Raw genomic sequence first — 115343 nt, 5'->3', positions numbered from 1 at the left:
CCCCACTCGATTTCAAAGTCGGTGGTGATGTTTTCCTGGCCGTTGACCACGGTTGCACAGTCGGTCGACGTGCCACCCATGTCGAACACGACCAGGTTTTTGATCCCGGTGAGTTCAGCGACAGTACGGGTGGCGACTACGGCACCCGTTGGTCCGGACAACGCCATCTGTACGGGAGTAGCCGCTGCGCCCCAGATGCTGGATTCGCCGCCATTGGACTTGATGACGCCGACTTTATCGCCGATACCCAGATCATCGAGGCAAGTCTTTATACGTGCGAAGCTTTCCTGAACGATCGGCTTGAGAAAAGCATCAGCGATAGTCGTGGATGCGCGGTCGTATTCCTTCCACTTCGGAAGTACGTGAAACGAAGACGAAATAGGGATATCAGGCAGCTCTTCAGCCAGAATCTGCGCAATGCGGTCCTCATGCTTTGGATTGACGTATGAGAACAGGGTGCAGACGGCGATAGCTTCGATGGTGCCATCGTTGCGAATGGCCTGCGCGACCTTGCGCACCGAGAGCTCATCCAGAGGAAGTACTACCTCACCCAGGGCGCTGATACGTTCGGCAACTTCATAGCAATCGGCTCGACTAACGAATGCCTTGGTCTTGATCCAAGTGATGTCGTAGTGGCTGCGGCGGTCACCACGCTGGATAAACGGCACATCTTTAAAGCCGTTAGTGGTGACGTAGGCAACCTTCGCGCCTTTTCGCGTTAACAGTGCGTTCGTCGCAATCGTGGTGCCCAGACGAATCTTGTTAACGGTTGCCATCGACTCGATGTTGGATAGCCCTTCCAAAACACCATCGATAGGATTGGCTGGAGTCGTTAGATTTTTCCAGTTTTCAATCTTGCCAGTTGTGGCGTCGTATGACACGAAGTCGGTAAAAGTACCGCCAATGTCGACACCTACAATATTGTCCTCACGCATAAGGCGCTCCGCTTTATTATAAATCTAAAGTTTTTCGGGGGCAGTTCTTAAATACTTTTTATGCGGTGGTTACCGTGTGCATCGCGATGGACGCGAATAAATGAATTATCACGGTAAGTGCATTTCTCTTATTCTTTTTTTCTACATTCGTACCTCGCACAGCGGGTGCTTGTGCCCGCTTTCGGTCGGCTGTCCTTGCAGGAGAAGCATGATTCAATCTGTGGACTGAAGACTGTGGACAGTTTGCCCTTGAGGAAAATGGCTGTCAACCGGTTCTAGCCCTGTCATCGCAAGCGCCAGGAACAATGCGCAGTAACCCGTGCACTGGGGATCAACAACCAGTGCACTCGGCGCCAAGCCAGACACGGGTTCGAGCGCGTAATTTTGTGCCGTGGGTTAGACGTTCGTCCTGACCTCCACCTGATAACAACAAGATTTCTGGTGACCCATGAGCACAGTAGATCCGATCACCCTGGCCGTCGTGCGAGGCGCACTCGAAACCGCGCAGCGCGAAATGACCATCACCCTGGAGAAAACCGGTCGTTCGAGCGTTTTCAACCTGGCTCACGACTACTCCAATGCCCTCTTCGACCACCTTCCGGAAATGATCCTGCAAGGTCAGGACATCCCGATTCATCTCGGCTCGCTGATTCCGGCGATGAAATGCGTCGCCGGTTTCTTCGGCGATGACGTCCAGGAAGGCGATGTGATTTACCACAACGACCCCGCCTACATGGGCAGCCATATTCTCGACTGCTGCATGTACAAACCCGTGTTCTACAAAGGCGAGCTGGTGTTCTGGGCGGTATGCAAAGGCCACCTGACCGACATCGGCGGCCCGGTGCCCGCCGGCTACAACCCGGATGCCAGGGAAATCTACGCCGAGGGTTTGCGCATCCCGCCAGTGAAGCTCTGGTCACAAGGCAAGCGCCGTGAAGACGTGATCAACCTGCTGCTGACCAACATGCGCGCCCGCGCCTATCAGGAAGGCGATCTCAACGCCCAATACGGCGCGTGCAATGTCGGTGAACGGCACTTGCTCGAACTGCTCGATCGCTATGGCGTGGAACAGGTGCGCGCGTGCATCGCCGAATTGAAAGACATGGCCGACCGTCACATGCGTGCCTTGCTGCGCGACGTCCCGGATGGGTGCTACACGGGCACCGCAGTGCTTGAGGACTCGGGCCACGGGCTGGGCGAATTGTCGATCACGGCGCAGGTGGAAATCCGTGGCGACGAGGCTCACATCCTGATCCAGAGCCCACCGCAAGTTCCTTACTTCATCAACTCTTACGCCGGCAACTCGGTGTCCGGGGTCTACCTGGGGCTGATGATGTTTGCCCAGGTGCCGCCGCCGTACAACGAAGGCTTGTACCGCTGCGTATCCGTCGACCTCGGCCCACCGGGCACCTTGTGCAATGCGCAGGAACCCGCGCCGCACGTCAACAGCACCACCACACCGATGGAAACCCTGGCCGACGCGGTGCGTCAGGCACTGGAGCAAGCCGCGCCGGAACGCGTCACCGCCTCCTGGGGCCACGCCAGCGGAATCAACATTGCAGGCCATGATCCGCGCAATGGCAACGACGAGTACGTGACCATGGTCCTTGCCTCGATCATCTCCGGCGCCGGCGCCAACAAGGCCATGGACGGCTGGCCGGCATGCGGTCCGTTGTGTTGTTTCGGCGCACTGATGTCCGGCGATATCGAGTTGCTGGAGCACGCCTACCCCATCCTGATTCACCGCTACAGCCTGATGACCGATAGCGGCGGCGCGGGTGAGTTTCGTGGTGGTTCGGGGACCCGCATCGAGATCGAACCACTGAATCACCCGATGACCGTGGTCGGCTTCGGTGAGGGTCGGCAACTGCCGACATCGGGTGCCGCGGGTGCCACCAACATCATGCTCGAACCCAAGTTGGGCCGGTTGATTCACCGCAAGGTCGACGGCGAAGAACAGCAGTTTATCTACAACGCGCAACTCACTGCTCAGCCTGGCGAACGGGTGATCAACATCAACCCCGGGGGCGGTGGCTACGGTAATCCCCTGCGGCGTCCGATCGCCAGTGTATTGAACGACGTGCGTAACGGCCTGGTGTCCCGTGAAGGCGCGCGCCTGGAGTATGGCGTGGTGATCGAAAGCAATGGCCTGGTCGACGAAGCCGCGACCCACGCCTGCCGTGCCACCCATTAATCGAACCCGGCCCCTCTGAGCAATCTGGAAACCCTCATCATGACCAAACAACAATATCGTCTGGGCATCGACGCCGGCGGCACCTTCACCGATTTCATCCTGGCTGATCGCAGTGGCAACGTGCAGCTGTTCAAGGCACCGTCAACCCCCCAGGATGGCACCCTCGCCATCCGTAACGGCCTGGCCCAGATCGCCGACGCCATCGGTCGCACGCCCGCTGAAATCATTGGCGACTGCGACCTGTGCATCAACGGCACCACCGTGGCCCTCAACGCCCTGATTGAAAAAACCGGGGTGAAGGTGGGTCTGCTGTGTACCGACGGGCACGAAGACAGCCTGGAAATTCGCCTGGGACACAAGGAAGACGGACACCGCTACGATGCCAGTTATCCGCCGGCCTATATGTTAGTGCCGCGGCATCTGCGTCGGCCCATTCGCGGCCGGATCATCAGCGACGGCAGCGAATACGCTGCGCTCGATGAACAGGCGATTGTTCAAGCGATCGACTATTTTCGCGAGCAGGACGTCAAAGCCGTGGCCATTTCGTTCGTCTGGTCTGTGCGCAACCCGAGCCACGAACAACGCGCGGCCGAGATGGTGCGAGCAGCCTTGCCGGGCGTGTTCGTCTGCACCGGCAATGAAGTGTTCCCGCAAATCCGTGAATACACCCGCACGTCGACTACCGTGGTCAACGCCTACCTGAGCCCGGTCATGGGCCGCTACATCGAACGGATCGACGCCTTGTTCGAAGAGCTCGGCGCGCAGCAGCCGACTCGCTACTTCCAATCCAACGGTGGCCTGGCGCCCGGCATGGTGATGCGTGAACGTGCAGTCAACGCGATCAACTCGGGCCCGGCGTCCGCGCCGCAAGCCGGCTTATGCGTTGCACAGCCGTTCGGCATCGACAACGTGATCACCGTGGACATGGGCGGCACCTCGTTCGACATCACCTTGAGCAAGTCAGGGCGCACCAACTTCAGCAAGGACACTGATTTCCTGCGATACCGCATCGGTGTGCCGATGATTCAAGTGGAAACCCTGGGTGCCGGCGGCGGCTCGATTGCCTTTCTCGACGACTTCGGCATGCTCCAGGTCGGCCCGCGCAGTGCCGGTGCCAACCCTGGACCGGTGTGCTACGGCAAGGGTGGCACCGAGCCAACCGTCACCGACGCCAATCTGGTGCTCGGCTACCTGGCCGACGGCGCGCTGCTGGGCGGTAGCATCCGGCTCGATCGCAAGGCCGCGATCGAGGCCATCCAGCGCAAGATTGCCGAGCCTTTAGGCATCAGCGTTGAACGCGCGGCCATTGGCATCATCACCTTGGTGAACCTGAACATGGTCAGTGGCATTCGAAGGGTGTCGGTCGAGCGTGGTTACGATCCGCGGGACTTCGCCCTGATCGGCGCGGGCGGGGCTGCGGGCATGCATGTCATGCGTCTGGCCGAGGAGATCGGCAGCCGGGTGGTGCTCATCCCGAAAGTCGCTTCCGGACTGTGCGCGTATGGGCAGATTCTTTCAGACATCCGCTATGACCAGCTGACCACGCTTGCGATGCGCCTTGACGACGACCTGGTCAACTTGCCCCTGCTCAACCAGACCTTGCGTGACCTGCGCGAACGCGGCATGAACAATCTGCGCGACGATGGATTCGACGCCGGGGACAACGTTGAGTGCCTGTACAACCTGGAAATCCGCTACCTCGGCCAGATCCACGAATGCAGCGTTGAGTTGGCCTGCGATCAACTGGATCATGCCGGCCTGCTCACCCTGCGCGAGGCATTCCATACTCGCCACAAGGCCCTGTTTTCCTACAGCGAGCCTGAGAGTCCGGCAGAACTGGTGAACCTCGAGTGCTCCGTGATCGCACGCCTGCAACGCCCGCCCATGCCGGAACTGCCACCACCTGCCGAAGAGGTCACACCTGCCGCGAGCGGTTACCGGTCGATGCTGTTCAGCGCGCAATCGTCCTGGCAGGAAACGCCAGTGTACAACGGTGATCGGCTGCAATCCGGGCAAACGGTACACGGCCCTTGCGTGATCGAAGAGGCCACGACCAACATCGTCGTGCCACCTGGCTGGCTGGCAACGCTTGCCCCCTCGGCCACCTACCGACTGACACCTGGTGATTGACCGTCCGTAAGCATTGGCAAATGATGGCAACCCACGGTGCCGACGGATTGTTCCTCGGCACCGTCCTCAGAACAAAAATCATACGAGGGCAGCCATGGCGACCAAACTTTCCACCCGCTCCTGGTCCGACAGTCAACGCCAGCCACTGTGGGCGGACGCGATCGCCTGTGCTTATTTTCCACTTTCGCTGGAGTTCGCGCCCAACGCCACCTTCAGCGGCAGCCTGCAAATCTGGGAAACCGCCACTACCCCGCTGACGCTGTCACGCTTGCGCTCCAGTCAGCTTGGCTATTCGCGCAGCAAGGCCCAGGTCAGTGAAGATCACGACGCCTGCTACCTCGTCACCGTGCCGCGTCGCAGCGAAGTACATTTCGAGCAGGACGGCCGGGAACTGCATTGCCAGCCCGGAGGATTCATCTTCGAACGTGGCGATGCGCCCTACCGCTTCCACTATGCCAGCGACAACGATTTGTGGGTGTTCAAGCTCCCGGAGCGCGCGCTCCATGGCCAACTGCGCGGTGCCGAGCGCTACACACGCTTGTGCTTCGATGCCAAGCGCGCGCTCGGTCGGATCTTTGTCGACCAGTTGGCCATGTGCGCCGCTCGTTTCGATGAATGTAACGAGGCGGCCCGCCACATGCTGCTGGAGCAAGCGCTTTCAACGTTATTGATGGCGCTGCGCGATGATGAGCGGGTACTCAGCAGCGAAAGCTCCAACCTGACCGCCTTGCACTTGCAACGCATCGAGCAATACGTCGAAAGACATCTGGGCAATCCCGACCTGGCGCCGCCGATGATCGCCGACGCCTGCGGTCTGTCAGTGCGCTATCTGCACAAACTGTTCAACAGTACGCCCTACAGCGTCGGGGAATGGATTCGCCTGAGGCGTCTGGAGGCGGTCAATCGAGGCCTGCACGACCCCAACTGCCATCTGTCGATCGGCGAGTTGGCCATGCGCTGGGGCTTCAGTGATCAGGCTCAATTTACTCGAAGTTTCCGTCAACACTTCGGCTGCACCGCCAGAGAGGTGCGTACCGGCACGACTCGTTCACCGGGCGCGTCGCAGCTTTGTGTATGAGGCGGGGCTTTTCCTGCTCGACGGCAGCGCCGAAGATTCCATCGGCATAACGGTATCTGGCCCCCGCAGCCGCTATCGTTTCAAACAGCGCTTTACCAGGTGAATAACTCCATGCCGGACAGCAAAATGCCCGCCCCCGAATCCACCCTCCTCCAAAGCTGGCACCACAACGCCCGGCTCTGGATCGAAGCCGTCCGTACCGGCACCATCGAAAGCCGCCTGAAGGTCACCGACCAGGCCATTCTGTTGGCGGTGCTGGGTCGCCAGCCGGAGCGCGTGCTCGACCTGGGCTGCGGCGAGGGCTGGCTGTTGCGGACGCTGGCTGAACGAGGCATCACCGCAGTCGGTGTCGATGGCGATGCGACGCTGGTCGAGGCGGCGCGAGCGGCGGGCTCTTCGCCGGTGCACCTGGCGAGCTATGAAGCGTTGGCGGAGGGCAAAGCGGACATCGGCAGCGGCTACGACCTGATCTGCGCCAACTTCGCGCTGCTGCACCAGGACATCATCCCGCTGCTCGCCGCCATGGACGCCCTGCTCGCCCCTGGCGGCGCGCTGGTGATCCAGACGCTGCACCCATGGACCGCGGCGGCGGGCGACTATCAGGACGGTTGGCGGGAAGAAGCCTTTGCCGGGTTCGAGGGTCAGTGGCAACCCATGCCGTGGTACCTGCGCACCTTGTCCAGCTGGTTCAATGCGCTGGACATGGCCGGTTTTCGCCTGGTCGGCCTGCAAGAGCCACAGCACCCGCAAAGTCCGATGCCGCAGTCGTTGCTGTTGGTGGCCGAGCCACGGGAGTGAACGCTATCGATGGCTCTAGCAAAAGCGAGCAAAAAATCGATGCTGCAATGTCCGTAATGGATCGGTAGAACCACACCTGCGTGTGAACCATGGGGATTAAATGTCAAAATAGAGTGCTGAACATCACTTGCCAGGTGCAAGCCATCACGATCGAAAGAGTGGCACATGACTGAACCGAAACCATCTCGGGCCAGAAGGAAAATGTACCTTGCCTGGGCTTTACTGTTGGGCTTTGTAGCGGTGGTGTCCTACGCCCTCCTGAATGCTCCGGAGCATCCGAAGGAAATAGTCATGAAGCAGAACTTCATACCCGGGCAGTGGATTTACGTCGTTCAGAACCCCAGACACACCTCAGAACCCAAGACGCTGAACTTTTATGTCGATGATTACGATTCAAGTAACGAGGTGATGAAAGTACGCCTGGGCAAGAAGCGTCCGTTTCTGATTTCCGACACAGACTTGAAGGATGTTGTCATTCGCCGTATGGCCAACGGCTTGAAAGTGCAGATCAAAGGCGCGGTAGAGGCCTACCACAGTGACCTCTATCTGGCCGACGGCGATACTTACACGACTTTTCGGGTAAGCCTTGTACAGATCGAAACCCGAGCGCCCCTGCCCAGTGGGCGCTAAGGTTGTTATCCCCGTGTAGGAGCGAGCTTGCTCGCGATGGTCTGAAGGGCGGCGCGTATATTCAGAAAAAACGCGTTATCGTTAACGTCCATCGCGAGCAAGCTTGTTCCTACGACAGCCAGGACTCAACCGTGTCGGAACCGTATTTCGCTTTCCACTCTTTCAATATCTTGTGGTTGCCGCCCTTCGTTTCCACGACTTCGCCAGACTCCGGGTTTTTATAGATTTTCACCTGGCGAGGCTTGCGATTGCCTGTTTTAGGCTCGGCAGCGGGTGCACGGCGACCGGCGTTTGGATCAAGCAGATTGACGATGTCTTTCAAGCTGTAGCCATACTTGGCGAGCAGTGCGCGCAGCTTGGTTTCGAATTCGATTTCCTGCTTCAGGCCAGCGTCACCTTTCAAGGCTTCAAGCGCTTGAAGCTGCTCGGCAAGGTGTTTTTCAAGTTGGCGAAATTCTGCGAGTTTGGACATGGGAACTCTCTCCGTGACTGTTATCCTAACGTTACACTAAAAACGCCGACTTGCATGAAGTCAGCGTGTTTACTTTTACTCATCAAGTCGCATCCATTGCAGATTCGCACTTGAGTAGAGGTCTATCAATCGACAGTCTGCGATGCGAGAAGGTTCGTAAAATCGCCAATGGAACATTGCTTTGATGGGGCCGCGATTTGATTGGGCCGCGATTTCAGGTGCCCGCCGCCAAATCGGTTTGCGGAACGGAACCGGCAGGCACGGTGTCATTTGTATTAGACACGCTGGTGTCGTACATCCACTCGAGATAGAGAGGTCGTCATGAACAATATCATCTACATCGTTGGGGCCGTTGTGATCGTCCTGGTTATTCTGTCGTTTGTCGGTCTTGTATAGCCCGCCAGTCGAGACCTTTTTCCGGTGGCTGTAGCGGGTAGCGCTCGGGGGCGAGAACGCCTGCGCCAGCCATTTTCCAACTGATTCAACAACTTGTCTTAAAACTGAAACCTAACAGTCATATATTGCACTCATCCGCTTACATAACCTGGCTTCAGGCCTCCTTCACGGATGAACTGCCCTCATGCGTCGTGTTGTCTTCAATCAAAAAGGTGGTGTTGGAAAATCCAGCATCGCCTGCAATCTTGCCGCTGTGAGTGCAGCGCAAGGCTACCGGACACTGCTGGTTGATCTCGATCCCCAGGCGAATTCGACTCACTACCTCACAGGCCTGCTCAACGACGACATTCCCACGGGTATTGCCGACTTCTTCAGACAGACACTGTCGGGGGGCTTTGCCAACAAAAAATGTCGAGTAGCCATAACCGAGACGTCCTACAAGAACCTCCATCTGGTGACCGCCAGTCCGGATCTTGCAGATCTCCAGTCAAAACTTGAGCGCAAGTTCAAGATCAACAAGCTGCGTAGATTGCTGGTCGAGCTTTCCGAGGACTACGAGCGTATCTATATCGACACCCCGCCTTCGCTGAATTTTTTCACCTTCAGCGCCCTGGTCGCTGCCGATCGGTTGTTGATTCCCTATGATTGCGACAGCTTTTCCCGGCAGGCTGTGAACAGTGTCATCGCTCAAGTAGAAGAGCTGCGCATGGATCACAACGAATCGCTGCAAATAGAGGGGGTGGTGGTTAATCAGTTTGTCGCACACACCGGCCTGCACCAGACGCTTGTCAACGAAATGCTGGTAGAGGGTCTTCCCGTGCTACCGGTTTATTTGAGCAGCTCGGTTAAAATGCGCGAGTCCCACGAAGCATCTGTACCCCTTATCCATTTGGCACCGCGTCATAAACTCTCGATGGAATTCGTTGATTTGCTGGATGCACTGGAGCGAGCCGCTTAGTTGGTGATCGGTGGCGTTGTTGCCGCGAGCAAAAAATAACGGCGAGAGGTGAATTTTTGCCTATCTTCCAGTATCTGATCTTGAACAAGCCGTGCCATTAAAACGTGGCATCGGCCAAGGGAGGTCCGTCCAGCCTGCGCCGCACCGGGCTCAGCGGTTTGCGGCAAGACAGATCAGTGACAGAGTGGCTCGCATGAAATCGCCTGCGAAAGACGTCAAGCCGATCGGATTGCGCTCAGCACCTTCGCCATCGGGCTGATACCGTCCTATGCCACGATCGGCATCTGGGCGCCCATCCTCCTGCTGCTGGCCAAGATGGCTCAAGGGTTTTCGGTGGGCGGCGAATACACCGGCGCCTCGATCTTCGTCGCCGAATATGCCCCGGATCGCAAGCGCGGCATCCTCGGCAGCTGGCTGGACTTCGGCTCGATCGCCGGCTTCGTCTTCGGCGCGGGCGTGGTCGTGCTGATCAACAGCGGCAAGCTCGGCCTGAGCTTCTCCGGATTGCTGATGCTGGCGGTGCTGCTCAACTTCTTCATCGGCGTGATGGCGTCCACCCTGCCGGCGATGTTCCCCACCCACATCCGCTACAGCGCACTGGCCAGCGCCTTCAACATCTCGGTATTGATCGCGGGCCTGACGCCTACCATCGTCGCCTGGCTGGTGGAAAGCACCCACAACCTGTACATGCCGGCCTACTACCTGATGGTGATTGCGGTGGTGGGGCTGATTACCGGCGTGACGATGAAAGAAACGGCGAACAAACCCTTGCGTGGAGCAGCTCCGGCGGCTTCCGACATTGAGGAAGCGCACGAACTGCTGCAGGAACACCACGACAACATCGAACAGAAGATCGAGGACATCGACGCACAGATCGCCGAGCTGGAAGCTAAACGCGAGCATCTCGTGCAGCAGCATCCGCGAATCGAATAAGGTGGCGGCACGCGGACAACGAACCGGTCGTTGTCCGCGACTGACGCCTGGTTGAACACTCCTTGTAGAACACTGGATACACCGCAGGACTCAGTGCCCCAGTATTTTCGACAGAAACAGCTTTGCCCGCTCTGAAGACGTCCCGTTGAAGAACGCTTCAGAGGTTGTATCGTCAATGATCATCCCCTCCTCCATGAACACCACCCGGTCGGCCACACGTCGTGCAAAGCCCATTTCATGGGTGACCACCATCATCGTCATGCCGTCCCTGGCCAGCGCCACCATCACGTCCAGCACTTCGTTGATCATCTCCGGGTCCAGCGCCGAAGTGGGCTCGTCGAAGAGCATGATCACCGGATCCATCGACAGCGCCCGAGCGATGGCCACCCGCTGTTGCTGACCACCTGAGAGCTGTGCCGGATACTTGTCGGCATGGGCGCTGAGGCCGACTCGCTCGAGCAACGCCAGGCCTTTGGCAGTGGCGTCCTGTGCCGGACGATCGAGCACCTTGGTTTGTGGCAACGTCAGGTTCTCGATGATTGACATGTGGGGGAACAGCTCGAAATGCTGAAACACCATGCCCACTTGCTGGCGCAACCTTGGCAGGTCGGTTTTCGCACTGCCGATCGACTGCCCGTTCACCAGGATCTCGCCTTTCTGGAAAGACTCCAGGCCGTTGACCGTCTTGATCAATGTCGATTTGCCTGAACCCGACGGCCCGCACACCACGACAATTTCGCCTTTGCTGACGTGGGTCGAGCAGTCTTTGAGGACTTGCAGGTTGCCGTACCATTTGCTAACTCCGCGCATTCTGATGCAGGCAGACTGAACCTCGGCGGCAACAGGCGCGAACGATTGCACAGCGGCTATGGACTGACTCATTTGTCGTAATACCCCGCGCGGATAGAGGCGCCGATCAGATTGACAATCAAGCGGCCCGCAGTCACGCAGGTGAGGTTGCTTGCGTTGTCTTTGCCCGGTTGGATTTCGACGATATCCATGCCGACTACCCGGCCCTTTTTCACCAACCCGTGGATGAGCTTGCGTGCCTGCAAAAAGGTCACGCCACCGGGGGCCGGGCCATCTACCGCGGGCATGATGCTTGGATCCAGGCCGTCGGCATCAATGGTCAAGTAGTAGTTGCCACCATCGGGTATACGCGCAAGCACCGCGTCCATGCCGATATCATGCAATTCGTAGGCGCTGATCAGCTGCGCACCATACTCGCGCGCAACCTCGAGGTCTTCAGGGCGTGCGCTGCCCTGAGCGCGCAAGCCGATCTGGAAGATACGGCCGACATGGGCCATTTCGGAAGCACGACGGATCGGGCTGGACAACCCTTCCCGGACCCCGTTCACGTCGTCGCGCCAGTCAAGGTGCGCATCGATATGGATGATGGTGATCGGCTCCTCGAGGCTGTCGTAGGCGCGTAGAACCGGGGTGGTAATGCCGTGGTCACCGCCAAGAACAATGGGCAGCGCACCTGCTTTGAGAATCTGGCGCACGGCCTGCTCGGCGCGCACATAGTGCTCACCCGGGTTGGCGACGTCGGGCAACACGTCGCCGCAGTCGATGAAGCGGATGTCGCTACGCCCTTGCAGCAGCGGGCCATCGATATCGAAATCGTAATGCCGTGGATCACGCACCATGCGGTCGGTGAGTTGACGAATGGCCAGGGGCGCATTGGTCTGGTCATTGGTATAGGAACGTGGGCCGTAGGGCGCACCAAAAGGCATGCCAAGCACTGCAATATCCGCCTGTTGCAGATTTTCCAGGTCGGTCATCAGCTCCGAATAAAGCAGGGTCTGATGGGTGGTGCGTGGAGCGACGGTCAGGTTCTTCATAAAAACTCCTAGATGATGGGATTTTCTAGCGATGGCGCCACTGTCTTTCACGGGACTCCAGGGCCTGGCCAAGTGCATCGAGCACGATGCTCGACAGCCAATAGAGCAATGCGGCGGTGCCCAGCACTTCGAGGTAAGCGAAGGTGTCGGCGGTCATCAGGTTGCTCTGATAAGTCAGCTCGGGAAGACTGGTGACCGAGAAGATCGCGGTGTCCTTGAACATCATGATGATCAGGCTGGTCGTCGGCGGAATCAGGTAGCCGAAGCTCTGCGGCACCACCACGTAGCGCTGCACCTGCCAGACGGAAAACCCCAGTGACCGCGCGGCACGCGCCTGGCCGGCGGGCACGCTCTTCAAGGCGGCACGCAGGATTTCGCTGAAATACCCGGCGGTATAGAACGCAGTGGCGCCAATGGCGATCACAAAGGACGAGGCGTTCACGCCCAACTGCGGCAAGCCGAAAAACAGCAGGTACACCACGATCAGGAAGGGAACATTGCGCACAAGTTCGACGTAGCAACGGGCAATCAGCCGTGGCAACCAGTACTGCGCATCGGCCATGTAGGCGAACAGGGCACCGATCAACATACCCAGCGGAATACCGATGGCACTGACCGTCGCGGTAATTTTCAGCCCCTGCAGCAACGCGGGAGCTGCGTGACTGATCACTTCAATATCAATGGGCATTTGGCATCACCTTGGCAATGCGGCGCTCGATCGATCGCGAGATCGAGGATGCGCACAGCAGAATGGAGAAGTAGACGACGGCTGTTGCGCTGAACACTTGCAGAGGCAGGTCGCTTTGCAGCGTCGCGTTACGCGCCACGGTCGCGAGCTCGCTGACGGCAATCACCGACAACAGTGAAGAGGCTTTCAGCAGGACGGTGTACTCGTTGGTCAGCGGCGGAATCGACCGATTGAACATCTGCGGCAACAGTACGTAACGCCACTTTTGCCAAGCGCGCATGCCCAGCGCCTGGGCGGCTGCAACCTGTCCTCGAGGAACCGACGTCAAGGCGCCACGCAGGATTTCACTGATGTAGGCCGCCGTGTTCAACGACAGGGCCAGGATCCCCGCCTCCAACGGCGTCAGCGAAATACCCAGCAGGCCGGGCAACACGAAATACGCGATCAGCAACTGAATCAGCAGCGGCGTGCCACGGATGGCACTGACGTAGACCATCACCGCATAGCGGGCAATCGGCCCTGCCGCAACTCTCAGCAGCAGCAACAGCACACCCAACCCCAGCCCTATGAGAAACGCCAGGCTGCTGGCGAAAAACGTCGTCGCTGCGCCTTGCAACAGCCCATCGAAAAACGGTCCCAGGGCGGTGTGGGCATTCAACCAACTGGTCATCACCTGACCCTCCGCTCAAAGGGCCGCTTCAGGGAGATACCCTGAAGTCGGTAATGCCAGGGTTTCGCCGAACCATTTCTGCTGCAACTCGGCCAACTTGCCGCTGGCCCGCATCTCATCCAGCGTCTCGTTGATGAAGGTGCGAACTTCCGGATTCCTGGCATTGACCACCCAGGCCAACAGCTTGGAATCGCCTACCCCGCCCACCGTTTTGTAGATGTCCGGCTGCCGGCGCATTTGCACGGCCAACACGTTGCTGGGCAGAACACCTACGTCGATCGAGCCGTTGGCAATCGCCAGGCCGACATCGGGATAGCCCTGGAAGAGCTTGAGTTCCGCGTAGCCCTGCCCTTTGCTGGCTTTGAGATTTCTCTCGTATTCCTGCAGTGCATGTTGGGACGAAGACCCCATCTGGGTGCCGACGACTTTGCCGGCGGCATCCTCGACCTGGGTGATGGTGGTGTTGTCCGCCTTGACCACAAACAGCGAGCGGACAATGCCGATCGGCTGGCTGAAGGCGAACCGCTTGGCTCGCTCGGGCGTGATCCCGACGGAAGTCGCCACAAAGTCGAATTTGTTGCTCATCAACCCGGGCAGCAAACCGTTGAACGGCAAGTTCAACTGCTCCAGCTCAACCCCGAGTTTGGCGGCCATATGTTCCAGGATATCGTGGCCGTAGCCCACAACCTTCCCGCTTTCGACGAACTCATAAGGTTCGTACGCGGCTTCGGTGCCCACTGTCAGCTTGCCACGCTGCTTGATGTCGGCAAGCGTGCCGGCCTGGGCCAATGCGAAGCTGGAGGTACAGACCACCAGCGAGGCTAAGAACACGGCTTTGACGATACTTCGGCGACTGGGTCCAGTCATGATTGCGGTCCCCCCATTTCTTGGAGTGTTGTATTTGTGAAGGTTGCGGAGCCCAAATTAGCCAGTGCCAAAGCGTAAGTAAAATCACTTTATTGGAGATATGGTCTTGGAATCTGATACCTTTTGCCCATGAACCGATTCGACCTTACCGAGCGTGACTTGCGTTCCCTGCGCATCTTCTGTGCCGCCGCTGAAGCGGGCGGGTTTGCCGCGGCTGAGCGCCGGCTGAATATGACCAAGGCCTCGATCAGCAGGCATATCAAGGAGGTGGAGGAACGCCTGGGTGTGCGACTGTGCGAGCGCGGACCGGCAGGTTTCAAACTGAGTGCGGCCGGGAGGGTGGCGCTGGAGTTGACGACCAACGCGCTCAATTCCCTCGAACGGATCAAGCCTGAAATCGATGCGGTACGTGCGGTGATATCCGGCACCGTCTCGATTGGCACGGTCGAGCATATGCTCGCGGACCCGAATTGCCGTCTGGCCGAAGCGTTGAAAGAACTGCGACGAAGAGCCCCCAACGTCCAGGCCGAAGTGGCCGTGATGACCTTTGGCAATTTGAACCAGGCCTTGCGCGAGCGCCGGGTGCAGGTGGCCATTCGCGGGATGTACAAGAAAGAGCGCGCGTTTCACTACCAGAAGCTGTTCGTCGAAGACCATCGCGTCTATGTCGCCGCTCACGCGTCGGGCAAGGATCAGCGCCCGCCCCTGGTGTACCGGCCGCATCCCTTCGTCGAAGAAATGTTGGCTACCCAGGGTTTTGAACGCGGGCCCGAAGCCGCAGGATTGGAAGCGATCGCGATGCTCGTCGAGAGTGGCGGTTATGCCGGGCTACTGCCGGAGCATTATGTCGAACTCATCGCCCCGCGCTTCGACTTGCGAGCGTTACCCGACAGCCCCGTATTTCATAACACGATATGCGCGATAACCGAGGCCTCTCGCCCGCTGTCACGCAGCGCGGAGCTGTTTCTCGAGATCCTTGAAGAATTGCATGCAAGCGACTCATCCCTCTCGAATCGACACAGCGCCAGATAGCCAATGCAGGGTGCCGGCACCTGCCCCTACCTTTCGGTTATGCGCAGGCTCAACTAGGGTAATGACAAGAGCATCTGTCCAAACCGGGGACGCAGAGCATGTCCAGACTCCTGTTTCTAACGTTCGCCGGCCTGGTCCTGTGCAGCAGCCAGGCGCTGGCGGACACCCTGAAGATCAGCGTGATCGGCGCCGGTAACGTCGGCGGTACGCTGGGCACGTTATGGGTAAAGGCAGGGCACTCGGTGATGTTTTCGTCGCGTCACCCCGAAGAGCTGGCGGACCTGGTCAAGGCCGCCGGCCCCAACGCGCGTGCGGGCACGGTCAGCGACGCCGCGTCCTGGGGCGACGTGATCGTGCTGAGTGTTCCCTACGGCGCAATGCCGGCGCTGTCCAAACAACTGAAGGGCAGGCTGGAGGGCAAGGTGGTATTCAGCACCAGCAACCCGTTCAGCGGCCGTGACGGCGACATCGGGCGCCAGGCGCTGGAACAGGGCGTCGCCCTGGCGGACCAGCAGTACCTTCCCGGTGTGCACCTGGTACGGGCGTTCAACGCCATCGGCTATGCCTCAATGAAAAGCCAGTCCGGCAAAGGCAAGGCAATTGCAACTTTCGCCGACGACGCCCAGGCCCGCGACTTGGGCGCCCGACTGGTGCGCGACGCCGGATTCATCCCGGTCCTTCTACCGCTGGCGCGGGCCGATGAAGGATTGCCGGGCGGCCCGGCCAGCGGCGTGTTGAGCGAGGCCGAGCTCAAGCAGAAACTAGGCTTGTAGCTGCGTTCAGTGCACCCTTCGCGTAGCGGCCTGTGCGCCGGCGATGCGCCCCAGTACGGAACCTGATGTCAGCCCCGCCCCACCGGCGTACTTGACGTAGTAGAGGTTGCCCACCAACTCGCCCGCGGCGTACAGACCGTCAATCGGTTGATCCTCTTCGTCGAGCACCCGGGCCTGGCTGTCGACCTTCAGGCCACCGAACGTGAAGGTGATGCCGCACGTCACCGCGTAGGCCACGAAGGGCGGACGATCCAGGGGGTTGGCCCAGTTTGACTTGGGCAACTCCAGCCCTAGAGTCGAGCGTCCGTCGCGGATGGCGGGGTTGAATGGCACGTTTAGTTGCACGGCGCTGTTGTAGGCCTCGAGGGTGTGCAGCAGAGCGGAACCGTTGACCCCTTCCATCTGCTCCATCAACCCTTGCAGGGTCGCCGCCTGGATCCGCGTCACCTGGCGTCCCCGGTACTCATCGGGGAGCAAGTGATGGCTGTGCTGATCGAAGATCTGCCATGCGACACCCTCCGGTTGTGCCATGACTTTGGCGCCCATGCTGGAGTAGGTGTAGTTGCGAAAATCCTGGCCTTCATCGATAAAACGCTTGCCATCGGCATTGACCACTACGCCGAGATGGAAGTAGTTCTTTTGCTGGTTAAGCTGGTTCAGGTCGCCCATTTGCGGGGCGTTGACGTCATAAAACACCGCATGGCAACCGGACCAGTTGCCGTGCGCCACGGCGCCCACATCCAGGGCCATGCGGATGCCGTCGCCGGTGTTGTAGCGTGACCCGCGGACTTTGGCCAAGTCCCAGCCCGGTCCCAGGTATTGGGTGCGCCATTGCAGATTGGCATGGAAGCCACCCGTTGCGAGGACCAGCGCCCGAGCGGAAAACTGACGACCATCCGCACAGGACAGCTGCCACAAGCCGGCAGGATCACGCTGATGCGTTGGGTCCGACAGCCGTAGAAAACCTCCACGGCGTCTTTTTCCACTCGGCGAAACAAGGCATCGACCAACCCCAGGCCGCCACCGGAAACCTCGATGGTCAGGCCGCCCCAGAAGCGGAACTTGCCATCCACCTTGAAGGCCTGGCGACCGTAGATGGGCATGAAGCGCACGCCCTTGCCGGTCATCCACTGCAAGGTATCCAGGCTCTGCGACACGACCGTGTCCAACACGTGCGGGTCGGTGCGGTATTGGCTCATGGCCGCCAATTCACCGAAAAAATCGTCCTGGGTATAGGCGCCGAAATCGCTGCTTTCAACTTCACTCTCCAGCAGGTCCGGCATCAGGCTGCGCAAGTCCTCAACGCCCCGGTAAGCCACGCGAAAAGCGCCTCCGGTGTGCGCCGAGTTACCGCCGCGCTGCTCTTTCGGCGCGCGTTCAAGCAAGGCCACCCGCGCCCCTTGTTCGCGGGCGGAAAGGGCTGCGCAAAGCCCGGCATTGCCGCTGCCCAGCACGATGACGTCGTAAGGTTGCATACCCGCTCCTGATCTGTGGACTTCATTGTCCGATTATCAACAGGACCGCGCGGGGGACTTAGCCTGCGCGGTCGAATAGGCTTTTCAACTAATGCGCAAGGTGATGCGCTGGCTCGAGCTTGCGGGGTGCGGTCCAATTGATTGTAAAAGCACATCCGAACGCCGCCCGAGCCTTCGGCAGCGTCTACAGAGGGGGGATTGCGTTGGGTATGAGCAACATGCGATCTCCGGCGAACGCACCGACGTACACGTCGTGACCGACCTGCAAGGCCGTTGAGGCGCCATACAACGCCCCTTCTTGGGCGCGCATCAGTTCACGACTTGTGCCCTTGAGCGGATCGATCAATGCCACCACCGAGGGGCTGGGGCAGAATTCGTTGTGGCTGAGGAAACACCTGCGAAAGGTCTGTGCATCAGGCACGCCGGCCGTGAGCAGTTGCCCATCAGCCGTCCAGCTGAGGTTGTCCGGCAAGAAGTCGAGGGCGATCTTGCTGACGACTTTTTGTTGCTTGAAGTCGTACTGCCAGACGCCGCTGCCCGGCCATGCGGCGAACCAGACCGACTGACCGTCCTGGCTCACCTGAATGCCATTCGGTGCAGGGGCCTGGCTGTCGGGCAGACGCTGCAGTCCCGCGCTGGCGTGCCAGGCAAGCAAATGCCCGGTGGCGCGGCCATCGAGCAACTGCTCCAGGCGAGGATCGTCTTTCATTGCATCGAAGCTGAACATGGCCGTAACCACGAAGCCGCCGTCAGGCGTCGCGGCAACATCGTTGAGCATCGTGCCGTCCTGGCTTTCCACGCAACCACGCCAGATGGCCTTCCAGCTGTTGCCATCGCTGATCGGCTCAAAGAATTCCACAGCCTCTCGACCGTTGTGGTTGACCACCAACAACTGCGACTTACCATCGGCACGCTTGGATAGATGGATGCCATGGGCACCGATGGCGCCTTGCGGCTGCGCGCATGAAGGTTCGCCCCAACCCGGTGTCGCCTGCCGCTCGATGACCATATCGGTCACTTCGCGGGAGGCCAACGCCATGACTCGCAATCGGCTTTGATGGCTGGCGGCCAGTCCCGGCGTGGTGCTCAGGAACAGGAAACCGCCATCCGGCGAAAGCTCCAGATCCTCGGGGGGCGCCATGCCGCAGATCGGCGTGTAAGCGCTTTGCGCCACGCATGCCGGCACCTGTGGTTGAGCGGCAGAAACAGCGGTGCTGATAGCCAGCGCCAAGGCAGCGCTGGCCAAACGTAAATGGTTCATGATCCAACCCCGGTTTTATTGTAGTTATGCGTCCGTGTGCGGGGGCACAAGCCAGGCGCAAGCCCCTCGCGAGATGGCAACGAGAGGGATGCGCCGGGGCTTAGTGGCTCAGGAAGTCGATGACCAGGCGGTTGAACGCGTCCGCGTGTTCCCACTGAGCCCAGTGGCCACACTGGCTGAACACGTGCAAGCGCGAGTTCGGCAGGCCATTGAGCAGTTTCAGGCTCCAGTCGATCGGTACGAAACGGTCATCGCGGCCCCAGGTGATCAGGGTCGGATGCTTGATGTCCGGGAGGTTGGCAGAGAAATCGCCCATCTGGAATTTGCTCAGATCAACGCTCTTGATGAAGTTTTCCAAGTGCTGAGGGTTTGCCAGAATGCTCTTGTGACGCAGGCTGATCAGTTCTTCGGTCAGTGCGCTGGAGTCGTAGACAAACACATCCAGCATTTTCTTCAGGTTTTCCAGGGTCGGGTCACGGTACACGCCAAAGAGCAACTTGATGCCTTCCATCGGCAACGGCGTGAACAGGCTGGTACGCCCTACCCCACCTGAACCCATCAGGATCATTTTATCCAGGCGCTCCGGATAGGCCACGGCAAAGCCCAGGGCGCTGCCGCCACCCATCGAGTTCCCCACCAGGTGTGCCTTGTCGATGTCCAGTGCATCCATCAATGCCTTGATCGCTCGAGCGTTGATCACGAAACGCGGCTCGGCGGTAACCAGAGGGTCCGACTTGCCGAAGCCTGGGCAGTCCATGAGGATGACGCGGTAGCCGGCGTCGACGAAACTGTCGACGTTGCGGTGAAAGTTGGCCCAACCCGTTGCGCCTGCACCCGAGCCGTGGACCATGATCACCACCGGGCCTTCTCCGGCATCGTTGTAATGCATTTTCCACTCAGGGGTCTGCACGAATTTGCTGGTGTTTTCTTGGGTGAATCGACTCATGTGGATCAGTCCTTATTATGGTGGTGAAGCAGGAGCAAACAGCGCGTTGAAAACGCGTGTGTGAGAAAAAGAAAGCGTCAGGGTGATGCGCACCCTTCAGCCAGCCGCTGGCCGTAAACGTTAGCGGCGGCGGCTTCTTTATTGAGGAGAGCAATGACTGTGCCAGTCGTGGAAACGGGACTGCATGATCGAAAAAAATCCTTATTTAACAAAAAGTTATGCGTGATATTCGCACCATGAAAGAGGCTCGCTTCGGAGCTGATCGATCGTTTTTATTCAGAAGTTTTCAAAGATTCATGAAATTCGAGATGAAAAAGATGAAGACGTTGGATGCGTCACGTCGGGAAGGCAGCCAGGCGAAAAACCCTGTTGGAGCCGGCTTGCCGGCGAAGACGGCGGCACATTCAGTAGAGGTGCTAGCTGACAGACCGCTTTCGCCGGCAAGCCGGGCTCCTACAGGGGTTGCGGTGTTAGCGGTTTTTGAGCAGGTCCAGGGCGACGTCGACGATCATGTCTTCCTGGCCGCCGACCATGCGCCGTTTACCCAGTTCGACCAGGATGTCGAGGGTCTTCAGGCCGTATTTGGCCGCGGCGATTTCGGCGTGGCGCAGGAAGCTCGAGTAGACCCCGGCATAACCCAGGGCCAGGGTCTCGCGGTCGACCCGCACCGGCCGGTCCTGCAACGGACGGACGATGTCATCGGCCGCATCCATCAGCGTGTACAGGTCGGTGCCATGGTTCCAGCCAGGCGTTCGGCCGCAGCGATGAACACCTCCAGGGGCGCGTTACCGGCGCCGGCGCCCATGCCGGCGAGGCTGGCGTCGATGCGGTCGCAGCCTTCCTCGACCGCAGTAATCGAGTTCGCCACGCCCAGCGACAAGTTGTGGTGAGCGTGCATCCCGGTTTCGGTTTCCGGCTTGAGCACCGCCTTGAACGCACGGAATCGCTCGCGAATGTCCTGCATGTTCATCGCCCCGCCCGAGTCGGCCATGTACACGCAGGTGGCACCGTAGCTTTCCATCAGCTTGGCCTGCGCCGCCAACTGCTCGGCCGGGATCATGTGGCTCATCATCAGGAAACCGACGGTGTCCATGCCCAGTTTGCGGGCGTATTCGATGTGCTGTTTCGACACGTCCGCTTCGGTGCAGTGAGTGGCGATGCGCACCACCCGCGCCCCGGCGTTGTACGCGGCTTTCAGGTCATGCACCGTGCCGATGCCAGGCAACAGCAAGGTGGTGATCTTGGCGTGGCTGATCACATCGGCGGCCGCTTCGATCCACTCCAGATCGGTGTGCGCGGCGAAGCCATAGTTGAAGCTCGAGCCTTGCAGCCCGTCGCCATGAGCGACTTCGATCGAGTCGACCTTGGCCTTGTCCAGGGCGCGGGCGATGTCCTGCACGTTCTGCAGCGAATACTGGTGACGCACCGCGTGGCTGCCGTCACGCAGGGTCACGTCGGAGATGTAGAGTTTTTTGCCGGGATTGAAAGTCATGTCGGTCTCCTCAGGCGTTGAGCATCGACTGCGCCATGCGCTCGGCGGTGGCCAAGGCAGCGGAGGTCATGATGTCGAGATTGCCGGCGTAGGCTGGCAAGTAATGGGCGGCGCCTTCGACTTCGAGGAACACCGAAGTCTTGAGCCCGGAGAAGGTGCCGAGGCCGGGGATGTGCAGCGGCGCGTCTTCGGGGATCACGTCGAACTGCACTTTCTGCTTCAGGCGATAGCCCGGCACATAGGCCTGTACGGCGGCGGCCATCTCGACAATCGAGGCCTCGACCAGCGCCTGATCCGCCGCCTCGGACAGCACAAACACCGTGTCGCGCATCATCAACGGCGGCTCGGCCGGGTTCATCACGATGATCGCCTTGCCCTTGGCCGCGCCGCCGATCACTTCGATGGCCTTGGAAGTGGTTTCGGTGAACTCGTCGATGTTGGCACGGGTGCCGGGGCCGGCGGATTTGCTGGCGATCGAGGCGACGATTTCGGCGTAGTGCACCTTGGCCACCCGCGATACGGCCGCGACCATCGGAATGGTGGCCTGGCCGCCGCAGGTGACCATGTTGACGTTGAGCTGGGTCAGGTTCTGTTCCAGATTGACCACTGGCACGCAAGTAGGGGCCGATGGCTGCCGGGGTCAGGTCGATCAGGCGGATGCCAGGGTTTGATCGAGCGCAGGAACGCATCGTTCTTCACATGGGCACCGGCCGAGGTGGCATCGAACACGAAGTCGATGTCCTGGAACACGTCCATGCGAGTCAGGCCTTCGACGCCTTCGTGGGTCACCGCCACACCCAGGCGCGACGCGCGCGCCAGGCCGTCGGAGGCCGGGTCGATGCCGACCATCACCGCCATTTCCAGGTGCCTGGCATTGCGCAAAATCTTGATCATCAGGTCGGTGCCGATGTTGCCGGAACCGATGATGGCGACTTTCAATTTGTTGTTCATGATGTTGTGCAACCTCAGTCGAAACGCACCGAGCAAGTGCCGATACCGGCAATGCTCACTCGCAAATTATCCCCGGCGATCACGGGCACCATCGCCGACAGCGCACCGGACAGAATCACTTCACCGGCCTTGAGGCTCATCCCCAGTCGACCCAGGGTATTGGCCAGCCACGCCACGGCGTTGACGGGCGAGCCCATGGTCGCAGCCCCCGCACCGGTGCCGACGATCCGGCCGTTTTTCTCCAGCACCATGCCTGTGGTGTACAGATCCAGGTCCCGTGGGCTGACCAAGCGATCACTGAGCACGAATACGCCGCACGAAGCGTTGTCCGCCACCGTGTCCTGGATCTTGATTTTCCAGTCGCGGATGCGCGAATCAACGATCTCGAAACACGCCATCACCCCCTCCGTCGCCCGTAATACGTCGGCTGCGGTGATGCCAGGTCCTGACAGATCGTGCTTGAGGACGAAGGCGATTTCGCCCTCGGCCTTGGGTTGGATCAGCCCGGCCATGGCCACGCTGCCGCCCTGGTCGACGACCATGGCATCGGTCAACTGGCCGAAGTCCGGCTGACGCACGCCGAGCATGTCCATCACCGCCTGACTGGTGACGCCGATTTTTTTGCCGATGATCCGCTCACCGCCAGCCAGGCGGCGGCCGATCAGGTGCTGCTGGATCTGGTAGGCCTGCTCCATGGTCAAGCCGGGATGGCTGTCGGTCAGCGGCGCGATGGCCTGTGCTTCAACCAGTGCATTGAATAGCTTGTCGCCCAGCTGTTGGGTGTCGACGCTTGAATGGTTCACTCGATAACTCCTGTCCATTGATGAAAATCAGCGCTGCAGGTTGTCGGTAATGGCGTCGTAGCCCGCCGTCGCACAGTCGCAATCCTGCTCCTCACTGGCGCCGGACACGCCGATGGCGCCGACCAGGCGACCGCCCAGGTGCAGGGGCAATGCCCCGCCCATAGGCACCAGTCGAGGTCGCAGGATCAGACACTGGCGGACATGGTCGGGAGCGTCACGCAAGCGCTTGCCGACATCGGCGGTGGGCATGGCGAAGGACACGGCGGTCAACGCCTTGTCCTGGGCCAGGTCGATGGTATGCAGTGGCGCCCCGGCACTTCGACCGAAAGCCAGCAGGTGCCCGCCCCCGTCCAGTACCGCGACGCTGACCCGCCAACCGTGGTTGCAGGCATATTGCAGCGCCGTGTCCAGCGCCAACCGGGCCGTCGCCATGCTCAGCGGATCGCTCAACCGGGTGTCGGCCAATGGGATGCCCGAATTCATACAGAGATTTCCTTGAGTGAGGTGGCCGGCTGCGCAACAGGTGTTGCCGGACGCAGTAGAAAGCAGGCCAATGCAGGCACCAGGACCAGCGCCACCAGCATGTTGCAAAGGAACATGAAGGTGAGCAGCACGCCCATGTCGGCCTGGAACTTGATCGGGGAGAACACCCAGGTAACGACACCCAGGGACAGCGTCAGGCCGGTGAACACCACCACCCGACCGGTAAACATCAAGGCCTGCCGATAGGCCGTGGCCAGGCTCTCGCCACGGCGCAGCCAGAACAGCGTCACGCTGAGGATGTACAGCGCGTAGTCGACGCCGATGCCCACGCCCAGCGCCACCACCGGCAAGGTCGCCACTTTCAGGCCCATGTTCAGTTGCACCATCAATGCCTCGGCCACCAACGACGTGAGGATCAACGGCAGTACCGCGCACAAGACCGCACGCCACGAACGAAAGGCAATGAAGCACAGCAGCGACACCACCAGGTACACCCCCAGCAACATCCGCGTGTTGGCGCTTTTCACCACGATGTTGGTCGCGCTTTCAATCCCGGCGTTGCCGGCGGCCATCAGGAATGTGGCCTGTTCGTCGTTGTATTTTTCCGCGAAGGCAGCCGTGGTCCGGACCACCGACTCAAGGGTGTCGGCCTTGTGATCCTTGAGGTAGGCGTAGACCGACAGCAGGCTGCAGGTGCCGTTGAACAGTTCGCGGGGCGAGCGCATGGCCGCCGCGTTGATCATCGATTGGTTGGGCGGCAACTCGTCCCATTTGAAGTTGCCCTCGTTCATCCCGACGTTGATCTTGCGTGACAGCCCTGCGATGGACTTGGTGGTTTCCACGCCTGGCAATTCCCGCAGGCGCCACTCCAGTTCTTCGACCTTGCGCAAAATCGGGTAGTCGACGCAGTGTCCGGCCGGGGTCTCGACCATGATCACGAACACATCGCTGCTGGCCTGGTAATGCTCGATGATGAAGCGGTTATCCAGGTTGTAGCGCGAATCGGCGCGCAGCTCCGGCGCGCCCGGGTCGAGGTCACCGACCTTCAAGTCCTTGGCCATCCACAACGCGCCGAGACCGACCACCACTGCCACGCCAATCGCCAGGCGCGCCGCACGGCGACCGGTGAAGTGCTCGAACAGCCGCACCAGCAGCGGCAGCGATTGCCCTTCGAGCAGGGTTTCATGCTTGAGGCTACGGGCCGCCGCGCTCGGTGAAACACCGGTGAACGAGAGCATGATCGGCAACAAGGCCAGGTTGGTGAACACCAGGATGCCCACGCCCAGGCTGGCGATCAGTGCCAGTTCCTGGATGACCGGCACGTCGACGATCGTCAATACGGCAAAGCCCACGACGTCCGCCAGCAATGCGGTGATGCCCGCGGCAAACAAGCGGCGAAAGGTGTAGCGGGCAGCGATCAACCGGTGAGTGCCGCGCCCGACATCCTGCATGATGCCGTTCATTTTCTGCGCGCCGTGGCTCACGCCGATGGCATAGACCAGAAAGGGCACCAGGATCGAATAGGGGTTGAGTTCATAACCCAGCAGCGGCAACAGACCCAGCAACCAGATCACGCCAATCAAGGTGCAGCCCTGCACCACCAGCGTACTGCGCACGCAGCGGGTGAATTGGTAGAGGATCGCACTGGTGATCAACACCGCCACCGCAAAAAACCCCAACACCGCGTACAGGCCGTCGATCAGGTCGCCCATCACTTTGGCGAAACCGATGATGTGGATGTCGACGCCACGCTGCGAATACGTGCTGCGCAAGGTTTCCAGGCTGTCGGACAGTTGTTTGTAGTCCAGGGTCTGGCCGGTTTTAGGGTCGATTTCCAACAGCGGCAAATAAATGATGCTCGAGCGCAGATCACGCGCCACCAACTGACCTGTTTCTCCCGAACGCTCGACGTTGTCACGCAGGTTGTCCAGGCTTTTGGCGCCACCATCAAAGCCATCCGGGACCACCGGGCCGCCATCGAAGCCCTCTTCAGTCACACCCTGCCAGCGCGTCGCCGGGGTCCAGAGCGACCGCATGAAAGCGCGGTCGACTCCGTTGACCAGGTACAACTCGTCGTTGAGCTGACGCAGTGTTTCCATGTAAGTGGCGTTGAAAATATCGCCCTCTTCACGCATCGACACCGCGACCCTTATCGCGTTGCCCGCCCCCTTGAGGTCACGGGCATGCTCCAGGTAGTTGAGGGTGAAGGGATGATGGGCGGGAATGGTTTTCAGGTAGCTGGCATTGAGCCGTACCTGGCTGGCCGCCACAGCGAGCAGCACCGTGACGATCAGGCAGAAGCCGACCACCAGGAAGCGGTGATTGAACAACACGCGCTCCAGACGATTACCTGAATACTTATCGAAATCCGCCAGGGAGGCGATAGCGGTAAAGCCATCGGAATTGCTGATAGCCATCGTGAGTAACCTTCTATGCAGGCCGACTTAGCGCAACGCGCTCGGCGGGAAACGAGTGATGCCATGGGTGCCGACAGCCAGGCTGCCGCCATCGGGCAGCGCCAGCAGGGCGATCAATGGGAAGCGTTCTTCAGGCAATACCGCACGGAAGCTGCGACCGTCATCACGGCTGAGCCAGCCCTGCCCCGACTCATCCGCCAACAGCAGCGAGCCGTCGCGCAATTCGGTGGCTGCCGTCAGGCTCTTGCCCGATGCCAGGCTCACAGCCTGCCAACTGGCGCCCTGATCGACCGAGCGGACCACATGCCCGCGCAAACCCACGGCCAGCAGGCTGTTATTGCGCGTGGCCAACAGGCCAAAGAAGCTGCCCTCATAAGGGCTCGCAAAACGGGTGAACCCCTGCAAGTCATTGTTCACTCGCAGCAACGCGCCCTGCTCCCCGGCCACATACACCCGACCGCCCATGACCTGCACCGCGTTGAGGTGTCGTGAATCACTGCCATCGAGCAACGCCAGCGCCGGCTGCCAACGCTGTCCGGCGTTTTGCGTGCTGAACGCCAACCCGTAAGCGCCCAGGGCCAATACCCGTCCATCGCCCATGCACTGCACGGCCAAAAACGGCTTGTCAGCGCCTTCGGCCACCAGGCGGCGCGCCTCGTCGACCCGCTCAGGGTCCTGGCGCACCTGCAAAATCGACTGCGCGACTTGCACACCGTCCATTTGCCGAGTCCAGTGGGCGCCGCCATCGCGGGTGGCGAGAATGACCCCGCGATGACCAACGGCCCAACCATTGGCCGCATCGGCAAAGCACACACCGGTCAGGCTGACCGTGACCGGAACACTGGCTTGCTGCCAGTGCTGGCCCTGATCGTCAGAGTAAAGAATGGTGCGCGCATGCCGGCGACCAACCAGCCGCTCGCCCGCCATGGCGGCGGCATTGAATGCCAAACGGCTGGCCAGTGCCGAGATCCCGGCAGGTTGCTCCAGCGTATCGGCGACCTGTCTGGACGCGGCGCTGCTGCTGGAAACCGCGGCGATCAAGCTGAAGCCAAGCACGCAGGCCAACGCAAATCTGTTTTTATTCACCACATACCTCCGGTAAGACCGGCCAGCCCTTCCCGTGAGGAAGGGCTCGCCACGGGCATCAGCGTGCGCTCATCTTGGTCAGGGACTCAGGCGAGAAGAAGCTTTCACGTCGACGTTCGGTGATTGCGTATTGCTCGTTGCCCGCGTCGCCCATTGCACAGTTGTACATCCAGGCCTTGGTCCGGTGGTCATGGAAGAAGCCGGTGCAATAATTCACCGTGGCCGGGATATCCGGCGCTACGAAGGGTGTCGACAGCGACGTGCGCCACAGGGTGCCTTCGGCGTCCCAGCCATCGATCATCGCGTTCCCCCAGTTGTCTTCGTCGTAGTAATACGTGCGCTTGGGCACGGCATGACGCTTGCCCGCCTTGAGGGTGGCCTCGACTTCCCAGACCCGATGCAGCTCCCAGCGCATGTAGTCCGGGTTGACGTGACGCTGGCCCATGACTTTTTCATCGGCGTTGGCCAGCAATTGGTTGTTGTTGTACGGAATGATCATTTCTTTCTTGCCGATCAGCTTCCAGTCGAAGCGCTCCGGCGAACCGGTGCCACCGTAGTTTTCATCGACGAAATTGACGCCCGACGCCACGGAGTTGGGCGTGTCGAAGTTGATGCTCGGCGCACGACGCACCCGGCGCTGCCCCGACAGGTATTGCCACAAGGTGCGGCCCTGCACGTAATCCGTCACGTTATGCACCATCAGCGCTTCACCCGCCCGGAAGGCCGGCGCATACGTCAGCTGGATGGCCATCATGAAGTTCGGCCCGGCGGTCTCCACCGAACCGTCCTTGTAGTAGTAGGGATATTGCGCATTGTCCTCGGCGGCGGTGGCCAACACGCGTTGACCATCGGCGGTGGTGGTCCAGACCTTGTACTTGCCTTTGGTGGCATCGCCCCGCCATAGCAGCTGGTGGTTCCACTGCACTTCGATGCCGGATTTTGGCAGCGGGAATGGCACCCCTCCGTAAGCGCCCTTGACGATCAGGCCGTCACCTTCGAGCGAGGCGTGCGTGGCGTTTTTCAGGGTGTTGTCGTACACCCACTGCGGCGCCGATGCCGTGCGGCGTGTGGGGAATACGTCGATGCGGAACGTTTGCGGGTTGTCCTTGAACAGTTGGATCACGCCGGCGCTCAGTTTGTCCTGGTACTTGGCCAGGTTGGCGGCAGTGATGGTGTACAGCGGTTTGTCCTGGGCGAATGGGTCGTACGCCCGATGCCCCTGCTGATAACCCGCCGGCACCGTGGAATACCCCCCCGTCCAAGCCGGGATACTGCCGTCGGCATTGCCGGCACGCACGGCGCCCAAGGGTGTCAGCGTGGAGTTCAACGCCTGAGCGTCTGCCGCGCTGACCGCCCCGTAGGCGGACACCACGGACATGGACAAGGTGAAACAGGTCAACAGCTGAGTGATCTTATTGTTGTTCATGGCCATTACTCAGAATGTATGGGACACGCTGAAGGACAGGAAATCCCGGTCAGCATTGGTCTGTTTGAAGGTTTTGATCCCGCCGATATTGATGGGCGCCGAGGGGCCGTAATAGCCGGTGTAGGCCAGGGTGAAGGTGACCGATTTCAGATAGTCCGCCGTCAGACCGACGTTGTAGTCGCCGCCCTTGCTCTGGCTGAATCCACCCACCGCCGAAGAGCGGCCGTCGATGCCGTAGCTGAAACCCATCGGCACCGACAGGTCGACACCATCGATGACCTGGAAGTAGGTCGGAGAAAACGCCACCCGGATCGCGGTGGCATCACGGGTGCCGTTGGGGTCGAGGTTGTCCTGGTTCTTGTCGACGCTCAGCCGGCGGTTCCAGGCCAGCTCGCCCAGCAGGCTGGCGGTGTCCCAGAACATCCCGGTCGGCATGATGTAGATCATGTTGACCTGGGCATGCGCGGTACGGCCCACCGCATACAGCGGATTGCCGTCGTTGTCGCCGTTGCCCGCCAGGTCAGTCATGGTCAGGCTGACCAACGGTGCGTTGTCGCGTACCGAGGCTTCAAAACCGAAGTTGATGTCGCCAAAGCCACGGTTGGCACTGAAGCCGTAGGCACGGATGTCCTCGGGGAACACCAGCATGTATTCGCCGATCTGGTCCGCACGACTGCCCGCCCCCAGCCCGGGACGCAGCTGCGTCTGGAAATTCTTGTCGTGGTAGTTGATGGCGTACAGGCCGAAGTCGGTATCCAGTGCCTCGGAGCGGTAGCGCAGTTGCACGCCCCACTGACCACTGTCGCGCGCCTCGATGTCATCGCCACGATAGAACGAGGCCGCGGGCGCCCCGTTCGGCAAACGGCCCACGACGATCCGTTCACCGCCTTCGTCGAGCAGATCCGCCGGGCTGAAATAGCTGCCCGCCCCTGGAATACGCGTACGCTCCCACTCGAACTGGTAGTAGCCACCGACGGAAACGGTCGGTGTGATCTGCAGTTGCGTGGAGAACTGCTTGACCGGCAGGCCAAGCTCCTTGAACTGCGAGTTGGGTACGGTCAGCGCACGTACCGCATCGATCGGTTGCTGGCCGGCGGCAATACCGTTGCCGCCGTAGAACAGGCTTTCACCGTAGAGCAACGAGTGTTGGCCCAGCCGTGACACGCCCCACATTTCATCGCCCACATCGTAGTTGACGTAGACAAACGCATCGCGGAACTCCGCGTCCCGCCCGTGCAAGTCACGGGTGTCTTTAGTGAACCGGTCATAACGCACACTGTAGGCGTTGGCAGTACCGGGTGAGTCGTTATCGTTGCCCTTGTTGTACACATCGTCGTACCAGGCGGCGCCGCTGACCCGCGCGCCGACTTTCTGGTAGGAGATGTCAAATTCCGAGAACAGATCCAGGCGGTTGGAGATCATGCCCTTGTCGAAATTGCGATCGCCATCGTCCAGGTTCGAGTCCGCGACCAGCTTGTCGTGCTGGTCCTTGACCCGCCAGGCGTTGGAATACTTGACGTTGGTATCGAAGCGAACCTTCAGGTCGGAACTGCCGGTATCGAACTCCATCGCCTGCGCGCCGGACAACACTGAGCAGCCGAGTAAAGCCGCTGCCAGGCGGGTCAATCGTGGACGCTGGGCAGCCGAACGGACACAACCGGGTGCTCGGTTCTGATGTATAGACATTAAAAGACCTCTGCGACAGTAAGCCGATTTTTGTTTTTATGAGTGACCGCCGAGGAAGCGGTAGTCGGGTCTCGTCGGGAGGAATGCGTTCCTCCCGATCCAGCGATTCAGTCGTTGAGCGACACCGGCTCCAGGCCGAACATCATCGGTGGCAGTTGCTGCCCCAACAGATAGGCGCCAAGCATGCCCGCGGTGTCATCGGCATTCTGGGTAATGTGGTTGGACGCGGCGATGACATCGCGCAGGATGCGCTGCAGTGGATTGTTCAGGTAAATGCCACGGGCCGACGTGGCCTTGAACAGCAGCATCACCGCCTCTTCGCAGTCGCGACCGACTCGGGCGATGTCGAGCATGTAGTGCACGCGATCGAAGGCCGGTACCAGCTCGCGGCGCTCGACGTACTCACTGCTCTCGGCCAGCATTTGCAAGAGTCGCGCACGGGCCGAACGCACCCGGACCACCGCATTGCCCAACCGGTCCTTGACGTAAGGGCTCAGTGCCGCCCCTGCGCCGTCCGTGGTGTTGGTGCGCACGCTCATCTGCCGGATGTACTCATCGATCCCGCCCTGGGCCATCCCCACGATCAAGGCCGAAACGGCACCGAAGAAGATCTGGTTGAACGGGTACAGATAGTTCGCCGGGCGTTCGCTGTAGGTGTACTGGATCAGGCTGTGGGCACGGTGATACGGCACGAACGCATGCTTGATCACCAGGCTCTTGCTGCCGGTACCGGCCAGGCCGAAGGTGTGCCAATCGTCTTCAATGACCCATGCGGAGCTGGGCACCAGCATCGACATGCGATCGATCACCTGACCGCTGGCATCACGCCGCAGGCCGCCGAGAAACGCCCATTTGCCGTGATCGCAACCGCTGGAAGTTTTCCACGTGCCGCTGATGTTGAAGCCACCCTCGACCTCTTCGACCTTGCCGAATGGCGGGTAGGACGAGGCGGTGATCACGGCATTGTCCTCACCCCAGGCATCCAGGCATGCCTGCTCTGGCAACGAACCGTATTCCCACTGGTGGATACCCAGAATCATCATGTTCCAGGCGCTGCTGCAGCAGCCACGCCCCAACTCCATCAGGACTTTGTAGAACACCGCGGGCGCCATCTCCCAGCCGCCATATTCCTTGGGCTGGAGGATCTTGAAGAAACCGGCGTCGACGAACGCCTGTATGGTCTGGCTGGACACCATCCGGTTCTTTTCCACTGAGTCGGCTTTATCCATCAGCATCGGAAGCAAGCCACGGGCGCGTTCGAGCAATTGCGCTTCGGTTGGAATCGCCTGGGCATCCACAGTCTCGGTAGGCTTGACGAAATTGTTCATAGGTCTGTGATCTCTGGTTTATTGTTTTTGTCAGGTTGAAAGCCGTCAGGGCTTCACTTGAGCGCAGCGAACCTGCTGTTGAAATACACCAAGGCGCCGTCCTGCTCTTGCAGGCCGCGGACACCGACGACTTCGCCGATAAACATGTCGTGGGTGCTGGCCGGGATGACTTGCTCCAACCGGCATTCGAAACTCACCAGCGCGTCTTCGAGCAAAGGCACGCCAGTGACCCCCGACTCCCAGCAACCTTCTGCAAAGCGCTCCTCGCCGCTGACCCCTTCGACCATTCCGGCAAAGCGCTTGGCAATGAACTCCTGGTCATGGGCCAGCACATTGATGCTGAAAGCGCCGGCGCGCTGAATCACTTCATGCGCCCGAACATTACGGTTCACGCAGATCAGCAACCGCGGCGGGTCGGCGGTGATCGAACACACCGCCGTTGCCGTCAGCCCGGCTCTCTCGCTGTCACTGCCGCTGGCGATCACCACACAGGCGCCGGCCAGATGGCGCATGCCCTTACAGAAATCAGCGGTGGCCACCGTTGGCGGAATCACTGCTGGCGTACTACTTGATTGAATGGCGTTTAACATCTGGAAAACCTCACTGTGTCGCAGGCACGGGTAGCCCGCAGGCGTGATTGCTGCATGACCAGGCCGGCAGCCCGTCGTGGCTCAGAGAACGATGTTGCGTTTGTGACCCCAGTCGCTCATTTTGTTGAACGCCTTCACTTCCCAATGCCGGTCGTCAATGACCACCCCGCCCCAACCCATTTCGAAGTTGAACCCCGAAGGGGTCTGGGCATAGAAAGAAAAGGTCCTGTCGTTCGGGTGATGACCGAGTTCGAGAATGATCGGGATGCCCGCCTTGATGCAGCGGTCGTAGGCCAGGCCGACGTCGTCCATGTTCTGCACCTGGACCATGAAGTGGTTGAGCACCTTGGGGCTGGGCGCCTGCGCCGTGGCGATGGAATGATGACGACCCGTTGCGGTGTGGAAGAACGTGGCGTCCACCACGATGCCCGGTTGCACTTCCTCACGGATGTAATCGCTGACTCGCAGCTTCAACACATCCTTGTAGAAGCTCACGGTTTGCGGCCCGTTCTTGGCAAACGGCAGGAGGTGGCCGATGCCCAGATCGCCGGTGACAAAACTGCCCTTGAGCACTTTCGACCGAAACACGTCGTTCAGGCCGGCTTCGCTGTGGCCGAAGAAAAACTCGTGAGTGAAACCGTTCGGGTCCTGGACGCTGTACGCCTTTTCCACCCTGCGACGTTGCAACAACTCACGGGAAAGTACTTCGACCGCAACCTCTTTTTCCCGCAGCTCGCCGACATAACTTTCAAGCTCCTGCTCGCTGCGAAACTGCCAGCCGGCCACCAGGATGTCGTCGATCGGATTCTTTTCCAGGAAGAATCGCTGGGCGTATTCATCCATGCGCAAGGTCAACCCCTGCTCGTCGCGATGGGCCACCTGCATGCCGATGATGTCAGTGGCCAGCCACTGCCACTGATCAAGGTCGCTTACACCGAATCCTGCGTAGGCCAACGAGTGAATTTCTGCCACTTGCCTGCACCTCATCTTGTTTTTGTTGTTCTGCTCTTTCTGATGACGCTTTGAAGAACAGCTGTTGAAGGGACAAGAGCAAGCGCTGTGCCAGCATTGGAACGCCAGCAAAACTAAATAATTTTTCCTTATTAATCATTGCTTTATGAACAACAGGCAGCAGGTTTATGGCCACGATGCAGAGGTCGCTCGAGGGCAGGAAAATTTAAGAAAATTCGAAAACTGCGAATTTCATTCAAGGATTTTCGTGAACCCGAGGCTGGTGAAAAATTTTTTGGATTGCAGAGAATGGATAGCGCGTCCAAGACACGCTGTGCTTCAGTGCGTGCAGCATGTAGGAGCGAGGCTTGCCGGCGAAGGCGCCCGCTCAATCACCACCGAAAGGCGCTCATGACATTTCTGGCACGCGTCTGGCATTGGGTAGTGGCTTCTGCTATTGGCTATTTTGCTGTTTGCCTTCAACAAGTAATAAAAACATAGGCGCACTTGATGACTTCTTTCCCCATCGATGACGAAGCGCGTTCGCGGCAGTCGCGTAATCGCAACGGCATAAACATCATCACCGACCTGCGTTTCCCGGACATGCAGGACCTGGTCGACCGGCTGTATTTCAACCCCAAGGAGGGGCTGATCTGGCTGGGTGATAAACGCATGATGCTGATGCATGTAGAGGCGTTCGGCGCGTTGCGTCAGGAGCTGCTGGAAAGCAACGGCGTGGAGTTCACCCGAGGCCTGTTGACCCGCGTCGGCTACCTGACGGGCCAGCGTGATGCCGACCTGGCCATCCAGGCCCGCGGCACGGGTAATGAACTGGACATCGCGGCGGCCGGGGGGCAGTTGCACGCCTTGTCCGGCATCGTCGAAGTCGCACCGGTGTGCATCGAGTTCGATCACGCCAAGGGCTTCAAATACGGCGAGTTCACCTGGAAACGCTCGGTCGAAAGTGACGTCCATATCGCCGCCAACGGCGTCAGCACCGACCCTATCTGCTGGATGGAAGTGGGCTACAGCTCAGGGTTCATGAGCCGCCTGATGGGCCGTCGTCTGCTGGCCCGGGAAACCCAATGCCAGGGCTGCGGACATGATCTGTGCCGGGTGATCGTCAAGCCGGTCGAGGACTGGGACAACACCGAAGAGGACCTCAAATACTTCCAGCCACAGGTCACCGACCATCGCCGGACACAACCGGTCAAGCCGGTTACAAACACCCCCGTCAATACGGCGCCGTCGCCCTTCGGCCTGGTAGAGAGCCAACCCTCGGTGAGCGAATTCGGCCGCCCGGTGGGCAGTTCCGCCGCGTACCATATCGCCATGCATAAAATCCTGCGAGTGGCAGGCACCAATGCCACGGTCCTGCTGCTGGGCGAGAGCGGCGTCGGCAAAACCATGTTCGCCCACGAGTTGCATGGCAACAGCCTGCGGGCCAACACGCCTTTTGTGGAGATCAACTGTGCCGCCATCCCCGAGCAACTGATCGAGTCGGAACTGTTCGGCGTACAGCGCGGCGCCTATTCGGGCGCGACGGACCCACGGCCGGGGCGTTTTGAAATTGCCCATGGCGGCACGATTTTCCTCGACGAGGTGGCCACCTTGAGCATGACCGCCCAAGGCAAACTGCTGCGAGTGCTGCAAAGCGGTGACCTCGAACGATTGGGCAGCAATAAAACGATCAAGGTCGACGTGCGGGTCATCGCCGCCACCAACGAAGACCTCGCCAAGGCAGTCAAGGCCGGCCGGTTTCGCAGCGACCTGTTCTATCGCCTGAACGTGTTTCCGATCACCATCGCCCCCTTGCGCGAACGCAAGGACGACTTGCCCCTGTTGCTCGACACGGTGATGCGCAAATTGTGCGCCCTGCACGGCCGTCACTTGACCGGTGTGGCGCCCAGAGCCTTGCAAGTCATTCTGGACTACCACTGGCCGGGCAATATTCGCGAGTTCGAGAACGTCATCGAGCGGGCCATCATCCTCTCCGACGACGGTGACATGCTGGATATCCGTCATCTCTCGGGCCTCGATGCCTTGGGCGGGCAGCTCGAGCGCATCGGTACCGTCAGCTGGGACAGCGGCCCGGCCATCGGCATTCGCATGCCCCAGGTCGACGTTCCGAGCGTAGGCTTGGCGCAGCAGGACAATGCCAGCCATGACCAACTGCTCGCGGTCGCGCAACGCACGCTGCAACGGGGGCCGGTACGCCTGAGTCAGATCGAGGAGGTGTATATCGAAGTGGCCATGCAGCTCAGCGAAAATAACATTTCGCGCGCCGCCACCTTATTGGGGCTGAGCCGTGCGCAACTGGATTATCGACTGAAAAAAATGTCTTCGGACGAATCCGGCGCCCAGCGATAGTCGTAGAGACAACACCGGGCGATAGCGAACTTCAAGAGAGGGCCGGGATCGCCTTGGTGGCGGCTCCCGGTGAGCGTTGGCGATCAGTCGAAAGCGACGGCCGAGTCAATGCTGGTGCAAAAGCGCGCGATACTGGCCATCGAATTTTCATGCTCTTGCGCCGACGGCGATGCGCAACAGTCTTCCAGTACCCGCACATCGAAATCCCGATCGTGGGCATCTCGTACCGTGGCCTGGACCACCGCTTGAGTACTGACACCGCTGCAGTAGATGCGCTCGATGCCTTCGCGACGCAACAGCACTTCCAGGGAGGTGCCATAGAAAGGTGAAACCCGGTGCTTGACGATGTTCCACTCGTTCGCCAAGGGTGCCAGCTCATCATGCACCGCACCGCCCCAGGCGTCCTTTTTCAAAATGCCGTTTTTTGCGATGGCGCCGAACACCTGGGAGGCGGGATTGGCTTCGCGATGGTCGTCGGAAAACGCTACCCGCACAAACGCCACCGCAATGCCTTTGCCGCGCGCCTTGGCAATGGCCGCTGCCGTACGGGCGATCAATTCGCGGCTGCGTACCTGCTCGCCCAGCGGCCCCTTGCCACTGGCCCCGTCGGGGTGAACCAGGTCGTTTTGCATGTCCAGAACCAGATAAATACTTTTCATCATGCTTTTCCCTTGGTTGGAATCAGTCGCACCACAGTGCACCGTTGATATCGAGGATTTCCCCGCTGATAAATCCTGCCTTGTCCGACAGCATGAAGCTGACGGCCGACGCCACTTCTTCGGCTCGGCCCATGCGTCCCAACGGGATCAGCGCGCGCAGATTGTCCGGGAAGGACGTGGTCATTTCAGTGGCGATCGGGCCTGGCGCCACGGCGTTGACCCGAACCCCGGCGCTGGCCAATTCCTTGGCCAGGAACAGGGTCATGGTGTGCACCGCCGACTTGGACATGCCGTAAGCGACGCCACCGGCTCGTGTCTGTTCATTGGCATCCAGCCAAGGGCGGGCGTTGCCACCGTTCTTGCCGACCACTGAACCGATGTTGACGATGCTCCCCTGCTTGCGCTCGGCCATCAGTTGGCCGATCAGCTGACAAGGAATCAGCGTGCCCTGTACGTTGACCCGCATCACCCGTTCAAACTCCGAGACCTTGAGTTCCAACGCGCTACCCGTGGACAAGACTCCCGCGACATTGACCAACGCAGTGATGGGCCCCATGTCATCTTCGATCTGCTCGACCACATCGCGCACGGCGATGCGCGAAGCCACATCGCAGGAATAGAAACGCATGTTCGGGCCCAACACTCGCGGCTCGGCCAGGTCCAGCGCCGCGACCTGATAACCTTCACTGCTCAGCAGCTTGCACACTGCGCTGCCAATGGCACCGCCGGCACCGGTCACTACCGCGACGCTCATTGCGCACCCCGCTGCTGCATCGCGGCCTGGCCCGCCAGGCGGCCGAACACCAGGCCCTTGAGGACTGAAGTGCCGCCGGCGTAGTTGCCGAAATACAAGCCCACGGTTTCACCGGCGGCATAAAGGTTGCCAATCGGATGACCATCGGCGTTTATCACCTGCGCACGCTCATCCACCTTGAGGCCACCGAAGGTGAACACGTTGGCGGAAATGATCGGGTAGGCGAAAAACGGGCCGGCATCCAACGGCAGCGCCCAGTTGCTTTTAGGCGGTTGCAGGCCCTCGGTAGCCACGCCATCGAGCTGCAACGGCTTGTAGTCCCCGGGGACACAGGCGGCGTTATAGCGGCTCACTGTGTCTTGCAAGGTGCTTGGGCAAACACCCAGCTTCGCAGCCAGCCCGGCCAGGGTCGCCCCTTCGATCGCGGCCTGATCGGTGCGGATCGCCAGGCGGTAGTTGGGGACGTCCTTGACCTTCTGATCGAGAATGACCCAGGCAATGCCTTCATCCTGCTGGTAGATCTGCCGCGTCACCCGTTCGTACCAGGCGTCCACCGTACCCGGTGCTTCGTCAGTGAAGCGCAGCCCCTGTTTGTTGATCAAAATGCCATAGGGGAACACGAAAATGGACGGCTCGGAAATGCCCGAGCGCGGGTCCACGGGTTCGGCGTGATAGCTGCCGTAATCGCCACTGGCGGCGGCGCCGACGTCCAGCGCCATCTGGATGCCTTCACCCCGGTTGTAATAGGCGCCCTTGCACACCGGACGCAAATACACCGAACGCGGTCCCAGGTAGCGGCTGAGCATTTCCGTGTTGCCTTCAAAGCCACCGCTGGCCAACACCACGGCACCGCGAAAAACCAGATCGCCCTGCAGACGTGAAAGGGCCCGGATGCCGAGCACCTTCGCATAACCTTCGGTCAATAATTCGCGTCCGGAGGTTTCATAGAAAAACTCTGCGCCCAGGGCCTCGGCTTTGGCCGCCAGGGCTTCGACGATGGCCTCGCCACCGCCGACCGGCAGCAACCGTGGCTGGGTGCTGGTCAGGAATTGGGTCGGCAGGAAATCGAACTTCACGCCGTGGCGCTTCAGCCATTCAATGGTGCCCGGCACTTGTTCGGCAAAGGTGCCGATCACACTGGCGTCCACGGAGCCCAGCGCGCGGGTCTGTGCCGACCAGTCAGCGCGATCGGCGAGGGTTTCGGCGACAAAATCCGGGTCCTGGTAATAGCCGGAATGCTCGGCCAGGAACTGGTCGAAATCGTCGGTCACCTCCGTATGGCTCTTCATTCGCAGATAGGCCTCGGTGAAGCGGCTCTGCCCGCCCCGCTCTTCTCGACTGGCCCGTTCCAGCACGGCCACGCGCAGGCCGCGCTCGGCGCCTGCCACTGCCGCCGACAGACCGGCGACACCGCAGCCCACCACAATCAGATCGAAGTTTAATTCAGCCATGGGTAGTTCCTCTCTTGGTGGCTGGTACTATAGAAATCGCTGCCCCTGGGTTCGAGCCTGACGCGGCTAATGGGCTATTAGAAAAAGGTGAAAACCGATGGACAGACTCTGGGCAATGCAGGTGTTCGTGCGCGTGGTGGAATGCGGCAGTTTCAGCCGCGCCGCCGAGTCGCTGGACATCGCCAATGCCACCGTGACCTCCAGCGTGCGCAAGCTGGAGGACTACCTGGGGGTGACCTTGTTATCGCGCAACACCCGTTCGTTGCGCTTGACCGACGACGGCGAAGGTTATTTCCAGCAGTGCAACCAGGTGCTGCAGCTGGTCAGCGACATGGAAGCCCAGGTTCGTCAGAAGAAAGGTGAGATCAGCGGACAGTTATGCATCGAGTCGCCGGCGGCGTTCGCCCGTGCGTTGCTGTGCCCGGCGCTACCGGCCTTTACGGCGCAGCACCCCGGCTTGTCCGTGGCGTTGCGCCAGACCGACCATGCCGAAGACCTGATTGCCACGGGCACCGACGTAGCGATCCGCATCGACTCGGTCAATGACGCCGACCTGGTCGCCCGTCCGCTGTATCAAGCGCACTACGTGGCTTGCGCCGCACCCGGCTTGCTCAAACGGATCGGCACGCCCGAACAGCCGCAGGACCTGCAGCCCAAGCACTGCCTGGGGATTTTCGGCGCCGGTCGCTACACCGTATCGGACTGGACCTTTGCCTGCGAGGGCGAGCAACACCAACTGACGCCCCGTGGCGACCTGCACTTCAACAGCACCGACGCGCTGATCCAGGCCGCCTTGGCCGAGCAAGGCGTCATCTATGTGCTGGACGTGTTCGTCAACGGGCTGATCCGCCGCGGCGAACTGGTGGAATTGTTTCCCGACTGGAGCACCGGCAGCCGCAGCTTTTACACGGTGACACCCAAAGCGCGCTTCATTGCGCCACGCACCCGTGCGTTCATCGATTTCATCCTCGCCACCCTGGATGCACAGCGCCGTCCTGCTTCGGGCGCGAGCATCGCGGTACGGCAAGGACGCCGCGGGCTGGTTTAGCGACCCGGTAACGGCTGAAGAATGCCAGCCACTTGCGTGAACTGGCATGTGCCCGGGGCCCTATCGCAACTCGTCCAGTAACGCAGGCAGCAGCGTTTCCCAAGGGGCCACGATGCCCAGGCTGGCGACCTTGAAAATGTCCGCTTCGGGATCCTTGTTGATCGCCACGATACAGCTGTCCAGGCTGACCCCAGCCAGATGCTGCAGGGTGCCGGAGATACCTACCGCCAGGTAGACCTGCGGGCTGACGAACTTGCCTGATACGCCCACCTGACGCAGCACGGGCACCATGCCCGCATCCACCGCGGGCAGACTGCCGCCCAGTGTTCCGCCCAGGCTCAACGCCAGTTCCTCAAGCAACGCAAAGCCTTGTTCATTGACCCCTCTGCCACCGGACACCACCAGCTTGGCACCCTCCAGAGGCGGCAGGTGTTGGCCGCTGTCACGTTTCTCCAGGGTCAGCGCTCCGGGCAGGAGACCGTGCAGTTCGATGGTGAACACATCAGCGTCGGCTTGCGCATTCAACCGCGCACGACCTGCGCGCAAGCAGGCGAAGGCTGGCCCACGGGTGATCTCCAGGCAGAGGCGCATGCGTCCACCCCATGCCGCGCGTTCCGCCAGCAGCGTATCGCCGTCAAACCCCAGGGCCAGGCAGCGCCCCAACGCCTGGCCATCGAGACCATCGCCAGCAGCGCCGCCAACTCTTCGCCTTGGGGGCCGGGTGGCAGCAGCACCAACGGCACGTCGCCGCCCAACCGCGGAATCGCCCTCAGCGCTTCGCCGATCGCCGCGACCAGCACCTGGGGCTCGTCGCATTCACCTAACGCCGCCTGCACGCACTGATACACCTGTCGTGCCCCGGCCCGCATCGCGCACTCGGCATCCCGGGCACTGGGCTGGCTACTGATCAGCACCGCCGCGAAGCCCTCGGCGCCACTGACCTGTTGCGCTGCGCCCAGTGCCGCTTCCAGCGCCTGAGCGCCCCAGGTTTGGGGAATGACCGTCAGAACTCTGCTCATGGATTGACCCCTTGCTCTTTTAACCAGCTGGACAACGCTTTGGCCTGCTGGCCGACATCCCCGTCCAACAGCCGACACTGCCCCAGACGAGGGATCACCGGCGCGGCGTGTAGCCGTGACAGGGTCATCCCCGTACGTACCGGGGCCGACGCAGCGACATGGGCAAAGGTCATGCGCTTGGCCTGCATGACGTTTTTCATCAGGGGGTGGCGCAGCTTGTTGCGCCGATCATTGGTCACACTCGCCACCAAGGGCTGATCGACCCGCAGCCACTCTTCACAGGTGCCGCGCTCGCGCATCAGCCACAGTTGCTCGCCTTGCCATTGGCCGGACTGGGCCATGGCAAACTGCGGTCTGCCAATACTGCGGGCGAGCAATACCGCGATACTGCCTTCATCCAGATCACCCAGTTCACGCCCCACCAGCACCAGTTCGTGCCCGGCATAATCGCGCTCAATCAGCCCGGCCATCTGCGCGGCTGTCTGGCGGGCATCCCACAACTGGCAGGGTTGCAGCGCCAGGCATTGCAACGAATCGGGACGAAAAGCCGCGACACTGCGCAGCAGGTTTTCACTGTTGGCGCCGTCCAGCAACAACACATCGACCTGCGTCGTGGCGCACGCATCCCGCAGCTTCAGCGCGACTTCCAGCGCAGCCTCGTCGAACGGGCTGAGTACACGCCGGGGCGAGCCTTGCTCATCGATCGTCGCCTGGCTATTCAAACTGATGGGGTGCAACGGGAAGCGGATATCCGCGACGCCCGCCAACAGGACAAGAATCTTCATGGTCAACCCTCGCTCGCCGTGCCTGGCCGGGTGCCGGCCAGACGTCCGAACACGGCGGCCTTGCCCAGCGCCGACCCCGTCATGTAGGCGGCGCCGTGGAAGCCACCGATCATCTCTCCCGCCGCCAGCAACCCCTCGATGGGCTCGCCGAACACATCGAGTACGCGCAAGTCCGTGTCGACGATCACGCCGCAGTAGGTACCGAACACCGCTGCCGTCGACGGGTAGGCATAAAAAGGCGGGCGCTCGAGGGTGCGCAGTTGGCCGTGATGATGCACCAGATGCCGTCGGCCGAATTCCGGTGGCTGCCCCTGGCGAACGGCATCGTTGTACGCGGCCACTTCGGCCAGCAACACGTCTTCAGGGACTTCGATCAGGCGCGCCAACTGTTCCAGCGTCTGCGCCTCGATGAACAGCCCCTCCTCCAGGCGCCGGGTGAAGTCGAGGATGCGTACCTGGTTGTCGCCACTGTCCATGATGTCCTGGTCCAGGATCTGGTAACCCACCCCGAATGCCTGTTGCATCACCGCATCGCCGAGCAATTTGTAGGACTGCGATTCGTCGACAAATCGCCGACCGTCCTGGTTCACCGCAATGGCGCCTTTGTAAACGGCCAGGCAGGCGTGGTGGTTGTGCTCGTCCATCGGGTGTTTACCGAACGTGCCCTTGATGTAGGGCAGGTCACGCACATCCGCGCCCAAGGCCCAGGCCATGCGCAGGCCGTCGCCTTCATTGCCTTCGCCACCGATGAACACCGCATTGTCGTATTGCGGGACAAAGCGGTGAATCAACTCACGGTCCTGGACAAAGCCACCGCTGGCCAACAACACCGCGCTGCGGGCCATGATGTGCTGCGGCTCGCCGTTGCGCTCGATCGAGGCCCCCGTCACCCGCCCGCCCTCATTGCGCAACAAGCGCCGGGCGCGGCTGTGCAGCCAGACTTCGACCTTGCCCGTCGCGAGCGCGGCCAATTGCAGTTGACGCACCATGTCGGCCGGATCTACGTTGTGCACCCGGGGTACCGACTGCCCCGAGGCGGCCTCGATGACATCGGCAAACACCACCCCGTTGTCCTTGAGCCATTGATAGGTCTGCAGTTGGTGGTCGGTGTACAGCTTGACCAGGGACTCGTCGCATTCCCCCTTGCCCACATCGACCAGGTCATCGAACAGCCGCTGCGACGAGTCCTCAATCCCGTGGGAGCGCTGCAGATCGGTGCCGGCGAAGGCCAGGCAACCGCCGCTCATGGCCGACGAACCACCGGTTTGCGCGGTTTTTTCCAGCACGACCACCTGCAAGCCCGCCTGGGCTGCACTCAGGGCCGCGCAAAAACCCGCCAGCCCGCCACCGATGACCAGCAGGTCGCATTCGTAATGATTCATGGCTGTGCTCCTCCTTGCAGGAACGGGGTCAAGCCATAAAACTCGAACACCTCCCGCATCCGCTCAGGTGCCGGTTGAGCCGAGAAATAACCACGGTTGCAAGTGCTGGTGCCATTGGCGCGGCGCAAGTCCACCATGGCTTCCGCTTGCTTGACCCAGGCGCCGAGCGAATCGAGAACCGGCACACCGTCGACTTCGTTGACGCCATGGGTGGCGAGCAACACGTTAAGCGGAGCTTCCCCGGGAATGATCACCTCGGCACCTTGCGCAATCAGGCCGCGTGCAGCGCTGCGAAAGCGCTCGATCAGCGCAGTGGGGTCGGTGAAGGCTGCCAGGACGTCGGCAAACTGGAAGCCGACATGACGCACCCCGGTCAACCGCCCGGCAAGACCATGGCGCACGGCATTTTCAGTGATCTGCTCCGCCAGTTCGTTGATGAACACCAACACCCCGAAAGTGCGACCCAGCATGCACGCGGTGAGCATCGCGGATTCGCCATACCCCACCACCGGTATATCCAGCAGGCTGCGAGTTTCCTTGAGCGCCGGTTCCGGCAGCGTGCTGATGGCGTACGCATCAAAACCCTGGTGCTGGGCATTGATGCCCGCCGCCATGAATTGAATGCCATGCAAGTACTGCAGCGCCGAATACTTGATGTCATCGCCGGGATAGTGATTGCGGTAGGTGCCTGGGCGCATCCCGTGCAGGTGGATTTCCGTGCCCGGGCGGGCAACCTTGCGAAAATGCGCGCGCAGCGCTTCGTCGTAAGCCCCCAGGTCGCTTAGAACCGTGAAACTCTGATGCCAGATACGGATGCTCATCGGTGTCCTCATTCATGAGCCAGGCCCCGGGCACCCAACCTTGCGGTCGACTTGCCTGGCCACCCTGGCGAATAGTTGATGAGGAATTATTAGCGCAGCGTCCCAGGGCTGAGTAGGCGCTGGGGTTGAACGGGCCTTTCAAGAAAACCGCAAGATCGCCTTGGAAGGATTGAGGCGTAAACACTTGCGACGCTCGTGCCGAAACACGAGCGCTTATGCTGGCATCGGTCACCCGATCACGTTCGCATACACCGCCCTGTCGACATTCCCGCCGGACAGAATGACCCCCACCCGCCTTCCCGCCATGGCTTCACGCTCCTGAATGAGCGCCGCCAGGGCCGCCGCACCCGCCCCTTCCGCCAGGTTGTGGGTATCGGTGTAATACACGCGCATGGCCTCGGCAATCTCGTCCTCTGTGACGGATACGATCCGCGCCGCCGCCGCACCGTAGATGGCGAAGGCTTCAGGAATCGGCTTACGTACGGCGAGGCCGTCGGCAAAGGTAGTCGCCGTCGCGGTTTCGCAAATCTCTCCCGCCTCAAAAGAAAGTTTTGCCGCTGCCGCCTCGGTGGAAACCACGCCCACCACTTGGGTATCCAGGCCCAGCGCGTCGCGCACGGCGATCACCCCGCAAATCCCCGAGCCACAGCCGATCGGCACGTAGACGGTATGCAGGTCCGGCGCCGCCGTGAACAGCTCCAGCGCATACGTGGCCACGCCTTTGACCAATTCGGTGTGGAACGGCGGCACCAGGTAGAGGCCCTGCGCTTGCGCCAGGCGTGCGGCCTCTTCCCGGGCTTCATCGAAATCGCGACCCCACTCGACCACCTCGCCGCCGAAGCCGCGCATGGCATGGTTTTTTTCTAGCGAGTTGCCCTCCGGCACCACGATCAGCGCCCGCAAATCCAACGCCCGTGCCGCCAGCGCCAGGCTCTGGCCATGGTTGCCGCGGGTCGCGGTGACGATGCCCCTGGCGCTGGGGTGCGTGCGTTTGAGCCAGTGCATGAAGGTAATGCCGCCACGCACCTTGAAAGCCCCTGTGGGCGTATGGTTTTCATGCTTGACCCACACCGTGCACCCCAACCGTTCAGCCAGCAAAGGCCAAGGGTACTGGGCTGTAGCGGGCATGACCTGGTACACCTGGTGGGCGGCTTGTTCGATGTCGTCGCGAGTCAGTCTGTGCATGAGCACTCTCCCTGAGGTTTTGCCCAGTCTAGACGCGGTGCCCATACCCCGGCTTTCAGAAAACCGACCTGACTTTTGTGCCCCGTCCTGACTACTATGGTGCTCATGAACCCTCGAAACCGCCTGACGCCATCGCCCCTGACCGAACCGGTCCGCCGTGTCGAGGCCGGGCCCTGGACGATCGAATTGTTGCCCGGCTCCGCCTACGCTGCCCGATATGTCGCGACCCATGCGGCGATCGGCTTTGCCTTCGACAGCCAGCAAGGCCTGCACGCCATCGGCAGCGACCGAGTGCTGCCGTTCGTGGCCACACCGAATGGCCTGGCGTTTGTCCCTGCCGGGTGTGACGTGTTGTCCGAGTCCGCCGAAGGCGGTGAATACCTGCGGGTGGTGCGCGCTGACGGTATGGTGTTGAACGGGGAGCGGGCTTTCAACAATCGCATCGATCCGCAGGCCATCTGCCTTGCGCGGCAAATGCGCAACGCACTGTTGCACGCCTCGATGGATGACGATTGGGAAGCCTGGGCGCTCGCCTTGGCAGAACGGGCCATGGCGCAGCAAGCGTTGCCGGCGCCGCCCCAAGGCTCCATCACCGCCAGCCGCATGCGCCTGCTCGATGAATTCATTGACGCGGGGCTTGACGGTGCGCTGAGCGTGCAGGCAATGGCCGGACTGTTTGAATTGTCCGAAGGATTTTTCATGCGGGCCTTCAAGCACGCCACGGGCAAAAGCCCGCACAGTTACCTGATCGACCGCCGACTGGCCAAGGCCCGCGCCCGGCTGCGCGATTCGACAGCCAGCCTGTCCGGGATTGCCCTCACCTGCGGTTTCAACTCCCAGGCGCACATGGCGACAGCGTTCAAACAGCGGCTGGGTGTCAGCCCGGCGCAATTACGAAAGAAGTGACGATCACCAGTGGCGCATCCATTAAAACGGTCGCGCGTACGTACCGGGAACATCCTTGCAACGCTGTTGTTATTTCCAAATATTACAAAGCTAAATATTAATAAGTTCGTTAGGCTTATATACCGTCGCATGCACTATCAAGGGAAACTGTATGAGCTTCTTGAAACAGAATCCCAGACTTTCGATTGTTTTAGCTATTTTTTATTTCCTGGTAATGGTGCTGGTAGCCAGAGTGGCTTACCTTGCGGTGTTCTCCCATGATTTCTTAAACAGCGAAGGCCGTAAACGCTCGACCCGACTGCATGAAACAGTGCCCGTGCGCGGTATCATCTTCGATCGATTCAATGAACCCCTGGCGGTTTCCACGCCTGTCAGCACCTTGTGGGTAAACCCCAAACAGTTCACGCCGACTGAACAGCAGATCCTGTCATTGAGTGCGCTTCTTGATATGGACGCTTCGCGGATCAACGATCTGATGTTGAATACGCAGGGCAAGTCCTTCGCTTATTTAGCCCGCAGGGTGACGCCAGAGGTCGCAGGCAAGGTCGTAATGTTGTCTATCCACGGCCTGTATGAGCGCCAGGATTATAAGCGATTCTATCCGCAATCTTCGATGACCGCTCAGACGCTGGGCTTCACCAACCTCGACCAGAAAGGTATTGAAGGCCTCGAGTTAATGTACGACAGCCACCTCTCCGGAACGCCTGGGCTTGAAGAACTTACCTTGAACCTGCGTAAGCGGGTCACCCGCGAGATTCTTGTGCATAAGCCTGTCACTCCGGGCGATGATCTACACCTGACAATTGACTCCACCCTGCAATACTACGTTGAAAAAGCATTACGCAAGGCACTTGAAGATAATGCCGCCACGTCGGCGAGTGCCATTCTTGTAAACGCCAGGACAGGTGAGATACTGGCGTTGGCCACGGTACCTTCGTTTAATCCGAATGCGCGAAAAAGCTTTAACCCAAGTGCCATCCGCAATCGTATATTTACCGATGTGTATGAACCAGGTTCAGTGATCAAACCCTTCAGTATGGCGGCCGTTTTGACGGCAGGTGTCGTCGACAAGGATGCCGTTATTCAGATAGCGCCCGGTTTCATCAAGATCAATGGTTACACCATCCGCGATGTGGGACGGGATACTCAGTTGGATCTGGCGGGGATTATTCGTCGGTCTTCAAACGTCGGCATGAGCAAGATTGCTATACCGACCGGCGGCGAAGCGATATCGCGAATGTTGTCGGAGCTCGGATTCGGAAAAAACACCCCGGTGTTTTTTCCGGGAGAAAGCGTCGGCTCTGTTCCAACCAGGAGAGTCTGGTCGGATATTGCCACCGCGAGTCTTTCATACGGATACAGTCTGTCGGTCAATCTGGCTCAATTGGCTCAGGCCTATACGGTCTTTGCAAATGATGGCGACCTGGTTCCCTTGTCGATAATCAAAAACCAGATCCAGCCGCCGCGCAACGTCATGAGCCCGCAGGTGGCCAATAGTGTGCTGGACATGCTGGTACACGCCGTGGATGGGCCTGGTGCCGGCGGTAAACGCGCGGCCATTGAAGGTTATGTGATTGCGGGCAAAAGCGGGACCTCACGCAAGGCATCCAGTGGCGGTTATCAAAGCAATTCATACAGGGCCATGTTCGTCGGCATCGCACCGGCCAATGCCCCGGAGTTCGTCATGGCTGTGCTGGTGGACGAGCCCACCGCCAACGGTTATTTCGGCGGCGCCATTGCCGCACCGATCTTCAAGGAGGTACTCGAAGATGTCCTGCGCATCAGAAACGTGCCCAGTGGCCAAAGCCAGACGCTGCCGGCGGTGCAGGTTGAGTCGACATGAAAGCTGCCATGGCCCGCGATGAGGCCGGTACTGCCAACGCCAAATTCTGGAATCGCAGCAATCCGGTCAGCTGTAATCGAAAGTGAACAACACCAACCCCTCGACAGGTTCATAGAGCATGACGATGAGGTCTGCGCCTGCGGTTCGGTAATGCCAGCCAGGTACGCTTGCCACGTGGAAAAAACGGTTACCTGCCGGGCTCAAGGGATAGACGTTCGAGGTACCCCGGTCGGCGTCAAGTTCAACGATGTGCATGGGGAACTCGACCGCTTCCACCCAGTTCGCCACGCCGTCGACTTCACCGCCCAACTGCTTGACGAACTCCACGGGATGATTGGCATCCCAATCCAGGCGGGCCAGCGTCCCGCTGTTTTTGAACCCGTCAGCCGCAGCTGCGAAGGCGATATCCTGTTCGGTGTAATGTCGCTCCAGCTCAGCTCTGGCGCCCGGATGAGGGTCGGCCAGATCCGCGTTGCCTTCATGAAGAAAGAAGTATCGCGGGTCACCGCAAAGACGATAGCGCCCTTGTTCGACACTGAATCCGATCCAGTTCGTTTTCAACAGGTCGCCATGGTACCCATCCCACTCGGTCAACTCGCCTACGAAACCTTCATACGGTTCCAGCGGGCTGAGCATGTACAGCACGCCCGACCATTGCGGGTTCAAGGTGCTGATATCAATGCTGAACAATGGGTGCAGATGTTTGGCCAGCTCCATTTGATCAGCCACGAAAACTTCTTCGACGCTGGGGAACGGCACCATGCCTTGGGGGACTTTGGTGAAGTCCGGCGCGTGATCGCTCATTCGATTTATTCCTTTATCGATCTTGATAGTGGCGGCCAGAAGCGGACGTCCGTGACCTGTGTTTACAGGTCTACGACCTCATCAGAGGTCACGAGTTTGTCTCGGATCGAAAAAAGGGACGATTTATCTTCCTCTGGAAGATAAATCAGCCCCCCTTTTCCTCAACGGGCATGCCTCAGGCAAACAATTTCAGCGCTTCGTCATTCCACTCATGGCCATTCTCAGACCAGCCTTTACCCGCAGAAGGTGGGAATCCGGAACGGCAATAGCCTTGCTTGCCGGCAAAATCAAACACTGCGTAGGGATGATCGTTGATCAACAGTACAGCCTTGCCATGTCCATGGACCAGCCGATCTTCACCGTCGAGGATTTTTCCCGATCAGATATGTCGGCGACATTATAGATATGCAGCGCATCCTGGATCGGGTTGTCACTGTCCGAGGTATCCAGGGCATAGAAATAGCCAGTGTCTTCATCGTCCTCGAATACGACGACAAATGAACCTTCTTGCGCAGGCGCCTCTGCTACGGTGGCGCGACCTACGTTCAACTCATGCTCTGCTGCGATATAAATGGGCATGCGGGCGATCCTTTGCACGGTGATAGATGAAGGCATCGATGATGCCTAGCTCGGCGCCACGCTCGCAAGTGCTACGAAACTAGAGGGTCATGATTGGCCTTAGCAATGCTTGCCCTTCATACAATGTGGACAGATAACGTTCGCGTATTTGCTCGAGGGTCATTCGCGAGGCGTGGGTGGTGAGGGTCAAGGTCGCCTGCAACTGCCCTTCCCGATCCATCAACGGCACGCTCAGAACCCGCATCCCCACTTCATACTCCTGATCCACCAGGACATAGCCACGCTCGCTCGCCAAGGCGATCTCGGCGCGAATCTGCGCCTCATCGGTCACCGTGTAAGGGGTGATGGCCTGTGGTGGGTTGCGGCCGAAATAGGTGTCGAGCGCCGCCGCCGACAGGCTCGCCAGCCAAAGCCGGCCACTGCCCGTGCAATACATCGGCACCCGTGAGCCGGGGCGGATCGACATTGAGGTGATATGGCTGTAGCGGCTGCGCACGATATGCACGATGTCATCACCGTCGCGAACGCCCACCGACACGTGTTCCTGGGTGGTTCGCGCCACCTGTTCGACGATGGGCCGGAGCATGCGCGGCAACACCGCCGAATCGACATAGGCCTGGCCGATACGCAATGCCTTGGCGGTCAGCCAATAATAACGGCCATCTGTCTGCGCAAAGTCGTCATGCACCAGCGTCAGCAAGAAGCGCCGGGCGGCACTCTGGGTCATGTCGGCCAGTCGGGCAGCCTCAGGCACACTCAGGCGCGGATGCTCCTGGGAAAACAATTGCAACAGCGCCAGTCCCTTTTGCAGGCCGACGATCAAATCCCGTTGATGGATGGTGGGCTGCTTCATCGCTACGACTCTTATTCAAACCAATAATGCGATTATCGCACTGCTGATGCGATTATCAACGTAAACACCGCGCAGCTTGATTGTTCGCCTCCCTCCTCGCTTGCAGTATCGGCCCCACAACACAGCCAATAAGCGGGAACATCAAATGATTCAGGCTTCGACTGAACTGGTCGCCATCGTCGGCTCACCCGTTACACAGGTGAAATCGCCGGAAAACTTCAACCGCTGGTTCGCCGACCACCAGCAAAACGTTGCCATGCTGGCCATCGACCTTGCGCCGACCGCCCTGCAGAACTTCATTGAGACCTTGCGTGGCTGGCAAAACCTGCGCGGTTGTGTGGTCACCGTCCCCTACAAACAGCTACTGGCCGGCCGTCTGGACAGCGTCAGTGAGCGCTCGGCGGCGCTGGGCTCGGTCAACGTAATCCGGCGCGAGGCCGACGGCCGGCTGGTGGGCGATATCGTCGACGGCGAAGGTTTTCTCAGTGCTGCGCGCCAGCAGGGTTTCAATCCGCAAGACAAACAGGCGTTGGTGATCGGCACCGGCGGTGTCGGCAGTGCGATTGCTTATTCACTGTGTCAGGCCGGGATCAGTCATCTGGTCATCAGCGACTTGAGCGCGGAGCGCGTCGAGATGCTCGGCGAACTGTTGCGCGATGCTTTTCCCGAGATCGTGATCAGCGCCAACCCCGCCTCGCTCGAGCACTTCGATCTGGTGGTCAACGCCTCGCCGGTCGGCATGGGCGCCACCAGCAATGAAGGCCCGCTGCCGTTGCCGCAGGTTCTGATGCAAACCCTGCAAAAGTCGACGCTGGTTGCCGATGTCGGTGACTTCGCCCAGCCGTGACGCCGTTTCTCGCCTTCGCCCGACTGCGTGGTTGCCCGATCCAGACCGGTCCGGAAATGGCCCTGGCGCAACTGGGCAACCTCGGCCACTTCATGGGCGTAACACCGCTGCAGATCTGATCTGCGGCCGTGTCCTCGACAGGCGATAGACAATGAATATGACGACTACCCACCTCGCTGCCGGTGCCGACCTGGTCTACGACGTGATTGTCCTCGGCAGCGGTGCCGCCGGTTTCGCTGCGGCGGTGACCGCCAGTTGCCGAGGCCTCAAGGTCTTGCTGGTGGAAAAGACCGAAGCCTTCGGCGGCACCTCGGCGATCTCAGGTTCGCGGTCTGGCTGCACGACTCCGATCAGGCCCGGGCGGCCGGGCATCACCTGAGCGCCGAACAGATGCGCCGCTATCTCAAGGAAGTGATCGGCGCCGGCTACAACCCGGCGCTGATCGATTCCTTCATTGACAATGGCCGCGAAGCCTTGCGTTTTCTGGAGACCCACAGCGAGCTCAAATACAGCCTGCGGCCACTGTCGCCCGACTATTACCCGGACTTGCCCGGTGGCACGCAAACTGGTCGCGCCCTGGAAATCGACGAGTACGACGGGCGCAAGCTGGGTGAGCACTTCAAAGACCTGAAGCGGCCACCGGATGGCATGCTGCTGTTCGGCGGCATGATGGTCAATCGTGTCGACATCCAGCACTTCCTCAGCTTCAAGCGCTCGCCGCAATCGCTCTGGCACTGCTTGAAACTGATGGGCCGCTATGCCATCGATCTCCTCAACCATCCACGCGGCACGCGCCTGACCGTGGGCAATGCCTTGATCGCCCGGCTGGCAACCACCGCCTTCGCCAATGGCGTCGACTTGTGGCTTCAGGCGGCACCCGAAGCGTTGCTTGTCGAGCAGGGAACCGTAAAGGGTGTGCAGATCACCTGGAGCGGACAAACCCGCAAGGTATTTGCCAAGGGCGGCGTTGTATTGGCCATGGGAGGATTTGCGGCCGGGGCTCAAGCCGCTGAACAGCGGCCAGCGACGGACTCGGAACACTGGAGCATGTCACCACCCGCCAACGTGGGTGACGGACAACGACTGGCCGCTTCGGTCAACGCAGCCATTGGCGACAACCTTTCGGCGAATTTCTTCTGGGCGCCGGTCTCGGTGCTGCGCAAGGCCGACGGCAGCGTCGAGCGCTTTGCGCATCTGGTGACCGATCGGGCCAAACCCGGAGTGATCGCGGTCAACCGCGCCGGGCGACGTTTCGTCAATGAGTCGGACTCCTACCACTGCTTCGTCGAAAGCATGTTCGCCAACGGCGGCGCCAATGCGCCCTGCTGGCTGATCTGTGACAGCGAAGCCTTGAACCGATACGGCATGGGCCTGGCCCGTCCGCGACCGGTCGATAACAGCGCGTTGATCGACGCCGGTTATCTGCTGCGCGCAGACAGCCTCGCCGAACTGGCCCTCATCGCTGGCATCGACGCCACGGCTCTGGAGCAGACCCTGACGAAGTTCAACGCCGATGCAGCCCTTGGCGTCGACCGTCAGTTCGGTAAAGGCAGCAGCGCCTACAACCGCTACATGGGCGACCCGCATCACGGACCCAACCCGTGCCTGAAACCGCTGCACAAGACGCCGTTTTACGCCATTCGCCTGTTTACCGGTGACCTCGGCTCCGCCCGCGGACTGGTCACCAACAGCCAGGCCAACGTGCTCGACCGCAGCGGCGCACCGATCCCCGGCCTGTACGCCGCCGGCAACGAAATGAATTCGATCATGGACGGCACCTACCCCGGTCCCGGCATAACCCTCGGCCCCGGCATCACCTTCGGTTACCTCGCCGCCAGTGATATCGCAGCCCGTCTTGACCGCAGCACAACCCAAGAACCCCGCACTGGAGAACAGCATGTACTACGAACTGCGCACCTACACGATTAAACCGACCCGCCTTGGCGACTGGCTCGCCTTGTACAAAAACGCGGCACTGGCCGTGCAGCAGGAACACCTGGGCAACCTGGTCGGTTTCTTCACCACCGAAATCGGTGAGGTCAACCAGGTGGTGCACCTCTGGGCCTATACCAGCCTCGACGATCGCATGGTCCGTCGCAACGCCATGGCAGCCGATCCGCGCTGGCAGGACTTTGCCCGGCAGAACAAGGAGCTCGACGCCGTGGTGACTCTAGAGTCGCGCCTGCTGCGCCCGACCGATTTTTCACCGTTGAAGTAACCGTCGTCCCGTTGAGCCGCTTCCACGGGGGAGTGGCCAGCCCCGCCCCCCCGCCCCACTCGAAAAAAAAACAATAATGGAGGTCGCCATGAGCGTCTTGCCGTCGAATAACCTCGACGACCTTATCTGTGATGTCCTGGTCATCGGTTCCGGCGCCTCTGGCCTGGCGAGTGCCGTCACCTGCGCCGAGCTTGGCCTCGACGTCATCGTGGTGGAAAAAGAACCCGTGTTCGGCGGCACCAGCGCCTGGTCGGGCGGTTGGCTGTGGATCCCCCGCAACCCGTTGGCCGTCGCCGAAGGGATAGCTGATGAACTCGAACAGGCACGGACCTACCTGCGCAACGAATTGCAGACCGATGTGCTCGACCCACGCATGGAGATGTTCCTCGAACAAGGCCCGAAGATGGTCGAGTTCTTTCAGCACCATACCGAAGTCCAATTTTTCTCCGGCAGCAAGATGCCTGACTTCCATGCCAGCGAAGGCTTTGCCAGAGGCGGTCGCTCGGTCTGCGCCCAGCCGTACGATGGTCGGCGACTAGGTCCTTGGATCAAAAAGCTTCGGCGTCCGTTGGATATCATCAGCCTTGCCGGAATGGGCATTGCCGGTGGCGCCGATCTCAATCATTTTCTCAATGCCAGCCACTCTGCGGCATCCATGCTGTACGCCGGCAAACGCCTGTTGCGCCATGCTCGCGACCTGATGTGCCACGGCCGTAGCATGCACCTGGTGAACGGCAATGCATTGGTAGCCCGGTTGCTGAAAAGCGCGGTGGATCGCAAGGTCCGGCTGTTCACCGATACGCCGGTAAATGAGCTGCTGCATGAGGATCAGCGTGTGGTCGGCGCACGTATCGAGCGCACTGGACGCCTGTTCGACATCCGCGCACGACGTGGCGTGGTGATGGCCTGCGGCGGTTTCCCCCACGACCGGCAGCGTATTGCCCACCAGTTCGCCCATGCCCCTGATGGCACTGGACACTTGAGCGCTGCTCCCAAGGGCAATACCGGCGACGGTTTGCGACTGGGTGAAAGCGTCGGAGCTCGCGTTGCATCCGACTTGCCGCATGCCGCTGCGTGGGCACCTGTCTCTCGCGTGCCGCGGGAGGACGGTGGTTTCAGTGGCTTTCCACATTTGATGGAGCGGGCGAAACCGGGTTTTCTCGCGGTGCGTCAGGATGGCCGCCGCTTCGTCAACGAGGCCGACTCTTACCACGACTATATGTGCGCACTGTTCGAGGCCACCGGACCGGGAGAAACCCCGGTGTCCTGGTTGATCTGTGACCACCGCGCCCAGCGGCGCTATGGCCTGGGTTGGTCCAAACCATTTCCGTTCCCGACGGCGTCCTATGTTCGCAATGGCTATCTGTTCAAGGACGCGACCCTGGCCGGACTGGCACGCCAATGTGCGATTGATGCAAAGCAGCTGGAAGCCACGGTAAGCACCTTCAATCAGCACGCCGAGAAAGGCTGCGACCCGCTCTTCCGGCGCGGTGAGTCGTTGTACAACAAAGCTCAAGGGGAAGCCCTCCATGGTCCCAATCCGTCCCTCGGCAGCCTGCGCCAGGGACCGTTCTACGCAGTCAAGCTGGTTCCCGGCAGCCTCGGTACCTTCGCCGGGTTGAACACTGATGCCTGTGCTCGGGTACTGGACCAACATCAAACGCCAATTGCCGGGTTATTCGCCGTGGGCAATGACATGAACAGCATCATGAACGGTTACTACCCCAGCGGTGGCATCACCCTCGGGCCAGGCATGACGTTTGGTTACATTGCAGCAAGAACACTTGCCGACCTGACGGATAAAGAAGAAGGAGGCGCTTGCCCGCCCGAGTAACCTGTTGTGAACGCCGCCGCGACCGTCAGGCACCGCCTGGGCAGTGCCGACTACCGCCGATGACTCGGGGCCCTACTCGGTCACACCAACGATGTGCTCGGGTGCAGGCTCGGCATCGCTGATCGGTGCGTTGAGCAGCAGGTAGTACGCCAGGGCCGAACACAGCGCCACCACCGCGCTGATCATGAACGCGGTATTGAACGAACCCGAGTACTGGATGCTGAAGCCGGTGACGATCGGCGCGACGGAACCGGCGATGTAGCCGCCGAAGTTCTGGATCGAACCGAACGAGGCCACCCGGCGGCTGTCGACGATGGTGTTGACGATCATCCAGGCGGTGGCACTGGCCATGTTGATGCTGAACAGCGCCAGGCACAGCAGGATGATGCAACCGGTCAGGCCAGTGACGAACGACAGCGGCACGGTGAACAGCGCAGCCAGCACCAGGCCGGTGATCACGCCGAATTTGCGGCTGGCCAGGATGCTCATGCCACGGCGAACCAGCCTGTCGCAGAAGCGCCCGGCGACGATGGTGCCCACTGCGCCGAAGCCATAGGCCAGCGACACCAGCCACGCGGTCTTGTACAGGTTCATGCCATGCTCGCGCTCGAAATAACCGGGCAGCCAGGTCAGGTGCAGCCACAGCATGTAGATCACGCCCATGAAGCCCAGGACCGCGCCCCAGGTGCTGCGGTGCTTGAACAGGTCGAGCCAGCCGGCAAAGTAGGAAACCTTCGGTGCCTTGGGGTCGGCCGCTTGCACGTGGGGACTTTTCTCGGTCGGCAACGGTTTGCCTTCAGCCGCGAGCTCGGCCAGGTACTGCGCCTTGCTCTTGTAGAAGGCCAGCCAGCACACGGCCAGGACGATACCGATCGCGCCGGTGATGATGAACATCCCGCGCCAGCCGAAGTTGACCATGAACAGCGTCAGCAAGGGCGGCGCCAGGCATGGGCCCAGGCAGGTTGACGACCAGACGATCCCGGTCGGCGTGCCGCGCTCGTTGGCATCGAACCATTCGGACAGGGCCTTGGCCGCCGAAGGGAACATCGGCGCCTCGCCAATCCCCAGCACCACGCGCAGGCCCATGAAGCCGGCGAAGCTGTTGACCATGCCGAACGTCGACTGAGCCACCGACCAGACCAGCAATGAAGCGCCCAGGGCGATCTTGCTGCCCAGGCGGTCGATGATCATGCCCATCGGTAATTGCGCAAAGGCGTAGGCAATGGAGAAGGCCGACAACAGAATGCCCATCTGCGAAGGGCTGATCATCATGTCCTTCTGGATCGAGGTATTGGCGATCGACAGCGCACTGCGGTCCAGGTAGTTGACGATGCCGATCAACAACAGGAATACAACGGTGATGTTTTGATACTTCTTCAGTGGTTTCATCTGATGGCCTTTATTATTGTTATTGCAGCGGTTTCAATACCGGGCCGATCCATCATCCGGTGCCACATTCATCCTTGGGCTCTACAAAACTATCCGGGATGACCTGTAGGAGCTGGCTTGCCAGCGAAGGCGTCCGTCCAGGCGACAATAGTGTCAACTGACCCACCGCTTTCGCTGGCAAGCCAGCTCCTACAGTTGAATGGGGTGAGCCAGTGCCGGCTGCTGCAACTGCGCGGCGCACTGGTTGAGGTCATCGATCACCTTCTGCGACAGGCTCACGCCTTCGAGCAACGCTTGCTCGCGCAGCTTCAGGCCGGCCTGACCCGGCAAGCGCACCGGGCGCTCGGGGTCCACCGGACGGCTGGCCAGGATCAGCTTGCTCAGGAACGAACTTTCGTCGGTGAAGGCGTCCAGCCCGCCGAAGAAACGCGGGTCAATCACCACCGCCGTGGCCGAGGCGCCCCACTGGTCCGGCGTGTCCTTGCGCCCATGGCCGGCCAACCCCGAGGTCAGGGCCTCGACCAGAATCGCCAGGGCAAAGCCCTTGTGGCCGAAGGCCTGGCCGCCCAGGGGCAGAATGCTGCCCGGCGGCGTGGTGAAGAAGTCGGCCGGATCATCGCTCAGCTGTCCCTCGTTGCTCATCAGCACCGGGTGCGGCAGTGGGCTGCCGGCCTCGCGGCACTGGCCGACCAGGCCCAGGGTCACGGTGGACATGCTCACATCCAGCAGGATCGGTTCGCCCCGGGTCGGGATGCCGGCGGCAATCGGGTTGGGCGTGTAGATCGGGTCGATCCCGCCATGGGCGCACACCAGTCCCACCGACGGGTCCGAGGAGTAGACCATGGCCACCAGGCCGCGGTCAGTGAAAGGCTTCAAGTAAGCGGCCAGGCAACCGATGTGCGAGGCACGGCGCACCACGGCGATCCCTATGCCCTGCGCCGTGGCGCCCTTGGCCGCACAGTCCAGGGCGCGGCTGACACAATACGGGCCAAGCACATAGTGGCCGTCGAACAGCGCAGAGATACCGCTGTCCGAAACCTGCTCGAGCAACCCGGCACTGGCCTTGACCTGCCCCGTCAGCATGCCGCCGATATAGCGGCTCACCAGGTTGAGGCCGTGGGTGCGATGGCCCAGCAGTTCACCTTCGAGCAGCACCCGGGTCACCACTCGAGCGACCTCGGCATCGGCCCCGGCTGTTGCGAACAAATGCTCGACGAAGGTGGTGAGTGTTTGAGCGTCGTAACGGGTTGTGGCAATCAGGGACATGGGACCTCTCGGGCAGTACGGCAGACTTCTTGTTATGGCTCGCCCGTTCCGTGACGGGAGACTCTGCGATAACTGTAGGGAGCCCGCTTCAACATTCCCAATGAGATGATCCGATCAATCGATAACCGGGCGTTATCGAGTTGGCGCTATTGCCCGCGCAAATACTGCAGCAGCGTATTCAACGCCACCGACCTTGGCCGGGAACGCAAGGTCAGCAGGCCAATATTGACCATGGAAATCGGCAGCTCGACCGGCAACACAGCGACCATGCCATAGCGCGCATAATGCTCGGCCACGTCATTGGGCACCACCGCGATCATGTCCGACGCCTCGAGCATCGCGGTGGTTGCGAGGATCGACGCGGTTTCGACAATGTCCAGCGATTGCACCATGCCGGCGGCCTGCAGCGCCGTTTCCACCCGGCGGCGCATGGGGCTGCCGATGGGGTGCAGGATCCAGGTCAATGCAATCAAGTCGGCCAACTGCAGTGGCGAGGAACCCGCCAACGGGTGACCCGCCCGGGCGATCACGCGCATCTGCTCGCCGTTGTCGAACAGCTCGATGTCCAGGTCCTGACTGTCGCTCTGGTCCGGCAAGCGCCCCAGCACCACATCGAATTCGCCGCGCAGCAAGGCCGGCAGCAAGGTATCGCTGGTACCCACCTCAATGGAAATCCGCACCTTGGGGTGATCGCGCTTGTACGCCAGCACCGCTTTGGTCAGCAGCCGGGGCACCGGCCCCATCACGCTGCCGACGGCGCCCGTCCCATGGCCCCGCGCTCCAGTTCCGCGATCTGCGCCTGGGCCTGCTCGAACTCATGCAGCGCGCCCTGGGCATAACGGATCATCACCTCGCCGTAAAGCGTGGGCTGCATGCCGCGGGGCAAGCGTTCGAACAGGCGCACGCCGAGGCGCTCCTCCAGTTGCTGCAACAGCAGGCTGGCGGCCGGTTGCGTGGTGTGCATCGCCGTGGCCGCCCGACGCAGGTTGCCGAACTCACCCAGGGCATTGAGCAAGGTGATTTGCCGGCTGGAAATTTTCAGCGCGCCAAAACTACGGGGTGGGAGCGTGGTGGCTGCTGGACCTTGAGACATATCAAATCCGGTATCGCTACTTAGTAAACCGTGATTATGCCTGTATCGCTCGGCGACCTACAGTCGAGCCTCCAACTGGTCATCGAGCACAAGAGCCCACCATGAGCATTCGAATCACCCAGCTGAGCGTTCGCGACATCCGTTTTCCCACTTCCCTGTCGCTGGACGGCTCCGATGCGATGAATAGCGCGCCGGACTATTCCGCGTCCTACGTCGTGCTGCACACCGACGCCCCTGGCGGCCTGGAAGGCCACGGCCTGACGTTCACCATCGGACGTGGCAACGAGATCTGCGTGGCGGCCGTGCAATCCCTGGCCCCGATGGTGGTCGGCCTGACCCTGGAAGAGATCGTTGCCGACATGGGCGCCTTCTGGCACACCATCACCGTGGGCGATAGCCAATTGCGCTGGCTGGGCCCGGAAAAAGGCGTGATCCACCTCGCCACCGCGGCCATCGTCAACGCCCTCTGGGACCTGTGGGCCAAGCACGAAGGCAAGCCCGTATGGAAATTGTTGGCCGACATGAGCCCGGAGCAATTGGTGCGCTGCCTGGACTTCAGCTACGTCACCGACGTGCTGACCCCGGAAGAAGCCATCGCCCTGCTGCGCCGCCAGGTGCCGGGCAAGGCCCAGCGTGAAGCGCAGATGCTGCGCGAAGGCTACCCCGGCTACACCACCGCGCCGGGCTTGGCTTCGGCTACAGCGAAGACAAAATGCGCCAACTGGCCCGGGCCGCGGTCGCGGACGGCTGGACCCACATCAAGCAGAAAATCGGCGCCAACCTGGAAGACGACATCCGCCGCGCGACGATTTTGCGCGAAGAAATCGGCTGGGAACGGACCCTGATGATGGACGCCAACCAGGTCTGGGACGTCGATGGTGGTGTTAGAACATGCGCCGCCTGGCCGCGTTCGAACCGTTGTGGATCGAAGAGCCGACCAGCCCCGACGACATCCTCGGCCATGCCAGCATCCGCCGGCGCATCGCACCGATCGGCGTCGCCAGCGGCGAGCATTGCCACAACCGGGTGATGTTCAAGCAGATGTTCCAGGCCGGTGCACTGGACTTCTGCCAGTTGGACGCGGCGCGCCTGGGCGGCCTGAACGAGGTGTTGATCGTGCTGCTGATGGCCGCCAAATTCAACGTGCCGGTCTGCCCCCATGGCGGTGGCGTCGGTCTGTGCGAGTACGTGCAGAACATCGCCCTGTTCGACTACATCGCCGTCTCGGCCTCGCTGCACAACCGGGTCCTCGAATACGTCGACCACCTGCACGAGCACTTCCTCGACCCGGTGGTGATCCGCCGCGGCCGCTACATGCCACCGCTGCGTGCGGGCTACAGCATCGAAATGACCGCTGAGACCCTGGAGCGTTACCAGTATCCCCACGGACAGGTGTGGCTCGATATCGCCGGCACTTGATCGTCACGGCCGCGACCGCCCAGACAAGGCTTCCAGCGCCCATTGTTCAGGAGCGCTGCAGGACCTTCCGTTCAGCGCTCATGGCTGTTGGTACACCCCCTGGCGGGCTCAAGCCAGCAGTTCGGTGATCCACCGGGCCTGCCGGGCGACCTCTTGCATCTTCTCCTCGGGCACGGCCTGCCGCGCCCGGTCGAAGTTGCCCAGGGTCTTCTGCTTCTGGCGCAGCAGGCGTTGCCACTTGGCCAGGAACACCGGGTTGCGTGCCTGCATCTGCAGCGGGCCGAAGTACAGTTCCTCGGGGCTGTACACCACCGGCCCGGCGCGCTCGGCGACGATGATTTCGTAGTAGAAACGGTTTTCCCGCAGCAACTCTTCGCAGAGGATGCGGTAGCCATTGTCCATCAGCCATTGGCGCAGCGGCTGCTCGCCGCCGTTGGGCTGCAGGATCAGCCGCTCCCGCCCGCTCAGGTGCGCCTTGCCACTGTCCAGGATGTCGCGGATCGTCTCGCCGCCCATGCCGCAGACGCTGATCGCCGTGATCCCGTCTCCCGGCTCGATCGCCGCCAGGCCATGGGCCAGGCGCACGCTGATCCGCTGCTCCAGGCCGTTCTCGCGCACGGTGCGTTCGGCCGAGCGGAACGGCGTCAATGCCACCTCGCCGGCCACCGCCGCCGCGATCGCGCCACGGCGCATCAACGCCACCGGCAGGTAGCCGTGATCCGAGCCGATATCGGCCAGGCGCGCCCCGGCGGGCACCTGCGCCGCCACGCGCTCCAGGCGCATCGACAATGTCTGTTCGTTCAACTGCAGTTCCTTTTCACACGTACCGTCTAATCTGAGAGTATCCGACTGCACACACGCTGCCAGCCGCCTCATGCAGAAAAAGGCCATGATCGCAAAAACGGCACACCACTGCTCGTCTTGGGTCCTGCCCTCGCTGCTCGCCATCCACCTGGCGTTGCTGGCGGGATGTTCAGGCAAGGCGGCCACGGCTCGCTATCCGGCGTCGAGCCTGGGCTCCAACTGCTATGCCAAGGCGCTGCCCACGTCCGGCGAGGGCGGCCTCGCCTGGGGTGACACCTTGAGCGTGGCGCGCAAGAAATCCCTGAATAACTGCATTCGCTACGCCGGCCGATCCGGTGGCACGCCGGATACCTGCCAAGTGGTGTTGGCCGAATGCAGAAAATAGGCGTGTAGCAAACAGGCGTGCAAAAAATAGCAGCGCAGAAAATAGCGTGCAGAAATATTCTGCTCACTTAAATTAAACATGTGTTTCCTTCGTTCTTCTCTACGTCGCAGTTCTTCACTGCCCGTTCCTGTCCGTCTGGAGTTCTCAATGCCCTCGCCCAAATCCTTGCCCGCTGCGCTGCTGGGGCTGGCCCTTGCCTGTCCCGCCCTGGCCGAGACCCGAGGCCTGGAGCTTGGACAAGTGCTGATCGGGGCCGAGGACCGCAGCGGTGAAGACGCCTCGATTGAGGACGCCAGGGCCCGGCTGGCCGAAGTGCCCGGCGGCACCAATGTGGTCGACCTGCGCCGCGCCCTGCAAGGCCGCGTGGCCAGCAACCAGGATGTGCTGGCCTATCAACCGGGGGTCTATGCCCAGTCTGCGGGCAACGAAGGGGTCAAGATCTCGATCCGCGGGTCGGGGATCAACCGGGCGCCGGGCGCCCATGCTTCGGGCGTGTACGCCATGCTCGACGGCCTGCCACTGACCGGCCCTGGCGGCACGCCTTATGAATTGCTGGAGCCGTTGTGGCTCGACCACGTGGAAGTGCTGCGCGGCGCCAACGGTTTCGACCGGGGCGCCCTGGCCTTGGGCGGGGCCATCGATTACGTCAGCCACACCGGCTACGACGCACCGCTGTTGCAGGTGCGCTACGCCATGGGCAGCCACGGCTATCAGGCAGCGCCAGGTCAGCTCCGGGCAGGTGCTGGGTGACTTCGACTACTACGTGGCCACGACCGACGCGCGTGCCGACGGTTACCAGGACCACACCGCCAGCGACAGTCAGGGCGTCATCGCCAACTTCGGCTATCGCTTCAACCCGAACCTGGAAACCCGCTTCTACCTGCGTTATCGCCAGACCGACAACGACCTCGCCGGGCGCGTGACCAAGCACTCCATCGAGCACGACCCACGGGCGGCCAACCCCGCCTACGTGGCGCGGGACGACAGCCGCGAGCAACCGGGCAGCACCTTCATCGGCAACAAGACCACCTACTACATCGACGACGATTCGAGTATCCAGACCGGCCTTGTCTACCACGACTACCCCATGGACCTGCGCGAGGGCCCCAACCGCTTGAAGGTGGCGTACACGGACATCAGCGGCACCTTCGACTACAAGCGACGCGACACCCTCTGGGGCCTGGAAAGCCGGAGCACTGCGGGCCTGCGTGTCACCAGACACCTGCCCAATGCCGGCGCCAGCGAATCGGTGCGCATCCCCAGCGGCAACACCGCAGGTTATGCGCCGGGCACGCCCATGCGCAACTTCACCTACCAGGGTTCGGACACCGTCCTGCACCTGGGCAATGACCTGGAGATCGCCGACGACCTGTGGCTGACGACCGGCCTCGCCGCCATTTACACCCGCCGCGAAAGCGCCGTGACCTACCCGCAAGGCGGTGGCAAGACCAGCCTGAACGACTGGGACTACGCCCCGCGCCTGGGCCTGCGCTACCAACTGACGCCCGAACTGCAGCTGTTCGGCAACCTCAGCCGCTCGGTCGAAGCGCCACACCCCTGGTCGCTGATCTACAGCGCCGACCAACGCTTCCCGGCCGGTAGCGGCGCCGCCACAGGCACCCAGCGCGATCCGATCAAGCTGCAAAACCAGACCGCGACCACCCTGGAAATCGGCGGCCGCGGCGACAGCACAATCGGCCAATGGAGCCTGGCCTGGTACTACGCCCAGGTGCACCACGAATTGCTCTCGGTGCTGCCGGATGCCAACGCCATCACGCCCTACGAACTCAACGCCAGCCCCACCGTGCATCAGGGCGTGGAAGCCAGCCTGTCGAGCGACCTATGGTCACGGGACGACGGCGGCCAGCTGAGCCTGCGCCAGAGCTATACCTTCAGTGACTTCCACTACCGCGACGACGACCGCTTCGGCGACAACCGCCTGCCAGGCCTGCCGATGCACTATTACCAGGGCGAACTGCGCTATGACTGGCCCCAGGGTTTCTTCGCTGCGCTCAATACCCAGTGGGTGTCCAAGGTCGCAGTTGATTACGCCAACAGCTACTACGCCGATCCCTACGCACTGTTCGGCGCGACCCTGGGCTACAACGCGCCCAAGGGCGACTGGCAGACCTGGCTGGATATGCGCAACCTGACCGACCGGCACTACGCGGGCACCGTCACGCCGGGCTATGACGACAAAGGCCTGGATGCGGCACGGTCCACGCCGGGCGAGGGGCTGGCGATGTATGTCGGGGTGTCGTGGAGCTTGCGCTGAGACTGGACGTACCGTCTGTAACAGCCGGTAATTCTACAGCCGGTCCGGGCGGCTGAAGGATTGCCGGGCGTCCCGGCCAGCGGCGTTTTGAGCGAGACCTAAGCGTCGCGCTTGCGCCGCGCCTGTGCAGCCTCCGCCAGCGCCTGACGCACCAGCGCCCGAGCCGCCCAGGCGGCGGTGTCGAGGGATTCTTCGATGCTCGCGCCACTGATGTCACGCACGGCGATCAACGCCTCGGTGCCCATCACGATCGACAGCGCCTGCTTCAGGCGTTTGCGCGCCCGGGGTGACAGCACGTCTTTGAGCGAGTCGACGATCGGCTCGATATAGCTCATCCGTCGACCCGGTCGCAGGGGCTCGTGGGACTCGCTTTCGAGCCACACCGTCATGAACGAACGCTCCATCACGTGCAGGCCGATCTCGTCGTCGAGCAGCAACGTATTCAACGCATTCGCCGCCAGACCGATGCCCTTTACCGGATCCTCTCCCGGCCGCCAGAGGTTCTCCAGCGGCTGCATCTCACGATCGGCCGCCGTCTCGCTGATCAACGCCTCCATCGAGGGAAAGTAGCGATACGCCGTGGCGCGCGACACCTTCGCGCGCTCGGCCACTTGCGCCACGGTAGGGTTATGGCCCTCGTCGCGCATGGCCACGGCGGCATCGATCAGTGCCTGCCGGGTTCGCAGCTTCTGGTTGGCGCGAACCTGCACATCGCCGTCCCGGACAGGCGGGCTTGACTTCGGGGTCGCCATGGAATAAATGATACTCCGTCTTGTAATGAGACATGAGTCTCATAATAGACACAACGGCGACCCGCAACAAGAGGCCGCCCATTATGAGCACGCATGAGGTGAATGCCATGAATCACACTCCCCGTTCACGAACCTGGTTTCGGCTCGCGGCCCTCTACTTTGCGCTTGGCGTGATGCTGGGTGTGGCGATGGGCGCTTCCGGCGACCACTCGCTCTTCGCGGTCCATGCCCATATCAATCAGTTGGGATGGGTGTCGATGGCACTGTTCGGCCTGATCGCCACACTGCACCCGTCAATCACCGAAGGGCGCACGGCTGCCGCACAGTTCTGGACCTACAACGTTGGCGTCCCGGTGATGCTCGGCGCCCTGACACTGCGCCTCAAGGGCTTGCCGTCCGTCGAGCCATTGATTGGCGTCGCCTCGATCCTCATTGGCTGCAGCGTGCTGCTGTTTGTGTGGCTGGTGTTCTCGCGCATCGGGGTCACGGCCAAGGGCTTGAGCGGCGCGACTGGTGAATCGCGGCTGTCATGACCCGCTGTGTATCACAGTGTGTCTGACTGGCAGCTGGATACACAGGTTTGCACCCGACCCGCGACTCGACACAGGCCGGATACGTCGCCGCGGTCAAATGCAACCCAGGTTTCAAAGGGATCACACAGACACCCTGGCCAACGGCTTGTAACGGAGACATCAGCATGAAAATGGCACTGCAGGATACAACCGGCAAAACCCGCCGCCGTCTGCTCGGCTCGTCGCTCCTCGCGTTCACCCTGTTCGGCGTTCTCGGTGCGGCGCAGGCGCAAACCACCGCCGCCGTGCAGCCCGCCGCGACCAACGCCGGTGCCACCCATGCATCCCCCTCTCCGTTCGGCCCGTTGAAGCATGTCAACGCCGGGCTGCTGAACGTGGCGTACGCCGAAACAGGCCCGGCCGACGGGCCGGTGGTGATACTTCTGCACGGCTGGCCGTATGACATTCACAGCTATGACGAGGTCGCCCCCTTGCTGGCAGCCAAGGGCTATCGGGTGTTGATGCCCTATGCGCGGGGCTATGGCGACACGCAATTTCTCTCGGAGAAAACCCTGCGCAACGGCCAACCCGCTGCGCTGGCCAGTGACGTCATCGACTTCATGGATGCACTGAAGATCAAACAAGCCGTGCTCGGTGGCTATGATTGGGGCGCGCGTTCGGCCGACATCGTCTCGGCGTTGTGGCCGGAGCGGGTCAAGGCGCTGGTCTCGGTCAGCGGCTATCTGATCGGTAACCAGGCGGCCGGCAAGAACCCGCTGCCGCCCAAGGCTGAGTTGCAGTGGTGGTATCAGTTCTACTTCGCCACCGACCGCGGCCGCGCCGGGTACGAGAAAAACACCCACGACTTCGCCAAGCTGATCTGGCAGTTGGCGTCGCCGCAATGGGCCTTCGATGACGCCACTTTCGAGCGCAGCGCCAAGGCGCTGGACAACCCCGACCATGTCGACATCACCGTCTTCAACTACCGCTGGCGCCTGGGCCTGGTCCAGGGCGAAAGCCGCTACGAGGCGCTCGAGCAGAAACTGGCCACGGCGCCGTCCATCAATGTGCCGACCATCACCCTGGAGGGCGATGCCAACGGCGCCCCGCACCCTGCCCCCGAGGATTACGCCAAGCGCTTCACCGGCAAATACGAGTTCCGGCTGATCAGCGGCGGCATCGGCCACAACCTGCCCCAGGAAGACCCGCAGGCGTTCGCCAAGGCGGTGATCGATGCGGATCACCTTTGAGGCCGGGTTGACGGCCGGATTCCCCTGAACATCACATCGCCGATACACCCCGCCCCCTGTAGGAGCTGTCGAGCGAAGCTCGGCTGCGATCTTTTGATCTTGCTCCCCTGCGATCCCAAGCAGACCAGGATCAAAAGATCGCAGCCTGCGGCAGCTCCTGCATTGACCGTGTCCGACGCCAATATGAATTGACCTCAATGGGGTGCCGCTCCTTCAGGCACTAACCACAGGCATTCATGTCCTACCCCTACCGCATTGATATCAGCCAGAATGGCGCCCAAGGTATGCGCACCTCGTGGAACGCGCTACCTGGGATCAAGCTGGACACCGCACAGGGTTAGTGCACATCAGTCGTAGAAGGACATGTAGATGCTCGGACGCAAACCACCAGAGTCAAAGTCAGACGGCCCCACTGAAACCTCCTCTGCGAAAGCGGGAGCGACCTTCCAGCTCATCGTGAGCTTTATGCTCGTGGTTATCCTGGCCTTCCTCGCCATTGAAGGTTGGCGGACCTGGCGCGACTATCGTGCCGCCTTTGCCTCTGCCCGCGACTCCGTGACCAACCTGGCGCGTGCAACCGCCCAGCATGCCGAAGACGCCATCCGGCAAGTCGATGTGCTGACCGCCGCGCTTGGTGAACGGGTGGAAGGCGACGGCTTGCAGAACATCAACGTCCCTCGCATCCACAAGCTTCTTGTCCAGCAATCGAAAATCATGCCGCAACTGCACGGGCTGTTCATTTACGGCGCTGACGGGCGGTGGATCGTCACGGACAAGGCCGTGACCCCAGACACCGTGAACAACGCCGACCGCGATTACTTCCAGTACCACCGCACTCACGCCGATCGCAACGTGCGCATCGGCGAGGTCGTCAGAAGCCGGTCCACCGACGATCTGATCATTCCCATCTCTCGCCGCTTGAACCATCCGGATGGCTCCTTCGCCGGCGTGCTGCTGGGGACGATCAAGGTCAGTTACTTCGTGGACTACTACGGCGATTTCAAAATTGATGATAAAGGCGCCCTGGTCCTGGCCATGCGCAACGGAACCATCCTGGTGCGGCGTCCCTTCATCGCATCCGTCGTCGGCAAAAGCCTGGCGGACAGCGAGATTTTCCGACGCTATTTGCCCAATGCCCACGAGGGCGTCGCGGAAGTCAGAGCGATCACCGACGATACCGAGCGCCTGTACGCTTACCGGGCATTGAGCACCTATCCCCTGGTCGTGGAAGCCGGCCTCTCTCGTGAATCCATCACCGCACCCTGGCGCCGGGATCTACTGAAAACCGGATGGGTGCTGGTGTTCCTGACCGCGGTACTGGCGGTGTTCGGCCTGATCGTCCTGAGTCAGCTGCGCCAGAGAATGGTCATGGAAAGGGAGCTGCGTCACGCGCACCAGGCCATGCGAGACATGGCATTGACGGACAGCCTGACCGGGCTGGGCAATCGTCGACGCCTGGACACTGCACTGCAGGATCAGATTCGCTGGGCACAGCGTCATGGCTCGCCGCTGTCGTTGATCATGCTCGATGTCGATTATTTCAAGCGCTACAACGACAGGTACGGCCATGCCGCCGGCGATGACTGCCTCAGCGCGGTCGGCAGCGCAATCCAGCAAGTGGTCAAACGACCCGGGGATCTGGCCGCCCGGTACGGTGGCGAAGAATTTACCGTGCTGCTTCCCGACACGGACAGCGCGGGCGCACTGAAGGTTGCCCAGGATATCCTGCAGGCCATTCGCTCACTGAACATCGAGCACTCCGAGCACCCCTTGGGGACGGTCACGGCCAGCGCAGGCATTACCACCTGCCAGCCCAACATCGAAAACGTGACGCCGGGCAGCTTGCTGAAGTCGGCTGACGCGCAACTGTATCTAGCGAAGCACAGTGGGCGAAATTGCGTGATGTAGTGGTCGGTTGACACGCTACGTCACGCACACAATGTACCTCGCCGCACCCTCCAGAAAAGCGCCTTCCACCTGCCCTACCGGACCACTTCCCAACGACTCGCCAACCGAATGATCAAGCGCGCAAAATATGCGCCCGTCAGCAGCACCACGAACAAGCGCAAAGTCTGCATTGCCAGCACCAGCCCGACATCGGAATGGGTGTCCACCGCAATGATCGCCATGGAATCCAGCCCGCCCGGGCTGGTGGCCAGGTAAACCGAGAGAAAATCCTTATCGAGCAGCGCTGCCAGCAAAAAGGCGGACAACGCACAGACTGCAATCATCACCACCGCGCCCAGGATCATCGCCGGCATCCGCCGCCAAACGTAAAAGATCGTCAGGCGATCAAAGCCCAGGCCCACGTAGCAACCAATCGCCCCGTAGGCCGTGGCAAGCAGCCAGCCAGGCAGGGTTATTTGCAACAAGCCGCTCATTTGCAAGACGGCCCCCAGCAGCAGAGGCATGAGCAGTGCGCCGGCCGGAAGGGCATTACCCAATGCGACGCCCGCCAGCAACGTGGCCAGCGTGAGCCCGACGTCCAACAGGTTGAAGTGTGGCAACGCGGCGCTGGCCGCATGCAATTCGCTGCGTCCGGTCGGTGCCCCCAGCCAATGGCTGACCAGCGCTCCGATCAGCACCACGCACACCACCCGCACGTACTGCATGGTGGCGACCACCCGTGAGTCGGCACCGAAGTCTTCAGACATCGAGACCATCACCGAAGCAGCACCCGGCGCCACCCCCCAGGCCGCAGTACTGGCGGGGATACCGCCCAAGCGCACCATGGCAAGGCCGACCAGCGCACTGAGGCACACGGTCAGCATCGTTGCAAAAAGCATCATCGGCCAGGACTGGGCGAGTGAAGTGAGCACCGCCAGGGTCATGGAATGCGCGGCGAGAATACCCACGGCGCCCTGACCCAGTTTGAACGCATGGCGGTGCACACGAATGCTTGCACCGCACACCCCAAACCCGATAGCCACGAGCATCGGCCCTAAAAACTCCCCGGCGGGCACCTGCAGAAACTTCAACAACTGACCGCCTGCCCCCGCCAGCAGCACTAACGCAATCCATTGGACGGGAGGGGTATGGAGAAGTCGCCGTGGAAGAAATGACAAAATCACGCTCCAAACGTGGAACGCCCCCGGAGCGGTGGCGTGCTATCGACAGGGGCAATTATTGATAACGGGTTCGATCAAGTCTATTTTCTAATAGTGATGAATTGATAACTCTGGGTTATAGGTATGGAACTGCGCGACCTCTTCTATTTTGAAACCATTGCCGCGCTGGGCCACCTGGGCAAGGCAGCAGAAAAACTCAACCGGAGCCAGCCGGCGCTGACCAAGAGCATTCAACGACTTGAAGAGTCATTGGGCGCCCGACTGTTCGAACGCGATGGCCGACGGATCAAACTCACGCCGGTGGGCGAGCTGCTGAAAGTGCGCGGCACGCAGTTGCAGCAGAGCATCGCTGAAACCCGGCGCGAAGTGCGCGATTTTGCCAGTGGGGTCATGGGCAACATCCGCCTGGGCTGCGCTGCATCCATGGCCGACATCCTGCTACCGCACCTGACCGGGGCGTTGCTTTCCCGCGCACCGGAAGTCACCTTGAACCTGGTCATCGGCCAGGACGATTTCTTGCGCGAAGGGCTGGTATCCGGCCGATTGGACATGGTGATCTGCCCGCAGTACGAAGCGGACCCGCTGCTCGATTCCCATGCCTTGTTCGATGATGAAGCAGTGGTGGTCGCCAGCCGGCATCATCCGCTATTCAATGCCAGCTATCAGATGCGCGACTTGTGCCAGTACCGCTGGGTGCTGCCAGCAACCACCGTGGCCGCACGGCGCTGGATCGACAATGCCTTTCAGGAGCGAGACCTGCCCCTGCCCCGGGTGCAGATCGAGACCACCTCGATTTCCCTGTTGCCGCGCCTGATCGGCGAAACCCACCTGCTGTGCTTCCTGGCCCGGGAGACCCTTGAAGACGTCAAAGGCGTGACGCACCTTCGAGAAGTGGCGCTCAAGGAAACCACGATGAACCGCACCATCGTCGTGTTCGTTCGCATGGGCGCCTATCTGTCGCCGAGCGCGCAATTGCTGCTGGCTATTTTAAAGAACGAAGGGGCGCCGTTTTTTACGGGCGTGCAGGCGGTATAGCGCCGACCCACCGCCTGACCTCAACCTGTATGGCATAAGCCGGCGCCTCCACTGCATAGAAGTCCTGCGGATGGCGCTGGGCAGAAACGGCACGGCCGGGTGAGCGGTCAATCTGCCGTTGCCTGAACGACGCTGCGTGCGCGGCTGGTTGATTTAGTGCCCCGCAACCGCAGGCCTGCCAGCCGCACGCGGGCCTGACTTGAAGCCGTGAGCCCGAGCCCCCCAGGCAATCGCAAAACCCACCCCCGCCAGTACCACCATTGCCCACGGAAAGAGGCGACGCCCCAGTTGTCCAGCAATACCCCACCCACCACTCCACTACCGGCAATCGCACTGTTCCAGGCCACCACATTCAACGACATCGCTACATCCGCCCCATCCCCCGCCGCGTCCGCCAGCGCCGTTTGCAACAACGTCGCCGCGCCGCCGAAGCTCAACCCCCAAACCGCCACACCGATGCAGATCACCTCAGGCACGCTACCCATAAAGCCAAACACCACAGAAACTGCCGCAAACGCCGCCAGGCTGACCAGCACAGTCTTGCGCAACAACGGCTCAACCAATTTGGCCGTCAGCCAAATGCCCATCAACGCGGCAATACCAAACACCAGCAACACCAGATCCACCCGATCCCCCAACCCCGCCGACGCCACGAACGGTGCGATGTAGGTGTAGAGAATGTTGTGTGCCAGCATCCAGCTGATCACCACCGCCAGCACCGGTCGCACGCCCGGCGTGGTCAGCACTGTGCGCAGCGACAGGCGTCGGTGCGCGGCCTGGGGTGGGTAGTCGGGGACTTTCACCAGCACCCAGGCGATCAGCACCAGGGTCAGGGCCGACATCAGGCCGAAGGCAGTGCGCCAACCCACCAGGCCACCCAGCCAGGTACCCAGGGGCACGCCCAGGGACAGGGCAATCGGCGTGCCGACCATGGCCAGCGCCAGTGCTTTGCCCTGTTGACGTGGCGCCGACCATGCGGCGGGCGTAGCCGGCCAGCAGGCTCCAGGCCAGCCCCGCCGCGACGCCGGCGAAAAAACGCGCGACCAGGATCACGCCGTAGTGGGACGACAGCGCGGTGATGGAGTTGAACAGCAAGAAGCCGACGATGGTCAGCAGCAGCACGTTACGACGACGCCAGCCGCGGGTGGCGATGGTCATGGGGATGACCGCCAGCACCGAACCCAGGGCGTAGGCGGTGACCATCTGGCCGGCCATGGAGGGGGAAATCGCCAGGCCTTCGCTGATCAGTGGCAACAGGCCGGCGGGCAGGGTTTCGGTGACGATGCAGATGAAGCCGGTCATGGCCAGGGCGAGCAAGGCGCCGATGGGCAAGCGATCGGACGCTGCCGACAAGGTGATTGAGGGTGTCACGGGAGACTCCTTGAATGAGGACTTCAGACTTAAATACTGATCGGTACAGATGTTGCGGGCCGCCACCACTCATTGTCAACGACTTATGTATCGATTAGTATTTATCTCGTCCTCCAGAGGAATTCTGCCATGGCGCAAATGGGCCGTCCCCGCACCTTCGACCGCGACCAAGCCGTGGAACAGGCCTTGCACCTGTTCTGGCAACACGGCTACGACGCCACCTCCCTCGCCCAGTTGAAAGCCGGCTTGGGGGGCGGGATTTCCGCGCCGAGTTTTTACGCCGCGTTCGGCTCCAAGGAAGCGTTGTTCGATGAGTGCGTGCAGCGTTACCTGGCGACTTTCGCCCGGGTCACCGAATGCCTGTGGGACGAGCGCCTGCCGCCACGCCTGGCCATCGAGACCGCGCTGCGCCAATCGGCGCGCATGCAGTGTGAAGACGGCCATCCCAAAGGCTGCATGGTGGCCCTCGGCGTGATGAGCGCGCCCAGCCCGGAGAATGCCCGGGTGACCGACGCCCTGACCCGGTCCCGCGCCCGCACTCGCGCGGGGATTCTGGCGTGTGTCGAGCGAGGTATCCGTAGCGGTGAGTTACCGGACACTGTGCACGCCCCCGCGATGGCTACGGTGTTCGACAGTTTCCTGCAGGGGATTTCCATCCTCGCCCGGGATAACACGCCGCATGAGGTCATCGATGCGGCCATCACCCAGGTACTGCTGACGTGGGACATTGCAGCCGCTACCAGACCGTCACCTGAGGCGAGGCACAGTGCGGTGCAATGACGGTGTTCAGTCACCAACGCCGTGCACGCCACCCGAAGCCCGTAACGGAGGCAAACCCGTTCGCGAGACGAACAATGCAAGCACGGCAGCCACCAGAAGAAATACGCCACTCGCGATGAACGTCGCCTGGTAACCGGCGCCGTCATAGAGCAACCCGCCCACCGTCGCGCCGAGGGTGATTGCCAACTGAATCACCGCCACCATCAGACCGCCGCCGGTTTCGGCATCTCGTGGCAGCGTGCGTGACAGCCAAGTGAACCAGCCCACAGGCGCGCACGTAGCAATCAGGCCCCATACCCCCAGCAAAACGGCAGTCGCCCACATCGAACTGCCGAAGACGAGTAAAGCCGCAGCAATCACCGCCATCAAAAGCGGAATGATCATCAGCACTCGATAAAGGCTTCTGGTCAATACCGAGCCGATTACCATCGTGCCCAGCAATCCGGCCATTCCGATGATCAGCAAAAGCAGGGAGAGTCCAGGCACATCAACGCGGGTCACCGACTCCAGAAACGGCCGCAGATAGGTGAACAACGCGAACTGCCCCATAAACAGAAATGCCACGGCTGCCATGCCCAGCGAGACCTTGGCGTTGCCTAACAGCCGAAACACTGCAAGTGCAGATCCAGGTTCATTTTGAGCAGGCATTTTCGGCAAGGTAAATGCTTGCCAACAGAGCGCCACAGCGGCGAGCGGAACCACGCAGAAGAACGCACCTCGCCAGCCGATCAGCCCGCCCATGTAGCTGCCAATGGGTGCTGCGACCGCCGTGGCCAGTGCGGTACCGCCCTGGATCAACGCGATCGCTTTAGGCACAAAACTCTCTGGGGCAATCCGCATCATGACGGCGGTCGACATTGACCAACTGCCACCAATAGCGATCCCCAAAATGGCCCGACCGACCATCAGTGTCGAGTAGTCCGGGGCAAAGGCGACGAGTGTGCCAGAGGCAATCATCAAAGCCGTCAGGAACAGCAAAACGGGCCTTCGGTCGAGCCGGCGAATGACTGAAGAGATGAACAGACTGGTGACGACCGCGAACAGTCCGGAAATTGAAATCGCTTGTCCGGCCTGCCCCTCCGTCAGCGCGAGATCGGTCGCAAGCGGTGTGAGCAAGCTCACCGGCAGAAACTCCGAAGTCACCAGGGCGAAGGCGCACAGCGACATCGCCAGGACGGCTCCCCATACCTGTCGGTTCGCTGCTTGAATAGGTAAGGCGGTGCTGCTCATCTGACTTTCTCCAATACGTAAAGCGCCAACGCCTGCGAAGCACGCAAGGCATCGGAATCGGCATGTGGGCACGTAGGGTGATGAATGATCCGGAGCTCGGAGCTCTCGAGCCGGATTAAATGGAATGTGATTACCGCTGAGGCTGGCGCTATTCTCCGGGAATACGCCATGCTTGATAATCTAATGAAAGCTTGTTGAAGTTATAAGCACAGCTAATCAATTCATCCAGGCCGCCTTGATGCCACGACATAATCTGAACGACCTTCTGGCCTTTGTAACAGTCGCCAGGGAAGGCAGCTTTACCCGGGCGGCAGCCCACCTGGGTGTCACGCAGTCCGCGCTGAGCCAGACTGTTTCCGGGCTTGAAAAGCGGCTGAAGATTCGGCTGCTGACGCGCACCACTCGCAGCGTTTCGCCGACCAGCGCGGGTGAACGCCTGATGCACGCCATTGGTCATCGTTTCGACGAGATCGAGGCCGAGCTGGACGCTTTGACCGAGCTTCGTGACAAGCCTGCCGGCACGGTACGCATCACCTGCGGCGATTTTGTCCTGAAGACAATCCTGCTGCCGCGACTCACGCCTTTGCTCCTTGAATACCCCGATATCAAGGTTGAGTTTGATATCAACTACGGCTTCCGAGACATCGTTGCTGACCGCTTCGATGCGGGCATCAGATTTGGCGACACCGTCGATAAGGATATGATCGCCGTTCCCATCGGGCCCGACGTACGGATGGCTGCAGCGGCATCACCCGCCTATTTCGCACGCAACCCTGTGCCAAAGAAGCCGCAGGATCTGCTTGATCACAGTTGCATCGACATACGCTATCCAACCCTTGGCGGACTTGATGCCTGGGAATTCGAAAAGCGCGGGCGCAAGGTCAACGTGCGTGTCGGTGGCCAGGTCATTGTGAACACCAGCGCACACGTGCCGGCTGCGGCAGTCAACGGCTTGGGCATCGCCTATTTGCCGGAAGAAGAATTTGCCCCGCACATTGAGGATGGCCGCCTGGTACAGGTACTGGAAGACTGGTGCCCGTTGTTCTCGGGTTATCACCTGTACTACCCCAGCCGCCGTTTGCCTGCTCCGGCCTTTTCGCTTGTTCTGAAGGCGCTTCGAGGCGAGGCTTTTTTTTTAACGCGGCGCATGGGTGGGCGCATGGGTGGGAGGGTTGCGTTGATTGCTCACAGCGGACCTGCGCATTTTCAGCTATCACTGTCAGTACGAGATCCGCTGAGATCGTCCCAATAGGGAGGCACGCCAATCGCATTGATGAAGTAGTCCCACACCATGCGAACCTTCTGGGAGCGGAGTCGATTCTCGGGGGAAATCAAATGTATCTGGCTTGGCGTCTGCTCAACCGACCCCTCCCAATCGGGCAAAAGCTGAATGAGCTGCTTGTTGACGAAGCTCTCTCGACTGAAGAGCCAGGAAGGAAAAAACACAATCCCCCGCCCCGCAAGCGCCGCCTCTACCAGTACCTGCGCATTGTTGCTTCTGAGCGGGCCATGCACCTCGATGATTTTCACCTTGTCGCTGGCGGGCTTGCGAAAATACCAGCGCTGCGCCCCGCCTGTTCCCTTGTAGACCAGGCACGCATGGTTCTGCAGATCCTCTGGCGAAGCGGGTTTCCCGTAATTCGCCAGGTACTCTGCGCTAGCGCATAAAACGTATTGCTGGTCGCAGATTTTGCGGCCAATCAATCCGGAATCCTCCAGGTGCCCCACCCGGAATATGATGTCTGCGCCCTCCTGAACCGGGTCGATAAAGGCATCGGTGACCGTCAGTTCAACCGTCAATTGCGGATACTTGTCATACAGACCATTCAACAGCTTCACGATATGCAGACTGCCGAACGCAACCGGCGCGTTGATCCGCACAAGGCCACCAATCTCGCCCCCCTTGCCGGTGACTTCCTCATCGGCGGCATCCAGCAACTCCAACACTTCGCGGATCTGCACGTAATAGCGCTCGCCCGCATCCGTCAGCCTTACTGCGCGAGTATTGCGGTACAGGAGCTGCTGGCCCACCTCCCGCTCCAACGCCGCGATGAAGCGTGAAACGGAGGACGCAGGCACGCGAAAATGTCGCGCCGTCGCCGAGAAGCTGCCGGTCACGGCGACCATGGCAAAGTACCGGTGCGCTTTGAGGTGCATAGGGGAAGTCTCCAGCGGAAGGCGCAGTGGATCTGTACTAAAACAGAACGGCTGTTGATTGTCCTCTCGCGTCTATTTGCATCAGACATAAAAAAACAGCCGCCCCGAATACCGGTGACGGCTGCCAACACTTCAGGAAGGTCGCGACTGCTTACCCTCGATGGGGCGCGTAATCGACATAACCTTCGGCCCCGCCGCCGTAGAAGGTTTCGCGCTTGGCTTCGGTCAGCGGCCATTCGTTCTGCAGGCGCGCCACCAGATCAGGGTTGCTGATGTAAGCGGTGCCAAACGCGGCGAGGTCGATGATGCCGTCATTCATCAGGTCTTGTGCACGTTGGCGCGACATGCCGCCAGCCAGAATGAGTGCCGTGTCAGGCAATTTTGATTTGATGGTCGACAGCAAATTGATAAAGGTCGCTTTCGGGCCGCCACCCCCACCCTCGGTACCCGGGGCAGGAAATCCGGACTGATCCATGACATGCACATAGGCCAGTTGCCGAGCGCCAATCTCTGTAGCAAGCGCGGTGTAGGTTTCATCGATCTGATCATACAACGGCATATCGAACAGTTGACCATAGGGCGAAATACGGATGCCCACACGGCCCGCGCCAATCCGCGCAACCACGGCGTCGATGACTTCCAGGGTGAAGCGCAGACGATTTTCCAATTGATCGGCCGAGTACTGATCGGTTCGATCATTGACCAGCGGATTCATGAACTGCTCGAACAGATAGCCATTGGCACCATGAATCTCTACGCCATCAAAACCTGCCTCGAGCGCATTTTCGGCCGCCTGCGCGAACTCACCGACGATCCGCGAAACCTCAGCCGTTGTCAGCTGGCGCGGCGCAGGTGGCGCTACCAACGCCGGCTTGCCGTCAGCGTCGTAGCCGAACGCTGTCGCGCCAACCGCTTGCTTCGACGTGGCGCTCACCGGCAGTTTCCCGCCCTCCTGGATCGACGGATGCGACACCCTACCCACGTGCCAGATTTGCGCAAACATCTTGCCACCCACGGCATGCACCGAGTCGGTGGTGAGGCGCCATCCAGCGATCTGCTCGGCGGTGAAGATGCCGGGATTGAAGAGGTAGCCCTGACCTTCACGGGATATCGGCGTGCCCTCGCTGACAATCAAGCCTGCGGTGGCGCGTTGCGCGTAGTACAACGCCACTCGCTCATCGGCGGCGTCATCGGGTGCGCGAGAGCGGGTTAAAGGCGCCATGACGATACGATTTTTGAGCGTGGTGTCGCCCATGCGCAATGCTTCGAAGAGTGTCGACATTGGAGTTTCCATAATTGATCGAGTGGGGGGACGATCAGCCGAGCGACAGGTAAACAATGCAGATTGTCTTGAACTCGCGCCAAAAGTCTTGATGAGTTGCAGCGATGGATCGATGCTAACTTCGTACTCGTGGCGCAACAATCCACTAAAATCGCAAATGACTTTTGCTTTTTTAGCAACGTTTGATTGGTTGGTTGGTTGGTTACGATCAGATCGATCCGCCTGCTTGAGACAGCGGACTTCCTCACACTGATTGCCTGCGCCAACTGCCCGGTGACACACCAAACTGGCGCTTGAATGCGCGACTGAACGCCGCTTCGGATTCGTAACCCACTGCAAAGCCGATTTGCGCCACATTACCGCGACCTTCGCGCAGCTGTTGAGCCGCCACGTGCATGCGCCAGAAGGTCAGGTATTGCATCGGTGGCTGGCCGACCAGGGTGGTGAATCGCTCCGCGAACACCGAGCGTGACATGCCCGCTTCAAGCGCCAGGGCTTCTGCCGTCCAGCCCTCGGTTGGACGAGCATGGAGCAGCGCCAGTGCGCGCCCTATGTGTGGATCCCGCAAGCCCGCCAGCCAGCCGTGCCGCTCGGGCGGAAGGCTCGCAACATACTGGCTGACGGCTTCGACGAACAGCAATTCGGAGAGCTTGGCGATGACCGTTGTGGAGCCGACGCGCCCCGCCGCGATCTGACTGATTGCGAAACGGAATGAGCTTTCAATCCAGGCGCCCGAAGCCGTCGCGCGCACGTCAAGTTTCAATAAGGCTGGCAGCGACGAAAGCAACGGGCTGAAGGGTATTTCCGAGCCGAGGAACCCGCACAATAACTGCGTGGCCTCGCCGCCCCCGCCGTACTTGATTCGTGAAATGCCGCCGACTTCCGGGCGTTGAATAACGTCGCGCCCCGGCATGGGCGCAAGGCTCAGGTCGCTGCCAAAGGAGTGAGCGTCATTGCGCGGCAGCAGAATGAGTTCGCCGGCCCGCACCTCGACGCTGGCACCACCGTCGATGCGTAATTGCATGTGCCCCGCGGTGACAAAATGCGACGCAATGACATGTCGGGGTGCCGTCAGGAACGGCTTGCAATCATCCGCGGACAGTCTGCCGTTGATGCACCAGGGCGCAGTGAATTCGGCCTCGAGGAATACCCCTCCAGACAGCCGAATCACCCGCAACACATCAGAAAACGCATCCAACACCGGCCAGCCCTCCCTTCCGGAGTCTGGAGCATGTAATCAAGCGTATGGAGCATTCTTCGCCTGACCTGCGAGGCCTAGATTAGCACCAACGCGGACGCGCTGATCGAAACTCTCTCCGGAGTTTTCACCCCCGCTCAGTGGATTCGACGTTAACCGTAATGGCCCCTCCCAACTCGACCAGGGAAGCAGGAGATCGATATGAACAGCATCGCTACCGTACCCGGCTCAGACTCGGGCAACGCCGCCCGATACGCGCAAATCGTCCGATCGTCGAAGAAAACGGAATGGCAGATCGATCGCGATCTGCTGCAGGACCGGCGTTTCGATTTCTCGCGCAAATTCTTGCCCGACGGCCTGTCGCGGATCGACGGCCTGACCTTTCTCACCGCGGACGAGGCGCGCCTGCTCAGTCAGATTCAGGGCCGAACCTATGCCTATATGTTTGGCCTGGTCGAGCGGTTTATCAGTGCCAAAATGCTCGACCAAGGTCGCGCCCATGTCTTTGACGATCAACTCGCACTTGAAGCGCTGGTGCGCTTTTCCAATGACGAGATCAAGCACCAGGAGATGTTCCGGCGCATAGAGACGATGATGGGTGCGCAATTGCCTGCGGGATATCGTCAAGTGGCCGATCCAAACGACGTGGCGCGCGCGGTACTGGCGGCCAGCAGTTGGTCGGTGCTGGCGCTGACCTGTCATATCGAACTGTTTGTGCAAACGCACTACAGGCACAGCATCGCCCCGCGCGAGGAGTTGTGCCCACTGTTCAAGGATGTCTTCAGATTTCACTGGATGGATGAAAGCCGGCACGTCGTGCTGGATGAACTGGAGTGGAAAGCCGAGCACGGGAAACTTTCGCCAGCCGAGCACGACCAGGCCGTGAACGATCTGATTGCGCTGGTGGCGGCCGTCGACGCCATCCTGCAGGCACAATCGGCAGCCGATGCCGAGTACTTCATTGGCAATGGCTCACGCCCGTTCAGCGTCGATGAGACGGCGCAGATCAAAGCCTCGGTACTGAGCGCCTACCGCTGGCAATACATTGTCTCGGGCGTGCAGCATCCACACTTTGGCCGGCTGCTGACGGGCATGACCACCCCTGCGCAGATGTCGAGGATTCAGACCGCACTGCAACCCATCATGAACCAATGACCGACAGCGGCGACCGGCCCCGCGTCGGTCGCGCGACTTGTGCAATGACGTGTTGAACATGATTGATCGAGGATGGCGGCCATGACGATACCGATGTGGATGCTGCTTGGATTTGCGACCTGGACGTTGCTGCTGTTGATGGCGACCGTCGGGGTGTACCGCTGGGTCAGAATCCTGTTCTCGAGTGTGCCGATTGGCTCCTTCCGCAGCGATCAGCTCGAAGGCGAGGACTGGTATCGGCGCGGAACCCGAGCACACGCGAACTGTGTGGAAAACCTGCCTGTCTTTGGCGCCATCGTGCTGGTGATATCAGCCCTTGGTGTCGACGTCCCGGCAGTCAGCTATTTGTCCATCATGGTCCTGGCCGCTCGCGTGTGCCAGTCGCTGGTGCACGTCTGCCATGTGCAAACCGATGGGTTCGTGGCGGTTCGGTTTGCGTTCTTTGGCGTGCAGTTGGTGGGTTTTCTCGTGCTCATTGTCATCGCCGCGGGTTACGGCGCAGGCATGCTTGGATAGCAGGATGAATCCAGGCCTGGTCCTGCAGATCAACTGTTCGCTCGGACGCCCCTGGTGACGAAATCGGTGATTGTCGTACCCAGGGTATTCATTGCGCGTGCTGCCAATTCTTGTACACAAATTCAAGGCTGTAACCGTCAGGGTCAAGCACGTTGGCGGCGTAATAATTGGGGTCGTAATGCAAGCGTGCACCCGGCACACCATTGTCGATAGCACCATTCGCCATGGCGGCAGCGTAGGCAGCGTCAACTTCAGCCTCGCTGCTCGCCACGAATCCAACGTGCACAGCTCGCCCTTCCACAACGCCTTCGCGCAACCAGAAAAACATTCGGCCATCGGCCCCAAAGCCTTTGAGGTCGGGGTGACCCGGAGGACCATCCTTGCCGTCATATTCGAGTCGCGCGGTAATCCCGAGCGGAGTGAGTGCTGCGTCGTAGAAATGAATGGAGCGCTCGATGTCGCTCACAGAGATGAAGATGTGATCCAGCATGGGATAGCCTCGCTTGTTCAGTTGCTGATTCAGATGCTATAGCCGCCCGCGACTTCGATAGTCTGGGCATTGATCCAGCGTCCCTCCTCGCCAAGCAGCATGGCGATAACGCGGCCGACATCCTGCGGCTCGCCCACCCTGCCAAGGGCTGTTTGCGAAGCAAGCAGCCCTTCGAATTCGGCGTTCAGACCGCCGCCCAACTCAGTGCGGATCGCACCCGGCGAGACCGAATTCGCACGTATGCGCCGATCACCAAATTCCTTAGCCATGTAACGGGTGAGCACGTCCAACCCACCCTTGAAGGCGGCGTAAGGCGCCACGCCCGCCGTCGCCACACGCGTGGTTGCACTGGTCAAATTGACGATGCTGGAGTCAGTCTCCATCAAAGGAAGCAACGCCTGGGTGAGGAAAAACGGACCTTTGAGGTGCACGTTCAGAAGGCCATCAAACTGTGCCTCTGTGACCGACTCAAGTGGGTTGAACAGGCCATAGCCAGCGTTGTTGACCAAACCACTGAGGGTGGTCACGCCCCACGTTGCCTGCAATGTCAGCACTATCGATTCGCGAAACTTCTCGAAACTGCCGATATCGGCGACATCAAGTTCAAGCGCGGCGGCCTTGCCACCTGCGGCCTTGATACGACTTACGACTGACTCGGCGGCCTGCGGATTACTTTTATAAGTGAGGATAACCCCCATGCCTCGCTGGGCGCAGTGTTCGGCCGCGCTGGCACCGATGCCACGACTGCCTCCGGTGATAAGGATAACGCCCATGTTGTGCTCCACTGTTGATCAGATGAGCCATCACAGTAACCATGATGTTGCCTACGGGCGCAGCCGTTCCTACTCAAAACCTGCCTGTTTCTGCTTTTTGCTTGCCCAGGGCACCCTCCTGCGATCAGCATGCCCCCATGAACAATCAATTGACCGAGCTTCGGTCCTTGGCTTCCAGGGCCCAAAACCGCCGCACCGAAACGGGTATTCCACGCGTGGCCATGGTCCAGGGCAAAGTTCCTGAGCACATGCTGGCCGCCGTTTACGATCCGATGATCAACCTGATCCTGCAAGGCAGCAAAACGATGACCGTCGGCGACCGCACTCTGCGGTACGACCCGGCGACGTATTTCGTCATGTCCATCGAGTTGCCAGCGGTGGGAACCGTGCACCCGGCCTCCTCGGGTGAGCCCTATCTCGCGGTCAGTCTGACGCTTGATCCGACGGTACTGTCGACGCTGCTCGCCGACCTTCCCAAACCCTCCGGCCGTTACGATAACGATCCAGGATTTTCGGTAGCCGCCGTCACGCCCGAGTTGATGGATGCCTGGGTACGTATGTTGCGATTGATGGACAGACCTGAGGATATAGCGGCCCTCGCACCCGCTTACGAACGGGAGATTCTGTACCGGGTCCTACAAGGTCCACACGGCTGGATGCTGCGTGAGATCGCGGCGCCTGATACCGCCATGGCCCGAGTCAGTCTGGCCATTCAGTGGATTCGTCGAGATTTCGCCCAGTCCATTAGAGTGGACACGCTTGCCCAACAAGCGGCGATGAGCGTCTCCGCTTTCCACCGCCACTTCAAAGCCGTCACTACCTTAAGCCCGTTGCAGTATCAAAAAAGGGTTCGATTGCTACAGGCTCGCACGCTCATGGTAGTCAATGCCCGGAGTGTCACGAGCGCGGCCTTCGAGGTCGGCTATGAAAGCGCGACTCAGTTCAGCCGTGATTATGCGCGGGTATTTGGCCTGCCTCCTGCACGAGATGCGGCAAGAATCCTGTTGGAGACCAGAGGCGCCGTTGGCGGATAATTCGTGAATCCACGTACGTCACCGTGCGCCTCTATAGCTTTAATCGGTGGTGTTCAGTACCCAACCCCTCGTACACCGCCCGAAGCCCGGATGGATTCTCCCGTTACCCAATGCGAGTCCCCGGACGCCAGGAACACGGCCAGCGGTGCAATGTCTTCTGGCTCTCCAAAACGACCTAGAGGTGTGCCAGCGATGAGCTTTTCTCCAAATTCACCGGCGAAGTTACCGTCAGTTGCCGGGGTGTTCGTGTGACCGGGCAAGATCGAGTTGACCCTGATGCCGCGCGGCCCAAGCTCTCGGGCCAATGCGAAAGTCAAGGTATCGACAGCGCCTTTGGTGGCGGAGTAAACACTGGACGCGAGATACGGATCGGTGCTGAGAATGGAGCTGATATTGATGACGCTGCCTGATTGACCCAGCAGCTTGACGGCCTCTCTAACTGCAAGAAGATAGCCCAGCACATTGAGGTTGAACTGTTTGTGGAAGGCCTCCTCTGTGAGGTCTTCAATCATTTGAAACACCGCAACTCCGGCATTGTTCACAAGAATATCCAGCGTCCCGAAGTTGACTCTGACGGTGTCAAACAAACGCTTCACATCGGCGGCCTTGCTCATGTCTGCTTGAACGGCTACAGCTGCGCCACCCTGTGCCTGAATCTGTGCCACAACCGCATCGGCGTCAGTCTTGCTGGACGCATAGTTCACTACGACAGTGGCGCCCGCCGCACCGAGCGCCCTGGCTATGCCTGCGCCGATACCTTTTGATGCGCCTGTTACTACAGCAATTTTCCCTTCGAGCTTCATGGGGGACCTCTTCTAAAGTTGAATAATGTTTCGCAGAGGGCACGCACTCAGGTTTGCAGAAGCCTGAGCGCAGGTGCCGCTTGCTAACAGTATTTGCTCAACCGAAGATCATACGTTTGCCGGTTTTTCGCACATCCTTGCCTATTCTTCTCGGGTCGCTTGCTTTGCTTTCGGATGTAGACCATGTTCAAGCGCATGAACAATTCAATGCAAGAACTGCGCAGTATCGTGATGCGCGCAAATAACACGTGGACAGATACCGGGCTGCCGCGCGTGGCAATGGTCCAGGCCGAAGTCTGTGCAGATCAGGTCTATCAGCCGATGCTGCACCTGGTTATCCAGGGCTCCAAGACACTGTCCATCGGCGAGCAGGTTTTCCACTACCCGGCAGGCAGCTATTTCCTCGTGCCCGTGGACGTACCCGCCACCGGCGAGATTTACCCCAGCGGACCTGCTCTCCCCTACCTCGCGGTCAGCCTGACACTGGACCCCAATGTAATCGCCACGTTGTTGATTGATGAGGGCAAAGCCGATAAGGCGCCAACCAGCAGTTGCTTCAATGCCGTAACGGCCCCTGCCGAAATGATTGATGCATGGCTACGCATGATGCGTCTCATAGACCACCTGCACGAAGCTTCGGTACTGGCACCAATGATCGAACGAGAGATTCTGTTTCGTGCTTTACAGGGACCGCTAGCAGGAATATTGCGTGAAATTGCTCACCCGGACGGTCGATTGGCGCAGATCAGACGTGCGACCCAGTGGATCCGTGAGCACTACACCGAACCCTTCCGTGTAGTACCGCTCGCCGCGATGACCGATATGAGCGTCGCTGCTTTCTATCGGCATTTTAAATCCATCACAGCAATGACCCCCATTCAATACCAGAAACGGCTACGCCTTCTCAGGGCACGCTGGTTACTGTTGTTCGATACTCTCGATGCCACTTCCATCGCTTACTCCGTGGGTTATGAAAGCGCCTCGCAATTCAGTAGAGAATATGCCCGCCTCTTTGGCCTGCCACCTGCGCGGGACGCGGCAAGATTCAAGTCCCCCCAGGTTTTGCGGGATTGAGGCATGGCGCCGTTGATTGCGGCTTTTCCTCTCCGCTCTCTCGCGCTGCGAGCCCTGGCCCAGCAAGGTGTTATTGCGCAGGCGTGCGTCGAGCAGGCGATGAGCCGTTATCGGCTGCAATGACCAACCTGCGGTCAACCCGCTCGCCCACTGGCGCGCGCCGCGCTGGCGGCCCGCTCCAGCGCGTTACTGAGGAACCGCTGTTGTTCGTCATCGAATTGCGACAGAAACAACTCGTCCACCGCCCCTTCATAGATTTGCCACATCTTCTTACGCAGCAGTTTCCCGCTCTCGGTAATGACGGCATACGCACCACGGCCGTCATCGCTGGCACGGCTGCGTGAGACCAGGCCTTCGGCCTCCAGACGGTCCACCAACCGGGTGAGGTTGTAGCGCTCGATCGCCATCACGTCAGCCAATTCGCTCATGCGTCGGGTGCCATCAGGGCCGCTTTCCAGGCCCCATAACGCGTCGTACCACGCATACGCCGGCAGGCCGGCGGCCGCCAGTCGACGCTCGATTTCGCGGATCAGGCAGCGGTGGGCCCTGACGAATTTGAACCAGGTATCCGGCTCGCTTGAAGACATGCATCACCCTTTTCATGAAATCGATTTAGTTGCAATTGTAGCGTGCGCCAGGCTAAGTTCTCGCATGTAGTTGCATTTGCAATTACATATTTGCTCAAGGTTGGCGTCTACCCACGCCCCTCAGCCAGGCACCAAACGACTCGGTGCGGCAGCACTGTCCAGGAGACGACGATGGCACAACACCCCCTGTTTCTCGACGAGGATCCACAAGAAACTCGCGAATGGCTCGACTCCATTGAATCGGTGGCGAGCGTCGAAGGGCGCTCTCGCGCCCACTATCTGATCGATCAGATGCTGGATTTCGACGCCGATCGCCACGGTAATTTCTACGGGCGCGTGACTACGCCCTACGTCAACACCATCGCGCTCGACCGTCAGCAGCCCTACCCCGGCGACCTGACGATAGAACGCCGGATCAATGCCTATATTCGCTGGAACGCCTTGGCCATGGTGCTGCGCGCCGGCAAACAATCGAACGTGGGCGGGCACATCGCATCCTATGCCTCGGCGGCCATTCTGTACGACGTTGGCTTCGAGCATTTCTTCCGTGGGCGCACCGACCGGTTTGCTGGCGACATGGTGTATATCCAAGGCCATTCTTCGCCGGGCATCTACGGGCGCGCCTATCTGGAAGGTCGCCTGAGCGAAGCACAGCTGGACAACTTCCGCCGCGAGACTGACCGCGACGGTATCTCGTCCTATCCGCATCCAAGGCTCATGCCGGACTTCTGGCAATTTCCGACGGTGTCCATGGGACTCGGACCGATCACCGCCGCGTATCAGGCCAGGTTCATGCGCTACCTCGAAGACCGTGGCCTGAAAGAACATCAAGGGCGCAAAGTCTGGGCGTTTCTCGGAGACGGCGAAATGGACCAGCCGGAATCCCTGGCGGCGATTTCCCTGGCGGGCCGGGAGAAGCTCGACAATATTATTTTTGTCGTCAACTGCAACCTCCAGCGCCTGGACGGACCGGTGCGCGGCAACAGCAAGGTCATTCAGGAATTTGAAAGCCTGTACCGGGCGGCCGGATGGAACGTTATCAAGGTGATCTGGGGTAGCGGTTGGGATGCCTTGCTGGAAAAGGACAACAGCGGCCTGCTACGCCAGCGGATGATGGAATGCGTGGACGGCGACTATCAAAACTACAAGTCGCAAAACGGCGCTTACGTACGTGAGCATTTTTTTGGCAAATACCCCGAGTTGCTGGAACTGGTCAGCGACCTGAGCGACGAAGACATCTGGAAGCTCTCTCGCGGCGGCCATGATCCGGAAAAGGTCTACAACGCATACGCCGCCGCGATGCGCCACAGCGGCGGCCCGACGGTCATTCTGGCCAAGACCGTGAAAGGTTTCGGCATGGGTGAAGCCGGCGAAGGCCAGAACATCAACCATCAGCTCAAGAAGATGGGTGAAGATGCGGTCAAAGCGTTCCGTGATCGTTTTGCGTTGGACCTCAGCGACGATCAACTGGGCGACATGCCCTATCTCAAGCCGGCAGCGGACAGTATCGAGGCCCGTTATCTGCAAGCCAGGCGCACCGAACTGGGCGGGTACGTGCCTGCACGCTTCAGCGCCGTCGAGCCGTTGCAGATCCCGCCATTGTCGACCCTGGACACCCAGCTCAAAGGCACTGGCGAGCGCGGGATTTCCACCACCATGGCGTTTGTGCGCATCCTTGGCACTTTGCTCAAGGACCCGAACATCGGCAAACTGATTGTGCCCATTGTCCCGGACGAATCACGCACCTTCGGCATGGAAAGCCTGTTCCGCCAGATCGGCATCCATTCCCACGTCGGCCAGTTGTATACACCTCAGGACGCCGGCCAACTGAGTTACTACAAAGAGGCACGGGACGGCCAGATCATGCAGGAGGGTCTGAACGAGTCCGGCGGGATTTCTTCGTGGATCGCCGCGAGCACTTCGTACAGTACGCACGGCGTGACGACGGTGCCCTTCTACATCTTCTATTCGATGTTCGGCTTCCAGCGTGTCGGCGATCTGGCTTGGGCGGCTGGCGATGCCCGCGCCCGGGGTTTCCTGCTGGGTGCCACGTCCGGCAGGACCACGCTGATGGGCGAAGGCCTGCAACACGACGATGGGCACAGCCATGTTTTGGCATCCACCGTACCCTGCTGCGTGTCCTACGACCCGACGTTCGCCTATGAACTGGCCGTGATCATCCAGGATGGCATGCGGCGCATGTATGTCGAAAACGAGGACATCTATTACTACATCACGTTGCTGAACGAAAACTACGCCCATCCGCCCATGCCCGAAGGTATCGAGCAGGACATCCTCAAAGGCATGTATCGGCTCTCGGCCCCGGCGCAGCCAATCGAAGGCAAACACGTACAACTGATGGGTTGCGGTTCAATCCTGCAAGAAGTCATCGCCGCCGCGCAGTTGCTGGAACAGGACTTCGATGTCAGCAGCGAAGTGTGGAGCGTCACCAGCCTGACCGAACTGCGTCGGGACGGCCAGGATGCCGAACGCTGGAATTTGCTGCATCCCCGTGAGGCGCCACGTATCGGTCACGTTGAACGCTGCCTGCAAGATAAACCGGGACCGGTGGTGGTAGCGACCGACTACATGAAGATATTCGCCGACCAGATCCGCCCGTTCGTGGCCAAGCGGCGCTTTGTGGCATTAGGCACCGACGGTTTCGGCCAGTCGGATACCCGGGAGTCGTTGCGCCGGTTTTTCGAAGTGGATCGCCACTTCATTGCATTGGCGGCCCTGAAAGCGCTGGCCGATGACGGCGTGGTACCCAGGGAAACGGTAGCCGAGGCAATTGCGCTTTACGGGATTGACCCGGAGAAACAGAACCCGGCGCACGTTTGAGCCTTATAAGGCGCCAATCCGCCGATTTTCGCCAGTTCGCCTATTCTGATAGTCCACCCGAAAAAACCATTGACCTTAAACCTGACACTAAACCTTAAGTCATTTGGCGGCCATGTTCCGATCATGGCCTCCATTTCATTCAGGAGATGCGAACATGGGGTACGTCACTACGCAGGACGGTGTCGAGATCTTTTACAAAGACTGGGGTCCACGCGACGCCCAAGTGATCTTCTTTCATCACGGATGGCCGCTCAGTGCGGACGACTGGGATGCGCAGATGCTGTTTTTCCTGGCGAACGGCTACCGGGTCATTGCCCACGATCGGCGCGGCCACGGGCGGTCCACCCAGGTCTGGGACGGGCACGACATGGATCACTATGCCGATGACGTCGCGGCCGTCGTCGACCATCTTGGCGTGCAGGGTGCCGTTCATGTGGGGCACTCCACCGGAGGCGGTGAAGTCATCCATTACATTGCTCGCCACGGCGAAGACCGAGTGTCGAAGGCCGCCATCATCAGCGCCGTGCCACCGTTGATGGTTCAAACCCCGAGCAATCCGGACGGCTTGCCGAAGTCGGTTTTCGATGACTTGCAGGCACAGCTGCAGGCCAACCGCGCACAGTTCTATCATGACGTTCCAGCCGGGCCCTTCTACGGTTATAACCGCCCGGGTGCAAAACCGTCCGAGGGCATCATCCGCAACTGGTGGCGGCAAGGCATGATGGGCTGTGCAAAGGCGCATTACGATGGGATCGTAGCCTTTTCCCAGACCGACTTCACCGAAGATCTGAAAAGCATCACCCTCCCGGTGCTGGTGATGCATGGGGATGACGATCAGATTGTGCCTTATGCAAACTCCGGGCTCTTGTCAGCCAAACTATTGCAAAACAGCACGCTGAAAACCTACTCGGGCTACCCGCACGGAATGCCGACAACGAACGCCGATACGATCAACGCCGATCTGCTCGCGTTCATACGGGATTAGGCCACTGGAGGGGGCGGGTGAAATCCCTGCCCTCCCAGTTCCTCAGGGGACACGCCGTAGGCATTGGTCACATCGATGATGGTCTTTCCCTTCCAGGTCGGCAGGACCTTCGCGACATCCGCGTGCGACTCGGAATGGACAGCCAGAAAGACGATGTCCGCCTTGACCGCCTCCGCCAGTTTTTTGGGAATGACCTGGGGTCCGATCGCGGCCGCGGCGGATGCAAAGCTTTGCGGGTCGCGCGTGGTGGCAACGGATACTTCGATGCCATTGCGGGCAAACGCCTTGGCCAGGGCCTGGCCGATATTGCCGAAGCCGATAATTGCGTAGCTCATAAGTTCTCCTTGGGTTTACCGGGTCCTACGTCGCGCCGAACAATCGAATGGAGCGCCTGGGCGTAGGGCGTCAGAGTTGCGCAAGACCGCCGTCAACGGCGACCCCGGATGTGGGCTCAACGCCACGCAGCGCATCATCTCGGGCAAGTGGAAACCGCTGGTCCTGTTTTTCCTGCGCGACGACCCAAAGCGCTATGGCGAACTCAAGCGCTTGGTCCAGGGTGTCAGTGACAAGGTGCTGATCCAGCAATTGAAGGATTTGGAGGCCGATCGCGTGCTAGCGCGGACCGACTACAAGGAAGTGCCGCCGCGCGTGGACTACACGCTGACCCCGCTCGGTCGCAGCTTGGCTGACGCGATCATCCCCCTGTGCACGTGGGGAACCGAGAACATGGCGGAAATGGCCAGCATCTTCGCCAAGCGCGACACGTTGCCCTAGCGGGAAGCTGAAGAACTGTTGAGTCGGACGACCCTGCGCATTCGTGGGACTGCGCGAACGGCTACCTCGTGAAGCCGTTCATTTGCGCCCACACCAATCGCCCTGACGACGAACATGGTGGTTCACTGCAAAACCGCCTACGCTTCTTGAATGAATCGCCAGGCCGTTGCTGAGGTGATGTATCGGGCTGGAGCGATCTGATTGCCTTTGACCGCCCGTTCATTGCCAATCCGGACCTACCCGCGCGTATCGCCGACAACTGGCCCCTCAATCCGGTCAACCCGACCAGATGTATCGCGCAACGGGTAAAGGCTACACGGACTACCCCACCTATCGTCCCTAAGCGACCGACGCGGCGCCTCTGGAAATGGGCGCGCGGTTCACGTTCTTCCATTGAGGAAGATTAGTATGTATCGGCCAAGCACGGTTCCTTACCAAGAGCATCGAGGGTTCAAGCGAACCTTCACTCCGGGTCATTTGAGCCTGGGATTGTTCTTTCCTTTGGAGGCCTTCGATGGGGACACTCCGAGCATGCTCAACCAGGTCGAATTGGCCAAACGAGCAGAGGCGCTGGGCTTCTCAGCGCTCTGGTTTCGCGATGTGCCACTTCGGGACCCTAATTTTGGTGATGTCGGCCAAGTCTTCGACCCCTGGGTTTACCTGGGCTATATGGCCGCTCATACGTCAGATATAGCGCTTGGCACTGCATCCATTGCCATCTCTATACACCATCCTCTGCACACGGCCAAGGCATCAGCCAGCGTTGATCAGTTGAGCGCAGGTCGCTTGATCCTGGGGGTAGCCTCCGGCGATCGCCCAGTGGAGTTTCCTGCCTTTTACGTCGATCCCGAAAGGCGCGGAGAAATCTTTCGAGAGCACTACGAGGTGATTCGTCGAGCACACAGCACCAGCTTCGAACCCATCCGCTGGAGCGGTGGTGAGCTGCGGGGCGCAGACCTCATTCCGAAACCCACTACCCAAGTCATTCCAATGCTCGTGACCGGGAATAGCCGCCAGTCACTGGATTGGATCGCGCGCGAAAGCAGCGGATGGATCAACTATCCACGCGCACCGAAAATGCAGCGACTGATCGTGGAAGATTGGCGACTGGAGGTCATGAAGCAATGTGGTTCCGTCTACAAGCCCTTCACTCAGTCGCTTTACATCGACCTCGATGAGAACCCGTCCACGCAGCCCACTCACATTCATTTGGGGTTCAGGCTTGGACGCGACCACCTCCGGGCTTTGCTGGAGTCGCTTCAGGAAATCGGAGTGGATCACGTTATCCTGAATCTCAAATACGGAAAGCGCCCTGCTGCGAAAGTCATTGAGGAGCTGGGCACTCACATCGTTCCGCAATTCGGAGTAAAGCCACGTCCTGGAGCGAATTGATACGTCAGAGATGAAACGGGAAACTTGGTTCCTGACGACTCACTGAGCATTTCGCCCTTCATGGTTCGGCGGATCAATGCGCTCAATATTCCCCAGTACCAGCGCTCGCCCGGCAAACAGGCCGCCCGATGTTTCCAAGGAAAAACGTTCGGCATCGCGTTTGCGCACTTCGTCGATCACCGCGTCGGCTTCGTGCTCCGACGCACCCAGAGTCAACACGGCTTGACGGCCGAGCAGCAGGGCGGCCTCAAAGGTTTCCCGCACTATATAGTCGGCGTCGTGTTTGACCAATTCCAGCGCATGTTCGCGGTCAAAAGCGCGCACCAGCAATTTCACTTGCGGGCAGTAGAGCCGCGTACTTTCGACGATGCGTGTCGCGGCTTTTTTATCATCAACACAAATAATGATGGCGCGGGCGTGATGGGCACCAGCAGCGTGCAATATGTCAGAGCGGGCGCCATCGCCGTAGTAGACCTTGAAACCATAGGGTGAAGCGGCGCGAATGACCTCCGGATCTATATCAATTATAGAAAGTTTCGCTCCCTGAGCGAGCGGCGCCTGGCAGGCAATCTGACCCACACGGCCAAAACCGATGATGAGTATATTGCCTTGCAGACTGTGTGCGGCTTCCACACCGTCCATACAAACGGTTTGCTCGCGAGCAAACGTTTGTACAGCAATAAAGTCACCGGCGTAATGGCCATGGAGAGCACCACAATAGCCGTCATATTGGCGTTGACTTCAGGACTGATGACCCTGAGTTTGAGCGCTTCGGCAAACAGCACAAAAGCAAATTCGCCACCCTGCGCCATAAGCACGGCGCGATCCAGCGCGTCGTCATGGCTGCTTTTCGCGAGGCGCGCGACCCCATAAATACACAGCGCCTTGACCACCATCAGCGCCAGCACACCAGAGGTGATGAGCCTCCAGGCCTTGGCCACCACTTGCAGATCCAACGACATGCCGACGCCGAGGAAAAACAGCCCCAGCAGCAGGCCGCGAAACGGCTCTATTTCGGCCGCCAACTGGTGGCGGAATGTGGATTCCGACAGCAGGACACCAGCAACGAAAGCACCCATCGCCATTGAAAGACCGCCGAGTTCCATCAGCAGTGCGGCTCCCAACACAACCAGCAGCGCAGCGGCAGTCATTACCTCGCGCGCTTTGGTTTGGGCCAGTAGCCGAAACAGGGGATTGAGCAGCCACAATCCTACGGCCACCAACGCGCCCAAGGACAGGGCAGCGGTACCTATGCGTTGCAAAAGGGGTGACGTGGGTTCATGGACCCATTCAGTGGGCGCCAGAAATGCCACCACCGCCAGTAAAGGCGCTATCAACAGGTCTTCAAACAGCAAAATGGACACTATGTGCTGCCCCCTCGGCTCGGTGATGTCACCGCGTTCCGAGAGGACTTGCATCACTATGGCCGTGGATGTGAGTACAAAACCAGCCGCGCTCACAAATGACACCTGCCAAGGGAAACCAAAGGCCATGCCGACAACAGTGAGCAGAAAAGCACAGACCACAACCTGCAGGCTGCCCAGCCCAAAGATCTGCCTACGCAGATCCCATAGGTGCGAGGGTTCCATCTCCAGTCCAATTACAAAAAGAAACATCACCACACCCAACTCGGCCACATCAATGATGGTGTGGGGGTCATTGATCAGTTGCAGTCCGAAGGGGCCAATTATCAGCCCCGCCGCCAGGTAACCGACCACTGAGCCGAGCCCGATGCGTTTGAGCAGCGGCACTGCCACCACGGCGGCGGCAAGCAAAGTCACGACAGCAAATAATTGTCCTGCATTGCCTTCAGCGGTCATGGCATTGACCCTCATCCCACATCAGGACCGGTAATGCGTCCACGGCCAGGCGTGTTGAGCAGAGCTTTCAATAATTTGAGTCACCGTTTTGGCATCAGCGGGATTCGATGTGCTCTCGGTGGAAAATTGTTGGCATTGCGAAGCCCTTGTAGCTATTCATCCTTATCACACTCTCGTAAGTCATCCTTATCACGCTCTCGTAAGAGCCAGCAGACGATGCCGAGCACCAGGGTGGCAAATCCTAGTGCGGCAATGGTGAGCGCAGGAGTAGCGGCAGAATCGAGAATAACGAACTTCCGGCTGAGCGCCAGCAAGGCGATCAACAGCACTGTGCGAACCTGAACGATGCTGTTGCGTCGTAGGGCCGGGCGCACAATCGAATGCTTGAACTCCAGGGCTATCAGCACGGTGAAGATTGAGCCAAAGAGGGCCTGGAAAACATCGTGATCCAGAGGATCAATCGCACCACCGATCAACAACGGCACGACCCTGCGACAGAGCTGCAGTAGCGCCATCATAATCACAGACGCGATGATGAGACTGAGCGCAAGAACAACCAATTGTTCGAAACGTTCGTAAGCATTCATCAGCGCCCATTGAAGTCTGAAATTTTTCAGCGTCGAGTTGCGCTCACGCCTTTCAGAATCAGGCTTTGACACGATAACCCTCCACACTTGCGTCTTCAGTCTGCCAGGCTCGTCCAGGCATTTGAGGATCCAGTACATCATTGCACGTCGTGATCAACAGGCCCGCGCCCAGGTTACGTGAGTGTGTTGAGGCTAAGTCCCAGTCTCCGCAGTAGGTGCCAGATCATTTGGCTGGTCTGGCGGACTAGTCTTTTCGGAGGTCTTCGGCGCATCCACCTCCACCTTATTGAAGATCACTTCGCTACGCCCCTTGTCGTAACCCAACTCAACACTGTCGCCGGCTTTCAGCTTGCCAGCGAGCATTTCCTTCGCAAGCCGCGTTTCGACGGCCTGGCGAATCTGACGTTTCAACTCGCGCGCGCCAAACTCAGGCTGATAACCAACATCCGCCAGATGCTCAATGAGTGAGCCATCAATTTTCACTGTGATGTTCTGCGCAGCTGCGGTTCGAATGACCCGATCAAGCTGAATGCTCACAATCGATCGGATGTTGTCACGGGTAAGGGCATGGAACACGATGATGTCATCAATACGGTTCAGGAACTCGGGGCGAAAATGCCCTTTCAAGACTCCCATTAATTCATCACGTAAGGCTTTTTCCGTAAGGCGTTCATCTTCTGGGCGCTCAAGATTTTCCATGATAACGGGAGAGCCCAGGTTGCTGGTGGCAATGATGATCGTATTGCTGAAGTCCACGACACGTCCCTTACCGTCCGTTAGACGCCCATCGTCGAATACCTGCAGCAATACGTTGCTCACATCGGGATGCGCTTTCTCGATCTCGTCGAGCAGAATCACACTGTAGGGCTTGCGGCGGACACGCTCTGTCAACTGACCGCCTTCGTCGTATCCCACATATCCGGGTGGCGCACCGATCAACCGAGCAACCGCATGACGCTCCATGTACTCCGACATATCAATACGAATGATCGATTGCTCGTCACCAAACACCGTTTCCGCCAACGCTTTGGCAAGTTCGGTTTTGCCGACGCCCGTAGGGCCAAGAAAGAGAAACGTGGCAATAGGTCTGTTGGCTTGGCCAAGGCCGGCTCGAGACAAACGAACGGCATCGCTGACCGCGAGAACAGCATCTTCCTGCCCAACCAGCCGAGCACGCAAAGTGTCTTCCATATTCAACAGCTTTTGACGCTCTTCCTGCGTAAGCTCGGTTACAGGAATACCGGTGAGACGGGACAGCACCTCGGCAATTGACTCCAGGGTCACCTCAAGGGTTTCGGAACCTGTCTTGCGCTGCCAAGCTTCTGTTTCCTCTCCCAGTTGCGCTTGTTTTTGACCAATGCGTTCTTCGAAGCCTTTGGATTCATCAAAACGTTTACGGGAGGATGCATAATCCTGTTCACGTTTAAGTTGCGTGATTTCGGCTTCCAGCTCCTGAATGCCAGCCGGCCTTGAGGAGGAACTGATTCGAACGCGGGCCGCTGCCTGATCGATCAGGTCAATGGCTTTATCCGGCAAATAGCGCGAGGTGATGTAACGATCCGACAGCTCTGCTGCCGCCACAAATGCTTCATCGGCGAATGTGACCTGATGGTGAGCCTCAAGCTTGTCGCGCAGCCCACGCAGGATAATGATGGTCTGTTCTACGGTGGGCTCGGATATCAGCACAGGCTGAAAACGTCGTTCTAGCGCTGCGTCTTTTTCGATGTGCTTTTGATATTCATTGAGTGTCGTCGCGCCGATCAAACTAAGCTCCCCGCGAGCCAATGCAGGTTTCAGTACGTTGGCAATATCCAGGCCGCCCTCCTCACCACCCTGCCCCGCGCCAACGATCGTATGTAACTCGTCGATGAACAGAATAAGCTCCGAGCTTTTTGCGGCGACTTCATCAAGCAGTTGCTTGGCTCGCTCCTCAAATTCACCACGATATTTAGAGCCCGCAACCATTGAGTTCAGATTGACTTCAACAAGCCGTCTGCCACGCAAAATCTCAGGGACATCGCCCTTCACTATTCGTTGTGCAAGCCCTTCGACGATGGCTGTTTTACCGACGCCAGGTTCGCCGATAAGAACCGGATTGTTCTTTCTGCGCCGCGCCAGCACCTCAATGGTATTTTCGATTTCCTGCGCGCGTCCCAATACGGGATCCAGTTTGCCCTCACGAGCCAATGACGTCAGGTCGCGACCGAACTTGTCGAGTGTCGGTGTTCCCGTCGGGGTGTCGACTCGCCCATCCTCAGCCCCCTTACCCACCACCTTGACCACCTTCTGCCGCAAGGCTTCAGGCGTTACCCCGTATTTTTTAAGCAATGTCCCGGCAATACTTTCTGGTACAGAGGCAAGCCCGATCAACAAATGCTCAGGGCCAACGTACGAATGTCCTAAATCACGAGATGCCTGGAACGCAAAATTGAAAACTTTCTTCAAACGTGGCGAAATGCTCATCTGATCCACCGGGGCCTGGGCCTCCGCTGTGCCCCTCTGAGCATGTTGATCAATGTAGCCTTTGATCTCGTCTGGAGATAGCTTCAGTTCCTTAAGCAACGCCGTACCAACATCGGTATCCGCAAGCACATACAACAAATGCTCAGTATCGAGCTCGCTACGGTTAAACTCATGGGCTTTCTCTCCAGCGCGTTGCAGGATTTCCAGCGTCTGGGAACTGAATGCATCGGTTGCATCGACAGATTCTCGAGGCACTTGCCCAGAGAGCCTGAAGTCATCGCCCCCCTGATCCATTGCTCCGCCCATACTGTCGAAAAAGCGAGATACCCCCCCGCCCAGCAGAGAGTCGAATGGATTCAGCATGCTTTGATGGCGTAAGAGTTGACGGTAATCGTGGTCGCAAATGGACATTGTTCTGGCTTGGCCATTTTGCGATACGGTCACTCGCGCTACAGCTGGTCTCGCATTACATATTTCACAGAGAGTAGCCATGATGAGTTGTCTCCAAAGGTGGATAACCGGACTCATTCAGATGGATCTACGTCCCCGTACACGATGCTCACGAAACATGGGGGTGAGATCCGCTATACGCTGAGCTTGATCAGGAAGACGATTACGTGGGAGGGAATGGCAGTTTCGGCAGAAGACGCCATCCATCAAGATAGACGGGTTCCAAGCAAAACGCTCCATGGGCTACCAGAATACCGACGAACGACGTCTGATTGATTCGTGCAAAAAATACCGCCAATCGCCTTTCGCAAATCTGCCGTCTATTAAACCTGGTTGCGCGATGTGATAAAGGTCGTCACTGCGGCGAGTACCAGCAAGATAGAGCCTGCGAGGAATGTCATGCGATAGCCGCTCCCATCGAACAGCAGCCCGCCGAAGTTAGAACCCAGCGCAATGGATAGCTGAATTTGCAACCAATGCCGTAAAAGTCATGGGGCAGCATTTGCCAGCTATGGCAGCGTGCTGCGAACTGACCTGCATATCATCCAGGGCGCGGAGTGCATCACGACTTACCGCTCTTGCGAATCAGTGCTTCGTCAGTTCTGCGAGCGCATGCGCTCAACGGTCAACCAAACCTGCGACAATGCTGCCTCTTCGGGCGTCGTAACTTGCGTGGCAAACGTTCAGGTATTTGAATAACAAATTCGCGGGGAGCAGCCACATTGGAATTGAGACAACTGCGCTATTTCGTAAAAATCATCGAGCTTGGCAGCCTGGGGCGTGCAGCACTTGAACTGGACGTGGGTGTGTCAGCCCTCAGTCAGCAAATCTCCAAGCTGGAAAGCGAACTGTGCACCCGCCTCCTGAATCGAACCTCTACCGGCGTGACGCCCACTAGCGCCGGATTTGCGTTTTTACACCATGCCCAATTGACGCTACGCCAGGCGGAAAACGCAATCATGGCCGCCCATCGCGGGCGAATGAGCGGTTATGTCAGCGTCGGCTTACCACCGACTACCGCCACGGTGCTCGCGTTGCCGTTGATCAACGCAATGCGTGCGCGTTATCCGGACATACAACTGCATTTGGTGGAAATGCTTTCCGGCCACTTGGCGGCGCAGCTCAACGCACGGCAAATTGACCTGGCCATCCTGTTCCAGCTCGAAGGGGGTAAACGCTGGAGCGTGACTCCGCTGCTGGATGAAAAGCTGTTTGTCATTGCCTCGCCCAGCCTGCCTCAAGCGCCTTCTGGTGACAGCGTGCAGTTAGCCGACCTCGGCGGCCTGCCGCTGGTGATGCCCAGCGCGCAACATGGATTGCGCTCGGCATTGATGAGCGCGTTCGAGCGGGTCGGGCTGACACCCAATGTCATTATGGAAGTCGACGGTCTCGCTATTTTGATGAACGCCGTTCGGGCCGGTCATGCGGCAACGATACAACCGGGGGCGGCCGCTGCATTGAAAGACGGGTCCGGACTTTCACTGATCAGGATTGCCGATCCCCATGTGGGCCGGCGTAATCTTCTGGCGACGCTGGCTGATGACGAACTCTCTCCGGCGGCGCTGGCAACGCGGTTGGTCATCGTCGATGTGGCGCGACAGTTGGTCGTCGACAAACAGTGGCCTGGAGCTACGTGGATAGAGGGGGTAGACGCGTAACCCGCCTTCAACCCCGGACACATAAGTCTCCATAGACAGATTTTTCGAATAATTTCTCAATAGGTGGCCCTTGGGGGGTCAATTTAGCGTCAGGCACAAAGAGGAGTCCGCCATGACCGTAGTCGATCGCCTCAGGTATTTGCGCGTCGTTCTGGTTTTGGCTGGCCTCGCGTGCCTTGCTCTCTACCCACTTATGTTGTTCTGGCCGTCCGGCTGGGCCTGGCACGTCGGTCACTCGGACTACCCGATGATGATCGTTGGCATCTACGCCACACTTGGCGTGTTCTTGATCCTGGCCGCACGTGATCCATTAGCCAATCTGAGCCTGATCTGGTTCACCGTGTGGTCTAGCGCCGTACACGGAGGAATCATGGCCGTCCAGACGGTCACCCAGCCGGGGCAAATGGGGCACTTGGCAGGTGACGTGCCGGCGCTCTTCATCGTGGCGGTTGCCTTGGCCATCTTGACGCCCCGCTCGCAATTGGCCGCTCGGCCCCGGACACACAATGGGGCCTGAGAGCAGGTTTGACTGGCAGGATCGGGAGGAAAATCGCGTTTCTACGCAATTTTTTGCGTCTGCTGATCAACCAACGCCGACAAATTTTACGTAGCAACGCAGTCTTCAAGACTGTGCCCGCGTTTTTTCACAGCCTGGGGCGTTTCCGCCTGTCACGCCTGACCGGTTTGGGTCCGATAGCTGTCCATACTATTCAACATGACCAGCGCAACCTTCCTGCGCTGCGACGCCTGCCAACGGATCTACTGGGAGGGTTCGCACTGGCGCGGCATGTGTGCATTGCTGGCACCGCTGCTGGGCCGCTAGCCGGGCACATCGGACCGTCTGCGTAGCCGGGGCTCATGGGCTTTTGCATCAGGAAGATGACGGCCATGCACGGTCTTTAATAGCGGCATGAACTTCCTGGTTTCGCCTTGCGACGAACGATCTAATAAGTGCTGTGCAAAAAATCCTTAAGGCGCTGCGCCAGGCTTTCCAGGGTCAGGGTGCTGTAATGCTGACGATCCCACGCGGCATGCAGGGTCACGCCGAGGTTCACCTCCGGTGTGCGTGGCGATGCCTGGATCAGCACGCCATGTAGCCCGTAGCGCGGCAAATCCGTGACAACACCCACTCCACGCCCATTTGCCGCCAACGCCTGGATGATGGGTGATTGATCGCATTCCTCCACCGAAGAATACCGCAGGCCTTCGCGTGTCATGGCCAGATCCAGCTCAAGACGACTGACGCTGGAACTGCTTGGCAGTAACAACGGTTGAACCGCCAGTTCGGCGAGCGTCACCATGCTCAACTGTTCGATAGCCCAAGGATGACTGTCGTTCACATAGGCTCGCAGCGGCACCAGGCCTAATTGCAGGGTGGCGCAATCCTGCTCTGGTGTTACCGGCGAGACCACCATGTCCATCCCGCTATGAAGCAGCTCGTGCAGACCGAAGTGCGACGATTCGTGGGTGAGAATCAGGGGATCCTCTACCTTCAACGTGCTGATAAAAGGCGCGATCAACCCGGCGATCGTGGCGTACGTCGCACCCAGGTGCAGACGCTTGATATGCCCCTTGGACCAACTCTGTGCCGCTGCTTTTACCGACCGTGCGTTGCTCAACAGCTGCCGCGCCAAAGGCACCAGTTCGCGACCGGCCGGCGTCAGCCGCAATCGGTTGCGCTGATTATCGAATAGCTTGAAGCCCAGCTCGCCTTCGAAGCTTTGTATCTGTCGACTCAGGGCCGGCTGCGCCATGTGCAATTGCGGGGCGGCAGCGGTCACCGTGCCAAAATCGACTACGGCGAGAAAACACTCAACACGGCGTAAGTTCATGGCGCCTTTACCCTTTTGCATGCCTGAAAAGAAGCACAGCTCTGTGGCTGCGCTTTTAGCGTATCAGTCGGTCAAGGACGTACCGCCGTGACTTCTATTTCAACCAGATAGCCCGGATTGGCAAGACCGGCCACCTGAAACACTGAACGAGTGGGCAGCAGCGGTTGTTGCGCCGTGCCGAAAAACCGAGTGTAACCTTTCATGAAACCGGAAAAATCCATGTGGCCTTGCTTCGCCGGATCCCCCACCAGGTACACCTGCATTTTCACCACATCACGCATGTCCATGCCAAGGCTCTTCAGCGATTGCTCGATACCCTGCAGGACATTGACCGTCTGGGCCTGGGTGTCACCATAGGCGGCGACACTGGTTTTGGCCTGATCGGCGTGGATCACCGACGGCACCGCACCACTGAAATTCACCAGCGTAGCGTTTGGCGGAATCTCGATGGCCAGCGCGACAGGGAAATCGGTCCCTGGGATTTTGTGGCGGATCACTTCACTGGCATTGGCTTGAGCGAGCAGCATAAAGATTCCCAGGCTGGCGGCGAGTGTCGGATTGAAGGAAGAACGGGGCATCGAAATTCTCTCTCTTAAGATTGGCAAACTCATCGGCCGGTCAATGCTTTAACCGTTGCCATGTTGACCGGTTCATTGAATGCATTGCCGTTGTGGGTGCGGATGTAGGTCACCACCGCCGCAATCTGTTCATCGTCAAGGAAGCCCTTGAATGCAGGCATACCGCCCTGCCCTTGAGCCACCATGAACACGGGATAGGCATCTGCTGACAAGCGCGGATTGTTGGCCAGGGCCGGGTACGCGCCTGCACCTTGGGCGCCTTGGCCCTGAGCCATGTGGCAGCCTTGGCAAATGGCCTTGAACAGGCTTTCGCCCTCTCGTTGTTCGAAATGCTTGCCAGGGACCGACACTTGCGGGTCGAGTGCATTGGCCTGCCCACAGGCCAACGAAATCACCAACGCCAAGGCACAATAAAGTCGTTTCATGGTGAGCTCCTCAGGCCTGTGCGGTCGGACGTGCGACGATGTGTGCATGCAGACGGGTGATAGCGTCCTGTGCCGAGAGAATGGCGCCTTCCTGCCACGCGGGCAGTTGCGAGGCGTGTTCACCGGCCAGTACCAGACGCCCATCGATCTGACACAGATGGCTGTAGTGGGCGGCGCGCGAAGTTTCAGTCCAGGCCCCATAGCACCCGTTGCTCCAAGGCACGCGATGCCAGCCAACAGCGATGCCGTTGTCGAATTCGACCGGATACTGCGGGTGGACCTGACTGCCGTATTCGACGGATTTTCTGATCCGTTCTTCCGGCGTCATTGCCGTGAATTCAAAGGCGTTGTTGTTCTCCCACAGATAGCCACCGAGCACCACGCCTTTGCCGCGACTGCCATAATCGCAATTGGGATAACCAATCTGCTGCATGGGTGAGTCCGTGTAGCTCACCCCGCCATAGATATGTTCGTCCTGTTCCCAGAAACGTCTTTTGAACTGCAAGCCGATTTTGACCGACGCGTTGTACGGTACCGCCCGAATGGCGGCCTGCATCGGCGCGCCGCAATCGACAGGGATCTGGCTGAGGATCGACAACGGCAGCGTGCACACACACCAATCGGCTTTTTCCTGGCGAGATGGGCCGCCTTGGCTGCTTTCCCAGGTGACGGTCACGCCTTGATCGTTCTGCTGGATGCGGGTGACTTTGCTATTGAACTGGATCAGGCCTTCGAGCTGGCGAGCGAACGCCTGGGCGATCATGTCCATCCCCCCCACTGGCTGAAACAGCGTGGTCTGAAACTCATGTAACTGACCGACCATGAGGTACAGCCACATGCCTGATTGGAGCAGCGCCTGGCGATCGATGATTTCCGAGGGTTGGGCCGCAGGCATCAGGCCGCCACCGGCATCCACGGCAAAGCCGCGACGAAGGCTGGTGTCTGGCGATTTGCGGTACTCATTGCCCGCATCGAGCCCGGCCCATACACGCAGACTTTCCAGGAGTTTTTGCCGGTCTTCGGCAGTGACTTCCTGATCCAGCGCCCCCTGGTTCACCGCCTTGCTCAGCAGCTCGGCAATATGCCCCTGGTAATCGGCCTGGACTTCGCGATAACGCTTGGGTTTGCCGCCGAACGCCTGACTGTTGTGAACCAGAGCGTTATGGTTGACCTGTACGAAGGGTTCGAGTTTGACCTCGAACTTCTTGCAGTAATCCAGAATGGCATGGTGATGGTAGGGAATTCGCCAAGGCCCCGGATTGAAATAAAGCCCCTGATCAAATTGGCAGGTCTGAACGGCGCCACCCAACTCGGTGAAGCGATCACCCCCACGCAGGGTCCAACAGCGACCGCCGGCCTTGGCGTTGTATTCCAGCACTTTGACCTTGTAACCCGCCTTGCGCAGTTCGTAAGCCGCCGTCATGCCTGCCAGGCCCGCTCCCAAGACCAGTACCGTCGTGCCTTTTGGCGCCTGGCTCAGCTTGAAATCGCCGGTATAAGTCGACTCACCGGCAAAACTCAAGGCGCCCATGGCCTGGTACATCGCGGCCGCGCCGGCGGTGTTGCCGATCCAGCGCAGCAACGTGCGTCGTGTCACTTTACGTTGATCAATCATGACGACTTGGCTCCCAACCCCGCGAGCAGTGGATAGTTGAGAACGAACTCGACGTGGGCCCGTACACCGGTCTTCAGCGTGGCATCGTCGACGGTAAAAAACGGGCTGTGATTGACGGGAGCCTTGAGCATGTCCTGATCGGGAGAAGTCGCTCCCAGGAACACGAACAGGGCCGGGACCCGTTTGGCGTAATGGGCGAAGTCCTCGCTCGCGGGGGAGAAATTCGGGGTGATTTTCGCGTTGCCGTCCGCGGCCTTCTTCATCGACGCCGCCATCATTCGGGTCAGGCGCTTGTCGTTCATCAGGACCGGCGCGTATTCGGAAAGCTCGACTTTCGCCGAGACACCATTGGCTTGGGCGACATGCTCGATCATCGGCGGCAACTGCTTCAGGATGCCGTTACGGATCTCGTTGTCGTTGGTGCGCACCGTGCCAAGCATCGACAAGGTGTCCGGAATGATATTGCCAACCGTGCCGGCGTTGATGGCGCCGATTGTGACAACGCCCATGCCTTGACTCAGGTCTGCGCGACGACTGATCAGCGTCTGCAGTGCAGTGATCATCTGCGCACTGGCAACCACCGGATCCGCACCTTTCCAGGGCATCGAACCATGCACTTGTCGCCCACTGACGGTAATGCGCAGGCCATCGGCACTGTTGAGGACAGGCCCGGGCTTGTAGCGAATTTGCCCGCTGGGCAGTCCCGCCATGACGTGCAAACCGAAGATGACTTCAACTTTGGGATTGTCCAGCGCGCCTTCGGCAATCATTTTCCGCGCACCGATTTCTGCGCCCTGGGTGAAGTTATCGATGTTCGCGCCACCCTCCTCGGCTGGCTGAAACACAAACACCACGGTGCCGGCAATCTGGTCACGGTGGTCAGCCAGCAGCTTCGCCGCACCCAGCAACATCGCGGTATGGGCATCGTGCCCACAGGCATGCATGACCGGGACTTCCTTGCCCTGGTATTGCGCCCGGGCGGTGCTCGCAAAGGGCAGCCCCACAGGTTCCTGCACCGGCAACGCGTCCATGTCGGCGCGTAACGCCATCACCGGCCCCGGCTTACCGCCCTTGAGGACGCCGATGACGCCGGTAGTGGCGACGTTGGTACGAACGTCGATACCCAGCGCCTTCAATCGCTCGGCAACCAACTTTGACGTTTCAAACTCTTGATTGCCCAATTCGGGATGCTGGTGGATCTTGTGCCGAAGCGCGATGAAGGCGGGCTCCTCCTGCAATGCAGCGGCTTTGACCCAGTCACTGGGCTCGCTGGCTTGCGATGCCGTGTTGACGGCAGCGGCAAGCATTGAAACGAATAGCATCGGATAGATGGATTTCATCGGAACACTCTTTAACGAACAGGCACACCTCTCCCGCCCTTGACGATGCCAGGAGAAACCATGCGTGTTGGAAAAAAGGGTGATCGCCATGCTGGCCAATCACCCTGAGGAAAGCTCAGTCAGGCTGGTGGCGCGTCACGTACAACGTGATGATCGTGGCGCACAGCGAGATGGCGGCGATAAGACTCAGGAGCAGCGCAGGCCCCCATGACTTGCCATCCGAAAGCATCAGGAACCCTGTGGCCAGGGCCGGCATGAACCCCGCAATCAGGCCGGAAAGGTTGGCTGACAACCCCAGGCCGCTGTAATGCAGATGCGGTGGAAACAAGCGGGTCAGTACATTGCCGATAGGTGCGTAGGCTACCGTCGCCAACCCCAGGCCAAGGACCATGGCCAGGTTGATGTACATGGGTTCACGGGTATCAACCAGCCAGAACATCGGGAATGCCAACACCAGGGTAATGACGTAGCCGATGATCACCGTTTGCGTCGAGCCAATGCGATCGGCCAGCTTGCCGGCCACCACCAGGGTGACCATTTGCATGAGCGCACCACAGGTCAACGCCGTGAGAATGACGTGGCTGGGCAAGTTCAGCGTCTTGGTGACATAGCTGATCATGAACGCGGTAATGATGAAGAAACCGGCATTGCAATACAGGTAAGTGGCGATGCCCAGCACCAGCCGTCCCGGGGCTTGGCGGAACAGTTCGAGCACCGGCATTTTTTCTGTTTTGTTTTCGCTCGCCAGTTGCTTGAAAGCCGGGGTTTCTTCGACTTTCCAGCGCAACCACAACGCTACGCCGACCAACACGATGGACACCGCAAACGGCACCCGCCAGGCCCACTCCAGGAAGGCGTCACCCGGCAAGGAAGCGGCCAGGGCGACGGCACCCGACGACAGCAAGGTGCCCGTGGGCGAGCCCAGTTGCACGATGGCTGCGTACAACCCGCGTTTTTTCGGCGGCGCGTATTCGATCGCCAGCAAGGTCGCTCCGCCCCACTCCCCGCCGGCAGCAATACCTTGCACCGCACGCAGGATAGTCAACCGGATGGGCGCGACGATTCCGGCCGTGGCGTAAGTCGGCAGAAAACCGATCATGGTCGTCGCCAACCCCATCATCAGTACCGTGATGACCAATGCGCTGCGCCGGCCATACTTGTCACCGATATGACCGAAAATCACCGCCCCCAACGGACGAGCAGCGAAGCCGACACCGAAACTCAAAAACGCGCCCATCACCGAAATGGCGGGGACGTCACCCGGAAAAAACAGCGGAGCGAACACAATCGCGGCGACGGTGCCGAACAGGAAAAAGTCGTACCACTCCAGGGCAGTGCCGATATAAGCCGCGATCACGATCTTGCGAGTCTGCGCCGCGTCGAAACTGACCGGGGTCGAAGCTGGCCCGTCTGTCGAACTCACGGGGAGCGTAGTGGATTTCATGAATACTCCGGTTTTGTATGCTGTTATGAGTGGTTACGGGCTGCGGCGGATCAGAAAATCTTGAAAGGCACGTTTACGATCAGGCGAAACTCTTCAAGGTTGCCTTCAATCTGGTTTTCGCTCGCGCGATGCCAGGCATAACCGCTGAGTAGATTGGCGCCTTTCAACTGTCCTGACTGGACGACGTAACTGACGAAGGTTCCAACCTCATAGTGGCTTTCGTCACTCTGCTTGAGCACGGACGAATAGATACCGTCGGGCCCGCCATCATAGTGAGTGCCATCAATTCCCCAGCCCTTGATGTACCAGAGGATGGTCTTGAAACCTGGAAAGCCATACGCGGCGAAATCGTTGATGTAATTGACCTGGAATGAGCGTTCATTGGGGCCGTTGTAATACGAGAGCATGGTGTTTGGCAGATTGATCGCATTCGACTCGGCCACATAGTCGAAATACTCGTCGCCCTTGATCTGTTGCAAGCCCACTTTCAGCGTGTGGTTCTTGTAAACAGGCGTAATACTCAGGCCATAAGCCTGCTGGTCGATAGCCCCGGCCACTTCCTGGCCACTGGACTGGGTGTTGTAGAAGTCAAACTGGACATCGGTGGTGATTGCACCCCAGTTGAATTTCTGCCCCAATCCCACGTATTCACGATCCCAAATGTCCTCGAAACGCGAGACGTAAGCACTGGCGCGCCAGCCATTGCTGGCCAGGTAGTCGGCGCCGGCGTAAGCCACCCAGTCACTGGTGACCAGTCGGGAACCGAAACTGGGCGTCAAGTCCTGACTGCCTGCTCCGGTGCGCGGCGTAGCCTGGTCGAAGTACCCGGACTTGATTGTCAGGCCCTCGACGTCATGACTTTCCAGCGAGACACCGTCGAACGCTGCCGGAAGCGTGCGTGTATCGGAATAGCCCATCACGGGCGTCTTGACCTGATGCCTGCCGACTTTCAGCACCGTGTCGGATACTTTGAATTTCAGCGCCGCGACACCCACCTTGCTCCAGTCATCAACCACATCGCCATCTTTGTCGACCAACAGCCGGTTGCTGCCACCGGCGGTCGCCAGTTTGCTGCGTTCAAGCGCAACGGCAGCGTACGCCGACAGATCAAGGCCGAAACCGACCATGCCTTGGGTGAACCCGGACACATAATCAAGCTTGAAACCCTCAAGCCAGGCCGTGCGGTCACGCACGGCCCGCCGCCCTTGCGATGTTTGCGCGGAAAAGTAAGTGTCCTTGCGCCCGATTTCATGGGAGTACCACTGCCGGGTATTAAGTGTCAGCGAACTGTCTTCGATGAAGCCGGTGTCCTTGGCTTGTACAGCCATCGGAGCCATAAAAAGAGCGGCCGCAAGCGACCCGGCCACCAGAGGTGCCGAACGAACCCTATGCATATCTGAGCGCCTTATAGTTTTTGTGATGGCAGGCAGGAAGGTGAAGTTGAGTCTTTGTTTTTTATTTGGCGTGGTTGAGTCCGCACCAGCGGGCCATGAACACCGCGAGAACCTTGGTGACATCCATCATGCTGTCGATCGAAACCCACTCATCGATGCCATGTATAGAGCCACCGACAGGGCCATAACAGGTCGCGGGGATACCGCCGTACAAGTTGAAAAAACGCGCGTCGGTTGCGCCTTCAAACGTCACCAGTGGCAATGCTTCACCGATCACATCGGCATAGGTACGTCGCAACGAAGTGATCACCGGTTGGTTCATGTCGATCTCACAACCCTGTGCCTGGAACCCGCCGTAGCTGACGTGGTATTGAGCGGACAGATGAGCCGGGTGGGCAAGGAACAATGCGTCGAGCCTGGCTTCGACTTCAGCCTTGATCTGCGCGACGGTTTTTTCGGGATAAAAACCAATGCGAATATCCAGCCGACACATCGACGGTACCGAGGACGTCCATTCACCGCCCTGGATCTTGCCCAGGTTGAAATTGATCGGTTTAGGGTGGTGGCTGTAGCAGTGATGCCGGTTGGCAGGCTCGTTCCACTCGCTTTCCAGCGCCTTGAGGCCGGCGAACAGCGCCAATGCAAGATCAACGGCGCTACTGCCCTCAGTCGCCATGGCCGCATGGGCCGGTTTGCCGCTGATTTCCAGCGCCAACCAGAGCACACCCATCTGGCAGGTCATCAAACCCGCTGTCGGTTCGGTAATGATTGCAGCGTCTGCGGTGTGCCCGGCAACCAGACAGGCCAACGCACCGTTACCCGTGCATTCTTCTTCGATCACCGACTGGAGAATGACCTTGGCAGCCGGCTCGTAACCCAGTCGCTTCAACGCCTTGAACGCCATGATGTAGCTGACGATCCCGGCCTTCATATCGGATGCGCCGCGGCCAATCAACTTGTCGCCATTGATCCAGGGCTGAAACGGCGGCTGTGTCCACAGGCGTTCGTCACCGACTGGCACCACATCGATGTGCCCATTGAAAATAATCGACTTGCCCTGCACCACCCAAGGCCGATGAGTGCCGATGACATTGACCCGGCCTTCATAGGAAACCAGTGATGGCGAATACCCCGGATGATCCTTGATCTGGCTTTCATCGATGGTCAGCGCTTGAACTTCAAGTTGCAGATCATCTGAAAACACTCGTTTGATAACGTCTTGCGCCGATTGCTCTTCACCCAGGAGCGATGCATGGGAGACCAGCTCACTCAACAGGGTGATCGATTCGTCGCGCAGTGCTTCGACCGCGGCGACGATGTCTTGCTCGAGTGCATTGATATTTATTGTTTTCATTTACAGGTCCACAAGTAACTGGATGTGATGTGGGATGAGCGTAAATTCAGCGAACCATGCCGTCCAATGCTAAATTGTTGGACTTTCAATACCTAAATAGCATGGTTTTAATTATCAAAAGGCGCTCCACATCCTTGTCGAGCGAGGTGTGATAAGTAAGCGCTACAACTTGATCCAGGTAGCTTTGAGTTCTGTGTATTTGTCGAACGCATGCAACGACTTGTCACGACCGTTACCCGACTGCTTGAAGCCGCCGAACGGTGCGGTCATGTCCCCGCCGTTGTACTGGTTGATCCAGACACTGCCCGCACGCAGGGCTTTTGCCGCCAGGTGCGCCTTCGACAAATCCCGCGTCCAGACCGCTGCCGCAAGCCCGTAAGGGCTGTCGTTGGCGATCTCTACCGCCTGCTCCAGGGTGTCGAAGGCGATCACGGACAGCACGGGACCGAACACTTCTTCCCGGGCAATCCCCATGGCATTGTCGACCTCGTCAAACACTGCCGGCTCGACATAGGCGCCGCCACTTTCAACACGCATTTGCCGACCTCCACTGCGCAAGGTCGCGCCCTGTTTTTGCGCCTCGGCAATGTGCGCCAGGACGCTTTCCAAGTGCTGGTGATCCACCACGGCACCCGCCATGCTCGAAGGGTCCAGGGGATTTCCAGGTGTCCATGCCTGTAACGCTTCAATGACCTTGGCAACAAACTCGTCTTTGATACTGCGCTCGACCAACAGGCGCGAACCCGCCGTGCAGACTTCACCCTGATTGAACGCAATCGCCGCCGCTGCCGCTTGCGCTGCGACCTCCAGATCTGGAGCGTCAGCACAGACAATATTGGGGCTTTTACCGCCTGCCTCGAGCCAGACCCGTTTCATGTTCGACTCCCCGGCATACACCAGCAACTGCTTGGCAATTCGGGTGGAACCGGTGAACACCAACGTGTCGACGTCCATATGCAGTGCCAGTGCCTTGCCAACAGTGTGACCGTAACCGGGCAACACGTTGAACACACCCGCGGGAATGCCCGCATCCAGCGCCAGTTGAGCCAGACGAATCGCGCTCAATGGCGAGCGCTCCGAGGGTTTCAGGATCACCGAGTTGCCGGTGGCGAGTGCGGGTCCGAGTTTCCACGCACTCATCATCAAGGGGAAATTCCACGGCACGATCGCCGCGACCACGCCGATCGGCTCCCGCGTCACCAGACCCAATTGATCGTAAGGCGTGGCAGCGACCTGGTCGTAAATCTTGTCGATCGCCTCGCCACTCCAGCGAATTGCTTCGGTGGTTGCTACCAGGTCCATTTCCAGCGCATGAGCGATGGGTTTGCCCATGTCCAGGGTTTCGAGCAACGCCAACTCTTCGCTGTTCTGCTCGATCAACGCCGCAAAACGCAACATGATCTGTTTACGAGCGGACGGCGCCTGGCGAGACCAGTGTCCGGCTTCAAATGCCTTGCGCGCCGCGGCTACAGCCAATTGCGCATCTGCAGCGTCGCAGCTGGACACTTGACCCAGCACACGACCGTCCACCGGGCTAACGCACTCGAACGTTGCTCCGTTCATGGCCGTTGTATAGCGCCCATCGATAAACGCACGGGTTTCGATCGACAGCGACAGGGCACGCTGCTGCCACTGGGCATGGGTCAATTGGGACATGGGAATTCCTTGGCAAGAGAGGGAGGTCAATCAGCGGTGCAGATCGCTCATGCGCATGTCCGGACCGAGAAGGTCCTGGGGGATGCGTATCTCGATGATGCTGAACGTGTCGCTGCAGAGCGCTCGATCAAGCGCCCCGGCGAATTCTTCGGTCTTGATCACCGTTTCACCGTGACCACCGAAAGCGCGGGCGTAGTCGGCGAAATCCGGGTTGACCAGATCGGTGCCGCTGATGCGCTGAGGATGATGGATTTCCTGGTGGGTCCTGATGGTCCCGTACATGCCGTTGTTCAAGACGATAATCAGCGGTTTCACGCCCAAGCCTCGGGCCACCGTCAGCTCTTGGCCGTTCATCATGAAGCAACCATCGCCGGCCACCGAGACCACTTGGCGCTGTGGATGCGCCAGGGCGGCAGCGATGGCGGCCGGAACGCCGTAGCCCATCGACCCGTTGCGGGGTGCCAATTGCGATGGGTAGCCGTTAAAGCGCAAGTAACGTCCGGCCCATCCGGCATGATTTCCAGCCCCCCATGTGCCGATGGCATCGTCTGGAAGCGCTCGCTGCAAGTGCTCGAAAATAATGTTGAGGTCGATATCACCGCCCAGATTGGGCGGCTGACGGTAACGTTCGCCCGCCTCACGCAGCCCTCGGGTACGATCGCCCCAGCGCACCGCTGAAGATGGCGTCAGGGTGTCCAGTGCGGAGGCAAAACCGGGCATGTCCGAAATGATGCGTAACGCTTGAGGATGCATCGCGCCCAGGCAATCAGTGTCAGGTAATACCGTCAGCAATTTGCTGGCATGACCTTGTACCGGCAGGAGTGCCCAGCTATCGGTCACAATGTCGCCTAACGGTGAGCCAATTCCAATGACCAGATCAGCTTCTCGCAAGGCATCAGCCATGATTTGCGAGCGACCATAACCCAGTGACCCGACATAAGACGGTGACCGATGGTCGATCAGGTCCATGCAGTTAAAGTCGACAGCCACTGGCAACTCATGCCGTTCGGCCCAATGCTGGATCTGTCGGGTGGCCTGCGGCGTCCAGCCTCCACCGCCGAGAATCACCAGCGGCTTCAAAGCAGTGGCCAACAGGTGCTCCAACTGGGCAATGGCGTCCTGTCCGGGGACGCTTTGCAGTGTGCGGATGGGTTCGACGGCCTGAGCCTGCACGCGATCACGCAGCATGTCCTCCGGCAGTCCGATGACTACCGGGCCCGGCCGACCTGTGCGCGCCAGCGCAAAGGCCCGGGCCACGATTTCAGGAATACGCTCGGCGTGCTCGATCTGGAACACGCCTTTGGTGGTGGTGCCGAACCAGCCATTCAGATCGAACTCCTGGAAAGACTCTCGGTAGGTTTCAGTGCGTGGAATGAGCCCGACAAATAGCACCAAAGGCACACTGTCTTGCCAGGCAGTGTGTAACGCAACCATGGCATTCGCCGCACCGGGACCGCGCGTCACCATGAACACGCCCGTCTTGCCAGTCACTCGAGCGTGGGCATCGGCCATGTAGCCCGCCCCACCCTCCTGCCGACAAACAACCAGCTTGATTGGCGAATCGCGTAACGCATCAAGCACTTCCAGATAACTTTCACCGGGAACGCAAAATACTGTCTGCACGCCTTCATTAGTTAATTGATCAACGACAAGTTGGCCACCACTGCGTTCGGACATCGCCCATTCCTCGATAATTTTGAGATACCGGGCGCGCCAGGCACCTTAGGTAATGGGGCAAAGCCTAAGGACACGGAACAATGTCGTCTAATGCTGAATAATTGTAGTTTCAATGCTTTTTTTACATGGGGAATTCGCTACTGGGGAAACTCGTCATGCTGATAGAATCGTACCTGCTACTCATAACACCCCTCCGAGAATTGGCATGAACCCAGAATTAACTGAAGAAGAAATGCGCCGGGCCCTGTTCGGTGCCGACGAGCCGGCTGCGCAGGACGATGCGCCTGCCGTGCAAAAGCCTGTTGCGGATGTCGTGATCACGCCGCCGGCGAAGGTTGCAGAGAAAAAGAAGGTCGCGAAAGCCTTTACACCCAGGCTGAGAGTCACGCTTCGGGTGGGTAATGAATTTGAAGGCAAGATGCACGAGATAGTCCATGAGGCCGATACGTTGAGTACCCTCCTGGCTGAGCAGGAAGCGACCAAGGCGGCCAGGAAAAAATTCCGCTTTGTGGAAGTGGTGTCGACCCAGTCGATGTAGGTGGGTGTTCAATCACCTGCACTCGATCCCATCCGAGTGTCCAGGGCCTTCAATACTTCGTGGGCGGCTTTCACCCTCGCAGGGATGGGATAGTTCTTGTTGGCCAGCATCACGATGCCCATACCCTTGGCTGGAATAAAGGCCACGTAAGCGCCGAAACCTTCCGACGAACCTGTCTTGTTAATGAGCACGTTGTCCTGCGGTGGCAGCGGAGGGTTGAGTCGGTTAATTTCATGAGGCTCAAAGATCATTTTGTACGCGTTGCCCGCGAGCAAGCGGTCGAGCTCTATTGGATAAGGGTAAAACTCCCATCCCAAGCCTTGTGTCATATCGGCGACCTGGTAGTAGCCTGTATGCGTTGCAGTGATCGCACGTTGCAGAGGCTCATCCAGATCCGCCGCCTGCATGTTTGCCTCAACGAAATGAAGCATGTCCGCCGAGCTGGATTTCACGCCATAAGGCGCTGCATATAGAACACTCGGGGCCATCCTGGCTGGTTTGCCTTCTTTGCTATAGCCGTACGCGTAATGACTCATCTGCGCTTGAGGAACCCTGATGTAACTTTGCTTCAGGCCGAGCTTCGCAAACAGCCTCTTTTCCAGTAGATCTTCGAAAGGCTCGCCCATGCTTTCGGCGGTCAGCAAGCCGAGCAGACCGATGCTCGGGTTCGAGTAGACCCTGTGTGTTCCGACGGCATAGGTCGGTTGCCAGTTTTTGAAATAGCCGAGCATCTTTTCGTGACTGTCCACATCGCCCGGAAACTGCAGCGGTAAACCGCCGGCCGCATAGGTTGCAAGATCGAGCAGGCTGATGTTGTCGAGACTGCTGCCACGCAACGCAGGCAGATAGTGGCTGGCGGGATCAGACAGCGAGAGTTTTGCACTTTCCTGCGCATAGGAAACGAGGGTCGCCGTAAAGGTTTTACTGAGCGAGCCGATCTCGAAAATCGTCTCCTCGGTGACCTTCTGCGCACTTTCCTCCATGGAGATGACGCCGTAGTTAACGTAATACCGCTTCCCATGGAGTGTTACCGCCACCGCCATGCCAGGAATGGCATGTTCTTGCATAACCGGCCGGATAGCCGCGTCCACGATAGCCGTGACCCTGCTTTCTACATCATCCCCGGCGAAGCAGCTGCCTGCGAGGAACAATGCGCTAACGGCAAAGCCGCCCAGCCTGGCCATCGTCTTTTCGTACATGATTGAAAGATCCCCCACGTAGTGTGATGGGCTTGAGCGCTAGTGATGGTCTGCTCCCTGCTAACAACGGCTTTGAAGTATTTATTATAGCCCTCATAAGGCTATACGAATCGCACGACTGAACTGCGCAAATGATCCGATACCCGCCCTATCGGCCATTGGCAAAGTCCGCTCCGTCCAGGGTCGCCCGCAGCAGTATTTCACCGTCGCCAAACCCGTGACGCATTCGCACCTCCTGCTCCTCTACCCCGCCTTTGGCATTCTCCAGCAACCACGCGATGCGCAGTCCCTTGCGCCAGGCAATGATGCAATCACGCTGTCCGATGCAGTCACAGCGCATCGAGCGCTGCGCTGGATACCCTTGATGTCCTCAGCAAGAACATTACAAGTATCATTTGATAACTCATCACATTTGCGTATGATATGGATTCTCATTAACAACAAGCCAAATGTGAGTGCACATGTACACCCCCATCTCCCTGTGTTCACAAAACACCGTTCCGCCCCGCGCGCAGCTGGCTGTGCGCCCCCTGGCCCTGGCCGTGCACATGCTGGCAGCCGGTATCGCCTTCGCGGCGCCATCCGCGCAGGCGGCGGAACAAACTGAGCAAACAGAGACAGGGAGTGCTCTGACCCTGGCCCCGATCGCTGTCACGGAGACGGGCCGTCGCGAGCGCAGTGCGGTCACCGAAGACACGCACTCGTACACGACCGCGGCGGCACGCACGGCCACGCCGTTGAGCATGTCCCTGCGGGAGACGCCGCAGTCGGTCAGCGTCATCACCCAGCAGCGCATCCAGGACCAGGACCTGCATACGATCCTCGACGTGGTCAACAATGCCACCGGTGTCTCGGTCAACCGCTACGAGACCAGCCGGGCGCAGTTCAACGCCCGCGGCTTTGAGCTCAACTCGCTGATGATCGATGGCGTGCCCACCCTCTACGAACAGCCCTGGAGTTCGGGGGAGATTTTCAGCAGCCTGGCCATGTATGACCGCGTTGAAGTGGTCCGTGGCGCCAACGGTTTGATGACCGGTGCCGGCGACCCCTCCGCGTCCATCAACATGGTGCGCAAGCGCGCCAGCAGCACCGACCTGAAGGGTTCGCTGGAACTGAGCGCCGGCTCCTGGGACACCTATGGCGTCGAGGCTGACGTGTCCAGCGCGCTGAACCAGGAAGGCACCATTCGCGGGCGTTTGGTCGCGGAGAGCAACGAGGGCGACACCTGGATCGACATGAACTCGAACAAGCGCCAGACCGTCTACGGCACCATGGACATCGACCTGACGCCCGACACCACGCTCTGGTTCGGCTTGAGCCGGCAGGAAAGCAACGCCGACTCGCCGATGTGGGGCGGCCTGCCCGTCTGGTACGCAGATGGCGGTCGCACCAACTGGAGCCGCTCGAAGTCGACCTCCGCCAAGTGGAGCAAGTGGGACACCACCTACGAGACCTACTTCGTCAATCTCGATCACGCCTTTGCCAACGACTGGCAAGTCAACCTCAGCTATAACCGTGGCGAGCGCACCGGCGACTCTTCCCTGCTGTACCTGTCGGGCAATCCCGGCCGGAACGGCAGCTCGGGCATGTCTTCGTTCCCGGCGACCTACAAGACCGAGACCACCCAGGACGACTACGCCATCCGCTTCAATGGCCCGTTCAAGCTGTTGGGCCGCGAGCACGAATTGGCCTTCGGTTATGTGGACAGCAAGCAGAAGTTCGACGCCGACTCGCTCGACGCGCAAACAGGCTTTGACGGCGTTGCCGATTTCGATGCCTACAGCGGCAACTTCGCCGAGCCGGTATGGGGCCCGCGGACCGACTACGGCTACAGCGAGACCCGGCAGAAGGGCCTCTATGCAGCCACCCGCCTGAACGTGACCGACGATTTGAAAGTGATTCTCGGCGCCCGTGAAAGCTGGTACGAGAAGACCAGTGATGACATATTCTCGGACGTGAGCAAGGTCGATGTCGACCATGAGCTGACGCCTTATGCAGGCATCGTCTACGACCTCACCGACAACCTCTCGGCCTATGCCAGCTACACGGAAATCTTCCTGCCGCAGTCGGTACGCGACAGCAGTGGCCAGACATTGGAGCCGATCGTTGGCGAGAGCACCGAAATCGGCCTGAAGGGCGAGTACTTCGACGGCCGCCTGAACGCCTCCGCGGCCATCTTCCAGATCAAGCAGGATAACCTGGGCCAGAACACCGGCCAGCTGATCGATCCTTCGAACCCGGTCGGCGGCTTCGCCTACGAGGCCAGTGAAGGCGCGACCAGCAAGGGCTTCGAGCTGGAAGTGTCCGGCGAACTCGCGACCAACTGGAATGCATCGGTGGGCTACACCCAGTTCACCGCCGAAGATGCCAACGGCGACAACGTCAACACGCTGTACCCGACCAAGTTGCTGCGCACCTTTACCACCTACCGCCTGCCAGGGGCTTTCAACAAGCTGACCGTCGGCGGCGGGGTCAACTGGCAGGACTCGATCTACACCTACGCCACCAACCCCGCAGGCAACTCCGAGAAGATCCAGCAGGACGCCTACGCCCTGGTCAACCTGATGGCCCGCTACGAAATCACCGAAAACCTCTCGGCCCAGGTGAATGCCGACAACATCACCGACCAGAAGTACTTCGACATCTTCGATGCCTACGGCGCCCTGACCTACGGTGCACCGCGCAGCATTACGGCTTCGGCGAAGTACCGCTTCTAAGGCACCCGGTCGGGTGGCGCTGCGCTGCTCTACCCGAGATGAACCCGACGAAGAAAAACCCAACACCGGCCTGGCGCCGGTGTTGTGCCAATCCCCTGTAGGAGCCCGGCTTGCCGGCGAAGGCGTCATCACGGCCACCGCAAGACTCAAGGCCGCCTTCGCTGGCAAGCCAGCTCCTACGGTTGATTTTCAGTGAACACAAAATCGGTGAACCACACCAATCCCCTGTAGGAGCCCGGCTTGCCGGCGAAGGCG

94 protein-coding genes and 13 pseudogenes (1 of these 107 running past the window's edge) are annotated in these 115343 nt (G+C 59.9%); 41 read left to right on the top strand and 66 right to left on the bottom strand.

The window, feature by feature from the left end; genetic code table 11:
* A protein-coding gene (locus BZ163_RS25510; RefSeq protein ID WP_128873164.1) for a hydantoinase/oxoprolinase family protein crosses the window boundary here: on the bottom strand, positions 1-935 show its 5' end (the start). 1114 nt of this gene lie to the left of the window's left edge; only the first 935 of its 2049 coding nucleotides appear in the window; the start codon lies at positions 933-935; the stop codon falls past the left edge of the window.
* Between the two features lie 448 nt (positions 936-1383).
* Between BZ163_RS25510 and BZ163_RS25505 the strand changes: the two genes are divergently transcribed.
* From BZ163_RS25505 to BZ163_RS25485, 5 genes are all read left to right on the top strand, one after another.
* Complete coding sequence (locus tag BZ163_RS25505; RefSeq protein ID WP_128873162.1) at positions 1384-3129, top strand: hydantoinase B/oxoprolinase family protein; 1746 nt, start codon at positions 1384-1386, stop codon at positions 3127-3129.
* Between the two features lie 39 nt (positions 3130-3168).
* Positions 3169-5259 carry a hydantoinase/oxoprolinase family protein gene (locus tag BZ163_RS25500; protein ID WP_128873160.1) on the top strand — a complete coding sequence of 697 codons (2091 nt, stop codon included), beginning with the start codon at positions 3169-3171 and terminating at the stop codon, positions 5257-5259.
* Positions 5260-5353: 94 nt separating this feature from the next.
* Positions 5354-6337, top strand: coding sequence for a helix-turn-helix domain-containing protein (locus tag BZ163_RS25495; protein WP_128873158.1), 984 nt, complete (start codon positions 5354-5356; stop codon positions 6335-6337).
* Between the two features lie 126 nt (positions 6338-6463).
* The gene (locus tag BZ163_RS25490; RefSeq protein WP_128873193.1) at positions 6464-7135 is read left to right on the top strand and encodes a bifunctional 2-polyprenyl-6-hydroxyphenol methylase/3-demethylubiquinol 3-O-methyltransferase UbiG; all 672 of its coding nucleotides are present in this window, start codon (positions 6464-6466) and stop codon (positions 7133-7135) included.
* Positions 7136-7300: 165 nt separating this feature from the next.
* The gene (locus BZ163_RS25485; RefSeq protein ID WP_128873156.1) at positions 7301-7765 is read left to right on the top strand and encodes a hypothetical protein; all 465 of its coding nucleotides are present in this window, start codon (positions 7301-7303) and stop codon (positions 7763-7765) included.
* Between the two features lie 109 nt (positions 7766-7874).
* Here the strand turns inward: BZ163_RS25485 and BZ163_RS25480 are convergent, their stop codons facing one another.
* On the bottom strand, positions 7875-8237 hold the full coding sequence (locus BZ163_RS25480; RefSeq protein WP_128873154.1) for a histone-like nucleoid-structuring protein, MvaT/MvaU family: 363 nt from the start codon (positions 8235-8237) through the stop codon (positions 7875-7877).
* A gap of 580 nt (positions 8238-8817) precedes the next feature.
* Here BZ163_RS25480 and BZ163_RS25475 point away from each other — a divergent pair.
* On the top strand, positions 8818-9591 hold the full coding sequence (locus tag BZ163_RS25475; RefSeq protein WP_128873152.1) for a ParA family protein: 774 nt from the start codon (positions 8818-8820) through the stop codon (positions 9589-9591).
* A gap of 198 nt (positions 9592-9789) precedes the next feature.
* On the top strand, positions 9790-10524 hold the full coding sequence (locus tag BZ163_RS25470) for an MFS transporter (RefSeq protein ID WP_256579123.1): 735 nt from the start codon (positions 9790-9792) through the stop codon (positions 10522-10524).
* A gap of 90 nt (positions 10525-10614) precedes the next feature.
* Here the strand turns inward: BZ163_RS25470 and BZ163_RS25465 are convergent, their stop codons facing one another.
* From BZ163_RS25465 to BZ163_RS25445, 5 genes are all read right to left on the bottom strand, one after another.
* On the bottom strand, positions 10615-11334 hold the full coding sequence (locus tag BZ163_RS25465; RefSeq protein WP_224790958.1) for an amino acid ABC transporter ATP-binding protein: 720 nt from the start codon (positions 11332-11334) through the stop codon (positions 10615-10617).
* A 68-nt stretch (positions 11335-11402) separates the two neighbouring features.
* A complete protein-coding gene (locus BZ163_RS25460; protein ID WP_128873149.1) occupies positions 11403-12368 on the bottom strand; it encodes an agmatinase in 966 nt (321 codons plus the stop codon).
* A gap of 25 nt (positions 12369-12393) precedes the next feature.
* Positions 12394-13056: an amino acid ABC transporter permease gene (locus BZ163_RS25455; protein ID WP_128873147.1), complete on the bottom strand. Its 663-nt coding sequence runs from the start codon at positions 13054-13056 to the stop codon at positions 12394-12396.
* Entirely contained in the window at positions 13046-13726 is a 681-nt protein-coding gene (locus BZ163_RS25450) for an amino acid ABC transporter permease (protein WP_128873146.1), read from the bottom strand. Before BZ163_RS25450 ends, BZ163_RS25455 begins: the two co-directional genes overlap by 11 nt.
* A gap of 15 nt (positions 13727-13741) precedes the next feature.
* A complete protein-coding gene (locus tag BZ163_RS25445; RefSeq protein ID WP_128873144.1) occupies positions 13742-14593 on the bottom strand; it encodes a transporter substrate-binding domain-containing protein in 852 nt (283 codons plus the stop codon).
* A gap of 129 nt (positions 14594-14722) precedes the next feature.
* Between BZ163_RS25445 and BZ163_RS25440 the strand changes: the two genes are divergently transcribed.
* The gene (locus BZ163_RS25440; RefSeq protein ID WP_128873142.1) at positions 14723-15625 is read left to right on the top strand and encodes a LysR family transcriptional regulator; all 903 of its coding nucleotides are present in this window, start codon (positions 14723-14725) and stop codon (positions 15623-15625) included.
* Positions 15626-15723: 98 nt separating this feature from the next.
* Complete coding sequence (locus BZ163_RS25435) at positions 15724-16398, top strand: NADPH-dependent F420 reductase (RefSeq protein WP_128873141.1); 675 nt, start codon at positions 15724-15726, stop codon at positions 16396-16398.
* A 6-nt stretch (positions 16399-16404) separates the two neighbouring features.
* Here the strand turns inward: BZ163_RS25435 and BZ163_RS35950 are convergent, their stop codons facing one another.
* The 15 genes and pseudogenes from BZ163_RS35950 to BZ163_RS25365 all read right to left on the bottom strand — a co-directional run bounded on the left by BZ163_RS35950 (position 16405) and on the right by BZ163_RS25365 (position 33314).
* On the bottom strand, positions 16405-17316 hold the full coding sequence (locus tag BZ163_RS35950) for an FAD-binding protein (RefSeq protein ID WP_256579119.1): 912 nt from the start codon (positions 17314-17316) through the stop codon (positions 16405-16407).
* A 77-nt stretch (positions 17317-17393) separates the two neighbouring features.
* Positions 17394-17873: pseudogene (locus BZ163_RS35945) on the bottom strand (FAD-dependent oxidoreductase); the annotation flags it as partial.
* A gap of 184 nt (positions 17874-18057) precedes the next feature.
* A complete protein-coding gene (locus BZ163_RS25425) occupies positions 18058-19134 on the bottom strand; it encodes an SMP-30/gluconolactonase/LRE family protein (protein WP_128873139.1) in 1077 nt (358 codons plus the stop codon).
* 100 nt (positions 19135-19234) lie between these two features.
* Positions 19235-20080, bottom strand: a complete 846-nt coding sequence (locus BZ163_RS25420) for an alpha/beta fold hydrolase (RefSeq protein WP_128873138.1) — start codon at positions 20078-20080, stop codon at positions 19235-19237.
* Between the two features lie 470 nt (positions 20081-20550).
* Positions 20551-21572: pseudogene (gene dmpG / locus BZ163_RS25415) on the bottom strand (4-hydroxy-2-oxovalerate aldolase).
* 10 nt (positions 21573-21582) lie between these two features.
* Positions 21583-22523, bottom strand: a pseudogene (locus BZ163_RS25410) (acetaldehyde dehydrogenase (acetylating)).
* A 14-nt stretch (positions 22524-22537) separates the two neighbouring features.
* Entirely contained in the window at positions 22538-23344 is an 807-nt protein-coding gene (dmpE, locus tag BZ163_RS25405) for a 2-oxopent-4-enoate hydratase (RefSeq protein WP_128873136.1), read from the bottom strand.
* Between the two features lie 9 nt (positions 23345-23353).
* A complete protein-coding gene (locus BZ163_RS25400) occupies positions 23354-23809 on the bottom strand; it encodes a heme-binding protein (RefSeq protein ID WP_128873135.1) in 456 nt (151 codons plus the stop codon).
* Entirely contained in the window at positions 23806-26226 is a 2421-nt protein-coding gene (locus tag BZ163_RS25395; protein WP_128873133.1) for an RND family transporter, read from the bottom strand. Before BZ163_RS25395 ends, BZ163_RS25400 begins: the two co-directional genes overlap by 4 nt.
* A gap of 27 nt (positions 26227-26253) precedes the next feature.
* Positions 26254-27312 carry a YCF48-related protein gene (locus BZ163_RS25390; protein WP_128873132.1) on the bottom strand — a complete coding sequence of 353 codons (1059 nt, stop codon included), beginning with the start codon at positions 27310-27312 and terminating at the stop codon, positions 26254-26256.
* Between the two features lie 58 nt (positions 27313-27370).
* Entirely contained in the window at positions 27371-28738 is a 1368-nt protein-coding gene (locus tag BZ163_RS25385; protein WP_128873130.1) for a DUF1329 domain-containing protein, read from the bottom strand.
* Positions 28739-28747: 9 nt separating this feature from the next.
* The gene (locus BZ163_RS25380) at positions 28748-30424 is read right to left on the bottom strand and encodes a DUF1302 domain-containing protein (RefSeq protein ID WP_128873129.1); all 1677 of its coding nucleotides are present in this window, start codon (positions 30422-30424) and stop codon (positions 28748-28750) included.
* A gap of 107 nt (positions 30425-30531) precedes the next feature.
* Positions 30532-31752: an acyl-CoA dehydrogenase family protein gene (locus BZ163_RS25375; RefSeq protein ID WP_128873127.1), complete on the bottom strand. Its 1221-nt coding sequence runs from the start codon at positions 31750-31752 to the stop codon at positions 30532-30534.
* A 53-nt stretch (positions 31753-31805) separates the two neighbouring features.
* Positions 31806-32342, bottom strand: a complete 537-nt coding sequence (locus tag BZ163_RS25370; RefSeq protein WP_128873125.1) for a flavin reductase family protein — start codon at positions 32340-32342, stop codon at positions 31806-31808.
* 81 nt (positions 32343-32423) lie between these two features.
* Positions 32424-33314: a VOC family protein gene (locus BZ163_RS25365; RefSeq protein WP_128873123.1), complete on the bottom strand. Its 891-nt coding sequence runs from the start codon at positions 33312-33314 to the stop codon at positions 32424-32426.
* Between the two features lie 489 nt (positions 33315-33803).
* Here BZ163_RS25365 and BZ163_RS25360 point away from each other — a divergent pair, with 489 nt between their 5' ends.
* Positions 33804-35663, top strand: coding sequence for a sigma-54-dependent Fis family transcriptional regulator (locus BZ163_RS25360; protein ID WP_128873122.1), 1860 nt, complete (start codon positions 33804-33806; stop codon positions 35661-35663).
* A gap of 83 nt (positions 35664-35746) precedes the next feature.
* On the opposite strand, the gene BZ163_RS25355 is transcribed toward BZ163_RS25360, so the two are convergent.
* From BZ163_RS25355 to BZ163_RS25345, 3 genes are read right to left on the bottom strand one after another with little or no spacing between them, the layout of a single operon-like run.
* The gene (locus BZ163_RS25355) at positions 35747-36322 is read right to left on the bottom strand and encodes a cysteine hydrolase family protein (protein WP_128873120.1); all 576 of its coding nucleotides are present in this window, start codon (positions 36320-36322) and stop codon (positions 35747-35749) included.
* A gap of 22 nt (positions 36323-36344) precedes the next feature.
* Positions 36345-37076 carry an SDR family NAD(P)-dependent oxidoreductase gene (locus BZ163_RS25350; RefSeq protein ID WP_128873118.1) on the bottom strand — a complete coding sequence of 244 codons (732 nt, stop codon included), beginning with the start codon at positions 37074-37076 and terminating at the stop codon, positions 36345-36347.
* Positions 37073-38527, bottom strand: a complete 1455-nt coding sequence (locus tag BZ163_RS25345; RefSeq protein WP_128873117.1) for an FAD-dependent oxidoreductase — start codon at positions 38525-38527, stop codon at positions 37073-37075. Before BZ163_RS25345 ends, BZ163_RS25350 begins: the two co-directional genes overlap by 4 nt.
* 97 nt (positions 38528-38624) lie before the next feature.
* On the opposite strand from BZ163_RS25345, the gene BZ163_RS25340 reads away from it, so the two are divergent.
* Positions 38625-39575, top strand: a complete 951-nt coding sequence (locus tag BZ163_RS25340) for a LysR family transcriptional regulator (RefSeq protein WP_128873115.1) — start codon at positions 38625-38627, stop codon at positions 39573-39575.
* 60 nt (positions 39576-39635) lie between these two features.
* Here BZ163_RS25340 and BZ163_RS35940 read toward each other — a convergent pair whose 3' ends face one another.
* The 6 genes from BZ163_RS35940 to BZ163_RS25315 all read right to left on the bottom strand — a co-directional run bounded on the left by BZ163_RS35940 (position 39636) and on the right by BZ163_RS25315 (position 44767).
* On the bottom strand, positions 39636-40166 hold the full coding sequence (locus tag BZ163_RS35940) for an electron transfer flavoprotein subunit alpha/FixB family protein (RefSeq protein ID WP_256579118.1): 531 nt from the start codon (positions 40164-40166) through the stop codon (positions 39636-39638).
* Entirely contained in the window at positions 40097-40594 is a 498-nt protein-coding gene (locus BZ163_RS35935) for a hypothetical protein (RefSeq protein ID WP_256579117.1), read from the bottom strand. The genes BZ163_RS35940 and BZ163_RS35935 overlap by 70 nt, the downstream gene beginning before the upstream one ends.
* Positions 40591-41379 (bottom strand): electron transfer flavoprotein subunit beta, encoded by a 789-nt coding sequence (locus tag BZ163_RS25330; protein WP_128873113.1) that lies wholly within the window; start codon positions 41377-41379, stop codon positions 40591-40593. The genes BZ163_RS35935 and BZ163_RS25330 overlap by 4 nt, the downstream gene beginning before the upstream one ends.
* Positions 41380-41381: 2 nt before the next feature.
* Positions 41382-42761 (bottom strand): FAD-dependent oxidoreductase, encoded by a 1380-nt coding sequence (locus BZ163_RS25325; protein ID WP_128873112.1) that lies wholly within the window; start codon positions 42759-42761, stop codon positions 41382-41384.
* Positions 42758-43582, bottom strand: coding sequence for an aspartate/glutamate racemase family protein (locus BZ163_RS25320; protein ID WP_128873110.1), 825 nt, complete (start codon positions 43580-43582; stop codon positions 42758-42760). The genes BZ163_RS25325 and BZ163_RS25320 overlap by 4 nt, the downstream gene beginning before the upstream one ends.
* Before the next feature lie 228 nt (positions 43583-43810).
* Positions 43811-44767, bottom strand: a complete 957-nt coding sequence (locus BZ163_RS25315; RefSeq protein WP_128873108.1) for a threonine dehydratase — start codon at positions 44765-44767, stop codon at positions 43811-43813.
* Positions 44768-44872: 105 nt separating this feature from the next.
* On the opposite strand from BZ163_RS25315, the gene BZ163_RS25310 reads away from it, so the two are divergent.
* Both BZ163_RS25310 and BZ163_RS25305 read left to right on the top strand, forming a co-directional pair.
* A complete protein-coding gene (locus BZ163_RS25310) occupies positions 44873-45673 on the top strand; it encodes an AraC family transcriptional regulator (protein WP_128873107.1) in 801 nt (266 codons plus the stop codon).
* A gap of 151 nt (positions 45674-45824) precedes the next feature.
* The gene (locus BZ163_RS25305) at positions 45825-47516 is read left to right on the top strand and encodes a penicillin-binding protein 2 (RefSeq protein ID WP_128873105.1); all 1692 of its coding nucleotides are present in this window, start codon (positions 45825-45827) and stop codon (positions 47514-47516) included.
* A 66-nt stretch (positions 47517-47582) separates the two neighbouring features.
* On the opposite strand, the gene BZ163_RS25300 is transcribed toward BZ163_RS25305, so the two are convergent.
* From BZ163_RS25300 to BZ163_RS25290, 3 genes and pseudogenes are all read right to left on the bottom strand, one after another.
* Complete coding sequence (locus BZ163_RS25300; protein ID WP_128873104.1) at positions 47583-48320, bottom strand: hypothetical protein; 738 nt, start codon at positions 48318-48320, stop codon at positions 47583-47585.
* A gap of 175 nt (positions 48321-48495) precedes the next feature.
* Positions 48496-48899: pseudogene (locus tag BZ163_RS25295) on the bottom strand (DUF2251 domain-containing protein).
* Between the two features lie 79 nt (positions 48900-48978).
* Positions 48979-49752 (bottom strand): IclR family transcriptional regulator C-terminal domain-containing protein, encoded by a 774-nt coding sequence (locus tag BZ163_RS25290; protein ID WP_128873103.1) that lies wholly within the window; start codon positions 49750-49752, stop codon positions 48979-48981.
* A gap of 145 nt (positions 49753-49897) precedes the next feature.
* Here BZ163_RS25290 and BZ163_RS25285 point away from each other — a divergent pair.
* The 4 genes and pseudogenes from BZ163_RS25285 to BZ163_RS25270 all read left to right on the top strand — a co-directional run bounded on the left by BZ163_RS25285 (position 49898) and on the right by BZ163_RS25270 (position 54651).
* A pseudogene (locus tag BZ163_RS25285) lies at positions 49898-50718 on the top strand (shikimate dehydrogenase).
* A 32-nt stretch (positions 50719-50750) separates the two neighbouring features.
* A pseudogene (locus tag BZ163_RS25280) lies at positions 50751-52528 on the top strand (FAD-dependent oxidoreductase).
* On the top strand, positions 52497-52817 hold the full coding sequence (locus BZ163_RS25275; RefSeq protein ID WP_128873101.1) for an NIPSNAP family protein: 321 nt from the start codon (positions 52497-52499) through the stop codon (positions 52815-52817). Before BZ163_RS25280 ends, BZ163_RS25275 begins: the two are co-directional and overlap by 32 nt.
* Positions 52818-52905: 88 nt before the next feature.
* Positions 52906-54651, top strand: coding sequence for an FAD-dependent oxidoreductase (locus tag BZ163_RS25270; protein ID WP_128873099.1), 1746 nt, complete (start codon positions 52906-52908; stop codon positions 54649-54651).
* A 72-nt stretch (positions 54652-54723) separates the two neighbouring features.
* On the opposite strand, the gene BZ163_RS25265 is transcribed toward BZ163_RS25270, so the two are convergent.
* The 4 genes from BZ163_RS25265 to BZ163_RS35050 form a co-directional block, all read right to left on the bottom strand.
* The gene (locus BZ163_RS25265) at positions 54724-56040 is read right to left on the bottom strand and encodes an MFS transporter (protein ID WP_128873098.1); all 1317 of its coding nucleotides are present in this window, start codon (positions 56038-56040) and stop codon (positions 54724-54726) included.
* Between the two features lie 189 nt (positions 56041-56229).
* On the bottom strand, positions 56230-57300 hold the full coding sequence (locus BZ163_RS25260) for an Ldh family oxidoreductase (protein ID WP_128873192.1): 1071 nt from the start codon (positions 57298-57300) through the stop codon (positions 56230-56232).
* Between the two features lie 152 nt (positions 57301-57452).
* Positions 57453-58040 (bottom strand): LysR substrate-binding domain-containing protein, encoded by a 588-nt coding sequence (locus BZ163_RS35055; RefSeq protein WP_178110506.1) that lies wholly within the window; start codon positions 58038-58040, stop codon positions 57453-57455.
* An 8-nt stretch (positions 58041-58048) separates the two neighbouring features.
* A complete protein-coding gene (locus BZ163_RS35050) occupies positions 58049-58399 on the bottom strand; it encodes a LysR family transcriptional regulator (RefSeq protein WP_178110505.1) in 351 nt (116 codons plus the stop codon).
* 101 nt (positions 58400-58500) lie between these two features.
* On the opposite strand from BZ163_RS35050, the pseudogene BZ163_RS25250 reads away from it, so the two are divergent.
* Positions 58501-59818, top strand: a pseudogene (locus tag BZ163_RS25250) (L-fuconate dehydratase).
* Positions 59819-59926: 108 nt separating this feature from the next.
* On the opposite strand, the gene BZ163_RS25245 reads toward BZ163_RS25250, so the two are convergent.
* Positions 59927-60622, bottom strand: coding sequence for a tRNA (adenine(22)-N(1))-methyltransferase TrmK (locus tag BZ163_RS25245; RefSeq protein WP_256579116.1), 696 nt, complete (start codon positions 60620-60622; stop codon positions 59927-59929).
* 85 nt (positions 60623-60707) lie between these two features.
* On the opposite strand from BZ163_RS25245, the gene BZ163_RS25240 reads away from it, so the two are divergent.
* Positions 60708-61007 carry a hypothetical protein gene (locus tag BZ163_RS25240; protein WP_128873095.1) on the top strand — a complete coding sequence of 100 codons (300 nt, stop codon included), beginning with the start codon at positions 60708-60710 and terminating at the stop codon, positions 61005-61007.
* Positions 61008-61154: 147 nt separating this feature from the next.
* Positions 61155-63282, top strand: a pseudogene (locus tag BZ163_RS25235) (TonB-dependent receptor family protein).
* 98 nt (positions 63283-63380) lie between these two features.
* Here BZ163_RS25235 and BZ163_RS25230 read toward each other — a convergent pair.
* Positions 63381-64034, bottom strand: a complete 654-nt coding sequence (locus BZ163_RS25230) for a TetR/AcrR family transcriptional regulator (RefSeq protein ID WP_128873093.1) — start codon at positions 64032-64034, stop codon at positions 63381-63383.
* 107 nt (positions 64035-64141) lie between these two features.
* On the opposite strand from BZ163_RS25230, the gene BZ163_RS25225 reads away from it, so the two are divergent.
* The 3 genes from BZ163_RS25225 (at position 64142) to BZ163_RS25215 (ending at position 67704) form a co-directional block, all read left to right on the top strand.
* Positions 64142-64567, top strand: a complete 426-nt coding sequence (locus BZ163_RS25225) for a hypothetical protein (RefSeq protein ID WP_128873091.1) — start codon at positions 64142-64144, stop codon at positions 64565-64567.
* Positions 64568-64731: 164 nt separating this feature from the next.
* Complete coding sequence (locus BZ163_RS25220) at positions 64732-65796, top strand: alpha/beta fold hydrolase (RefSeq protein WP_128873089.1); 1065 nt, start codon at positions 64732-64734, stop codon at positions 65794-65796.
* A gap of 369 nt (positions 65797-66165) precedes the next feature.
* On the top strand, positions 66166-67704 hold the full coding sequence (locus BZ163_RS25215) for a sensor domain-containing diguanylate cyclase (RefSeq protein ID WP_128873087.1): 1539 nt from the start codon (positions 66166-66168) through the stop codon (positions 67702-67704).
* A gap of 74 nt (positions 67705-67778) precedes the next feature.
* Here BZ163_RS25215 and BZ163_RS25210 read toward each other — a convergent pair whose 3' ends face one another.
* Entirely contained in the window at positions 67779-68861 is a 1083-nt protein-coding gene (locus BZ163_RS25210; protein ID WP_128873086.1) for an AbrB family transcriptional regulator, read from the bottom strand.
* Between the two features lie 126 nt (positions 68862-68987).
* On the opposite strand from BZ163_RS25210, the gene BZ163_RS25205 reads away from it, so the two are divergent.
* Entirely contained in the window at positions 68988-69899 is a 912-nt protein-coding gene (locus BZ163_RS25205; protein ID WP_128873084.1) for a LysR family transcriptional regulator, read from the top strand.
* Between the two features lie 153 nt (positions 69900-70052).
* Here BZ163_RS25205 and BZ163_RS25195 read toward each other — a convergent pair.
* Positions 70053-71270, bottom strand: a pseudogene (locus BZ163_RS25195) (MFS transporter).
* Positions 71271-71399: 129 nt separating this feature from the next.
* On the opposite strand from BZ163_RS25195, the gene BZ163_RS25190 reads away from it, so the two are divergent.
* Complete coding sequence (locus BZ163_RS25190) at positions 71400-72050, top strand: TetR/AcrR family transcriptional regulator (RefSeq protein ID WP_128873080.1); 651 nt, start codon at positions 71400-71402, stop codon at positions 72048-72050.
* A gap of 6 nt (positions 72051-72056) precedes the next feature.
* On the opposite strand, the gene BZ163_RS25185 is transcribed toward BZ163_RS25190, so the two are convergent.
* The gene (locus tag BZ163_RS25185) at positions 72057-73280 is read right to left on the bottom strand and encodes an MFS transporter (RefSeq protein ID WP_128873078.1); all 1224 of its coding nucleotides are present in this window, start codon (positions 73278-73280) and stop codon (positions 72057-72059) included.
* A gap of 238 nt (positions 73281-73518) precedes the next feature.
* On the opposite strand from BZ163_RS25185, the gene BZ163_RS25180 reads away from it, so the two are divergent.
* A complete protein-coding gene (locus BZ163_RS25180) occupies positions 73519-74532 on the top strand; it encodes a LysR family transcriptional regulator (RefSeq protein ID WP_256579115.1) in 1014 nt (337 codons plus the stop codon).
* On the opposite strand, the gene BZ163_RS25175 is transcribed toward BZ163_RS25180, so the two are convergent.
* The 3 genes from BZ163_RS25175 to BZ163_RS25165 all read right to left on the bottom strand — a co-directional run bounded on the left by BZ163_RS25175 (position 74487) and on the right by BZ163_RS25165 (position 77920).
* Entirely contained in the window at positions 74487-75437 is a 951-nt protein-coding gene (locus tag BZ163_RS25175; RefSeq protein ID WP_128873077.1) for a LysR family transcriptional regulator, read from the bottom strand. The genes BZ163_RS25180 and BZ163_RS25175 overlap by 46 nt on opposite strands.
* 151 nt (positions 75438-75588) lie before the next feature.
* Positions 75589-76719 (bottom strand): alkene reductase, encoded by a 1131-nt coding sequence (locus BZ163_RS25170; protein ID WP_128873075.1) that lies wholly within the window; start codon positions 76717-76719, stop codon positions 75589-75591.
* A 244-nt stretch (positions 76720-76963) separates the two neighbouring features.
* The gene (locus BZ163_RS25165; RefSeq protein WP_128873073.1) at positions 76964-77920 is read right to left on the bottom strand and encodes an AraC family transcriptional regulator; all 957 of its coding nucleotides are present in this window, start codon (positions 77918-77920) and stop codon (positions 76964-76966) included.
* A gap of 198 nt (positions 77921-78118) precedes the next feature.
* Here BZ163_RS25165 and BZ163_RS25160 point away from each other — a divergent pair, with 198 nt between their 5' ends.
* Both BZ163_RS25160 and BZ163_RS25155 read left to right on the top strand, forming a co-directional pair.
* A complete protein-coding gene (locus BZ163_RS25160) occupies positions 78119-79072 on the top strand; it encodes a diiron oxygenase (RefSeq protein ID WP_128873072.1) in 954 nt (317 codons plus the stop codon).
* 81 nt (positions 79073-79153) lie between these two features.
* On the top strand, positions 79154-79588 hold the full coding sequence (locus BZ163_RS25155) for an MAPEG family protein (RefSeq protein ID WP_128873071.1): 435 nt from the start codon (positions 79154-79156) through the stop codon (positions 79586-79588).
* Positions 79589-79676: 88 nt separating this feature from the next.
* Here the strand turns inward: BZ163_RS25155 and BZ163_RS25150 are convergent, their stop codons facing one another.
* Complete coding sequence (locus BZ163_RS25150) at positions 79677-80078, bottom strand: VOC family protein (RefSeq protein ID WP_128873070.1); 402 nt, start codon at positions 80076-80078, stop codon at positions 79677-79679.
* Positions 80079-80107: 29 nt separating this feature from the next.
* The gene (locus tag BZ163_RS25145) at positions 80108-80851 is read right to left on the bottom strand and encodes an SDR family NAD(P)-dependent oxidoreductase (protein WP_128873069.1); all 744 of its coding nucleotides are present in this window, start codon (positions 80849-80851) and stop codon (positions 80108-80110) included.
* Between the two features lie 137 nt (positions 80852-80988).
* On the opposite strand from BZ163_RS25145, the gene BZ163_RS25140 reads away from it, so the two are divergent.
* Positions 80989-81885 carry an AraC family transcriptional regulator gene (locus BZ163_RS25140; RefSeq protein WP_178110504.1) on the top strand — a complete coding sequence of 299 codons (897 nt, stop codon included), beginning with the start codon at positions 80989-80991 and terminating at the stop codon, positions 81883-81885.
* A gap of 53 nt (positions 81886-81938) precedes the next feature.
* On the opposite strand, the gene BZ163_RS25135 is transcribed toward BZ163_RS25140, so the two are convergent.
* Entirely contained in the window at positions 81939-82688 is a 750-nt protein-coding gene (locus BZ163_RS25135) for an SDR family NAD(P)-dependent oxidoreductase (protein ID WP_128873068.1), read from the bottom strand.
* 195 nt (positions 82689-82883) lie between these two features.
* Here BZ163_RS25135 and BZ163_RS25130 point away from each other — a divergent pair, with 195 nt between their 5' ends.
* Positions 82884-83762 (top strand): AraC family transcriptional regulator, encoded by an 879-nt coding sequence (locus BZ163_RS25130; RefSeq protein ID WP_128873188.1) that lies wholly within the window; start codon positions 82884-82886, stop codon positions 83760-83762.
* A 134-nt stretch (positions 83763-83896) separates the two neighbouring features.
* On the opposite strand, the gene BZ163_RS25125 is transcribed toward BZ163_RS25130, so the two are convergent.
* The gene (locus BZ163_RS25125; protein WP_128873067.1) at positions 83897-84349 is read right to left on the bottom strand and encodes a MarR family winged helix-turn-helix transcriptional regulator; all 453 of its coding nucleotides are present in this window, start codon (positions 84347-84349) and stop codon (positions 83897-83899) included.
* 171 nt (positions 84350-84520) lie between these two features.
* Here BZ163_RS25125 and aceE point away from each other — a divergent pair, with 171 nt between their 5' ends.
* Positions 84521-87190 carry a pyruvate dehydrogenase (acetyl-transferring), homodimeric type gene (aceE, locus tag BZ163_RS25120; RefSeq protein WP_128873066.1) on the top strand — a complete coding sequence of 890 codons (2670 nt, stop codon included), beginning with the start codon at positions 84521-84523 and terminating at the stop codon, positions 87188-87190.
* Between the two features lie 154 nt (positions 87191-87344).
* The gene (locus BZ163_RS25115) at positions 87345-88175 is read left to right on the top strand and encodes an alpha/beta fold hydrolase (protein ID WP_128873065.1); all 831 of its coding nucleotides are present in this window, start codon (positions 87345-87347) and stop codon (positions 88173-88175) included.
* Here the strand turns inward: BZ163_RS25115 and BZ163_RS25110 are convergent.
* The gene (locus BZ163_RS25110; protein ID WP_256579114.1) at positions 88172-88510 is read right to left on the bottom strand and encodes an NADPH-dependent F420 reductase; all 339 of its coding nucleotides are present in this window, start codon (positions 88508-88510) and stop codon (positions 88172-88174) included. The two genes, BZ163_RS25115 and BZ163_RS25110, sit on opposite strands and share 4 nt — an antisense overlap.
* Positions 88511-88586: 76 nt before the next feature.
* Between BZ163_RS25110 and BZ163_RS25105 the strand changes: the two genes are divergently transcribed.
* The 3 genes and pseudogenes from BZ163_RS25105 (at position 88587) to BZ163_RS25095 (ending at position 90341) form a co-directional block, all read left to right on the top strand.
* Positions 88587-88949, top strand: coding sequence for a helix-turn-helix domain-containing protein (locus tag BZ163_RS25105; RefSeq protein ID WP_128873064.1), 363 nt, complete (start codon positions 88587-88589; stop codon positions 88947-88949).
* A 50-nt stretch (positions 88950-88999) separates the two neighbouring features.
* Positions 89000-89292: pseudogene (locus BZ163_RS25100) on the top strand (hypothetical protein); the annotation flags it as partial.
* Between the two features lie 65 nt (positions 89293-89357).
* On the top strand, positions 89358-90341 hold the full coding sequence (locus BZ163_RS25095; protein ID WP_128873063.1) for an LLM class oxidoreductase: 984 nt from the start codon (positions 89358-89360) through the stop codon (positions 90339-90341).
* Between the two features lie 39 nt (positions 90342-90380).
* Here BZ163_RS25095 and BZ163_RS25090 read toward each other — a convergent pair.
* The 3 genes and pseudogenes from BZ163_RS25090 to BZ163_RS25080 all read right to left on the bottom strand — a co-directional run bounded on the left by BZ163_RS25090 (position 90381) and on the right by BZ163_RS25080 (position 95703).
* Positions 90381-92161, bottom strand: a pseudogene (locus BZ163_RS25090) (monovalent cation:proton antiporter-2 (CPA2) family protein).
* Positions 92162-92313: 152 nt separating this feature from the next.
* On the bottom strand, positions 92314-92748 hold the full coding sequence (locus tag BZ163_RS25085) for a phosphate-starvation-inducible PsiE family protein (protein ID WP_168187401.1): 435 nt from the start codon (positions 92746-92748) through the stop codon (positions 92314-92316).
* Between the two features lie 192 nt (positions 92749-92940).
* Positions 92941-95703: an ATP-dependent Clp protease ATP-binding subunit gene (locus BZ163_RS25080; protein ID WP_128873061.1), complete on the bottom strand. Its 2763-nt coding sequence runs from the start codon at positions 95701-95703 to the stop codon at positions 92941-92943.
* Positions 95704-96129: 426 nt separating this feature from the next.
* On the opposite strand from BZ163_RS25080, the pseudogene BZ163_RS35930 reads away from it, so the two are divergent.
* The 4 genes and pseudogenes from BZ163_RS35930 to BZ163_RS25055 all read left to right on the top strand — a co-directional run.
* Positions 96130-96318, top strand: a pseudogene (locus BZ163_RS35930) (GFA family protein); the annotation flags it as partial.
* A gap of 65 nt (positions 96319-96383) precedes the next feature.
* Entirely contained in the window at positions 96384-97319 is a 936-nt protein-coding gene (locus BZ163_RS25065) for a LysR substrate-binding domain-containing protein (protein WP_128873060.1), read from the top strand.
* A gap of 112 nt (positions 97320-97431) precedes the next feature.
* Positions 97432-97836, top strand: coding sequence for a DUF6632 domain-containing protein (locus tag BZ163_RS25060; RefSeq protein WP_128873059.1), 405 nt, complete (start codon positions 97432-97434; stop codon positions 97834-97836).
* A 213-nt stretch (positions 97837-98049) separates the two neighbouring features.
* Positions 98050-98142: pseudogene (locus tag BZ163_RS25055) on the top strand (Mut7-C RNAse domain-containing protein); the annotation flags it as partial.
* A 121-nt stretch (positions 98143-98263) separates the two neighbouring features.
* On the opposite strand, the gene BZ163_RS25050 reads toward BZ163_RS25055, so the two are convergent.
* The 10 genes from BZ163_RS25050 to BZ163_RS25005 all read right to left on the bottom strand — a co-directional run bounded on the left by BZ163_RS25050 (position 98264) and on the right by BZ163_RS25005 (position 110634).
* Complete coding sequence (locus BZ163_RS25050) at positions 98264-99151, bottom strand: LysR family transcriptional regulator (RefSeq protein WP_168187400.1); 888 nt, start codon at positions 99149-99151, stop codon at positions 98264-98266.
* A 71-nt stretch (positions 99152-99222) separates the two neighbouring features.
* Entirely contained in the window at positions 99223-99729 is a 507-nt protein-coding gene (locus BZ163_RS25045) for a RidA family protein (protein WP_128873057.1), read from the bottom strand.
* Positions 99730-99758: 29 nt separating this feature from the next.
* Positions 99759-100154 carry a cytochrome c gene (locus BZ163_RS25040; protein ID WP_128873056.1) on the bottom strand — a complete coding sequence of 132 codons (396 nt, stop codon included), beginning with the start codon at positions 100152-100154 and terminating at the stop codon, positions 99759-99761.
* Between the two features lie 10 nt (positions 100155-100164).
* Entirely contained in the window at positions 100165-101769 is a 1605-nt protein-coding gene (locus BZ163_RS25035) for a flavin monoamine oxidase family protein (RefSeq protein WP_256579113.1), read from the bottom strand.
* Positions 101766-103109 (bottom strand): amidohydrolase, encoded by a 1344-nt coding sequence (locus BZ163_RS25030; protein WP_256579112.1) that lies wholly within the window; start codon positions 103107-103109, stop codon positions 101766-101768. The genes BZ163_RS25035 and BZ163_RS25030 overlap by 4 nt, the downstream gene beginning before the upstream one ends.
* A 115-nt stretch (positions 103110-103224) precedes the next feature.
* Entirely contained in the window at positions 103225-104553 is a 1329-nt protein-coding gene (locus tag BZ163_RS25025; protein WP_128873055.1) for an MFS transporter, read from the bottom strand.
* Between the two features lie 50 nt (positions 104554-104603).
* Entirely contained in the window at positions 104604-105890 is a 1287-nt protein-coding gene (locus BZ163_RS25020) for an OprD family outer membrane porin (RefSeq protein ID WP_224790946.1), read from the bottom strand.
* Between the two features lie 118 nt (positions 105891-106008).
* Positions 106009-107301 (bottom strand): ArgE/DapE family deacylase, encoded by a 1293-nt coding sequence (locus tag BZ163_RS25015; protein ID WP_128873053.1) that lies wholly within the window; start codon positions 107299-107301, stop codon positions 106009-106011.
* Positions 107302-107463: 162 nt separating this feature from the next.
* Positions 107464-108957: an aldehyde dehydrogenase gene (locus BZ163_RS25010; RefSeq protein WP_128873052.1), complete on the bottom strand. Its 1494-nt coding sequence runs from the start codon at positions 108955-108957 to the stop codon at positions 107464-107466.
* A 30-nt stretch (positions 108958-108987) separates the two neighbouring features.
* Complete coding sequence (locus BZ163_RS25005; protein WP_128873051.1) at positions 108988-110634, bottom strand: thiamine pyrophosphate-dependent enzyme; 1647 nt, start codon at positions 110632-110634, stop codon at positions 108988-108990.
* A gap of 205 nt (positions 110635-110839) precedes the next feature.
* On the opposite strand from BZ163_RS25005, the gene BZ163_RS25000 reads away from it, so the two are divergent.
* Positions 110840-111172: a hypothetical protein gene (locus tag BZ163_RS25000; protein ID WP_128873050.1), complete on the top strand. Its 333-nt coding sequence runs from the start codon at positions 110840-110842 to the stop codon at positions 111170-111172.
* 8 nt (positions 111173-111180) lie between these two features.
* On the opposite strand, the gene ampC is transcribed toward BZ163_RS25000, so the two are convergent.
* Together ampC and BZ163_RS24990 are read right to left on the bottom strand one after the other, a co-directional pair.
* On the bottom strand, positions 111181-112371 hold the full coding sequence (gene ampC / locus BZ163_RS24995) for a class C beta-lactamase (protein ID WP_128873049.1): 1191 nt from the start codon (positions 112369-112371) through the stop codon (positions 111181-111183).
* Between the two features lie 148 nt (positions 112372-112519).
* Entirely contained in the window at positions 112520-112711 is a 192-nt protein-coding gene (locus BZ163_RS24990) for a hypothetical protein (RefSeq protein WP_256579111.1), read from the bottom strand.
* Positions 112712-112832: 121 nt separating this feature from the next.
* Here BZ163_RS24990 and BZ163_RS24985 point away from each other — a divergent pair, with 121 nt between their 5' ends.
* Positions 112833-115088 carry a TonB-dependent siderophore receptor gene (locus tag BZ163_RS24985; protein ID WP_128873048.1) on the top strand — a complete coding sequence of 752 codons (2256 nt, stop codon included), beginning with the start codon at positions 112833-112835 and terminating at the stop codon, positions 115086-115088.
* Positions 115089-115343: the final 255 nt, after the last annotated feature.

It is taken from the genome of Pseudomonas sp. VI4.1, assembly GCF_002029345.1.
Lineage (GTDB): Bacteria > Pseudomonadota > Gammaproteobacteria > Pseudomonadales > Pseudomonadaceae > Aquipseudomonas.
The sequence above is the reverse complement of the archived record's forward strand: the minus strand, read 5'-3'. Positions and strand labels throughout refer to the sequence as shown.

Coding starts and splice junctions, on each gene's coding strand:
- BZ163_RS25505 (WP_128873162.1), top strand. CDS start 1,384: ATGAGCACAGTAGATCCGATCACCCTGGCCGTCGTGCGAGGCGCACTC.
- BZ163_RS25500 (WP_128873160.1), top strand. CDS start 3,169: ATGACCAAACAACAATATCGTCTGGGCATCGACGCCGGCGGCACCTTC.
- BZ163_RS25495 (WP_128873158.1), top strand. CDS start 5,354: ATGGCGACCAAACTTTCCACCCGCTCCTGGTCCGACAGTCAACGCCAG.
- BZ163_RS25490 (WP_128873193.1), top strand. CDS start 6,464: ATGCCCGCCCCCGAATCCACCCTCCTCCAAAGCTGGCACCACAACGCC.
- BZ163_RS25485 (WP_128873156.1), top strand. CDS start 7,301: ATGACTGAACCGAAACCATCTCGGGCCAGAAGGAAAATGTACCTTGCC.
- BZ163_RS25480 (WP_128873154.1), bottom strand. CDS start 8,237: ATGTCCAAACTCGCAGAATTTCGCCAACTTGAAAAACACCTTGCCGAG.
- BZ163_RS25475 (WP_128873152.1), top strand. CDS start 8,818: ATGCGTCGTGTTGTCTTCAATCAAAAAGGTGGTGTTGGAAAATCCAGC.
- BZ163_RS25465 (WP_224790958.1), bottom strand. CDS start 11,334: ATGCGCGGAGTTAGCAAATGGTACGGCAACCTGCAAGTCCTCAAAGAC.
- BZ163_RS25460 (WP_128873149.1), bottom strand. CDS start 12,368: ATGAAGAACCTGACCGTCGCTCCACGCACCACCCATCAGACCCTGCTT.
- BZ163_RS25455 (WP_128873147.1), bottom strand. CDS start 13,056: ATGCCCATTGATATTGAAGTGATCAGTCACGCAGCTCCCGCGTTGCTG.
- BZ163_RS25450 (WP_128873146.1), bottom strand. CDS start 13,726: ATGACCAGTTGGTTGAATGCCCACACCGCCCTGGGACCGTTTTTCGAT.
- BZ163_RS25445 (WP_128873144.1), bottom strand. CDS start 14,593: ATGACTGGACCCAGTCGCCGAAGTATCGTCAAAGCCGTGTTCTTAGCC.
- BZ163_RS25440 (WP_128873142.1), top strand. CDS start 14,723: ATGAACCGATTCGACCTTACCGAGCGTGACTTGCGTTCCCTGCGCATC.
- BZ163_RS25435 (WP_128873141.1), top strand. CDS start 15,724: ATGTCCAGACTCCTGTTTCTAACGTTCGCCGGCCTGGTCCTGTGCAGC.
- BZ163_RS25425 (WP_128873139.1), bottom strand. CDS start 19,134: ATGAACCATTTACGTTTGGCCAGCGCTGCCTTGGCGCTGGCTATCAGC.
- BZ163_RS25420 (WP_128873138.1), bottom strand. CDS start 20,080: ATGAGTCGATTCACCCAAGAAAACACCAGCAAATTCGTGCAGACCCCT.
- dmpE (WP_128873136.1), bottom strand. CDS start 23,344: ATGGACAGGAGTTATCGAGTGAACCATTCAAGCGTCGACACCCAACAG.
- BZ163_RS25400 (WP_128873135.1), bottom strand. CDS start 23,809: ATGAATTCGGGCATCCCATTGGCCGACACCCGGTTGAGCGATCCGCTG.
- BZ163_RS25395 (WP_128873133.1), bottom strand. CDS start 26,226: ATGGCTATCAGCAATTCCGATGGCTTTACCGCTATCGCCTCCCTGGCG.
- BZ163_RS25385 (WP_128873130.1), bottom strand. CDS start 28,738: ATGAACAACAATAAGATCACTCAGCTGTTGACCTGTTTCACCTTGTCC.
- BZ163_RS25380 (WP_128873129.1), bottom strand. CDS start 30,424: ATGTCTATACATCAGAACCGAGCACCCGGTTGTGTCCGTTCGGCTGCC.
- BZ163_RS25375 (WP_128873127.1), bottom strand. CDS start 31,752: ATGAACAATTTCGTCAAGCCTACCGAGACTGTGGATGCCCAGGCGATT.
- BZ163_RS25370 (WP_128873125.1), bottom strand. CDS start 32,342: ATGTTAAACGCCATTCAATCAAGTAGTACGCCAGCAGTGATTCCGCCA.
- BZ163_RS25360 (WP_128873122.1), top strand. CDS start 33,804: ATGACTTCTTTCCCCATCGATGACGAAGCGCGTTCGCGGCAGTCGCGT.
- BZ163_RS25355 (WP_128873120.1), bottom strand. CDS start 36,322: ATGAAAAGTATTTATCTGGTTCTGGACATGCAAAACGACCTGGTTCAC.
- BZ163_RS25350 (WP_128873118.1), bottom strand. CDS start 37,076: ATGAGCGTCGCGGTAGTGACCGGTGCCGGCGGTGCCATTGGCAGCGCA.
- BZ163_RS25345 (WP_128873117.1), bottom strand. CDS start 38,527: ATGGCTGAATTAAACTTCGATCTGATTGTGGTGGGCTGCGGTGTCGCC.
- BZ163_RS25340 (WP_128873115.1), top strand. CDS start 38,625: ATGGACAGACTCTGGGCAATGCAGGTGTTCGTGCGCGTGGTGGAATGC.
- BZ163_RS35940 (WP_256579118.1), bottom strand. CDS start 40,166: ATGCGCCTCTGCCTGGAGATCACCCGTGGGCCAGCCTTCGCCTGCTTG.
- BZ163_RS35935 (WP_256579117.1), bottom strand. CDS start 40,594: ATGAGCAGAGTTCTGACGGTCATTCCCCAAACCTGGGGCGCTCAGGCG.
- BZ163_RS25330 (WP_128873113.1), bottom strand. CDS start 41,379: ATGAAGATTCTTGTCCTGTTGGCGGGCGTCGCGGATATCCGCTTCCCG.
- BZ163_RS25325 (WP_128873112.1), bottom strand. CDS start 42,761: ATGAATCATTACGAATGCGACCTGCTGGTCATCGGTGGCGGGCTGGCG.
- BZ163_RS25320 (WP_128873110.1), bottom strand. CDS start 43,582: ATGAGCATCCGTATCTGGCATCAGAGTTTCACGGTTCTAAGCGACCTG.
- BZ163_RS25315 (WP_128873108.1), bottom strand. CDS start 44,767: ATGCACAGACTGACTCGCGACGACATCGAACAAGCCGCCCACCAGGTG.
- BZ163_RS25310 (WP_128873107.1), top strand. CDS start 44,873: ATGAACCCTCGAAACCGCCTGACGCCATCGCCCCTGACCGAACCGGTC.
- BZ163_RS25305 (WP_128873105.1), top strand. CDS start 45,825: ATGAGCTTCTTGAAACAGAATCCCAGACTTTCGATTGTTTTAGCTATT.
- BZ163_RS25300 (WP_128873104.1), bottom strand. CDS start 48,320: ATGAGCGATCACGCGCCGGACTTCACCAAAGTCCCCCAAGGCATGGTG.
- BZ163_RS25290 (WP_128873103.1), bottom strand. CDS start 49,752: ATGAAGCAGCCCACCATCCATCAACGGGATTTGATCGTCGGCCTGCAA.
- BZ163_RS25275 (WP_128873101.1), top strand. CDS start 52,497: ATGTACTACGAACTGCGCACCTACACGATTAAACCGACCCGCCTTGGC.
- BZ163_RS25270 (WP_128873099.1), top strand. CDS start 52,906: ATGAGCGTCTTGCCGTCGAATAACCTCGACGACCTTATCTGTGATGTC.
- BZ163_RS25265 (WP_128873098.1), bottom strand. CDS start 56,040: ATGAAACCACTGAAGAAGTATCAAAACATCACCGTTGTATTCCTGTTG.
- BZ163_RS35050 (WP_178110505.1), bottom strand. CDS start 58,399: ATGTCTCAAGGTCCAGCAGCCACCACGCTCCCACCCCGTAGTTTTGGC.
- BZ163_RS25240 (WP_128873095.1), top strand. CDS start 60,708: ATGATCGCAAAAACGGCACACCACTGCTCGTCTTGGGTCCTGCCCTCG.
- BZ163_RS25230 (WP_128873093.1), bottom strand. CDS start 64,034: ATGGCGACCCCGAAGTCAAGCCCGCCTGTCCGGGACGGCGATGTGCAG.
- BZ163_RS25225 (WP_128873091.1), top strand. CDS start 64,142: ATGAATCACACTCCCCGTTCACGAACCTGGTTTCGGCTCGCGGCCCTC.
- BZ163_RS25220 (WP_128873089.1), top strand. CDS start 64,732: ATGAAAATGGCACTGCAGGATACAACCGGCAAAACCCGCCGCCGTCTG.
- BZ163_RS25215 (WP_128873087.1), top strand. CDS start 66,166: ATGCTCGGACGCAAACCACCAGAGTCAAAGTCAGACGGCCCCACTGAA.
- BZ163_RS25205 (WP_128873084.1), top strand. CDS start 68,988: ATGGAACTGCGCGACCTCTTCTATTTTGAAACCATTGCCGCGCTGGGC.
- BZ163_RS25190 (WP_128873080.1), top strand. CDS start 71,400: ATGGCGCAAATGGGCCGTCCCCGCACCTTCGACCGCGACCAAGCCGTG.
- BZ163_RS25185 (WP_128873078.1), bottom strand. CDS start 73,280: ATGAGCAGCACCGCCTTACCTATTCAAGCAGCGAACCGACAGGTATGG.
- BZ163_RS25180 (WP_256579115.1), top strand. CDS start 73,519: ATGCCACGACATAATCTGAACGACCTTCTGGCCTTTGTAACAGTCGCC.
- BZ163_RS25175 (WP_128873077.1), bottom strand. CDS start 75,437: ATGCACCTCAAAGCGCACCGGTACTTTGCCATGGTCGCCGTGACCGGC.
- BZ163_RS25170 (WP_128873075.1), bottom strand. CDS start 76,719: ATGTCGACACTCTTCGAAGCATTGCGCATGGGCGACACCACGCTCAAA.
- BZ163_RS25160 (WP_128873072.1), top strand. CDS start 78,119: ATGAACAGCATCGCTACCGTACCCGGCTCAGACTCGGGCAACGCCGCC.
- BZ163_RS25155 (WP_128873071.1), top strand. CDS start 79,154: ATGACGATACCGATGTGGATGCTGCTTGGATTTGCGACCTGGACGTTG.
- BZ163_RS25150 (WP_128873070.1), bottom strand. CDS start 80,078: ATGCTGGATCACATCTTCATCTCTGTGAGCGACATCGAGCGCTCCATT.
- BZ163_RS25145 (WP_128873069.1), bottom strand. CDS start 80,851: ATGGGCGTTATCCTTATCACCGGAGGCAGTCGTGGCATCGGTGCCAGC.
- BZ163_RS25140 (WP_178110504.1), top strand. CDS start 80,989: ATGAACAATCAATTGACCGAGCTTCGGTCCTTGGCTTCCAGGGCCCAA.
- BZ163_RS25135 (WP_128873068.1), bottom strand. CDS start 82,688: ATGAAGCTCGAAGGGAAAATTGCTGTAGTAACAGGCGCATCAAAAGGT.
- BZ163_RS25130 (WP_128873188.1), top strand. CDS start 82,884: ATGAACAATTCAATGCAAGAACTGCGCAGTATCGTGATGCGCGCAAAT.
- BZ163_RS25125 (WP_128873067.1), bottom strand. CDS start 84,349: ATGTCTTCAAGCGAGCCGGATACCTGGTTCAAATTCGTCAGGGCCCAC.
- aceE (WP_128873066.1), top strand. CDS start 84,521: ATGGCACAACACCCCCTGTTTCTCGACGAGGATCCACAAGAAACTCGC.
- BZ163_RS25115 (WP_128873065.1), top strand. CDS start 87,345: ATGGGGTACGTCACTACGCAGGACGGTGTCGAGATCTTTTACAAAGAC.
- BZ163_RS25110 (WP_256579114.1), bottom strand. CDS start 88,510: ATGAGCTACGCAATTATCGGCTTCGGCAATATCGGCCAGGCCCTGGCC.
- BZ163_RS25095 (WP_128873063.1), top strand. CDS start 89,358: ATGTATCGGCCAAGCACGGTTCCTTACCAAGAGCATCGAGGGTTCAAG.
- BZ163_RS25085 (WP_168187401.1), bottom strand. CDS start 92,748: ATGAATGCTTACGAACGTTTCGAACAATTGGTTGTTCTTGCGCTCAGT.
- BZ163_RS25080 (WP_128873061.1), bottom strand. CDS start 95,703: ATGGCTACTCTCTGTGAAATATGTAATGCGAGACCAGCTGTAGCGCGA.
- BZ163_RS25060 (WP_128873059.1), top strand. CDS start 97,432: ATGACCGTAGTCGATCGCCTCAGGTATTTGCGCGTCGTTCTGGTTTTG.
- BZ163_RS25050 (WP_168187400.1), bottom strand. CDS start 99,151: ATGAACTTACGCCGTGTTGAGTGTTTTCTCGCCGTAGTCGATTTTGGC.
- BZ163_RS25045 (WP_128873057.1), bottom strand. CDS start 99,729: ATGCCCCGTTCTTCCTTCAATCCGACACTCGCCGCCAGCCTGGGAATC.
- BZ163_RS25040 (WP_128873056.1), bottom strand. CDS start 100,154: ATGAAACGACTTTATTGTGCCTTGGCGTTGGTGATTTCGTTGGCCTGT.
- BZ163_RS25035 (WP_256579113.1), bottom strand. CDS start 101,769: ATGATTGATCAACGTAAAGTGACACGACGCACGTTGCTGCGCTGGATC.
- BZ163_RS25030 (WP_256579112.1), bottom strand. CDS start 103,109: ATGAAATCCATCTATCCGATGCTATTCGTTTCAATGCTTGCCGCTGCC.
- BZ163_RS25025 (WP_128873055.1), bottom strand. CDS start 104,553: ATGAAATCCACTACGCTCCCCGTGAGTTCGACAGACGGGCCAGCTTCG.
- BZ163_RS25020 (WP_224790946.1), bottom strand. CDS start 105,890: ATGGCTCCGATGGCTGTACAAGCCAAGGACACCGGCTTCATCGAAGAC.
- BZ163_RS25015 (WP_128873053.1), bottom strand. CDS start 107,301: ATGAAAACAATAAATATCAATGCACTCGAGCAAGACATCGTCGCCGCG.
- BZ163_RS25010 (WP_128873052.1), bottom strand. CDS start 108,957: ATGTCCCAATTGACCCATGCCCAGTGGCAGCAGCGTGCCCTGTCGCTG.
- BZ163_RS25005 (WP_128873051.1), bottom strand. CDS start 110,634: ATGTCCGAACGCAGTGGTGGCCAACTTGTCGTTGATCAATTAACTAAT.
- BZ163_RS25000 (WP_128873050.1), top strand. CDS start 110,840: ATGAACCCAGAATTAACTGAAGAAGAAATGCGCCGGGCCCTGTTCGGT.
- ampC (WP_128873049.1), bottom strand. CDS start 112,371: ATGTACGAAAAGACGATGGCCAGGCTGGGCGGCTTTGCCGTTAGCGCA.
- BZ163_RS24990 (WP_256579111.1), bottom strand. CDS start 112,711: ATGCGCTGTGACTGCATCGGACAGCGTGATTGCATCATTGCCTGGCGC.
- BZ163_RS24985 (WP_128873048.1), top strand. CDS start 112,833: ATGTACACCCCCATCTCCCTGTGTTCACAAAACACCGTTCCGCCCCGC.